Raw genomic sequence first — 112,344 nt, 5'->3', positions numbered from 1 at the left:
CTCCGGGTCGCGGATCGAAGCCGTCGGTCCGCGCGCCGAACTGAGCCAGCGGTACGCCGACCACGAACACCACGAGTACAGCGTCCTGGCACCGGGTCTCGTGGGGGGACACGTCCACTCCGTCCAGAGCCTGGGTCGGGGGATCGCCGACGACACGGAACTGCTGGACTGGCTGTTCGACCACATCCTCCCGATGGAGGCCTCGCTCTCCGCCGACGAGATGGAAGCCGCCGCCAGGCTCGGGTACCTGGAGATGATCGAGAGCGGAACGACCACCTGTATCGACCACCTATCGGTCGCCCACGCCGACAGAGCGTTCGAGGCCGCCGGGGAAATGGGAATCCGCGGCGTCCTCGGGAAAGTGCTCATGGACCGGCGCTCTCCCGACGGGCTGCTGGAGGGCACAGTAGCCGGGCTCACGGAATCGGAACGGCTCATCAGGAAGTACCACGGCGCGTACGACGACCGGATCCGCTACGCCGTGACCCCCCGCTTCGCCGTCTCCTGCAGCGAGGCGTGTCTCCGCGGCGCCCGGGAGTTGGCCGACGACTACGCCGGCGTCCGGATCCACACGCACGCGAGCGAGAACCGCGACGAGGTCGAGACAATCGAGTCCGACACGGGGATGCGAAACATCCACTGGCTCGACGAGGTCGGACTCACGGGCGAGGATGTCGTGCTGGCCCACTGCGTGTGGACCGACGAGAGCGAACGAGAGGTCCTCGCCAAGACCGGGACGCACGTCACTCACTGCCCGTCATCGAACATGAAGCTCGCCAGCGGCATCGCGCCCGTCGGTGAGTATCTCGATCGCGGTATCAACGTGACGCTGGGCAACGACGGCCCGCCGTGCAACAATACGCTCGACCCGTTCACGGAGATGCGTCAGGCGAGCCTGCTCCGGAAGGTCGACGACCTGGACCCGACCGCGGCCGCCGCGAGCACGATCTTCGAGATGGCGACGAGAAACGGCGCGAAAGCCGCCGGATTCGACAAGCTCGGCGCGATACGAGAGGGGTGGCGCGCCGACATCATCGGTCTCAGTACCGACGAAACGCGGGCGACGCCGCTGCACGACGTGCTCTCCCATCTCGTCTTCGCGGCCCGCGGCGACGACGTCCAGTTCACGATGGTCGACGGGAACGTACTGATGGAAGACGGCGAGGTCACCGCCGTCAACGCCGACGCCGTCAGACAGGAAGCCCGGGAGATCGCCCGCGAAATGGACTACGAGGACGAACGGCAGTCGGCGCAGCAGCAGAAACCATGACGGCCGCCGCCGCCGTCCGCAAATATTCTCCGCACGTCCGCACTCTCAGCCCAGACGCACCCGCACTCCCGACGCGATCCAGTCACTCAGGACCACGAGCGCGAACACCGCGACGATGGCGGTGACGAGTTTCTGGTACTGCAGTCGCTGTATCGTGACGACGAGATAGTAGCCGATCCCGCCCGCGCCGACGAATCCCAGCACCGCTGCCGACCGGATGGTGCACTCCCAACGGTAGAGGGTGTAGGAGGTGATCGTCGCGGTGGCCTGCGGGACCATGCCGTGACAGACGGCCTGCATCCGCGTCGCGCCGCTCGCGGCGACGGCTTCGGTCGTCCTCGGGTCCGTGTCCTCCAGGAAGTCGGCGTAGAGCTTACCGAGCACGCCGGCGTTGTGAACCGCCAGTGCGAGCACACCCGCGAACGGGCCGAGCCCGACGGCGGTGACGAACAGGAACCCCCAGACGATGCCCGGGACCGATCTGAGAAAGCTGAGGATAGTCCTGCTGGTACGGTTGAGCGCGCGCCCAGTCGCGATCCGGGCGGGCGAGGCGGTCGCGTACAGGGGTCCGCGGTGGGTGACGGTCGCAGCACTGGTGACCGCAAGCGGGACGGCTGCGACGACCGCCAGCGCCGTCCCGACGACGCTGATGGCGAGCGTCTCGACGACCGCCCACGCCAGCCCGTCGCGGAGCGTCCGTCCAAGCAGGAACTCGCGACTCGCATCCGGCGGGAACCCCTCTGCGACGAACGCCCACAACTGCCCGCGGGCGTTCGCGCTCACCAGCGCGAGCGGATCGACTTCCGCGACCCACGCGGCGGCGGCGAACGCGAGCGCGCCGGCGAGCAGCGCCGACAGCCGCCGCTTCGAGACCAGCGGCTCAACGTCGGGGTCGGGCCGCGCAACCGTGGACTCGGAGGAGTTCTCAGGCATACCAGCGGGCGCGGGTAGAGGAGTCAGTCGGTTCCGAAGCCGATTCCTCGTACGGCCGGTCGTCCGGTCCGTCCGGCGTCGACTCACCAGCGGCGAACAGGTCGGCGAGCATGTCGTCGGTAACCGCGTCCGCCGGCTCGTCGAATCGAATGCGCCCGTCCGCCAGCCCGACGACCCACTGGAAGCGGTCGCGGGCGAGGTCGACCTCGTGGAGCGCGGTCAGCAGCGGCCGGTCGCCGACGACCTCCTCGATCACGTCGACGACGTTCGCCCGGGAACTCGGGTCGAGGTTCGCGGTCGGCTCGTCGGCCAGAACCACACGGCCGTCTTGCAACAGCGCACGGGCGAGCGCGACGCGCTGGCGCTCGCCGGCGCTGAGCGTGTCGGCGCGAGCGTCGGCCTTCCCGGCCAGCCCGACCGCGTCGAGGAGTTCGAGCGCTGGCTCGGGGTCCCGCGGGGCGAGCGGTTCGAGGAACCCGCGGAGCCAGGGCAGTGCGCCGATCCCGCCGCCGAGGACGTTCGCGAGCGCCGTCCGCCGGTCGACGAGCGTGTGTCCCCCATAGGCGAGCGTCGCGTCGTCGCCGGTCACCGGGTCGCCATCTAATCGAACGGTCCCGCTGTCCGGCGATATCGCGCCGCTGGCGAGCCTGAGCAGCGTCGTCTTGCCGGCGCCCGACGGCCCGACCAACGCCACGCGCTCGCCGGGCGCGACGTCGAACGACACGTCCGAAACCGCCGCAGTTCCGTCGAAAAACCGGGTGACGCCGTCGAAGACGAGCCGTCCCGGTTCGCAGTCGGTCGGGGCAGTCATCCTCGAATCACGACTCCGTCTCCGTCCCCGTCCCGGCGTCCGTGTCGATTCCCGCCATCTCGACGGCCGATTCGAGCGAGGCGAAGTCGTCGTGGGTCACCTCGACGTACCGGTCGACGTTCTGCCGGTCGAGGATGTCGGCTTCGCCGTTCGCGTCGAGGTCCAGAAACGCGGTCCGGACGTCCTCGGTCGTCGTGCTCCCCAGCGACGGCGCGACCGCCCACGGATAGTCCGGGAACCCGGGCGAACGCCAGATCTCGCGCACGCCGGTCACCGCCCCGGCCTCGACGAGGGAGTCGTAGATCCGGGCGTTCAACGCGCCGATCGATCCCTCGGCACCGCTGATCGTCCGCGCGGTCGCGTCGTGTGCGCCGACGTGCGTGACACGCTCGAAGTCAGCCTCCGGCGCGAGGTCGTGTTCGGTCCGCAGGTAGTAGGTCGGCATGACCGTCCCGCTGGTCGAGATCGGGTCGCCGAACACCAGGTCCAGCGAACCGGCGCGCTCGCGCACGTCCGCCATGCTCTCGATGGGAGAGTTTTCGGGAACGACGAACGCGGAGTGCCACGTCGTCTCGCCGTCGCTGGACCCGACCACGACCGGTTCGGCCCCCGCGCGTCGGCGGGCGAGGACGTAGGAGACGCCGCCGTAGTAGGCGATGTCGACCTGTTCGGCGACCATCGCCCGGACCATTCCGGCGTAGTCGGACGACGTTCGGAGATCGATAGAGACGCCGAGTTCCGTCTCCAGATAGTCGGCCAGCGACGTGTTCTGCTCGATCGCCGTGTCGGGGTCGACGTCCGGCACGATACCGACCGTCAGCGTCTCCCCGCTCGCGCTGCCGAGACAGCCGCCGACGGCCGTCGCGGCGACCGCACCCAGAAACTCTCGTCGGTGGGGACTCATCGGACGGACGGTCGCGGGTGTCGGTCTTGAAACTTCGGCGACAAACGCCTGTGGCGGTCGCCACGTCGCTCGCTCGTGTCCGCACATCGCCGGAAGCTCTTATACGCGGGGTCCGTCACCGTGTGGCATGGAACTCGACGTGAGCGGTACCGTCTGTCCGCAGACGGTCCTCGTCGTCAGACGCTGCCTGGCCGAACTCGACCCCGGCGAGGAACTCACGGTCCACGGGGACTACCCGCCCGCCGAGCGCAGCATCCGCCGCGCCTGCTACAAGCACGGCTATCCGGTCTCGTCCGTCGCCGCTCCGGATCCCGACGCCGAGTTCGCGCTCCGCATCCGGGTGACCGAGGCGTCGGCGGCGCCGCGCGACGCGGCGATCGACCGGACCTGAGCGGAAGAGTGTGCCTGCAAAGCGGGACCTCGCGGTGCTCCGCGCGGTCTACTCCGTCGCGGCGATAGCCTCGATCTCGACGTCGACGCCCTTCGGCAGGCTGTCGACGCCGACCGCGCTGCGCGCCGGCGGCTCGTCGTCGAAAAACTCCGCGTAGGCGTCGTTCATCGCCTCGAAATCGTCGATGTCGTCGAGGAACACCGTCACCTTGAGCACGTCGCCGGTGTCGAGTCCCTCCTCGGCGAGCACGCCTTCGAGGTTCGAGAGTGCCTGCGCAGCCTGGACCTCGATCGGTTCGTCGTCGAGCAGGTCGCCCCCGGGCGTCATCGGGATCTGCCCCGCCGTGAAGACGAGGTCGCCGTCGGTCGTCGCCTGACTGTACGCGCCCACCGCCGCGGGGGCGTCGTCGGAACTGATGACTCGTTTCATCGACGTGGACATCCGGCAGGCCGATGGTAAAAGTACCCGCGTTGTGGGCCGTGCGTGTCCGTCGTGTGGCGGTCCGCGATAGTCTCCAGATCGACCGGCGGCGTTTGCGTGAGTTGTGGCCGCTATGGCAAAGTCGAAAACGCGCATTTGGCCCGCAGGAGCGTAGAGCGCAATGGGCGCAACAGGGACTTCGCTGTGGCGCCGCACCTGAAACGCGGTCTGTGCTACTCCAAAGCGGGATACGGAACGGCGCGAACTGGCTCGCCGGCGTCGAGCGCCGACTCCGTGAGGACGAAGCCGTCGGCGCGGGTGACCCGCGTCGTCGACGAGAGCACGCTCGGGTCGAAGATCTGGTCGTAGACGTGGACCGGCGAACTCGCGTGCCCGAGCGGGGTCGCTCGTCCGTCCGCGAGCGCTACCGGGACCGCGTATTCGAAGCCGGGTCTCCCGAGACCGACCGGCGCCGCCATCGTCGCCTCAACCGTCGGCAATCCGGCGTCTTCGCCGCGGAAGAACGGGCGCATGACGAGCGTCGCGACCGTGAGCGCGCCGACCGGTTTCCCGGGGACCGCGAAGGCGACCGCCCCGTGGTCGTCGAGCCGCGCGAGCGCGATCGGCTTCCCCGGCCGGATCCGCACCCCGTGGAAGAGAACCTCGCCGAGCGAGTCGAGCGCCCGGACGACGTGGTCGTGCTCGCCGACGCTCGTGCCGCCCGTCGTGACCACCACGTCGTGGTCGTCCGCGAGTTCCGCGATGGCGTCTCTCGTCCGCTCGAAGTCGTTGGGGACCGTCCCCTCGACGGACGGAGCATGTCCCCACGAACGGAGTAGCTCGGCGAGCATCGGCGAGTCGAGGTCGGCCGTTTTCCCCTCGTGGATCTCCGAGCCCGTCGCGAGCAGTCCGACGGTGAACGGTCGCCTGACCGCGATCGCTTCGACGCCGAGGTCCCGGAGCAAGATCAGATCCTTCGCCGACAGTCGCTCGCCCGCATCGAACAGCTGTTCCCCGGCAGCGACGTTACTGGCACGCTCGTAGACGTAGGTGCCCGGATCGAGGTCGGGGCCGGTGAGTTCGCCGTCGCTGACCGTCGCGTCCTCGACTCTGAGGACGGCGTCGGCGCGCTCCGGCAACGGGGCGCCGGTCGCGATCGGGACTGCCTCGCCGGCGGCCATCGCGGCCGGGTCGTCCTCCGGGAAGGTCTCGGCGTCGCGGACGGACAGCGGGTAGTCGTCGGTCGCGTCCACGGCGTAGCCGTCCATCGTCGCGTGATCGCGAGCCGGGACGTCCCGGGGAGCGGTGATCGGTTCGGCCAGCACCCGGCCGGTAGTCCGGTCCGCGAGGCCTACCGTCGTCGTTCCCCTCCGGTCGGAGGCCGCGGCGCGGGCGCCGAGCGCGAACGCGACCGCGTCGGTCCTGGTCGACATCGACTCGTGGTCGTGGTTCATGCGAGGCGGCTTCCCGACCGACCGATAAACCGATTGTGCCGCCACAACTGAACGAGCCACCGCCCCATCCCCTCGCCACAACCGAACGGGCTGCCACAGCGGAGCACGGCACGGCCGCATCCGGTCACATTTTGCGAAGGACGCTTTGGATCGGCCTCGGCCCGATTCCGACATGAACCGGCTCGGTCACGCGTCTACTCCGTTGATTCCCCGGTGAAGCGCCGCAGGTCGTCCCGGGAATCGATATCTCGCGCCACGCCGGGGTCGTCGGTCTCGACGAACCGTGCCCCGTCGTGTGACGCGATGAGGTCGCGCCCGCCTCTGTCGCCCGTGACATCGGCCAGCGCGTCGAAGTGGTGGGCATCGAACAGGACGGGGTTCCCGCGCGCCCCCTCGTAGCGCGGCGCGACGATGCTCCCCTCGCCCCCGCGATACGCCTCGACGAGGCGGTCGACGGTCTCCCGGCGAACGAACGGCATGTCCCCGAGAAAGAATACGGCCGCGTCCCAGCCGGCCTCGCGGGCGTACTCGACGCCCCGAGCGACCGACGCGCTCTGTCCGTCCGCGTACTCGCCGTTGTGGCGAATCGAGAGCGGCAGGTCCGCGAGCGCGTCGGCGACGGCCTCCGCCTCGTGTCCGACGACCGCAACGACACCGTCGACCGACGATTTGCAGGCTGTCGCGGCGACGGCGGCGGCCATCGGCGTTCCCTCGACCGGTTCGAGCAGTTTGTTCCCGGCTTCGAACCGCGAGCTCTCGCCCGCCGCGAGGACGATACCACCGACTCGCGCGTCCGGCGTCCCGGTCATGCCCACGTGTTCAGCCCACAGGATACTGACTGTTACCCAGCTGTCGGGTGCCCGCGTCAGTCGGTCCCCGCCGACGCCTCGACGACATCACACCTGTCGGCTTCCAGCGACGCGACGACGCCGCGGGAGTACCGCGACGTGCGGCGGAACGCCTCGGTCAGGACGCTCCACGCGGTCTCCCGCAGATCGGCCGTGTCCGCCTTGTTCACGAGCGGCGTCACGGTCGCACCGGGAGGGACGTTCTTCAGGGCCCCGTTCTCGTGAGCGAGGACGGCCGCGACGGCGCTCGGCGTGACGTCGTCGCCGACGGAGAGGTCACACAGCGCTGCGACGCGCTCCGGTCGGTGCACGACGCCCTCGGCCAGCGGTTCGCCGACAACCCGGACCGAGACGACCGGCACGACGTGAGTGGCGACCGCGGGGATGACCGGCTCACCCTCCCCCGGAGCCTTGAACTCGCGACGGCGAGCGCCGTCGCCTTTCACGAGCACCCAGTCGAAGACGCCACCGAGATAGACCGCGCGGACGAACGACGGGTCAGGACCCGTTACTTTCCGGTCTGCCCGGTCGGGGTCGTTCACCCACTCGTCGGCGAACGCCAGCGGCGGGTCACGGTCGGAGATCACGAACGGATGCCCTGACCGGGTCTGCAGCGTCATCGGGATGTCGGGCGGCGGCGGCATCGCCGTCGTCGTCGTGTACCCGACGTCCAGCCCGCGGTCGTCCCCCGTCGCGGTGAGTCGCCGCATCGCGGTCTTCTTCCCCCCGGCGCCCACGAAGACGACGAGTTCGCGGTCGCCGAGTCCGAGGGCCGCTGCAAGTGGCATGCGCGCAGTGGAACGGCCGGCCTGAACAACGTTTCGCTGACACTGAACGTTGCCACGCCCGTGCCACACGGCCGGTCTGCCGGTAGCGTTTTGCGAGGCGTTCCCGTAGCCGGCCGCATGGAACGCGTAGACGTCCGCGGCGAGATCTGTCCGCGGCCGGCGCTGATCGTCCGCGAACGGCTCGCGGATCTCGACGGCGACGAGACGCTCGTCGTCCGGGGCGATTACCCGCCTGCCGAACGCAATCTTCGTCGAATGTGCAACAATCACGGCTTCGAGGTCGCGGCAGCCGACGACAGCCCCGACGGCGACGCGGACGCCGACGAGTTCGCACTCCGGGTCCGCCCGACCGGCGAAACCGCGATAGCGGAGGAGTGACAGTGGTCGACGGCGACGACACACCGATTAGCTTGACGGAGGCCGTCGACCTGCACGGCTGTTCGTGCAAGGTCGGACAGGGCGATCTCGACGCGCTCCTCGCAGACGCCGGGCTAACCGGGGACGGAAGCGGGAACAGCGGCGGAAGCGGCGACGAGTTGCTGTTCGGCGTCGGGGAGGACGCCGCGGCGCGGCGGCTGACCGAAGACCTCGCGCAGGTCTCGACGGTGGACTTCTTCACGCCGATCGTCGACGACCCGTACGAGTTCGGACGGATAGCGGCGTGTAATGCGGCGAGCGACGCATTTGCGACCGGCGCCGTCGACAACCTCGACTGTCTGGTGATTCTCGGCCTGCCACGGGCGCACACCGACTGCGCGCCAGATATACTGGCGGGGATTGCCGACGCGCTGGACGATATGGGCGGCGTAATCGCCGGCGGACACACGACAATGAACCCGTGGCCATTCGCGGGCGGTGCCGTCTCCGCCACTACACCACCTGACCGGCTACTCACGGCGGAAGGGGCCGCTCCTGGCGACCGACTCTACCTCACGAAGCCACTCGGCACGCAACCGGCGATGGGGGCGACGCGGGTCTCCCAGGACCGGTTCGCCGAGACTGTTCGGGACGCGGCCAACCGGCCCCTCGATACGATCGCGGCAGAGGCCGTCGCGTGGATGACCACGCCGAACCGCGCGGCGGCGTTGGCCTGTCGGGACTACGCCACGGCCGCGACCGACATCACGGGCTTCGGCCTGACGGGGCAGGCCGGCGTGGTCGCGGAGCGGTCGGGTGTCGGTATCGAACTGACTCGTCTGCCGGTCATCGAGGGCACGTCTGCGCTCTCGACGCTCTTCGGCTACGGGCTGGCCGACGGCGAGAGCGCGGAGACGAGCGGGGGCCTCTTTTTCTCGGTTCCGCCCGCCGACGCGGCCGCCGCCGAAGCGGCACTCGACGAACGGGGCGTGTTCTACAGAAACGTGGGTCATGTGATCGACGGATCGGGAGTCGAACTCCGCGATCCGACGGTGGATCCGGTCTCGCGGTAAGGGCGGCCGTCCGCCTCGCAGTGGGGGCAGTTGCCGAACTCACGGGGGAAGGGGTCTACCGTCAGCGAAGAGTAAGAACGGCTTCGAGGACGCCGCCGCCGAGACAGAGCGCCTTGTCCGATATCTTCGCCGGGTCGACCGACTCGCCGCGCGGGTCGACGTCACCGAGTTTCGTCCCCGAGTCGACATCCAGTCCGCCGTGGACGAGGCCGCGGACGAGCCCGTCGATCTCGGTTTCGACCGGCTGGTCGCCGACGCGACCGACGACCTCACCGGCCGCAACGGTGTCGCCGATGGCGAGGGTCGGCACCCACTCGCCGTCAGCCGGAGCGCGGAGCACCCGCTCGTGCGTGTATCCCCGCCGTTTTCCGGGTTCGCCGTCGTACGCGCTCGCAGTACCTTCGTAGAAGACGTGGCCGAGTTCGTGGCCGCGGTCGGTCTCGACGACGGCGTCGACGTCGGCGCCGGCCTCGAATCCGGGACCGAGGCCGACGACCACGTCCGCGTCGTCCCGCCGCGTTCCGGTGTCGAAGCGGCCCTTCGCCATGATCGCGTCGACGAGGACGGCCGCATCGAGTTCGTCGGCGACCGCCGCCTCGGGATCTTCGAGGACCGGCACGTGACCGTCCGCCAGGACCGCCAGCGCCTCGTCGATATCGTCGGCTGCGCGACCCGTGACCCCTTCTACTTCGATTCTACCCTCGTAGGCAGCCGCGCCGAACGCGACGGCTCGGCGCACGACGGTCGGTTCCGCCACCTCGGTCACGACCACGGGGAATCCCGCCCGGTAGAGGCGATAGACGACGCCGCTTCCGAGGTCGCCGCCGCCGCGGACGACCACCAGGTCGTCGAGGTCGACGGCCGTCGCCCGGTCGCCGCTCGCGCCGTGGCGGTCCAGCTGGACCTCCGAGAGGATCGACAGCGCGACCGCGCCGGGGCCGCTCCCGCCCAGGTCGAGTCCGACGGGAGCGCGGACCCGGTGCAAGTCGCGACGGGCGTAGCCGTCTTCGGTCAGCGAGTCGAGGACGTGGTCCGCCTTCCGTTCGCTGGCGACGAAACCGACGTATCCCGCCTCGCCGTCGAGCGCAGCGGCGATCGCCTCCTGGTCGAACGTGTTGCTCCGCGTCGCGACGGCCACGGACGTCTCGCTCGTCATCGGGAGGTCGCGGAGGGCGTCGCCGTAGTCGCCGTGGATCACCTCCGTCTCGTCCGGGAACCGGTCCGGATCGGCGTACGCCTCTCGGTCGTCGACGACGGTCACGTCGTAGCCGAGTCGCTCTGCGAGCGGGGCCAGTTCGGCGCCGATGTGTCCGCCGCCGGCGACGTACAGTTTCGCCCGGCCGCGGACGCGGTCGATGAACACATCCATCTCACCGCCACAGACCATCCCGGTGTTGCCGCCGCGTTCGAGTTCGTACGTGCGGACGCCCGGGTCGTCGTCCCCGGCGAGGACGTGTCTGGCGTCTTCCACCGCGAGGTGTTCGACGGTGCCGCCGCCGATAGTGCCGTACTCGTCGGAATCGGTGACGACCATCCGGTCTCCGACGTCGCGGGGCGCGCTACCGTCCTTGCCGACGATGGTCAACAGTGCAGCCGGCCGGCCGCTGGACGCGAGTTCTTCGATCCGCTCGAACAGGCTCATACGAACGACTTCACCTCGTGGTCGACGATCAGTTCGAGGAGTTCGTCGTAGGTGACCCGCTCGACGTCCGGCGGGAGCGAGACCCCGCGGACGTCGACGTCTTTCGCGACCGCGGCGACCGGCGCGTCGATATCGGGGACGCAGTAGACGCCGTCCTGCAGGAGGACGACGCGCGCGTCGGGGTCACCGCGGGCGGTTCGCAGTCCGACTTCGGCCAGCGGTTTGTCGATGAGGTACAGCATTGTCAGAAATCAAGCGTGCAGTCGGCGTCCCTGATGCGGGCGGCGACGCGGTCGCCCGACCACACCGCGACGTCGTCGGCAATCGCCTCGCTATCGAGGTCGCGCTCGGCCATCGCGGCCGCGTCGGCGACCATCCGCCCGTCCTGTTCGATCAGGTCGGCGACGTGGCCTGTCATGTTGAGCGCGTCCCAGTCGATGGCCGCCTTCGCGCCGTAGACGCCGTCCTCGGTGAACACGACCGTCACGTCGTGGCGGTCGAACCCGGCCGCGACGCCGCGGGCCGCTCGCAGACCCTCGGGAACGTGTACCCGACCGTACGGCGCGCGGGTGAGCATGACGACGACGTCGCGTTTCATAGCGAGACCACTCGGTCCGCGGTGCCGATGATGTCGGCCAGGTCGGGCAAGAGCCCGACTTCGACGCCGTCGGGGTAGTCCTCGGGCGCGTCGATGCCGCGGGCGTCGACGCAGAGGCCGCAGCAGATCACCTCGGCGCCGTCGTCGACGAGCTCCCGGAACTTCTCGGCGGGCATCTCGTCGTACAGCCCGGTGTCCGAGCAGTCGGGGAAGGTCTGGTCCTCAACGGGGACCAGCGCCCCGTCCAGGTAGTGGAAGACGCTCACCTCGTGGCCGTCGTCGAGCGCGGCCCGTCCGAGTTCGTAGACGGTCCGCCAGCGCTCGCTGTCGAAGGGCCCGCCGGTGAGCAGGAACCCGATATGTGCCATCGAACCGGAGTTGCGATGACCAGCTATTAACTGTTTGCCTCACCGCGATTCTCGGGTCGAAACCGCCCCACGCCGCCGGTTCCGGTCCCGGCTGCGTCGCCAAACTGTGGTGCGATGTGCCGGGGCGACACATCCCCCTCGGTCGGGATGTGGCACGCTGTGGGACGGCGGCGTCACCGTCGTCTGCTCGTCCGGAGCCGAGAAGGGACCGTGCGACGCCGACGAGGTCAGGCCGACTACTCCGCGGCTTTCCGCTCGACCGCGTGCAACAGGACGTTCGTCCCGGTGACGACGTCGTCCCACTCGGTGAACTCGCTCTCGCGGTGGCTGATACCGTCGACGCTCGGCACAAAGATCATGCTCGTCGGGGCGACCGTGTTGAGGTAGTTCGCGTCGTGGCCGGCGCCGCTGACGAGTCGCGAGTACTCGCAGCCGACGTTCTCGGCCGCCTCGACGACGGTGTCGATACAGCTCTGGTCGAACGGGTCGGCGTCGACGCGCATGATCTCCTCGAACTCGTAGTCGAGGCCTTCGCGTTCGGCCGCGTGGGCGATCTCAGCCTGCACGCGCTCGACGGCCGCGTCGACGGCCGCGTCGTCGTACGAGCGGAAGTCGACCGTGAACTCGACCGTCTCGGGGATGACGTTGATCGCGTTGGGCCACACGTCGACGCTCCCGACGGTTCCCACGAGGTCTTCGCCGCCGGTCGCGGTGATCTCGCGCACCGCCTTCGTCACGTCCGCGGTCGCGACGAACGCGTCGTGGCGCATGTCCATCGGCGTCGGTCCGGCGTGATTGGCCTGCCCCTCGAAGGTAACGTTCATCCACGAGAAGCCGAACACGCCCTCGACGGCGGCGACCGGAATCCCAGCTTCTTCGAGAAAGGGGCCCTGTTCGACGTGCAGTTCGAAGTAGCAGTGGATGTCCTCGGCCTCGCAGGGTTCGTCGCCCTTGTAGCCGATCCGTTCCAGTTCTTCGCCGAAGGTCTTCCCGTCCTTGTCCTCGCGCTCGTAGGCGTACTCGAGGTCGAACACGTCGCAGTAGACGCCGCTGCCGAGCATGTCTGGCTGGAAGCGGACGCCCTCCTCGTTGCTCCAGGCGACGACCTCCAGCGGTCGCTTCGTGGCCACGCCAGCGTCGTCGAGCGTCTCGACGACTTCGAGCGCGCCGAGGACGCCGATCACGCCGTCGTACTTCCCGCCGTTGTACTGGCTGTCGATGTGCGACCCGAATAAGACGGGGGCGACGGCGTCATCAGTCCCCTCGCGCCGGCCGAAGATGTTCCCCATCTCGTCGATGCGGACGGTGAGTCCGGCGTCGCGAAACCACTCGACGAGCGTGTCCCGCGCGGTCATATTTGCATCTGACAGGCTCGGCCGGTCGACGCCGCCGCGCTCGGTTGCACCGACTTCGCTGAACCGTTCGAATCGGCGGCGGAACCGCTCCGCGTCTATCGAAGGGCTTCCCATGGACCGTAGTTCGATGGTGCCGCCTTCAAGATTCCGACGGCGTAGGTCGATAAAACCTGCGCCACAGCGCCCACACACGGCCCAAACCACCGTAAGAGTCAAACGAGCGTTGGGCAACGGTACGGATATGCCTGCTGCTCGTGAGGCGTCTCTCGCGTTCTGGAACGCGCAGATCCTCGATGGTACCGGCGGTCCGTCCTACACTGGGAACGTCCGGGTGGCTGACGGTCGCATCGACCGAATCAGCGACGAGCCGCTACACGCCGATCGGGTAATCGACCTCGACGGCGCATCACTGGCGCCCGGGTTCATCGACATGCACGCTCACTCCGAACTGCGACTCCTCGAACAGCCCGGGGCCCCGGAGAAAGTGACACAGGGGGTCACAACGGAGGTCCTCGGTCAGGACGGCGTCAGCGTCGCCCCGGTCGGCACGAACCTCCGCGAGGAATGGGCCGAGCGGATCAAGTCTCTGGACGGCTCGATCGACGAGCTCTGGCCGTGGAACACCGTCGCGGAGTATCTCGCCGAACTCGACGCCGCCGAGCCCGCCGTCAACTGCGCCTACTACGCCCCCCACGGCAACATCCGGTCGCTGCTCGCAGGGTTCGAGGACCGACCGCTGCAAGACGAGCGCGTGGTCGCGGCCAGCCCGAACTCCGCCCTGGGGACCGAACTGGCCATTGACGACTTCGAACACGACGCGGCGCCCGGGTCGCTCGGCGCCCTCCAGCGCGAGCTCGCCCTGGCGATGGACGAGGGGGCGTTCGGGCTGTCGAAAGGGATGATCTACCCGCCGAGCTCCTACGCCCGCGACGACGAACTGGTCGCACTCGGGGAGGTCCTCGCCACCCGCGACTCCTTCATGGTCTCGCACGTCTGGAACGAGACGGACAACGTCGTCGAGTCGATCGAGCGCTACCTCGACATCTGTCGGGAAGCGGGCTGTCACGCGCACGTCTCGCACCTCAAGGTCGGCGGCAAAGACAACTGGGGGGCCTCCGAAGAAGTGCTCACGCTGTTCGACGAGGCGGTCGAGCGCGGTCAGCGGGTCACCTTCGACCAGTACCCCTACACCGCCGGCTCGACGATGCTAACCGCGCTTCTCCCGCCGTGGGCCAGACAGGGCGAATCAGAGGACGTGCTCGAACGGCTGCGCGACGGGTCGGTCCGCGAGCGGATCGCCGAGGACATCGACGGGTCGGGTGACTGGGAGAACCTCGCACAGGCCGCGGGCACGTGGGACAACATCCTCATTACTCGCACGGCCAGCGGCCGCCACGAGTCGGCGACCATGGACGAGGTCGCCGCGGCGATGGAGCGCGAACCGGTCGACGCGATGTGCGAGCTCCTCGTGAGGGAGGACCTCGACGTGACGATGGCGGACTTCGTGATGTCGGAGACGGACATCGAGCGGTTCCTCGCCGACGACCGCGGGACGTTCTGCACCGACGGGATCTTCGGCGGGAAACCGCACCCGCGCGCGATCGGGTCGTTCGGGCGCATCCTCGAACGCTACGTCCACGATCGGGACATACTCTCGCCGGAGCGGATGGTGTACAAGGCCGCTGGCCACCCGGCAGACATCCTCGGCTTGCAAGATCGAGGGTACGTCCGGGAGGGGTACGTCGCCGATCTCGTCGTCTTCGACGGCGACTCAGTCACGGCGAACGCGACCTACGAGAACCCCGTCCAGTTCACCGACGGTATCGAGTACGTCCTCGTCGGCGGTGAAGTAACCGTCGAGCGCGGCGTCGTCACCGGCGCCAGAAACGGGAGCGTCTTGCGCTCGACCGACGAGTGGGACGGTACCTCCCGGCCAACGCTCGACCGGTCCGCCTGAGGACACCACCGACTAGCGGGACAACGCGAACCGTCCCGGCCAGGCGCGACGGTGGCCCCTCGGGACGAACGGAAAAGATTGGGACAGTGACGGCGGCGGAAATGCCCACGCGGTGATCCACAGGTGCAACCGGAAAACCGACCGGCCGCAGGGGACGCTACGGGACCTCGCCGTCCACCCCCTCGACGTAGCTGCCCATCTGCTGGAAGAGGAACTGGTCGGACTCGCCTTCGAACTTCGAGTCGGCCCAGACATCGAGCTCGTCGTTCTCGATTTGCGCGCGCGTGTCGGCGACGGTGTCTTTCACGTCCTGGGGGACCTCGGGGCCCCACTCGTCGAGGTCGGGGAGTCCCGTCTCCATCCCGCCCCAGAAGGCGTCGGCCTCCCAGGTCCCGTCGCGGACGGACTGGAGCGTCGGGTCGTAGACCTCTTCCCAGTGCCAGATGGGGGAGATGAGATAGTTTTCGCCGCCGTACTCGCCCATCGGCGCGTTGTAGCCGGAGGCCCACACACCCGCTTCGTTCGCGGCTTTGACCGGGGCGGGAGAGTCGACCTCCTGGGCGATGACGTCGCAGTCCGCGTCGACGAGCGCGTTGGCCGCTTGCCGGGAGGTCGGCGGGTCGAACCAAGAGTTCACCCAGCGGATCTTGAATGTCGCCTCGGAGTTCACCGAGCGCGCGCCCAGCGCCATCGAGTTGATCGATCGGACGACTTCGGGGATCGGGAACGCCGCCACGTACCCGATCGTATCGTTCTCGGTTACCATGCCGGCGGCCTGACCGGCCAAGTACCGCGGTTCGTAGATCCGGCCCATGTACCGGCCCATGTTCTCGCGAGTGGTGTACCCCGTCGAGTGTTCGAACAGCGTGTCGGGGTACTGCTCCGCGACGGTCGCCATCGGGTCCTGGTAGTCGAAGGTCGTCCCGAAGACGATGTCGGCGTCACCCTGGGCGTACTGCTCGAACACCCGCTCGGCGTCACCCGGCGCGACCGCCTCCGTGTACTCCGTCTCCAGCCAGTCGTACTTCTCGTCGACGGTCTTGCGACCCTCGTTGTGCGACCACGACCAGCCCATGTCGCCGACCTCGGAGATGTACACCCAGGCCGCCGTGACCGAGTCCATCCCGGACCCGCCGTCGCCGCTCGTCGTGGTACCGACCGGCGTCCCGGTTCCGCCGTCGCTTCCGTCACCGGCGTCGATCCCGCCGCCACCGTCGCCCCCACCGCTACATCCGGCGAGTGCGACCGCACCCGTGGTTCCGAGCGCGCTCAGTACGTTTCGTCTCGAAATAGTCTCGTCTGTGTCAACCATTACCTATCCGACTACGCGTTACGGAAAGAGGTACTTAATATATGCTATTTTATCGGCGATGTGTGGATATTCTTCCACATTACTCGCATATTAACTTCAATGTCGGTATATAATTCGAGTATTTCTGTACATGTTCCGGGCAAGATGTTCGCCTCAATCGACGACGACGTCGACGTGCTCGAACCGTTCGGCGTCGGCCAGTCCGTTGTTGGTGAGGCGGTACTCCGGGATGACCTCCAGCGCGAGGAACGACAGCTCCATGAGCCCGCCGTCGTGGGACAGTCCCAGGTCCCGCGCGGCGGCTTCGACGGCCTCGAAGCGCGCTTTGACCGCCGCGAGCGGGTCGTCGGACATCAGTCCCCCGACGGGGAGCGAGAGCGACGTGACGCTGTCGTCCTCGGGGTCGTAGGCGCCGACCCCGCCGCCGACCGCTCGCAAGTGATTCGCGAGCGTCGCCATGGAGTCGTGGTCGGCGCCGGCCACGATGCAGTTGTGTGCGTCGTGTGCCACGGTCGACCCAACGGCGCCGCGGTCCAGCCCGAGCCCGTGGACGAAGCCGCGGCCGATGCCGCCGTCGCCACCGTGGCGTTCGATCACCGCGATCGGAAGCAGATCGGCCGCAGTGTCGGCGGCGAGCGCCGTCGTCGCTTCGTCAGGCGTCGGTTCGACGGGGACCGACGCCTGCATCCGTGCTGTCTGGAGGCCGCCGACGGCGTCGATGACGCGGACCTCCACCGGCCCCGGTCCGTTGTGTTCGAGCGCGAGGTCGGTTGCGGCCACCGGCGGGAAGGAGACGGTGTCGGTCGCGATCGCCGAGGCAGGCGGCTCGCCGTCCGCGGTCGGGTCGACCTCCCCGTCGACGATCACGTGCGAGACGTCCCAGGACTCCAGATCGGACAGCAAGACGAGGTCGGCGGGCGCGCCGGGTTCGACGCGGCCGAACGGCAGACCGTAGCTCTCGGCGGTGTTGATCGTCGCCAGCTGGACCGCCTCGACGGGGTCAACGCCGAGTTCGATCGCCTTCGCGACCGCGAAGTCGACCCCGCCGCGTTCGACCAGATCGACGACGTCGCGGTCATCAGTGCACAGCGAGAGGCGCCGGGAGTCGACTTCGTCGACGAGCCCGACGAGGTCCGCGAGGTTCTTGCTCGACGAGCCTTCGCGGAGATAGACGCGCAGCCCGGCAGCGACCTTCTCACGGGCCTCCGGGAGCGTGATGCTCTCGTGGTCGTTGTCGAGAAATCGCGCGACTTCCTGCAGGTCGCTGCCCCGTACTCGCGGGGCGTGGCCGTCGACCGCGAGGCCGCGCTCCCGCGCGGCCGCTATCTTCCCGTGGACGGTCTCGTCGCCGGCCAGCACGCCGGGGATGTTCATTACCTCGCCCAGCGCGACCACCCGGTCCGCGTCGAGCAGGTCCGCGACGGCGTCCACGCCAATGGTCGCACCGCCGTCCTGCAGGTGCGACGCCGGTACCGACGAGGGAACGGTGAATCGGGCTTTCAGCGGCGTCTGTGCCGCGTCGGCGATCATGCCCTCGACGCCGGCCGTCCCGAGGACGTTCGCGATCTCGTGCGGATCGTGGACGACACTCGTGACACCGCGCGGAACGACCGCCCGGCCGTATCTCGGCAGCGTCACCATCGAGGATTCGACGTGCATGTGGGCGTCGATCAGCCCGGGCGTAATGTACTCCGCCTCGATCTCGCGGACCGCGGGTCGCTCCTCGAGCGCCACGATCTCGCCGTCGGCGACCGCCACTGGCGTCTCCGTCAGTCGTCCAGTAACGACGTCGACGAGCGTCCCCCGGACGAGCAGGTCGACGCGGTCGTCGTCGCTCATCGGGCTCTCCCGTCGGTACCGAGTCTATCACACCGCACCCAGCGCGCGTTGATTCGCGTTCCCATTGCCGAACGGTGGAGTGAGCCACCGTATATACTTTTCCCGGTCACCCGCCGATTGCCAGGTGTAGCAACGCTGTGCGACGTCGTTGAGACGAAAACAGGGCCGGTGTGGGACAGCCCCGCCGGGGGGTCCGTCGGTACCCGGTCGTCAGTTCGGTACTTCGCCGTCGATGCCCTCGACGAAACTGCTCATCTGCTGGAAGAGGAACTCGTCGGATTCGCCTTCGAACTTCGAGCCGGTCCAGACGTCGAGTTCGCCGTTCACGATCTCCTCGCGCGCGGTCGAAACGGTGTCTTTCACGTCCTGAGGGACCTCCGGCCCCCAGTCGTCGATACTGCAGATGCCCGAGTCGATCCCCTCCCAGTACGAGTCGGCCTCCCACTCGCCCTCGTAGACGGACTGGAGGGTCGGCGCGTAGAACTCCTCCCAGTGCCAGATGGGGGACGTGAGGTAGTTCTCGCCGGCCTGTTCGGCCATCGGCGCGTCGTAGCCGGTCGCCCAGATGTCGGCGTCGGCCGCGGCTGTCAGCGCCGCGGGGGAGTCCTGGTGCTGGGCCATCACGTCCACGCCTTCGTCGACCAGCGCGTTCGCCGCCTCGCTCTCGGTCGGGGGGTCGAACCAGGAGTTGGTCCACCTGACCTGCGTCGTGACCGCGTCGTTGACCGAGCGCGCGCCGAGCACGAAGGCGTTGATGCCGCGGATGACCTCCGGGATCGGAAACGCTGCCACGTATCCGATCGAGTCTTCCTCGGTCACCATCCCGGCGGCCTGTCCCGCCAGATAGCGGGCCTGGTAGATCCGTCCCATGTATCGGCCCATGTTCTCACGGGTCCGGTACCCGGTGTTGTGCTCGAAGATCGTGTCGGGGTTGTCCTCGGCGACGGAGTACATCGGGTCCTGGTACTCGAACGTGCACCCGAAGACGATGTCGTAGCCATCGTTCGCGTACTGCCGGAATACCCGCTCGGAGTCGGCCGGTGCGACCGCTTCAGTGTAGGCGGTCTCCAGCCAGTCGAACCGTTCGGCGACCGCGATCCGCCCCTCGTTGTGCGCCCAGGACCAACCCAGGTCGCCGACTTCCGAGTTGTACACCCAAGCGGCGCGGACCGTCTCCCCATCAGTTCCCGCGGTACTCGGAGACGCGGTCGTTCCCCCGGTTCCGCCGCTTCCGGACGTGGTTTCGGTGGCGCCGCCGTCAGCGCCGTCGCTCCCGACGCCTCCGCCCCCCGAACCGCCGTCTTCCGAGCCACCGTCTCCGTCACCGCTGCAGCCGGCCAGCGCGAACAGGCCAGCAGCGCCGATACTCCGAATCGCGTTTCGTCGTGAGATCTTCCTGGTCATGATCGTGGTGTGTCGCTGTCGTCAGCGTGCGCTCCGTCGCATCGCCGACGCATGACATCTGGTAACGAGTCTATTGAGGTCCAATTAAAGCTACCCCTCGGCACCAATATTGTCGGCCGCGAGAGGCGCCATAGCGTGTGCCACACGCAGATGTGGTGCCGTTCGGGCATGCCGTGGCGGCGACGAGCGACCCGTGGTCTCGACGAAGTGGGTCAGCTCCAGTCCACAGTCGCGACCGCTCGCTCGGCATCGGCACGGACCTGCGCGGCATCGAGCGTCTCGACCTCGCGCTCGTGCATCAGGACGCGGCCGTCAACGACCGTCGTGACCACGTCGCCGCCGGTAGCGGCGTACACCGCGTGGGAGAGCAGGTCGCGTCCCGGCGTAAGCTGTGGCGACCCGGCGTCCAGGACGATGAAGTCCGCCGGTTCGCCGGGAGCGAGCCGGCCGCTCCCGTGGCCGATCGCCGCCGCGCCGTTGACCGTCGCCATGTCGACGACGGTTTCGGCGTCGAGCGCCGTCGCGTCGCGGTCACGGGCTTTCGCCACGAGCGCCGCCAGTTTCATCTCCTCCAGCATGTCCAGCGAGTTGTTGGACGCGACCCCGTCGGTCCCGAGACAGACGTTCACGCCAGCATCGACGAGCGCGTCCACGGGCGCCATGCCCGCACCGAGTTTCGCGTTCGCCGCGGGGCAGTGAGCGACGCTCACCCCGCGGTCCCCGAGGGTCCCGATCTCGTCGTCTGTGAGGTGGACGCAGTGAGCGGCGAAGGTCCGTCCGTCGAGGACGCCCAGTTCGTCGAGGTGGACGACCGGATCGGTCCCGTACGCCTCGCGGAGCCGCTCGACCTCGCCGACCGTCTCGTTGACGTGGAGGTGATACGGCCGTCCGGCGTCGGCGGCCCGGTCGGAGAGCGCTTCGAGCACGGCGTCAGAGCACGTGTAGGGTGCGTGCGGTGCGACCATCGTCCGGATCCGGCCGTCGGCGGCGCCGTCGTACGCCTCGGTGAACGCGGCGACGTCCGCGAGGCGCTCGTCCCCGTCGACATCTGGTTCCGGGTCGTCGAGGATGACGCCCGCGCCGAGCGTCGCCCGGAGGCCGACCTCCTCGACCACCTCGGCGACGGCGTCCATGCCGAAGTACATGTCCGCGAACGCCGTCGTCCCGGAGCGGATCATCTCGAGCGCCGCGAGTCGCGCCCCCGCGCGGACGTCTTCGCGAGTGAGATCGTCCTCGGCGGGCTGAATGCGGTCGTTGAGCCACGTCTCGAACGGCAAGTCGTCGGCGTACCCGCGCAAGAGCGTCATCGGTGAGTGAGTGTGCGCGTTCACCAGTCCCGGGAGGACGAGTCCGCCGTCGGCGTCGATCGTCCGGTCCGCCGAGAGCGAGTCGTTCTCGTCGGTGATCGTCTCGATCCGCCCGTCGCGGACGCCGAGTGTTCCGGCTTCGACGGCGCCGTCGCGATAGATTCGTCCGTTCCGCACAGCGAGATCCATGAGTTGGTGCCTCTGGAACCACGCGTCTTGTAAGCCTACGGGTGCCACGGCCGAATCGCAGTCCCCCGTATGCGTCGGCTCTCCGACGGCTACAGGGACCCGAGTTTGTCGAAGAAGTCGTCGAAGATCAGGTCGCGACGGGCGTCTCGCCCGACGCGTATCAGGTGTCGACTGGAGTCGCGCCCGTACCGCAGGTCCGCGGAGAGCCACGGGCTGTGGACCAGATCGGTCGGCACCCACTCGTGTTCAAGGAGGTACGCCACCGGCGCCATATCCCAGATCGGTTTCGACCACGCCCCCGACGCGTCGCGGCGGCTTCGACACTCGGCGACTCGCTCCAGCAGGAACTGGCTCACCGGCCCGCCGTCCCCGAGGTGCGCCTCCAGTTCGGGGATCGTCGTCCGGACGTGCTCGGCGACGTTCTTGCACGGGATCAGGACGAGCGGGACGCCGCTGTCGAAGAGGACCCGCGAGGCGCGGAGGTCCTGCAGGAGGTTGAACTCGCGTGCGGTGTGCCACGACAGGGGGTGGCCGCCGAGCCACACGACGACGACGCCGTCGGCGATCTCCGGCGCCCGCTCGATGGCCGAGGCGACGTTCGTCGGTGCGCCGATGGAGATCACGTAGAGCGGGTCGTCACCGCCGCGGTCCCGCGCCCGCTCGACGAGGTCGGCCGACGCCTCGGTTTCGACCGGACCGTCGGCGTCCGCCATGTACTCCGCCCCGCCCCGGAGTGGGAGTTCGTCCGCGTCGGGCCGGTCGAGAAGTTCGAGGAGCCGCCGTATCTCCTCGTAGCTCTTTTCCATCCCGTCGCCCGGACCGGTCGAGTTGTCGTTATGGAAGGGCGCGGCGTACACCTTCTCGACGTCGATCCGGTCCGACAGGAGCGCGTAGACGAGGGCGAACTGGTCGTCGATCTCGTTGTACGCGTCCGTGTCGAGCACGACGTCGACCGGGCCGTCCGGCGGTTCGAGTCGAGCGACCCGTTCGGCCTCCGATAGCCGTGTGTCCGTCTCAGTCGGTGCCGTGTAGACCATTGGTGTATCGGCCGCGCCGACGGTGTTGAATGTACCGGCGATCGACTGTCCGAGGACGGTCCACACCGAGCGCCGCCAGTTCGACGGCCGCACACCGCCCACAGCGCTGTGGCCGGTGTTGCTCCGCATCCACAGGTCGATGTGCGGACGCCCGGCCGCCCCCACAGTTTTGTGAGAGACCCCGGTAGCATCGGCGATGACGACGCCGCTCCTCATCGATACGGACCCGGGCTGTGACGACGCGATCGCAATCTTGCTCGCGCTCGAACACTCCGAACTGGAGGTCGTCGGGCTGAGTACCGTCTTCGGGAACGCGCCGACCGACGCGACGACGCGGAACGCCCGGTCCGTGCTCGAACTGTTCGACCGGACCGAGGTCCCCGTCGCGGCTGGGGCGGACGAGCCGCTCCTGGTTCCGCTCGACACCGCAGAACACATCCACGGTCCGGGCGGGATCAGGGGGGACGTGCCGGAACCGACGGAGGCGACGGCGCCCGTCGACGCCCACGCCGCGCAGTTCATCGTCGACCAGGCCCGACACCACGAGGGGGAACTCACCCTCGCCGCCGTCGGCCGCCTCACCAACGTCGCGCTGGCGCTGGCGCTCGAACCCGATCTGCCCGACCTCCTCGACGAGATGGTTATCATGGGCGGATCCGCCTTCGTCGGAGGCAACGTCACGCCGCTGGCGTCGGCGAACTTCTACGGCGACCCCCACGCGGCCCGCCGCGTCGTCCGGGACACCGAACCCGCAATCGTCCCGCTGGACGCGACCCGGTATTCCACGCTGCCGGCCGACTGGATCGAATCGCTCTCGCGGGGAGACCCGAGGAGCGACGCCGTCTACGAGTGGACGACCTACTACTCCGAGGACGACCTCGACCGCTACGGCATCGAGACCGCCGCCATCCACGACGCGCTTGCGATCGCCGGGCTGGTCGACGAGGACGTCCTCGACTTCGATCCGCACTACGTCGAGGTCGGCGCCGACGACGGGCTGGCCCAGGGCGCGCTGGCCTGTGATATCCAGGAAACGACGGGTAACGACCCCAACGCGTCCGTCGCGCTCGACGCCGACGGCGATCTGTACCGCGACATCGTCACAGCGACCCTCGATCGGGTGCTCCCGTAGCGTCGAACCGCCCGCTAGCGGACGTTCTACCCGGTTTCACCCGCCGAGCGGATCGCCGTGGCGATCGATGGCTTCGGGTTCGGTGTATTCCTCGCGATGGCGGTAGCAGCGGCTCGTGCGACCCTCGCCGACCGCGTGTTGCGCCGGCGCCTCGGACTCGCAGACGCCGCCGAAGGCCTCGTCCAGCACCTCGCGGGCGGCACCGGTCTCGCCGTCCGCCGCGAGATCGACCGCGCGATCGACGGGATCCGCGACCGCAGGCGGCAGATCGGCGTCGAATAGTTCGTTCCTGACGTCCCGCAACGCCGTCGACTCCTCGCCAAGGCCGATAGCGTCAGCGAGTCGCTCGACGAGTGATGGACCGGCACGGTCGCGCTCGCGGACGACCTCCCGGAACTCCTCGACGCGGTCGAGCAGTTCGGGATCGACATCCTCGAACTCCTCGGGTCGGATCGCGAACGGGCACCGCGTCGAGAAGACGCAACCGCTGGGCGGATCCCGGGGGTTCGGCGGCGTCCCCCGGAGTGTGATCCTGTCGAGGTCCTCGTCGGGGTCGGGCCGGGGGATCGCCGACAGGAGCGACCGGGTGTACGGGTTCGCGGGCGAGTCGAACAGCTGATCGGTGGGGCTGACCTCCATCAGCTTCCCGAGGTACATGACGCCGACCCGGTCGCAGACGTGCCGGACGACGCTCAGGTCGTGGGCGATCAGCAGGTACGTCAGGTCGAACTCCTCCTGAAGATCCATCAGGAGGTTGAGGATCTTCGCTTGCACGCTCACGTCGAGCGCCGACACAGGCTCGTCGAGGACGACGAACTCGGGTTCGAGCGCGAGCGCACGGGCGATACCGATGCGCTGGCGCTGGCCGCCGGAGAACTGGTGGGGGTAGCGGTAATAGTGCTCCGGCTGGAGGCCGACGCGGTCGAGGAGCGCGGTCACGCGCTCGCGGCGCTCGGCCTCCGTCCCCTGGTCGTAGATGTCCAGCGGTTCCCGCACGATCTCGCCGACCGTCATCCGCTCGTTGATGCTCGACGTCGGGTTCTGGTAGACGATCTGGGCGTTCCGACGCCACTGCTTGAGCTCACGCCCGTCGAGGGACGTGACGTCCGTCCCGTCGACGGTCACGTTCCCGGCGGTCACGTCCTCGAGCTGGAGGATGCTCCGACCGAGCGTGGTCTTCCCACAGCCGCTCTCGCCCACCAGTCCGAACGTCTCACCGCGCTGGATCTCGAATGAGACGCCGTCGACGGCCTTGACGGGCCTCCCGCCGAATAGCCGGTCGCTCTCGTAGTAGATTCGCAGTCCCTCGACGGAGACAAGCGGGTCGCTCGCCGTCCCCGCGGCCTCGGCGGGCTCGGTATCGGTTCGGACATCCGCGCGTGAGTCGCTCATTCGTTCACCCCCGGACCGCCGGGAGCGGCCCCGTCGTCGGACGACTGCGGCCGGTCCGTCCCGTCGTGTCGCCGGATCCGCTCGTCGGCTGGCAGGGAGTCGGGATACAGCAAGCACGCGGCCGTGTGATCGGCCTCGGTCGCCGGCCGGTCCTGGTCGTCCCCCACCGGCACGTGCTCGGGATGGACCGCCCCGCACTCCGCGGTGGCTTCGGGGCACCGGGGCGCGAACCGACAGGACGACGCCCGTTCGTTCGGCGTGGGGACGCTCCCCTCCATCGTCGGGAGCCGCGACAGGTCGTCGGCCAGCCCGGGGACGCTCCGCAGGAGGCCCTGCGTGTAGGGGTGTTTCGGGTCGTCGAAGATCCGACCGGCCGGGGCGCGTTCGACCACCTCGCCGGCGTACATCACGGCGACCGAGTCCGCTATCTGGGCGATGACCCCGATGTCGTGCGTGATGAAGGCGATCGACAGGTCACGCTCGCGCTGGAGGCGCGCCAGCAGCTCGAGGACCTGCGCCTGGATGGTCACGTCCAGCGCCGTCGTCGGCTCGTCGCAGATGAGTACCGACGGATCACAGGCCAGCGCGAGCGCGATGACGGCCCGCTGTTGCATCCCGCCGGAGAACTCGTGGGGGTACTCGTCGAGGCGTCGTTCCGGGTCGGGAATGCCGACGTTCCGGAGCAGTTCCTCGGCCGTCTCGGTCGCCTCCCTACCGGAGAGACCCCGGTGGATCTTCAGCAGTTCCTCGATCTGGTTCCCGATGGTGTAGACCGGGTCGAGGCTAGAGAGGGCGTTCTGCGAGACCATCGCGATTTCGCTGCCCCGAACCTGGCGGACGACCGATTCGGGTGCGGCCACCAAGTCGACCGCCCCCTCCTCGACGACGGCGTCGTCCCCCAGTCGCTTTCCCTCCGTGACCGCCACGAACGTCCCGTCTGGCGGGTCTTCGGCGTCCTCGGCGTCGTCAGCCCAGAAGGTGCGGTCCCGGTGCTTGCGCGCCATCCGCTGGACGAACGCCGGGTCGTGATAGCGGATCCGGCTGTCCGTGTGGATCCGCCCCGGGTCGTCGACGAGTCCCAAGATCGACCGCGCCGTGACGCTCTTGCCCGAGCCGCTCTCGCCGACAATTCCCAGCGTCTCACGGGGTTCCATCGAGACGGAGACGCCGTCGACGGCCCTGACGAGTTCCCGGTCGGTCCGGAACGTCGTCCGGAGGTCGTGGACGGAGAGAATGGGGTCGCTCACACGCCACCCCCTCGGGCCTCGGTCTCGCCGGTGGACCCGGTTCCCTGGTCAGCCTTGGGGTCGACCGCGTCGCGGAGCGCGTCGCCCAGCGCGTTGAACCCCATGACGACGAGCGTTATCATGACGCCCGGGAGCAGGGAGATGTGCCAGGAGTGGGAGGCGACGTACTCGCGGCCGAGGCTGACGGCGCGGCCCCACTCCGGCGTTGGCTCGGTGATTCCGAACCCGAGGAACGAGAGGCCGGCGACGGCGAGGATGACCCCGCCCAGCACCATCGAGCTGTAGATCAGGACGTAGCCGACGAGGTACGGGAGCATGTGCAGTCGCATGATCCCCGTCGGGGACTGCCCGTAGCTGCGCGCGGCGTCGACCCACTCCTCCTCGGCGACCTGGAGCGTCGGCCCGCGGAACGACCGCCACAGGAACGGCCACCCCGTGGCGGCGAGCGCCAGCCCCAGCAGGATGCCGCCGTTGTAGAGTCCGGATAGCCAGGTGTCCGAGAGGATCACGATCAGCAGGATCAACATCAGCAACCGGGGGACGCCCATGATCGTGTCGCCGGTGACGACCAGCACGAGGTCGACGACGCCGCGGTAGTACGCCGACAGCAGCGAGAAAGCGGTCGCGAACACGGTGCTCGCGCCGACGCTCAGCAGACCGATCACGAGCGAGACGCGAGCGCCGTAGGTGAGGAACGTCCACAGGTCCTTCCCGTTGGTCAGCGTGCCGGCGGGGTGGAACCGGTCGAACCGGTCGTAGCTCATCGGCCCGACGTTCGAGTCGGCGTACCCCTCCGACTGGGTCTGGAGGTTTGCCTCACCCACGAGGATCGACTGGACCGACCCCGAGGCCGAGTCGTAGTACTCGATCGAGTGCGAAAAGGGCGCGTAGAGGTTCTGTTCTGCGGTCGTCGTCGCTAGCGACGGCGCGAACAGCGCCATCGTCAGGAACAGGAACGTGATCACCATGCCGAACTGTCCCCAGCGGTGCGAACGTAACCGCCGGACGACGTCGTCACGGGGCGTCCAGTCGACGCGCCGGTAGTGCTCGCGAAACCAGCGGTAACCGAGCCAGACCCAGCCCAGGCAGGCCGCGGCGTACCCGTAGACGACGAGCACGCGCAGCGCCCACGCGTAGGCGGGCGAGAGCCCCATGAAGGTTCCCTGCCACGTGCCGTCGGCCGCCCGGTACCCGCGGTTGGGAATCGTCTCGCGCGAGGTGAGCGCCGGCAGGGACTCGACGGCCCGGAGGCCGCGCCCGACCCACTCTCCGAGGACCAGCAGTACGTCGCCGATGCCGACAAACAGGGCGATTCCTCCAGTCACACCGAGCGCCGCGCCGAACGCCGCGCCGTCGAGGAGCCGCCGACCGCGGACCGCGAACCGGTCGGTCAGGCGGCCGACCGCGGTCATCCCGGTCCACGTCGCGACGGCGAGGCCGACCGCGAAGAGGCCGAATCCGAGCAGGCCGACGGTGACGGCCGCGCCCGCTCCGCCGCCGGCCACCGCGGTCGACGTCACGTTCGCGGCGCCCCCCGCTGCGTCGGCCGAGAGGCCGCCCAGCTGCAGCGCGCCGCTGGCGACGTGGCTGGCTTCGAGCGCGACCAGCACGGTCGCTCCGAGCGCCCACAGCAGTGCGGGACCGGGGGCCTCGCGGAGGCGGGCCGTCAGCGGCCGATCGTCGATCGCGTACGACAGGTCCTCGTGCGCCGGCCCGTCAGTCTCCTCACCGGGCATCGTATCCCACCCGCGGGTCGATGAGCGCGTACAGGAAGTCCTGCAGGATGTTGATCGCGACGACGACGACGATGAAGACGAACACGAGCGCCGTCACCAGCGACATGTCTGCGTTCAGCGCCGCCTGGAAGAACAGCCAGCCGATGCCGTGGATCCCGAACACTACCTCGACGATGACCGACCCGCCGATGAGCAGGAACGCCTCGTTGGTGACCGTCGGCACGAGGGGGACCAGCGAATTCCGCAGGACGTGTTTCCAGACGACGAGTCGCCGCGGAACGCCGTTCGCCCGCGCCGTCTCGACGTAGCCCGAGTTGATCGTCTCGAGGACGGACGTCCGGGCGATCCGGAGTTCGCTACCCATCGACGCAGACCCGAGAACGACCGCGGGCGGCAGGATCTGTTTCGTCGCGGCCAGAAATCCCTCGACGGTGGTGAGGTTCGTAAGATCCGGCGTACCGATGAGCGAGATGTCTGGACCCAGACTAGTCCAGTCGAATCCAAGCATCGATTGAGACTGGGACAGCACGGCCAACAGAATGATCGCCAGCCAGAAGTTCGGCATCGCCCGCCAGACGATCCCGAAACTCGAGACCAGATAGTCGCCTTTCGTGTTCGAGTGCAGCCCTGCGTACACCCCGAGCGGGATGCCAATCAGGATCGGAATCAGCACGGACCACAGGCCCAGCCAGAGCGTCCGCGCGCCGTAGGTTCGCAGGAGTTCGATCGTCGGCGTCCCCTGCGAGACGACCCAGGACTGCCCGAGGTCGAGGGTGAAAAGATCCACCATGTACTTCCGGTAGTGGACCAGAACCGGCTGAGAGAGCCCCAGCTGCTCGCGAATGCGGTAGTACTCCGCGAGCCCCTCCTCGGTGGACGCCGTGCCGACGATCGACGCGGCCGGATCGATCGGGCTGAACCGGAAGACGAGGAACGTGAACGTCCCCCCGAGCAGCAACACCGGTACCGACAGCGCGACCCGCCGGAGAAAGTACCGCCAGCGGCTCATTCCTACCGGCCCCCTGCGGGCGGGCGGTCTTCTATTCCCATTTGTCCAGTCAATCTACGTCCCATGTCCGAAACAACCATATATATCGTTTATCGTTGGCACATCGAATCGTGGTCGCTTGCTTCGTGGTATTATCTCGGATTCCCCGGTCGAACCGCGTGCGCCCGCGTCGGCGTCAGCGGTCGTCCGGAAAGAACGGCGTCGGGTCGCCGTGCTCGAAGGTCCCGACGCGCGTTCCGTCGACCCTGAAGACGTGCGTGTACATCCTCCCGGCGTCCATCGCGGCGCGACGACACGGGCCCAGCCGCTGTCGTTCGAGCGCGCCGGCGAGGAGAATCGCCGCCTCCGTCGGTGGGTCCCTGAGCACCGTCAGGAGGTAGAGGTGCGTGCTCGAACCCGCCCGGTACACGTCGGTCCGCGGGAACCCATCGGTGACGAACGCGTCAGCAAATGCGTCGGCCTCGTCGCCCGGGATCACGTACGCGTATCCGTGCCGGTCAGTGCGGCCCGTCTCGGCAGTGACGGCTGCGGAGTCGCCCGCCGCGACGCTGATCGTCCTCCAGCCGCTCTGCTCGAGATCCGCGGCCATCGCGTCCAGCTCTTCGAGTACCTGCGCCCAGCCGCCGGTCCCCGCCTCGCTCACGGTTGTCCCTCCGTCATCTGTACGCGACCCCCCGTGGCGAGAACAGAACTCTCAGTCCCCAGAACGGGACTGTCGCGGGCCCCCCAGTCGTGAATCGTGGATAGCGGTCGAATCATGGTTCGGCGTAGCGGAGCGGTCACGAGCGATCACCGATCGAGACGTGGTTGAACTTGGTCCGCCGGAGCGGGCCGGTGAACTCGTAGTCCTCGACCCAGTCGTACCAGTACAGCTGGGTCGTGGGGTGCCACAGCGGGATCTGGGCCGCATCTTCCCAGTTGGCGCGTTCCATGGTGAGATACGCCTCGTTGCGGGCCGCCTGAGCCTCGTCGGTCGGGACCCGGTTCTCCAGGTACTGCTCGTTCCAGGCGTCGGCGGCGCGCTGAGCGGCCTCGGTCATACCGTCCTCGCCCTGACCCCACCGTGTCCATGCCGACGGGGTCGGCCGAGAGTACTGCAGGCCGGCGTCGGCCTCGATCCACGAGAGGTCCATGTAGTTCCCGAAGATGTCGATGTTGCCCTCGATCGCCCGGTTCACGAGTGTCGACGACGGGGCGGGCTCGATCGTCAGATCGATGTGAACGGTCTGGGCCAGGTCGCGGACGTAACTCGCGACCGACTCCCACACGGACGCCCGCGTGTCCGATTTGATCTGGAACGTGGTTTCGTACATGTTGTCCTGACTGTAGCCGGCGTCCTCCATGACCTGCCGGGCAGTGGCGATGTCGGACTCGCCGTAGCCGTACGGATACTCTTCGGCGATCCGGTCGTACTCCCCTGACCCGTCGGGGAACGCAACCGGCGGCGTGATGAAATACGCTGGTTCGCCCAGTCCCTTGGTCGCTTCCTCCACGATCGCGTTCTGGTCGATCGCGTACGCCAGCGCCTGTCTCGCTGGTTTTTCGACGTTTAGCGTGTTACACTGCAGGAACTGGGTCTGCGGAAGTGGGGCCTGCCCGTAATTCAACGTCGTCCCGTTGACCGGCCCGTAGGTCCCCAGCGTCCGGTTCTCGCCTTCCTCGGTCTGCTCCAGCAGGCTCGGGTCGAACTGCGAACGGGGGATGTCGAAGATATCGGCGTTCTGTTCGTTCACGGCACGAGTATAGCGAGCGTTGGGATCCTCAACGATTTGCCAGCGAATGCCGTCGACGTTCGCGACCGAGCCGTGGTACTCCTCGAACTGCGAGACGGTGACCTCGTTCCCGCTGCTCCACGATTCGAGCTGGAACGGCCCGGTGCCGGTCGCGTGGTTCGACGCCCACTCGTCGTACTCGTACTCGCCCTCGTACCCCTCGATATCCCCGACGATCCCCTCCGGGATCGGCGCGAAGTTCGGGTCGGCGATCTGTCCGAGTGTCCCGTGGAAGGGCGTCTCGAGGGTCATCTCGACAGTGTGGTCGCCCGTCGCTTCGATCGCCAACGAGTCCGGAACGATCTCACCGTCCTCGGTCTCCTCGTGCGCGACGTTCATGACGCCGTTGACGATGTGGTCGGTGTTGCCACGGTTGTTGTCGGACTCGGCGAGGCGCCGCCACGAGTAGACTACGTCCGCTGCTGTGAGCTCGCTTCCGTCGTGGAACGTGACGCCCTCTTTCAGCGTGAACTCGTAGGTCAGGTAGTCACCGGAGACGGTGTAGTCCGTCGCCAGGTCCCCGACAGCGGGCGTCGTCCCTCCCTCGTAGGTGAACAGCGATTCGTGCGTCTGCCAGATAACCCAGTTATCCCTCGATCCCGTCGCACCGATAGGGTCGAGGGTTCCGATCGGGTTCGTCAGCATCTGAAGCTCGTCACCACCGGGGCCGTCCGTCCCACTACCGGGGCTCGACTCTTCTGTTCCGCCGTCCCCGGTGGGGTCGGTGTCGGCGTCGCCGTCGCCGGTCGATTCGGTGTCGGTCGGGCCGTCCGCCGGGCCACCCGAACAACCTGCGACCGCGGACGTCGCGACTGCTCCGACGCTCGTCAGGAACGTCCGCCTCTCCAGCTCTCTGGGCATACCACCTACCATCGAGAGGGGGCACTTATATCTGTCCGATAATATGATATGCCCCACAATATATCCTGATATAGTACCCATATGACCAAATACATCCAATGAATATATACATCCATCCGATCCTCCGCGATCGAATCGCTCGATTGTGGAAAGGAAGAGGAGGGAGACAATATCGCCGACGCTCCGCAGAGACGCCCGGCCATCGATCTGATCGGGTCGGGCGCTGGACGGCGACTACAGCGGCGACACCGGCTGGTCACGCGAGGCGGTCATCGACAACTGGTCGTGCGACCGCGGCAGCGTTTTCCACGCTGAGACGGAGCCGGGCGTCCGCGACAAGGCCAGTCGCGCCGTCCGTCGTCTCCGATTCCAGCCGGTCGTGGTTCGAGACACCACGGATGCTACAGTACTGGTCGAGTCGGTCAAACCGATCTAACACCATCGCGGTACCCACGTCCTCCATCGCCGTCACACGGTACGGGGAACAACCGTACTGGTCGACAAGCCATTCGGCCTGTCCCGCGAGTTCTGGCCCGTGCCACAGTTCGTCACCGCAGAGGTTCGCACCCATCAGGACTTCGGGCTCAGAGCTGACCGCCTGGCCGCCGTCGCCCAGCACACAGTCCGAACCGGTCGCGAGATCGACCGACTCCGCAAGAGCCCGGATCTCCTCGATCAAACCGTCGTCGAGTTCGTACACGCTGTGGTCGCTGGTGTACGGATTGATGGCGATCGGCCTGTCCTCAGCGTCAGAATCAAAGCGGTACTTGCTGTCCCAGTCGACGACGCTCTCGGTGATAACTACCGACCCGATCGGGATTTGGGGCGGCGCGCCGGCACAGGCGACCGAGAGGACGAGCGCGTCGGTAAGGTCGACCCTGTTGGAGGTCAGCAGGGCCGTCGTCGTCGCTGCGGCGGGGGCTTTTCCGATCCCCGTCGTGATGACGCCGATGCCGCTGTCGGTATACCACAGCGGTGCCGGCGTGCCGTCGATTGCAACTTCGTGGGTGATGTCGTACGCGTCCTCCCACGGCGCGACTTCGCCGTGAGGTCTGTCGCTGTCGTCGAACGCCGGCAGGACGAGCACGTCGAGGTCGACTGTCATACCGCCAGCCATCCCGTTCTCTCAGAAATAGCTTCGGCGTGTGTGGCGGATCGTGCCACGTGTGTGGGGCCGAGTACAGGCGTATTTCTGAGCTGCCCGGGTGTGTGTCCCCGGGACGTTGAAGCCCCCTCGCTCGAAATCCTGTGCCGTCAATGACACGGACCCGTGACGCCGACTACTGGATCGACCGACTTGGACTCGTCGACCACCGCGAGGGCGGCCACTACACGGAGACATACGAGTCTGATGTCGTCATCGACGGCGACGGCCTCCCGGAGCGGTACGACACCGACAGGGCCACCGCCTCTTCGATATACTATCTCCTCAAGGCCGACGAGTTCTCGACGTTTCACCGGATCGACTCCGACGAGCTCTGGCATTTCTACCACGGTGACCCGCTACGGCTGTACGTGCTTGACGAAGACGGCGTGGAGAGCATTCTACTCGGGCGTGACCGATTCCAGGTAGCGATCCCACACGATACCTGGTTCGCCGCGGAGATTGTTTCTGATGGAGCGGGCGAACGCGACTACGGCCATGCGCTCGTGGGTTGCGACGTGACGCCCGCCTTCGACGAAGTGAACTACGAACTCGCAGACGAGGGACTGGCCGAGGAGTACGAATCCCACCGCGATCTAATCGAGCGGCTGACTTGACGGGGACAGCGATATCGAGGCGATGGACCGACCCGACCGGTCGAGTACAGTACCAGCACCCGTTCGCAGGGGAAGTCAGGACGTCAGGTCGTGGTCAGCGTCCGTCGTGTCACGCTCCCACTGTTCATGGTACGCGCGCTGTGCCTCGGATGGTTCGTCTATCGAGACGTCTTCGACCGTGAGTTTCTCGCGAGCGACTTCCCTGTCGATCGCCGCGGGGACTGGATGGAGTCCCGGCGGGAGGTCGATGTCGCCGGCTAGCTCGGCCAATCCACGAGCCATCATCGCGAACGTCGTGTCCATAATCTCGATCGGGTTCCCAGCGCCCTCGGGGGCGGCGAGATTCACAACGCGGCCACCGGTGAGAAGCGTGATCTGTCGACCGTCAGGGAACGTGTAGCGCTCGACGCCTGGCTTCGGGCTGGTGACCGACTCGGCCAGCGCCGAGAGTGCCTCGGTATCGATTTCGATCTGACTGCCAATGCTCGCGAGGACCGTGCCGTCGGACAGTACGTCGACGTGCTCGCGATTGAATACCTGATACCGACCGGTCGCGGTGAGAAGGAAGTCGGCCTCCGGCGCCGCCTCGACGAGTGGTCGCACGTCGTGTCCGTCCGCCAGCGCCTCGAGCGCTTTCCGCGGATCGACTTCGGTGACGAGCGTCCGCGCACCGAGCGACCTGAGTTTCCGGGCGAGTCCGCGACCGCAGTGCCCGTAGCCGACGACGACGGCGACCGAGCCCGCGATCATGGCGTTCGTCAGTGAGGTGAGCGCCGTCAACGAACTCTCCGCGGTGCCGTGGACGTTGTCGAAGTGGTGTTTCATTGGCGTGCTGTTGACGTCGTACACGGGGAACGCGAGCGCGCCCGACTCGTCCATCACGCTGAGTCGCGTGATGCCGCCGGTCGTTTGCTCACAGGCACCGCGGATGCCGGCCGCGACATCCGGTCGTTCCTCGTGGACCATTCCCAGGAGCTGTGCGCCGTCGTCGGCCAGTAGGTCCGGTTCCTGGTCGAGGAGGACACGGCGCGTGTCTGCGAGTTCAGCATCGGTCAGTCCAGGCTCGGCCAGCGGCGTTACGCCAGACCGGCCATCTAGCGAATCGACGACGTCTCCGTGGGTGCTCCCGGGTTCACCGGTCACCAGAACGTCGGCACCGCCCGACGCGAGTACGTCGACGAACAACCCAGTGTGTGGAGTCAAGGGGGCGGAGACCCCGATCTGCAAGCAGTCGAAGGGAGTCTCGTTCTGAAACCGCTGGTCGTAGGCCCGAAGCAACGGCGAGCGTTCACGAACCTGTTCAATCGGGTCTGCGTCGTGCGTCTCGGTCATGTGAATCTGTATCGTGGAGTGTTCGTTTTGGAGTTCGGTACTCGTAGCGGAATGAGGTACCGCCGGGCTGGCACCGCTGATCGCGGGCGGCAACCGGCAGCGGCTGAAGGTGCCTCTTCCCAAGTCGTTAGGACCGGTCAGCGAGCGAGATGTCGTTCAGCGTGGGCCGATTCATCGGCCCGTTGACCTCGTAGTTCTCGACCCAGTCGTACCAGTACACCTGGTCAGTCGGGTGCCACAGCGGCAGTTCGGTCACGTCTTCCCAGTTGGCGCGTTCCATGGTGAGATACGCCTCGTTGCGTGCCGTCTGTGCCTCCTCGGTCGGCTCCCGGTTCTCCTCGTATTTGACCCACGCGTCGGCGGCCTCCACGGCCGCATCGGTCGTGCCGTCTTCGGCCTGGCCCCACCGGGTCCACGTGTATCTGTTCGGGTAGGCGTACTGGAGCGTCGAGTCCGCTTCCATCCACTTCAGCGCGTTGTACGAACAGTAGATGTCGAAGTCGCCGTTGATCGCCCGGTTCGTCAACGTCGATCCCGGTGACGACTCTAGCTCCAGATCGATATGCACGCTTTCCCCCAGATCGCGCAGGTAGTTTGCCACTGCCTCCCACTGGGACGTCTGGGAGTCCGAGGGGTACATGATCGAGGTCTCGTAGGGGTTGTCCGCACTGTAACCGGCCGCTTCCATGAGCTCACGGGCCGCCTGGATGTTCGAACTGTCGTACCCGTACGGGTACTCGCTCTCGGCGATGTCGTGGTAGTTGTCCGGCCCGCCGGGAAACGCCACCGGCGGCGTGATGAAGTACGCCGGCTGCCCCAGCCCCTGTGTCGCCTGTTCGGTCACCACGCGGTGATTAAGTGCGTGAGCGATAGCCCGTCTCGCCGGCTTTTCGACGTTGAGTGTGTGGAATATCAGATACTGCGTCCGGGGGAGGCCCGCCTCGCCGTAGTTGAGCGTCGTCCCGTTGACTGGTCCGTACGTCCCGCTCCGCCTTGCACCCCCGAGATCGTCCTCGATAGATCGATTGCCGGGAGTGAACTGAGACCGCGGTATCGTGAAGATGTCGGCGTTTTGCTCGTTGACGGCGCGAGTGTAGCGAGCGTTCGGATCCTCGACGGTCTGCCAGCGAATGCCGTCGAGATTCGCGACCGACCCGTGGTACTCCTCGAATCGCGATATCGTGACTTCGCTTCCGCGACTCCACGACTCCAGTTGGAAAGGGCCCGTGCCGGTTGCGTGGGTCGATACCCACTCGTCGTACTCGAACTCACCCTCGTACCCCTCGATGTCCCCGACGGCCCCCTCCGGGATCACGGAAAACAGGAGATTCGTGAGATGTCCGAGCGTGCTGTGGAACGGCGTCTCGAGAGTCATTTCTAGCGTGTAGTCGCCCGTCGCTTCGAGTTCCATCGAATCCGGGACGATGGCCCCGTCCTCAGTCTCATCGTGAGCGATGTTCATCACGTTCCCGACGATTTGGTTCTCCGAGTTGCGGTTGTTTTCGGACTCGGCGAGACGCCGCCACGAGTAGACCACGTCCGCTGCTGTGAGCTCGCTTCCATCGTGGAACGTGACGCCCTCTTTCAGCGTGAACTCGTAGGTCAGGTAGTCGTCCGAGACGGTGTAGTCTGTGGCGAGCGCTCCAGTCGCTGGGAGAGTTCCAGCCACGTACGTGAACAGTCGTTCGTGGATCTGCCAGTTTACCCAGGCTTCCCGTTGCCCCGAGATACCGATCGGGTCTAGCGTCGCCATCGGGCCCTGTAGCATCTGGAGTTGCCCGTCGGTGTCCGCCGTCAGGTCGGTCTCTGCATCAGTCGTCCCGGTCGTTTCGCCGTTCGTGTCGGTATGAGTATCGTCGCCTCCGGCAGGATCGGCAGTAGTATCGTCTCCGGTCGGCCTGCCATCCGAACAACCGGCGACCGCAGTCGTCGCGACGGCACCCACACCAGTCAGGAACCGTCGTCGGTCCAAGTCTCTGGCCATAGGCGTCACATCGATAGTTGCTACTTATAGCTGGCCACTAGTACGATATATTTCTCCCCTTGTCCTGTAAGGTGTCTCCTCTGTATAAGGCCTGATACACACGTCTCCAGTGGGGTCATATTGGCGCGGGCGACAACGCGGTGAGTGCGTCCACACGCTCGTGTGGTCAGTGAGTCGAGAGTGGCACACTAGGATGTGACAAATGGCGTCGATTGCGAGATATTTTGGCTATTAGAAACAGTTATGGGCGTCGTTCGTGGATACCGGTCCAGGAACGCTGCCTATGTCTGAACAAACTTTCCTCCAGATGGAGAGGATCCTGAAGGAGTTTCCGGGAGTGGTAGCGAACGACCGTGTCGACCTTTCGGTCGAGCGCGGCGAGATACACGGCTTGCTCGGTGAGAACGGCGCCGGTAAAAGTACGCTGATGAAGATTCTCTACGGGCTCTACTCCCAGGATGACGGCGATATCTATCTCGACGGTGAGCGGCTTGATCTTACCTCGCCACAGGACGCGATCGACGCCGGCATCGGGATGGTTCACCAGCACTTCATGCTAACTCCGCGATTGACCGTCGCCGAGAACGTCGTACTGGGGGAACGCGAGCCCGCGGCGATGTTCCGGGAGGACACCGATGAGGGGAGCTGGGTTCCCGAGTCCCTGCGGTCGAACAAACTCGTGCAGACGCTGGCTGGGCAGCTCTCTCTCGGGCTCGAGGTTCCCGAGAAACGGATCCAGGGTCTGGCCGACCGGTACGGGTTCGACATCGACGTCGGCGCGAAGATCTGGGAACTCGACGTGGGCCAGCAACAGCGCGTCGAGATACTCAAAGCCCTCTACCGGGACGTGGATCTGCTCATCCTCGACGAACCGACGGCAGTCCTCACCCCGACCGAGGCCGAGCGGCTCTTCGAATCGCTGGAACGGCTCACCGACGAGGGCCTCTCGATCATCTTCATCACGCACAAGCTCACGGAGGTCGAGTCGATCGTCGACCGGGTGACGGTCCTTCGCAAGGGCGAAAACGTCGGGACGGTCGACGTGTCTGCGGTGACTCGATCAGATCTCGCCGAGATGATGGTCGGTCGGGAAGTATTGTTCGAGCTCGACAGGGAACCGGCTGAACTGGGTGAACCGGTCCTCCGGGCTCACGGCCTCGAAGCCGAGGACGACCGGGGGATCGAAGCCCTCTCGGGCATCGACCTGACAGTTCATCAGGGTGAGGTGGTTGGGATCGCGGGTGTGAGCGGGAACGGACAGAAGGAACTGGCCGAAGTCCTGGCCGGCCTGCGCGAGTTGACGGCGGGGGAGCTAGTTGTCGACGGCGCCGACGTCACAGGAGCCGAACCCAGAGCGTTCGTCGAGAGCGGCGTCTCGTTCGTTCCCGAGGATCGTCTCCGCTATGGGTGCGGCGCGGACCTCTCTGTGATGCACAACGCCGCGATGAAGGATTTCCGCGACGACCAGTACGGCAGCGGGGCCGTCCTCGACTACGAAGAACTCCGCGCACACGCCGAGGCGCTGGTCGAGGCGTTCGATGTCCGCGGGGTCCACGACGTCGCCGAGACAGAGGCCGGCGAACTCTCCGGCGGGAACCTCCAGAAGCTAATCCTCGCGCGCGAGATACACCGTGACCCGGACCTGCTCGTCGCGAACCAGCCAACCCGGGGCGTCGACGTCGGGGCCATCGAGTACATCAGGGAGACGCTCCTCGACCAGCGGACGGAGGGCACGGGTATCGTGCTCCTCTCGGAAGACCTCGACGAGATATTCGACCTGAGCGACCGTGTCCTCGTCATCTACGAGGGCGAAATCGTCCACGAGACCACGCCCGAACAAGCAGACCGGGAACAGGTCGGTCTGGAGATGACTGGCGGTGGGGAAGCTGATCGCGGTGGGTCGGCCGCAGCGACCGCCGGGCAAGGACCCGAACGGGGGAGTGAGGCGCAATGAACGTGGAGGTCGACGTGGCGGCCCGTGAGAACGTCCCGCTGTGGTTAGCGTACGCGGCGCCGCTTTTCACCATTCTGGCTGCGCTCACCGTAAGTGCGATCGCACTAGTCGCGCTCGGTGTCGACCCGGGCGCGGCGTACTGGACGATGTTCGTCGACACACTCACCAGCGAATTTGGCGTCACGGAGACACTCGTCAAGTCAGTGCCGTTGATCCTCACCGGACTGGCGGTGTATCTACCGCTGAAGGCAGGGCTGTTCAACATCGGCGCCGAAGGGCAACTCGTCGTCGGCGCACTCGCCGGGACGTGGGTCGGCATCAGCCTCTCGCTCCCCGGCGTCGCGCTGGTTCCCCTCATGTTCGCCGCAGCGGTCGTCGCTGGCGGGATCTGGGCGGGGATCCCGGCGTGGCTGCGTGCGACGTGGAACGTCAACGAGATCATCACGTCGCTACTGCTGACGTTCGTCGCCCTCGAGATCCAGAGTTACCTCCTACGTGGGCCGATGCAGGGCGGACTGGGTAACTTCCCGCAGTCCGACCGGTTCTCCGACGCCGCGACGATCCCAGAACTGTTCGCCGGCGTCCACGCCGGCCTGCTCGTCGCGGTTCTCGCGGTCGTGGCGACCTACGTCCTGTTGCGCAAGTCTCGGCTCGGCTTCGAGATCACCTTCGTCGGGTCGAACGACGAAGCCGCCCGGCAGGCTGGGATGAGCACGTACAAGGTGTACATGCTGGTGTTCGTGATCGGTGGCGCGCTCGCGGCGATGGGCGGTGTCAGCGAGATCGCCGGCGTACAGGGTCGACATCGCGCCGGGTTCGAACCCGGGTACGGCTTCACCGCGATCCCGATCGCCCTGCTCGGCCGCAACAGCGCGTTCAAGGTGCTGCTCGCCGGCCTGTTCTTTGCCGTCCTATTCGTCGGCGGGTCGAGCATGGAGGTCGCGTTCGGCGTACCCGCCGCGCTGGTGGAGATCATCCAGGCGCTCGTCATCCTCTTTCTGATCACCGCGGAGTTCTTCAAGAACTACCGCGTCAGTCTGGACTTCGGCGGCGAACCGAGCGGGGCCGCGGTCGAACCCCGGGGAGGTGAGGCCTGATGGTCTCCTTCCTCGCCGGCCTGCTCGACGCAACGGTCCAGGCGGCGACCGTGCTCCTGCTGGCCGGCCTTGGGGAGCTCATCAGCGAGCGGGCAGGCGTACTCAACCTCGGGGTCGAGGGAATGATGCTGGTCGGCGCGCTCGGCGGGTTCGTCACCACCGTCGTCACCGGGAGCTACTGGCTCGGGTTCGGCGTCGGGATCGTCCTCGGGATGGCCCTCGCGCTGGTACACGCGTTCCTCTGTATCACCCTCAAATCCAATCAGGTGATCAGTGGCGTCATGCTGACGCTGCTCGGTACCGGACTCACGTCGTTTTTCGGGTCAGGCTGGGTCGAGGAGTCGATCGATGGCTTCCCGCAGATGACGTTCCCGCTGGTGGGCCAGTACCTCGTCGGAATCCCCGTCGTCGGCGAGGCCTTCTTCCGGAGCACGGCGACGGACTACATCGCACTCGCGCTCGTCGCCGTCGTGTGGTACTTCCTGTACCGCTCGAACATCGGGCTGGAGCTGATCTCGGTCGGTGAGGACCCCGAAATGGCCGACACGATGGGGGTATCGGTATTCAAACTCCGGTATCTCGCCGTCGTCGTCGGCGGTGGGTTCGCCGGCGCGGCCGGCGCGCATCTCTCGCTGTCGTACTCGCAGCTGTGGGTCAACGGGATGACCGCTGGCCGCGGGTGGATTGCCGTCGCGCTGGTCATCTTCGCCCAGTGGCGGCCGAGCCGGATGATCCTCGGCGCGTACCTGTTCGGCCTCCTCGACGCGCTGCAGCTCCGGTCGCAGTCGCTCGACCCCTCGCTCGGGCCCGATACCCCGTTCGCGGGCGCCCTCAATCCCGTCATCGACTTCCTCATGAACCCGCAGATCATGGGGACCTATCCCTACCTGGCGACCATCGCCGTCCTCGCGTACGCCGTCGCACACACCAAAAGCGATCGGATCGCCGTCCCCTCCGCGTTATTGGAGGCGTACAGCCGCGAGACCGATTAATCGGCTCGTCCTCGTCAGAACGGGCCGCCCCCTAATCATTTCTGTCGAAGTCTCGCGGGGTCATGCGACCGAAACAGTGCGGTGGCGAGCGTCAGTCGTCGTCAAGCGCGGAGCGGATCTTTTCGGGAGTGATCGGCATCTCGGTGATGCGAACGCCGACGGCCTCCCTGACGGCGTTGCTCAGCGCGGGCGGAACGGTGTTCGTGGGGACCTCTGCCACGGACTTCGCGCCGAACGGTCCCGTCGGCTCGTGGGTCTCGACGAGGATAGATTCGATCGGCGGGGATTCGGTCGCGGTCGGGAAGTCGTACTCGTCGAAGTCCGACACCTCAACGCGGCCCTCGTCGTTGATCGTGACTCCTTCTCGGGTGGCCATCTCGTAGCTCATGTGGTTGCCGCCTTCGACCTGCCCCTCCGCCATGCCGGGGTTGATAGCGACGCCGCAATCAACTGCGACCACTAACTTGTTCACCTCGAACTCGCCGGTCTCCGCGTCGACGGTCACGTCGGCGAACTGTGCGGCGAACGGCGGCGGCGACTCCTCCGTCGAGTGGCTCCCCTGGCCGAGGATGTGCTCGCGCTCCTCGTCACCGTAGACCGCCTCGTAGCCCACCTCCTCGAACGTGACCGACCGGTCGGTCTCCGTGCTGCGCACTTCGCCGTCGGCGGTGACGAGCGCCTCGACCGGTTCGTTGAGGAGTCGCGACCCCCATTCGAGGATGCCCTCCTTGGCGTCCTCGGCCGCCTTCTTGACTGCCGCGCCGCTGATGTAGGTAGTCGAGGACGCGTACGCGCCGTAGTCGAACGGCGTCACGTCGGTATCGGAGGACTCGACGACGATGTCGTCCTCGTCGCAGCCGAGCACCTCCGCGGCGATCTGGATGAACGCGGTGTCGGCACCGGTCCCGATATCGACGCCGCCGACCTTGAGGTGGAAGGATCCGTCCTCGTTCATCATGATCTGGGCGGCGCCGAGCTCGTCGCCAGCGACGCCGGTCCCCTGAGCCGACAGCGCCATGCCGATCCCGCGATGCAGGTGGTCCTCGTCTGGCTGGTCGAGATTGTCCCAGCCGATGGCCGCCTTGCCGCGTTCGACGCACTCGTCGAGCCCGCACGAGCGGATGCGGCGTTCGGCGCCCTCGCCGCCCATCATCCCCGCGATCTCGTCGATGTCGCCGACCTCCATGTAGTGGTCCTGTCGCAGTTCGATCGGGTCGAGATCGAGTTGCCGGGCGACCTCGTCGAGGTGTCCCTCGAGTGCGAGCGTCCCCTGCGGGGCACCGTAGCCACGCATCGCGCCAGTCTGGGGCGTGTTCGTGTGGACGATGTCGGCAGAGAAGTGGACGTTGGGAACCTTCGAGTACAGCGGTAGCGGCTTGCTGCCGACGTTACCGGCGACGGTCATCCCGTGGCTCCCGTAGGCGCCGGTGTTCGAGAGGGCATAGACGTCGAGCGCCCGGATCTCGCCATCCTCGGTGAGGGCGGAGCGGGTACGGAGTTTCATCGGGTGGCGCGAGCGCATGGCGCCGAACTCCTCCTCACGGCTGGCCTCGTAGATGACCGGCCGGTCGGCGGCGAGCGACAGTGCGAGCGGGATGGGCTCGATTACCATCGCCTGTTTGCCGCCGAAGCCGCCGCCAACGCGCGGTTTCTTCACCCGCACGTCGCGGATCGGTACGTCGAAGAGATCGGCGATCTGCCGGCGAGTGTGATTCGGGACCTGCGTGCTCGTCACGACGACGATCCGGTCGTCCTCGTCGGTATAGGCCAGCGACGTGTGTTTCTCCACGTTGGCGTGGGACTGGCGGATCGTCTCCCACTCGGTCTCGTGGACGTGGACGTCGTCGGCCTCCAGCGCTGCCTCGACGTCGCCAACCTCACCCTCGATGCTGGCCATGCGGTTGCGCTCGTAGTCGTGGCCGACGATCTCGTTTTCGACTTCGGTGTCGTCGAACAGCCGCGGCGCCTCCGCGTCGTAGGCCTCCTCGGGGTCGAGCACGAACTCTCTCTCCTCGTACTCGACCTCGATCGCGTCGGCCGCTGCTTCGGCCGTCGCGGCGTCCTTGGCGGCGACCGCGGCGATCGGGTCGCCGACGTAGCGGACGTGCTCGTTGAGGACCTGCATGTCCCACGGGCTCGGTTCGGGGTATGACTGGCCCGCGCTCGTGTACTTCGCGTCCGGGACGGCGTCGGACCACGGCGTGAGAACGGCGTGGACGCCGTCCATCGCCTCCGCGGCCTCCGTCTCGATTTCGGTCACGAAGCCGTGAGGGATCTCGCTGCGGACGACCGCGGCGTGGGCGAGGTCCGGGAACTGTCGCTCGTAGTCGGCGGTGTATTTGGCCTGCCCGGTGACGAGCTTCCGATCGTCGTCTTTCTCCGTCCGCCGGGAGACGCTCGCGCGTTCGTCCGGCGCTTTCCTGTTGTTCTCGGGCTCGTCCCATTCGAGCGGGTGGTCCTCGAACTCCTCGACCTCCCCCGCTGGCGACTGCGAGGTGGAGCCGCCGTCGGGCTTCGCGTCGGGAGCGTCGTCACTCACGGCCATCACCCCTACATGGGTCGTCGCACGAGCGCGACGTCGACACCGCGCCGCCGTCCGTCGCGACCGAGTGGCCGTCCCGGACGCGAGCGGCGGCGTCGAGTACCGCCTCGACCTGTTTCTGGTAGCCGGTACACCGGCAGACCACGTCGTCGATGGCCGCTCGTACCTCCGCTTCCGTCGGGTCCGGGTTGTCGTCGAGCAGCGCCTTCGCCGCCAGTATCATGCCCGGGACACAGAAGCCACACTGGACCGCGAAATTGTCGACGAACGACTGCTGGAGCGGATGGAGGTCGTCCTGCGTGCCGAGCGCCGCGATCGTTTCGATGGTTCGTCCTTCGGCGGCGGTCGCCGTCAAGTCGCAGGCCATCGTCGCTTCGCCGTCGACGAGGACCGTCGACGCGCCGCAGTCGCCGCCGTCGCAGCCGCACTTGACGCCGGTGTACCCGTTGTGTCGGAGCGCGGACGCGAGGTCCTCGTCCTCCCGTGCCTCGATAGTCGTCGATTCGCCGTTGACAGTGGTCGTTACCTCCATAGGTGGCCCTCCACTCGGTCGGATGATCGCATGCGTGTGCGGTGGATCAGGAGTGCACTAATATGTATGGGCTGACCCCCTCAGACCCCAATATCTCGTTGCTGCGTGTCTGTGGCATAGCCACATCCCCCACGTGTGTCGCGACACACCCGTGTGCGACTGTCCCGGCCCGAATCTATTTACCGGCCATTCGTGAAATTCTCCCGTCTCATGAGCGACAGACAGGTCTTCGAGAGAGGCGACCGCGTGGGCATCTACCTGCAGGACAAGCACTCTCTGGAATCGAACGTCGAACTGGTGCAGTACGCCGAACAGCAGGGGATCGACGAAATCTGGCAGGCCGAATCGCGGCTCGCCCGCGACGGCGTGACGCCGCTGGGGGCCTACGCGGCCGTCACCGACGAGATCAAACTCGGGACGGGTGTCATCAACAACTGGACGCGCAACACGGCACTGATCGCCCAGACGATGAGCACGCTGGAGGAACTGGCCGGCCCGGACCGTATCCTCTGCGGCGTCGGCGCCTGGTGGGACCCGCTGGCCGAGAAGGTCGGCATCGACCGCGACGGGGCGCTCCGGGCCATGCGGGAGTGCGTCGAGGTCACACAGGACCTGCTCGACATGGAGAACGTTACGTACGACGGCGAGTTCGTCCAGATGCGCGACGTGGAACTGGACGTCGTCCACGGCGACGCCGGGCCGCGGACCGTCCCCGTGTACGTCGGCGCGACCGGGTTCAAGATGCTGGAGCTGACCGGCCACTTTGCCGACGGCGCCGTGTTGAACTACCTCGTCAGCCCCGAGTACAACCAGAAGGCGCTCGACGCGCTGGAGGAGGGCGCCGAGCGCGGCGGCCGGAGCCTCGAAGACATCGACCGACCGCAGCTCGTCGTCTGCTCGATGGACCACGACGTGGACGTGGCACTCGATAACGCGCGCGAACTCATCACGCAGTACCTCGGCCAGCAACCACACATCATGAAAGCCAGCGGCGTCAGTCAAGACCTCATCGACGAGGTGGGCGAGGCCATCGGCGGCTGGCCGGCCGACAAGGAGGACATCGAGGAGGGGATGGAGCTCATCCCCGACGAGGTCGTCCACAAGCTCACCGCCAGCGGGACGCCCGAACAGTGCCGGGAGAAGGTCCGCGAGTACGCCGAAAACGGCTGTCAGTGCCCCGTCCTCTACCCGCTCGGCGACGACCGAGAACTGATGATCGACGAGTTCGCCGACGGCTACCTCTGAGCCAGGATCGCCGAGGCGTCCCCCGTCCGTTCTTGCGATACGCAGTCTCCCTCCCGAACGCTACCCCAACAGCGCACCGCCGCTCGTGATGACCACGACGCCGAGGACCACGACGACCGCGCCGACGACGACGCCGCGAGTCACGCGTTCGAGGTCGCGCAGGAACAGCGCGGAGAACGCGGCGGTGAACAGCGGCGACGTCGCCGCCAGCGCGTCGACAACCGCTACCCGACCATCCGGCAGTGACAGCGCGGTGAACAGCGCGAGGATCGAAATCGCTGTAAACACTGCGCTCGCTGCAAAATATCGGTACGACTCACGCGACGCCGACCGTACCTGGTTGTCACCCACGACGAGTACGTAGGCGACGAGAACGACGACCGCCGCAGAGGCGTTGATCGTGACGGCCTCGAAGACCGTCGTCTCCGCGACTCCGAGTCCGAACCGCCGCAGGACGTTGCCGACCGCGAAACAGCCCGCGGCCGCGAGCGGGAACAGCAGTTCCGAGGCGTGCCACCCCTCGATGTCGCCGCCGCGCGCAAGCGCGAGGACGGCGAGCCCCGCGACGAGTACCGCGATTCCGACGGCGATCGACGGTGTGATAGACTCACCGAGGAAGCCGGCGGCGAGCAGCGCCGCGAACAGCGGGCGCGTGCTGATGACCGCGCTGTTGACGCTCGCGCCCACGCGGTCGATCCCCGCAAAGACCGAGAGCCTGCCGAGAGCGGTGCCAAGCGCCCCGGCAGCGAGGAACGTCGCCGCCGCGACCGGCGTCAGCCCCGCGAACGCCCGTGGTCCCTGCCGGGCCAGCAGGACCAGCCAGTAAAGCGCGGCGTCGATGCCGACGACGACCAGCGTCGCCTGGAGCGTCGTCCCTCCGGCGGCGAACCCCCGCTTCGACAGCACCGACGAGACGCCCCAGAACACCGCCGGCGTCAGCGCCAGCAGATACACGAGCGCCCGCCCGGTGACAAGCGTCATGTCGGATCGCCCCGGTGTCCACGGTGTCTGCCTTCCACCGATCGATAGCAAGGGCGTGAGGGAGTTGTCGAGGTGATCGCGGCCTGGCGGATGGAATCACCCAGACGGGTTCTCCGAGTGAGTTTGAGAGGCGCTGCGGCCGTCACTGGTCGTCGAGCGCGGCCCGGATTTTCTCGGCGGTGATCGGGAGGTCGGTGATCCGAACCCCGACGGCCTCCCGGATGGCGTTGCTCAGCGCCGGCGGCACCGCGTTCGTGGGGACCTCTGCCACGGACTTCGCGCCGAACGGTCCCGTCGGCTCGTGGGTCTCGACGAGGATCGACTCCAGCGGCGGCTGGTCGGCCGTCGTCGGCATGTCGTACTCGCGGAACCCGAGGACCTCCGGCTTCCCCTCCTCGTCGAACGGGAGCCCGTCGCCGACGGCCAGCTCGTAGCTCATGTGCATCGCGCCCTCGACCTGGCCCTCGGCGAGCGCCGGGTTGATCGCGACGCCGCAGTCGACGGCGAACACCAGCTCGTTCACCTCGAATTCGCCGGTGCGTTCGTCCACCGTCACGTCGGCGAACTGCGCACCAAAGGGCGGCGGCGACTCTTCCGTGGAGTGGCTCGCCTCCCCCATCACCTGCGCGCGCACCTCGTCGCCATAAATCGATTCGTAGCCGATCTCCTCCAGCGTGACCGACTCGCCGGTCTCCTCGTCGCGGACCGCTCCGTCGCGCGTGACGAGCGAGGTCGCGGGCGCGTCGAGCAGCCGCTCGGCGAACTCGAAGAGCGTCTCGCGGGCCTCCTCGGCCGCCTTCTTGACCGCGTGGCCGGTGACGTAGGTCGTCGAGGAGGCGTAGGCGCCGTAGTCGAACGGCGAGATGTCCGTGTCCGACGGCTGGACGACGACGTCCTCGGGTCGCACACCGAGCACCTCCGCGGCGATCTGCGACATCACGGTGTCGGCGCCGGGACCGGTGTCGACCGCGCCGGTCTGGAGGATGAACGAGCCGTCCTCGTTCATCTTGATGTGGGCGGTCCCGAGTTCGTCCCCGGCGACGCCGCTGCCCTGCATCGTCAGGGCGACGCCGCAGGCGCGGTGCAGGTGATCCGCCTCGGGCTGGTCGAGGTTGTCCCAGCCGATGGCCGCCTTCCCGCGGGCGATGCACTCGCCGAGCCCGCACGAGCGGATCCGCCGGCCGTCCCCCTCGTCGTTGAGGATGCCCGACGCCACGTCGAGGTCGCCCTCGCCGATGCGGTTCCGCGTCCGGAGTTCGAGCGGATCCATATCGAGTTCGCGGGCGATCTCGTCGACGTGGCCTTCGAGCGCGAAGTGCCCCTGCGGGGCACCGTACCCGCGCATCGCTCCCGCGACTGGGAGGTTAGTGTGGACGGCGCGCGCCTCGAAGCGGATGTTCGGCGTGTTCGTGTAGAGGGGGAGCGGCTTCTTCCCGATCGAGTTGGTCACGGTCATGCCATGGGGACCGTAAGCGCCGGAGTTCGTCACGACGGACAGGTCGATAGCTTCGATGTCGCCCGCGTCGGTCACGACGCTCCGCAGTCGCATCGTCGCAGGCCGGCGAAAGCGCATCGCGTGGAACTGCTCGCGCCGCGTCGTCTCGACCTTGACCGGTCGGTCGGCAGCGTCCGAGAGCGCCATCGCGATCGGCTCGACCACCATGGCCTGCTTGGAGCCGAATCCGGCCCCGATCCGCGGCTTCGACACTCGTACGTCGCGGATCGGCACGTCGAACAGGTGCGCGAGCTGTCGGCGCGTGTGGAAGGGGACCTGCGTGCTCGTGATGAGGTGATAGCGATTGTCCTGGTCGCGGTGGGCGATCGTCGCGTGTGGTTCGGGGACGCAGTGAGACTGGTACGGCGTCGTCCACTCCGTCTCGACGACCGTGCGGTCCTCGCGCACCTGGGCGTCCTCGAAAGCCGTCTCGACGTCTCCGATCTCCCCCTCGACGTGGGACTCGATGTTGCGCTCGTAGTCCGCGCCGGGCTGGGTGTTCTCGATCCGTTCGCCGTCGTGGATCTGCGGGGCGTCAGGATCCATCGCCGTCTCCGTGTCGATGACCGCCTCGCGCTCGTCGTAGGTGACGTCGATCTTCCGTGCGGCTCTGCTCGCGGTCTCGCCATCGACGGCCGCCACGGCGGCGATGGGGTCGCCCACGTAGCGAGCCGTTCGCTGGAGCACGCGGAGGTCCCAGGGCGTCGGCTCCGGGTACGACTGCCCCGCGGACGTGTACGGTTTGTCGGGAACCTCGGGGGAGTCGGGAGTGATCACCGCATAGACGCCGTCCATCGCCTCGGCTTCGGACGCGTCGATCTCCTCGACGACGCCGTGGGCGACGTCCGAGCGCACGATGTGTGCCTCCGCGAGGTCCTGGAACTCGCCGGCGTAGTCGGCGGTGTACTTCGCCTCGCCGGTGACGATCTTGCGGCCGTCGTCTTTCTCCTCGCGGTCCGAGATGACCTGTCGCTCCTCGGGGGACTTCCGGTTGTTCGGCGCCTCATCCCACTCCAACGGATCGTCCGACACCACCGATTCCGAGGCCGACCCGGAGGGACCGTCCCCGTCCTCCTGCTCGTCGGTCCGGCTCATTCGTCCGCACCTCCGTCCGTCGAGTTACAGTCCGGGCGCAGTGGCCCGTCACCCGGGGATCGCCCCCCATCGGCTGGGGACCTATCGGTCGGGGCGCACTCCCCATCGGGCAGAGAGTGCCCGCCGTCGGCCGCAACCGCCGCGTCGCCGTGCATCCGCTCGGCGGCGTCCTCGACGGCGTCGAGGATTTTCTCGTAGCCGGTGCAGCGACAGAGGTTCTCCGAGAGCGCATCCCTGATCTCCTCCCGCGTCGGGTCGGGATTGTCCTCGACGAACTCCTTCGAACGCATGATCATCCCGGGAATGCAGAACCCACACTGGAGGGCGGCGTTGTCGACGAACGCGGCCTGGACGGGGTGGAGGTCGTCCTGCGTGCCGAGGTTCTCGACAGTCTCGACTTCGGCGCCGTCGACCGTCGCGACCGGCTCGATGCAGGACTTCGCCGGCTCGCCGTCGATCGTGACGGTGCAGAACCCGCAGTTGCCCGTGTCGCAGCCACGTTTCGCGCCAGTGTACCCCTCGCGCCGGAGCACGTCCAGCAGCGAGTCAGAGCGGTTCGCCTCGAAGGTCCGTTCGTCGCCGTTCAACGTAATGTCGATTTCCATGGTTTCTGTCGGTTACGGTGTCGGCCCCGTTCGACCGCGCGATGAGCGGGTTCGACGGGAGCGTAGTCGTTCGGTACTGTGCGGGCACGGCCCGTATCGTCGCTCTCAGTCATCCTGGGTCGGTGACGGGGCGTCGGAGAGGTCCTCGTCGACGTCAGACGGCGTTTCGGGCGCCAGCCCGTCGGTGTAGTCAGTCGGCCCCGTCCCCACGCCACCGCCGGGTAACACGACGTTGAGCACGAGCGCGGCGATACCACCAGTCACGAGCGCCGAGCCGAACAGCGTCTGCACCTCGCTGGGGAACTGCTGGAGGACCTCCGGGCGGAACGCGACGCCCAGCCCAAGTGCCATCGAGACCGCGAGGATGGTCGAGTTCCGGTGGTCGAGCTCGACATTCCGCACGATGATCCGGGCGCCCGAGGAGAAGATCATCGCGAACAGGATCAGCGCGCCCCCACCAAGCACCGCGTCGGGCATCGCCGAGACGACGGCGCCGACCTTCGGCACGAACCCGAGGACGAGTAACACGACGCCCCCGATTCCGACGACGTAGCGGCTCGCGACGCCAGTAAAATTCACGAGACCGACGTTCTGGGAGAAAGACGTGTTCGGTAAGGCATTGAAGATCGCGCCGAGCGCGCTCATAACGCCGTCGGCGATCAGCCCGCCGCGGATCTCCTCGTGGGTGGCGTCCCGGCCGGTCGCCGCGACGGTTCCGGAGATGTCACCGATCGTCTCCATCCCGGTGATAACGTAGAGGAAGGCGACGGTAACGATCGCGCTCGGTTCGAATGCGAGACCGTACTTGAGCGGGACTGGAACAGTTATCCACCCAGCCGAGGTCACCGCCGAGAGGTCGACCATGCCCATCGCGAGCGCAACGAGGTAGCCGACAACGATGCCGACGAAGACACTGATCACCCGGAAGAATCCGTCGAAAAACTGATTCAGGCCGACCGTGATCAGGAGTACGAGGCCCGCGAGCCCGAGGTTCGCGAACGATCCGTACCCCTCGGCCGATGGTCCGGCCGAGGCGCCGGCCGCGTAGTTCATCCCGGTCGGAATGAGCGTCAGTCCGATGAGCATCACGACGATACCGGTCACCAGCGGCGGGAAGTACTCCCGGAAGCGGTCGAGCGAGACGCCCATGACCATCTCGACGGGCGCCGCGACCAGCGACGCGCCGAAGACAGCGGCGATTCCGAACTGGTTGCCGATCCCGATGAGCGGCGTCAGGAACGCGAAACTGGTTCCCATCACGACGGGGAGCCGCGCGCCCACGGGTCCGATAGGATACGCCTGCACGATAGTCGAGACGCCGGCGACGATGAGCGCCATCTGGACGAGGAACGTCGTCTCGCCGGTGACCGAACCGACCGCGCCGGCGAGGATCAGCGGCGGCGCGACGTTGCCGAGGAACATCGCGAGGACGTGCTGGATCCCGAGCGGGATCGCCTCGCCCAACGGCGGCCTGTCCTCGATGTCGTACAGTACGACGGAGTCGCCACCTGACGAGGTGGCCTCTGAACTGCTCATGGCCTCACGTCCAGAAGCCCGACCTTTCAAAGTTCACTATTACCGACCTAATACACCCATAGGTGACTGATTTCGACTTTCGATCACAAACATGTGAGTCATAATTACTGCAATAATTTGGTTTTGTGCATAGTCCTGCGGCGTCGATCACCCCGGCAGACGAGGAATTGCTGCCCGTGCCACACAGACACCAGTCGGAGAATGTGTGAGATGTGCGAGGACGGAGAGACTCGACCGAAGGCTAGCCGCCGAAGGGGGCGGGCCGCTCAGTCGCCGGCGGCGGCTTCCTCGGCCGACCCGTACAGCGCTTCGACTTCGGCGATATCGGGGGCGACGCGCTCGACGCCGCTCGTCGCCCGTTCGGCGCTCGCAGTATCTTTGAGTCCGAACCCGGTCGACGCGACGACAACCGTCTCGTCTGCGGCAATGATGCCCTCGTCGAGGGCGGTCCTGACGCCGGCGACGGGCGTCGCACCCGCGGGCTCGGAATAGATGCCTTCCGTGCTGCCGAGTAGTTTCTCGGCTTCGAGGATTTCGTCGTCACTCACCAGAACGGCAGTTCCGCCGCTCTCTTCGAGCGCCCGGCAGGCCTTGATCGTGTTACGCGGGCGGCCGACCGCGATCGAATCGGCGACCGTCTCGGCGACGTCGTCCACGTCGTCGTGCTCGTGGAAGGCGTCGTGGATAGCCGATGCTCCCTCGGCTTGCACGCCGAGCATCTTCGGGTGCTCGTCGACGTAGCCCAGCTCGTAGAACTCCCTGAAGCCCTTCCAGGCACCGGCGATGGTGCAGCCGTCGCCCATCGAGAAGACGACCCAGTCGGGTACCTCGCCGCGGACGACCGACTGCTCGGCGAGCTCGTGCCCGACGGTCCGCTTGCCCTCCACCTGGAAGGGGTTGATCGCGGCGTTGCGGTTGTACCAGCCGTATTTCTCCGTCACCGCCACGCTGAGGTCGTACGCCTCGTCGTAGCTCCCCTCGACCGCGAGGACGTCCGCGCCGTAGACCAGCGGCTGCGCGAGTTTGCCCGTCGGTGCGTCACCCGGAACGAAGATGCGACAGGCGAGACCGCCACGGGCAGCGTACCCCGACAGTGAAGCGGCGGCGTTACCGGTCGACGCGCAGGTGATGATGTCTCGTCCCGCGTGGCGGGCCTTCGTCACCGCAATCGAGCTAGCGCGGTCTTTGAAACAGCCGGTCGGATTCCGGCCGTCGTCCTTGACGAGCGTCGTGACCCCGAGCGCCTCCGAGAGGTTCGGCGCGTCGAACAGGTCTGTTCCGCCCTCGTTGAGCGTCACCGGTTCCGCGTCGTCGTCGACCGGGAGGAACGCCTCGTACTTCCACTGACTCCGGATATCGCCGTCGAGGTCGGCGTCGAAGTTCTCGTCGACGACGTCGTAGTCGTAGGTGACCTCGAGGACCCCCTTGACACCCTCGTGTTCGGGACAGGTGTAGATGACCTGATCGGGGTCGTACTCTATTCCGCAGATCGTACACTCCAGCGTCTCGACGTGCTCCATCGCCATGCCGTAGCCCATGCGGAGGGGGGACTTAAGCGACGGGTTGCCACTCCCCCCTCTTTCGGGCTGTCAACCGCCACGAACCCGTGTTGCCACCTCGGCTCAGCGCGTACGGTCGAGGAACGACCCGCGACCGGGCTCGGAGTACACGTCGTGATCACGGGCGACGACTTCGCCGCCGGCGAGGACCGTGTCGACCCGTGCGCTCCAGCGGCGCCCCTCGAAGGGCGTCCAGCCCCCAACGAACGCAAGGTCGTCGGCGCGTACCTCGTAGTCGGTCTTACGGATCAGCGTGATGTCGGCGTCGGTCCCGACGCACAGCGTCCCCTTTCGTGGGTAGACACCAGCGCGACGCGCGGGCGCGGCGCAGAGGAGTTCGTGGAGGCGCGGCCAGGAGAGCCGTCCCGCGTGGACACCCTCGCTGACGAGGAACTCGACCATCGTTTCGACGCCCGGCAGGCCCGCGTAGGGCTCCCAGATGTCCTCCCAGCCGCACTCGCGATTCTCCCGGTAGGTCGGGAAGTGGTCGGTGGCGACCAGATCGATCGTCCCGTCGGCGAGCGCGTCCCAGAGGCGCTCGCGCTCGCGCTCGGATTTCAGGCTCGGGTTTACTTTCAGGAACGGTCCCTTCTCGGCGACATCGGCCTTCGAGAACGCGAGGTACTGCGGGCAAGTCTCCAGCGTGACGGGAACGTTCGCCCGCGACGCGAACCGCCCGCCCTCCCGCGCGCCGCTCCCGCTCGTGATATGAACGACGTGCAGCGGACAGCCCGCGTACTCGGCAAAGTATCCCATCCGGTTGATCGCGTCGAGTTCCGCTTCCAAGGGTCGGGAGTCCATGTACACATCCGGGGCCGATCCGTCGATCGTCGAGCGCGCGTCGTCGAGGAGCCCCTGCGTCTCGCAGTGGACGCGGAGAGTGCCCCCGGCGTCACCGACGCGGCGCATCAGGGCAGCGATGGACTCGTCGTCCGCGAGGTACGGGTCGGCGGTGAACGTCTTGAACTCCGGCGTCCCGGCGGCCATCAGTTCCGCGACGTCGACGTTGGGGTCCGTGACGTTGCCCGCGACGAGGCCGAAGTCGACGTGTGCGAGATCCGCACAGGTCGCCGCTTTCTCCTCGAGTGCGGTCGGAGTAGTGACCGGCGTCTGCGTCGGGAGTTCGACGACGGTGGTGACGCCGCCGGCGACGGCGCTCGCCGTCTGTGAGTCGAAATCGATCCCGGCCGGGAACAGGTCGTCGTCGTGCATATGCGTGTGAACGTCGATCGCACCCGGAATCGCGATCAGGTCTTCGGCGGCTATCGTTTCGGTGGCGCCGTCGTTCCGCTCGGCGACGGACGGGCCGACCGCCTCGATGATCCCGTCAGCCACGGCGATATCGCCGCGGGTCACGCCTTCGGGCGTCACGATCCGGGCCCGCTCGATGAGCACGTCGGTCATGTCTCTCCGACTACGCCAGACCGACAAGATAGTTCGCGTGTCTGTGGGTGGAGATTCACAGGGGCAAAGGATGTGCCAGGATTTGCCACCTCGACACACGATCGTCGCATATCTGTGGCCGGCGGTCGCGACACGGGTATCTGGCACCGAGTACACTTTTGACGAGCGGCGGTTTCCCGGGAGACGTGATACTCAACGCAGGAACGCTCGTCACGATGAACGAGGCGAGCGATGTGCTCGAAGAAGTCCACGTCGTCGTCGAAGACGGCGAGATCGTCGATATCGAAGACGGCTTCGCGGCAGGCGCGGATGTCGACGCTCGGGACGAAGTCGTCATCCCGGGGCTCGTCAATTGCCACACTCACATGTACGCGCTGCCGATCCGGGGCGCACCGCTGACCGCGGAGCCGGAGAGTTTCTACGAGGCGCTGGTCGACATCTGGTGGGAAGTGGACGAGGCGTTCACGGAGCGTGACGCCCGGCTCTCCGCGCTCGGGTCTTGCGTCGAAATGCTTCGGAGCGGTGTGACCACGTTCTGTGACAATTACTCCGGTCCGAACACGCTCCCAGGCGCCCTCGACGCCGTCGCGGCGGGCGTCGCCGAGACGCCGATCCGTGGGATGGTGACCTTCGAGACGACGGCGCGACACTCGGAGGACGAGGCCATGGCTGGCATCGAAGAGAACTGTCGGTTCGTCCGCGAAGGCGAGCGGGACTACGACGACGTCACGGGCCACTACTGCCTCCATACGCTGTTCACGAACACCGAATCCGTGATCGAAGCCTGTACCAAGCGCGCCATCGAAGACGACCGGCCGATACAGATCCACCTCGAAGAGGGGCTCGTCGACGTCCACGATTCCATCAGGGAGTATGGCGAGCGACCCGTGCCCGCGCTGGCTGAAATGGGCTTTTTCGACGCGGACGTGATCGCCGCCCACTGCGTCCACTCGACGGAGCGCGAACTCGCGACCCTCGCCGACAACGACGTAGGTATCGCGCACAACCCCTACTCGAACACGAACAACGCGGTCGGGGTTGCCGACATCGAGACGATGGACGAGCTGGGCCTGACTATCGGTCTAGGGGACGACGGCTGGGATCCCGACATGTTCGAGACCATGCGGTCGGCGTCGGGGATCCACAAACTGAAGGACAACGACCCGAGCGGGTTCGACGACGCAGCGGCGCTCAGGTGGGCGACGAGCGGCAGCGCGGAAGTGCTCGGCATGGAGGATCGCATCGGGAGCATCGAAGTCGGCAAGCGCGGCGACTTCGTCACGCTCGACCTCGGTCCCAATCCCGTGCTACCGGAGAGTGCGCCGTACTACATCGTTAGCGCGGCGAGCACCGCGGACGTGACCAGGACGATAGTCGACGGTGACGTCGTCTACGAACCCGCATCGGGAGTGAAGGGTGTCGACGAAACGGACATGGCCGCTGTCGGGACGGCGAGCGCCGAACTCTGGGATCGTCTGTGAGTGTCCCTCGCGCACATCAGTTCCGAGTCGCTCCCCGCAATGGTCGACCAGAACTCGCAACTCTGTTGTGGGGAATCGAAACTTGAGTTGGATTAACGGACTTAGTTTGTTAATCCATTCCGGCTACCAAGCCAGGCAAGATTAACAGACTTAGTTCGTTAATTAACCGCGAGTTTCAGTCCGATTCGGCTATCACCACCGTGAGCGGAGACGGAGCGTACACGCTCGATCAATACTTATATTACTGTACCGACTATTCTCCCGATAATGGCTGCTGATCACGGGTGCAAAGTTGGGACAACGATAGCGGCCTACGGGCTTGATTCGGCGGATCCCGTCTACGAGTCCATCGACGAAGGACTCCTCGCCCGGTGGAAAGGGACTGGCGGCCAGTCAGCCATGGGCTATCGATCCCTCACCGACTGGTTCAACAAACGACTTCTCAACCAGGTGTACGGCGAACACAACCGGGAAACGCTCGGTGCACGACTGGACAGCGACTACAGCACGCTCCGCGGGGACGACGATCTCGTAAAAGCGGAACTTATCGAGAGTCTGCGCGCAGACGGGATCGACGGGTCACGGCTCGAACAGAGTATGGTTTCCTGGGGGACGATGCGCACCCATCTCCAGGAATGCCTCGACGGCCACAAGGAACCACAATCCGCGAGTACGGACTGGGAACGCGAAAGCATCGAGAAGGCCAAAGAGGTGGCCAACGAGAAGACCGCGAAAGCGCTATCGAGTCTTTCGAAGAAGGGGGAGCTCGCCGGCGGAGCCGATTCGGATGTGACAGTCCAGATCCAGCTCACCTGCGATTCCTGTCCCACACGCGTCCCGTTCGACGTCGCGCTCGAGCGTGGATACGTCTGCGAGCGACACAGCCAATCACCGACCTCATCGAACGAATCATGACATGGACTATCGACATCGAACGGATAGCGGGGATACTCGAGGGAACGGCGACTATCGAGCCGGGCCTCAACGCCGTCCGCGCCTCGAACTGGCAGGGAAAATCGAGCTTCATCGAGGCGCTGAAGACCGGCCTCGGGACGTCGACGGAGCTGACCGAGGGGCGAGACGAAGGGCGCGTCCACCTGGAGACGCCGGACCGCGAGGTGACTGTCCGGTTGAATCGCGAGGACGGGACCGTCCGCCGAAGCGGGACGCCGCTGCTGAATGACGAGTACGACGTCGTCCGAGCGGAGCTGTTCGCATGCCTGGACGACCGCAATCCGATCAGACGGGCCGTCCGCAACGGCGAGAACCTCGAAGACGTGCTGATGCGCCCGCTCGATCTCCAGAACATCGACGCGCGTATCGCCGACCTCAAGCGCCAGCGCGAGAGCGTCGACGACGAACTGTCGCAGGCCAGAGCGGCCAAGAAGCGACTCCCCGGCGTCCAGGAGAAAGTGACGCGGCTCGAAGACGAGATCGAGGAGTTGCGTGCGAAGCGTGACTCCATCCAGTCCGCCGATCCGGACGGCGACGGGACGGACTCGACCCGACGGGAACTCAGTCAGGCCCGGAGCGAACAGAACGAGGCGGAGAGCCGGATCGAGCGGCTCGAACAGAGTATCGAGCGGACCGAAGCGCGGCTTTCGGACCGACGGGAGGAGCTCGATTCGCTCGAGATCGAGGACGGCGGCGATATCGAGTCGGACCTGGCGGACGCGAGGGACCGGCTCGCCGAGACGAAACGTGATCTCGAGGTGCTCCAGTCGGTGTACTCGGCGACGGAGCTGGTCCTCGACGAGGAGCGGCTAGATCTCGTCACCGACGTTCAGCGCGAACTCACCGGCGACGACGTCGTCTGCTGGGTCTGTGGCAACGACGCCACCCGTGAAGACATCGAGGAGCAACTCGACGAACTCGGTGCCAAGAACCGAGAACTGCGGGCGCAGACCGAGACGTATCGGGACAGAGTCGACGAACTCGAGGCCCGACGCGAGGAGATCAAGCAGGCGGAACGTCGCAAACGGGATCTGGAGACCGAAATCGCTGACCTGGAGGAGACGCTCGCCGAGCGACGCCAGAGTCTCGACGAAGCCAGGGACCGACTCGACGCTGCGAGCGCACGGGTTGAGGAGCTGTCCGAGAGCGTCGACGAGACGATGGACGAGCTCTCGGACGTCGAGAGCGAGATCAAGTTCAGAGAGGCCGAACTCAACGACACCACCGACGAGCTCGAACAGCTCGAATCACGCGCCGAGCGAGTCACCGAGCTACAAGACGAACACGATGCGATCACGGAGGAGATAAAATCGCTCAGAAACCGGAAGGACCGGATCAAACGCGAGGCACGGGAGGCGTTCGACGACGCGATGCAGGAGATCGTCTCCCGGTTCGATACCGGATTCGAGACTGCACGACTCACCGGGGATTTCGAAATCGTCGTCGCTCGCGACGGGCGGGAAGCGAGCCTCGATTCCCTCAGCGAGGGCGAACTCGAACTCATCGGGTTCGTCGCCGCCCTCGCGGGGCGGCAGTCGTTCGACGTCGCGGAGACCGTCCCACTACTGCTCGTCGACAGCATCGGTGGACTCGACGACGGGAACCTGCACACGCTTATCGACTATCTCCGGGAACGGACGGAATACCTCGTGTTCACCGCGTATCCCGAGTACACGGACTTCGATGGAACTTCGATCGATCCGACGGAGTGGACGATAGCACACGACGATCGCGTGACTGCCGACTGATCCGGCGGGAAGCGCACGAGGCTGTTTGGTGGAGAGAGCCGATCAGCGAAACGGCGGGCGGATCGAGCGAGAACGTCGCAGGCACCTTATTGAATTATTTTACCTATTATCCATAGTAGAGCACACTCGTTTTGGAATATTTGCGATCTCCCCAAGATAATAGTATCTTGCTCCTAGAAAATTGAGTATGGTCGTTAGCCCAGCCTTCGGAGAGATCACGAAGATACTCGGGAAATTGGAGGAATCCGGGGCAGAGATACGTGACGTGCGGCTCTGCGGGGAAACGTCTGGATACGTCGACGAGCTCACCGCCGAACTCGCAGTCAGCCTCCCCATCCTTCGAGACGCGTCGCTCGGTGACAACGTTTCGATCGCCGCAGCCGATTTCGACACCGATGGCCAGTGTCTGACTACCGATCTGGAGGTTTCGGTGTCTATCGACGAACACAGTGCAACCGACCCGCTGGACGGCGTCGTGCCAGCGGACGATAGCCCGGATCGGAACCAGTTGGCGCAATCGGAGCTCGCTCCGTCGTACAAAGATCCGGAGGCCCTGAAGGCCGTCTACGAGAGATACGACTCCTTCCCGGAGATGACCGAGGCACTCGGCGTCGACGTCACGCCGGAGACGGTACGGCGCCACATGGTCAAATACGACATCCACGACCCCCACGACAGCAGTCCGGCGTCACCTACGCAGCGAGATCAGCGAGACGACAGGGCGGACGAGTACTCGCCCAAGTCCGGCACGACTGCCGATGACGGGGCGTCCGGTACGACCGGGTCAACGACCGATACCCCTGACGCGTCTCACCCGGAAGAGGCGACCGCTCGCTCGACGACCGACGATAGTGACGACGAACTGTCAGACCTGCGCGTCGCGGAGTTACTCGCCCAGGGAGAGACAGATAGTGAGGAGAAACTGGTCACCGACGGTCTGGGGTTATCGGGGGATCTGACCGTCGGGCGGCTTTCCGACGTCATCAACAGGTCGAAGACGGTTCACGAAGTACAGCAACAGCTCGAGATGAACCAGAGCAGCGCTCGACGGCTGTTGCGTGAGTTCGATCTCCTCGATCTGGTCTCCCACCGGCTCGCCTCCGACCAGATCACGGTCTCGAACGCGGAGATCGTCCGCCGGATCGAGTCGGGGTCATCGGAAGCGGACCGGGAAGGTCCAAATCAGTGAGTTAGGCCGCGTTCCGGAACGACGGGTATTGATCGATCAGACACTTATATTGCAGTAGTGAGAACGTTTATTGTACTGTGAGGAAAGATTTAATCGAATGGCAACGGTTCGAGTTCGAGAGTGGACGAAGAAACAGATCGATAGGATTCGGGAGAAGGAATCGCATTCGTCGAACGATTCCGTCATCAAATCCCTGCTCAAGGACCGGGAGCTCGCGAAATTCGCGGGGGAAGGGATCGAGACCGGCGAGTCGTCTTCGCACGTGACCAGACAGAACCCGCCCGAGAAATCGTTTGACGATCTGACCGTCCTGGACGAACTACTATCGGCGGACAACGGCGTGTTGTTCCTCTGGTGTCCGAACTGCGAGACGGAAGTCGCTCATCTGACCGTCGAGAATATGCTCGACCTCTCGGTCTTCGAAATCGAGTGTCAGCACTGTCTGAGCCACCTCGATCAGTACGCCATCGTTGCCATCGAGATCGGCTATCCGATCGAGCGGAAGCTGACCGACGACGCGCTCCAAGCCGACCTCAAAGAATGCGTTGTCGATTACTGGGACCGGACGCTCGAGGAGTTCACCGAGAACACGATGGACGAGTCGATCGACGCCGAACAGTTGATCTGGCAGTTCGACGAGTACGTCACCGACTTCGGATGGGAGTGGCCGAGCGACGTCCCGGTCGTCGGGCTGGAACCCGGTCGAACGTATCGGAACACCGCGACCGACGAACGGATCGAGGTGATCGAATCGGTCACCGAAAACCGGAACTCCCTCGACGTTTTCAGAGTGAAGCGATATCCGGTCACGGCGGATCCCGAGGAGGCGGACCCGGAGATCATGGACAGCAACGCCATCATCGATCTCGTGACCAGTCGGAGTCTGCTGATCGAAGACTGAGACACTACTGTTGCTACTGTGCCCCCTCTGTGGCACGCCACCGTGTTTGCACGTGGCAATAGGTGTGTTCGAGTTCCCGTGTTTCCCGACTGGCAGGGAGTGGTACCCAGATCCGACACGTACCCGTAACCGGCACGCAGCGGTTGGTACCTGTCCGGGAGCGGATGGAACGACCACGCCGTCGACGGTACGGATATTTGGATAATATAAAGAGTACCCAGAACTCCCGAGAATCACATGACATCCATAGGGAACTACTATACAGCGGAACCCGGCGATATTCAGTGTGATATCGATTCGCCGATGCGAGCAGTCTGTCGTACCGGAGTTTCACGCTGGTATTCGAGCGTTGAAACGGATCGCCCCGAGGAACGGTTCGCTTTCCCGAGCAGGCGATGGGGGGTCGAGAGCGTGAGCGACGCGGCAGTCCATCCACGGGGTTTGAGTCTCCCACGCGACGATCGGGGACTAGCCACGACGGCTGACGCGACGCGGCGACTGGAAGAACTGCTCCCGGAGTTTCTCAGGAGTTTCGTCTCGGATGCGGGCGCCGACTGCCTCGTCGTCCCGCTCGACGGGAGCGTCGATACGTCGCTATCTGCCGCGTTAGCTGTCGACGCGCTCGATCCAGACCGTGTCCGCGGGCTCGTGATGCCGGCCCAGCTCAGCGACGAAGCCGGCGCGCGAGACGCGGAGGCGGTCGCCTCGACGCTCGATATCGATTTCCAGCGACTCCATCTCCAGCCGGTACTGGCGGCGTTCCAGAAAGTGATCGGGACAGACGGGAAGCCGACTGACGACCTCCACGCCGTCGAGAACGCCCTCGATCGAATCCGAATGGCGAGTGCCTACTACGTTTCGAACCTCTCGAACGGGCTGGTCGTCGGAACGCTCAACCGAACCGACCGCCTGGTGGGAACACCCACGAAATTCGGCGATACTGGCGTCGACTGTCATCTGCTTGGCGACCTCTACCGGACGGAGGTCGGCGCACTCGCCCGAAGGGTCGGCGTCCCCGAGAACATCCGTACCAAGACATCCTATCGGGAGGTCAGAGACGGCGGACCAACCGACAGGTTTTCACTCGACACCGAAACGCTCGATAGGGTACTCCGGTTCCGCGTCGACGAGCGCCGTCCCGCGAAGACCGTCGCAGACAGACTCGACGTCGACGTTTCGACGGTGGAACGAATCGCCGACTGGTGTTCGGAGACTCGCCACAAGCGTCATCAACCGCCGAAACCGTCGACTCACATCTGAATTAGTCAACATCGAGAGTCCCCACTGAACTGGGATTTTTCTCGAAACTCAGCGGGATTCGTATAGATACTAACGGCGCTTGAATTGAAACTGGAACTGAATAGCACTGAGATGGCTGGAACGAGAGGGACCGATCGAGGAGTCCTCTGTGGAGAGTTTCCACCCCCTCCCCCCTTTGTCGAGTTGTAAACGGATAGGAGGGGTGGAGGGGATCGAGCCGGTTGAGGGGGGCAAAAACAATGAACCTGCGGTATTCAAGAGTTAGATGGTGTTTCACTAGATATTAGTACTGTTTATACAATTGGGAAATCTTTAAGACAAATGGAGTGAAACAGTAACCGCACTAGACTCAATTTTGACTAAATGGCTAGACGTCATTAATTCTACTATTTCAACACTCTGGAGAAACGATTCCACTGAAATCAATAGATGCAGCACTTCTATCGTAGGATCCATTCGAAAAATTGTATTTTAACAATTTCTTCCCGATCCCGGCACAGCAACTTACAACTCGACAAAGGGGGGTGGGTGTTCGAATCCGTGAACCAGTACGATACGAAAAACCTCTCCCAACGGTCATCTGGCTTTATCGTAATTGCCTAGTTCCATGGCTCAACGCTGGTACCTCTCTCCGAAGATTCTGGATCCATTCGGGTAGTCCTTTGAACGGTCTTCGAGGTGCTTCGCTCTCCCCTACTTTTCAAATACGTCCCATTTTGGAGCAGCCTTCACACTTACAACTCGATAAAGGGGGGTGGGGGTGCCATTCAAAACGGAGTCACCAACCTTCTCGGGGGGAGCCGGACGATTTGACCACTCGAGATGCCTTCTTCGTTACAACTCGATAAAGGGGGGTCGCCAGTCTGAGCTGAAACTCAGTCTGGTTCTGCTGTTAGATATCGATGACGGTGATCTCGATAGAAGCGTAAAACGAGGAGACAATACGGGATACTCGTGATAACGGGGTCTTACATTTCTCTAGGGGTGTGGTTTTTTATACGTGGCCGTGTAGGATAACTAGCATGGCCGACGACTCCCAGGGCAGTGAGAACGGCGGTGATCCGCCGGAGTTTGAGACTACTGATGGGAGCTCTCAGGAGACGGTCGAGGAGGTCGGAACCGTGCCGTCTGAATCCAGCAGCGAAGAAGTTACCGGCGAGTCTACAGCTAATTCCGACTCGACTGCTGACACCGACCAGGAAAACACGTCGATCTCGATTCGCGAGCGATTTCAGGAGTCTTCTACGAGCTCAATCTTCGTCGACAAGGATCTCGTTCGACCGGACACGATCATCGACGAGGACCGAATCGTCGGTCGTGACCAGCAACTCGAGCGTGTCATCGACAACCTTCGGCCGGCGCTCGAAGGAGGCGGCCTCCCGAACATGTTGCTCAATGGCCCGTCCGGAACGGGGAAGTCGCTCATCATCAACGCGGTCTGCAAGCAGGTCGTCGATCTCTGTCAGTCCCAGGGTGTCAGATTCGGTGTAGTTTCACTCAATTGTGAAGCGCCCAAGTCTCTCGATCGAGCGGTCTATCGACTCGTCCGGTGTGTCGCCGAAGACGTCAACGCAGAAGTCGGCGTTCCGGAAAGCGGCGTCTCCACCGACCGAAAGTTCGAGCGCCTGTTCGAGCTCATCAACGAGCACTACGATGCCGTCATCTTCATCCTCGACGAAATCGACCTCCTCGAAGGGCCGTATGAGGATACTGCATACTCGTCGTTGCTCTACCAACTCTCCCGCGCGGAGACGCTCGGGAACATCGAAGGAAGTGTGTCTGTGACTGCGCTGACGAACTACACGCACTTCATGCAGGACCTGAACAGTCGAGCGGAGAGTTCGTTCAACCCGGACGACATTTTCTTCGACGACTACGACGCGAACCAGCTCCGGGCGATTCTCGAAAATCGTAAAGACGCGTTCAAAGACGGGTCACTTACGGGCGACGTTATCCCCCTCGTCGCGGCGTTCGGATCCCAGACGCACGGTGACGCCCGGAAGGCGATCGACCTGTTTCGCTGGGCCGGCGAGTTCGCCGAACGTCGCGGTTCCGAGATGGTTGAGGAACGCGACGTTCGGTCGGCGCAGGATAAATACGACGAGAACCGGACGTTGCGGCACATCTCTGGACTCGCGACGCAGAAGAAACTCTCCCTCTACGCGACTGCAGCGGTCGAGTACTACGCCAAGCAGGATCTCAATCGGATCCCGGCCGGCGTCGGATGGGAAGTCTACAAGTTCGTCGCCGATCGGATCGACGCCGACCAGTACAGCCGCGAGACCTACGTGAACAACGTCACCGAACAGGAGACGTACGGAATTCTCTCTTCGGAGCGACGCGGTCGCGGTCGAGGCCGCGGTGTCCACATGTTCTTCACGCTCGAAGAGAGCGCCGAGAACATCGTCCAGACGATCGAGACCGACTCGCGCATCGGTGACATCGAATCCGACCACGAGATGCTTCGCAGCGTCGTTCGAACGAAACTCAACTCCTTCTTCGATTGACTGCTACCCGTCTGCGCGGCGCTTACAACTCGACAACGGGGTGTTCGAGGCTTACAGCACGACAACGGGGGGTGCAATTACAACTCGACAACGGGGTGTTCAGGGCTTACAGCACGACAACGGGGGGTCGCCTCGAAGTATGAGAGCGATGAGTCGAGAATACCGTGATGTCACGACCAAAACGAATTCGCCAAAGTATGCCTATATATGGCCAAAATTTGAAGATTTACATCTCGATAAAGGGGGGTCCAGATCGGCACTTTGAGTAGAGACATCTTGCCACCTCCCTCGCACAACCCCCCGTCATCGAGAAGTAAACCGCTTCAGTTTGACGTTCCTTGGCGCCATGGACAGCGATTTCACTCATCGACTATCGCGATCCAGTCAGTACGCTCCGATACTATCGTCTCTACCCGTCACTACCGGCGGGGCCTTTGTACTTCGACTTCACTTGCTCTCCGTCTCGCCACTGCCAGTAGTAGTAGCGGTTGTCGTTGATCTCCTTGATCGTGATCGTGGCCTTCGCCGGGACATCGTCCGGCAGATCATCGGGGCGTTTTTCGCTCTCGTTTTCATCTGAGTCCTCTTCTAGACGTGCCTCGCGAGCTTTGTGCTCTGCCAGCTTCTCGGCATAGCGGGCAACGTGCTGGAGCTGCTCAGAAGAGGACCCGTTGAGCGTATTGACGAGGTCTGTCGGGAGTTCCGCCGGCGGCGTCGGTGGCTCGTAGGACATCAGCAGTCACCTCGTGTTAACCAACAATGTGCGTATCGGCATAGTCTTTGTTGGTTAACCGGATATCGTCTAGCAAACTATTCGCAAATAGGATGTGCCGTTAGCTGTCGTCGGGACGGGTTGCGTTCTCGTACTTGACCATCTTTTCGGGCTTGTCTGAGATGGTGTCGTAGATCTGCTGGAGGGTCTCCTCTGCAGCGATCAGGTTGTGTTCCTTCAGGAACTCCCGCCCCTCCGCCGTGAGGCCGTAGAACTTCCAGGGGTAGCCCTGCCGGCGCTGGTCGTCATCCAGAGCGACCTCCTTGACGATGCCGGCGTCGATGAGCTTCTGGACGTGCTTGTAGACGGTCGCGTCGCTCACGCTGGGGTTGAGCTCCTCGAGCTCGTACATCGAGGGCATCTGGTCGGGGTGCTGGAGGATGTTGTTGATGAGCGCGAACCGTGTCTGCTGAGTGACGAAGTGGACGAGTTCGCGGGATTCCATCCCCCCGGCAGTCCCCAGGTCGGTACTCATACGAGACGATACACGGCCTGGCGACAAGTAGTTTACCCTTGAGTAATCCACTCTGGAGTAAACCATGGCCGATTGAGTTGGTGATTTACTCCATAAATCATATCGCACAACACTGAGAGGAGTCGAGTATGTCCGACGAGGAGCCGCCCGTCCCTGAAGAAGTCCTCACCAGTGCGAAGGACCAACTCGACGACGAAGAAATCTCGCTGGCCGACAACGAGGAGATCCTTCACGCCCTGAGCGAACTGACCCCGGTGTACGAAAACGAGCGCTCGTACTTCGTGCTCGGGAACTACGACCGGGAGCCGATTCGCCGGCTGAACCTCGTGGTCGATCGCCTCAACCGCCGGCAAGACGCCTACGCCTTCCGAATGGTCGACATCCGCGGGGAGTGGGACAACAGCATCCAGAAGTTCTGCCTGATCGCCGATATCGTGACCTACCTCGTTGGCGTCGCCGAGAAAGAACCGAGTGACTTCCTCGTCGAGCAGGGCCTCCTCGTCGGCACGACGGAGTTCTTCGCGAAAAGCCACGTCCTCAAGCGGGTGTACGAGGGCGAGGAGCACCCCTTTGGCTGGATGCAGGACGGCGTCTTCGAGCTATTCAAGCGGGAGGGGCGACTGTATCGCTGGCAGACCGAGGATGATCTCGCCGACATGATAGAAGAACTCCCGTGACGGCAGTGGGACTCTGGCTATCTGCGTTAACCAACGCCGGAAAGTAACGAGATGGTCGTTAATTAATCGGGATCAGTTTGCACCTGTCGGGAGTCGGTCATCTGGTCGGGGAACGCGCCCCGTTTGATTTCGTGATCGACGCGACGCAGGTGTTTGCAGCCTCCTTCGGGTGAGCGCTGCTGGTAGTCGGGACAGGTACACGATTCGTCGACGACGTCGACTTCGTACCTGTTGCCGGACGCGGACTGTACCTCGTAGCGGCCACCTTTCGAGAGGAGCGAGGCATCTATCGCTTCGTCGACGGCACGCTTCGTGTGCGGCTCGAAATCGTCCTGTGACTCTGCGTTCTCGTCGGCGACCAACCGGTCCCGAACGTCGCTCGTTCGGCCCCCGTCCGGAGCGACGGCTTCCGCAGGCCACTGAGCCGCTCGTGGAGCACTTCCTCTACCGGATGGCCTACCGGCCACAGGTAGTGGACCGCACGGCGCTCGCGATGGTCGTAGGAGCCGCACGCGGCTGCGCACCACTCCAGATGCGCCAGGCTCCGAGTGCGGCCATCACGTCGACGATGTCGCGGGGGAACCGTCTGGTGGTCGTCCGGGAAGAACATTCGGAAGCGGGTACACGCCTCCTGCGGCGGGACGCTCTCCCACCAGTCTTCGCTGGAGCCCCAACTGTCGCACATCGCCTTATCGCTCCCGTAGCCGACCGTCACGCCGTCGACCGGCATCCTGTCTGGCGGGAGGTGGTCCGCCTCGCCTTCGAGCACCCGAAGAACGGCGTATCGGAGGTACTCGTGGGCTTGGTTGTCTGTCGTACGAGCGACCTGGTCGTGCTGCTCGGCAACGTGCTCTGCTTCCTCGAGGACCGTCGTGAGATCGGGATCAGTCATTATTCGACGGAGGTCAGAACGCGCCTCCGCCCCTCGGCGGGCGCAGAAAGACTTAACCAACAGAGCGGAAGGTACCCATCACCTTGTTGGTTAATTGGGGTGGAATGAGGATTCGCTCTCGAGAACGTCGATGAGTTCTTCTGCCGTCAGACTAATCCGGCCGAGGCGCTCGCGAACGACCTCGGGATCGTCCGACTCCCACGCAGCGAGGTAGAACGCCGACCTGCTGGTGTCCAACCCACAGTAGCGCCCGACGACGTATGCGACGGCTTCAGCCTCGACTTCGCGTTTCGACCGCTCGGTGTCGTCGTCAACGTCGAAGTGGAGGAGGGCGTGGGCGTACTCGTGGACCAACGTCCGCGCGAGGTCGGCCTCGTTCTCCCGATCACGTACCTCGACGAGCGGCTGAACGTCGACGAGACTCAGCTGCTCGCAGATGCCCTTCGCCTCACCGTGCGTCCACTCCTCGGCTGGAACGATTCGCACCGTCACGCCGAGGTCGTCAGCGGCGGCAGTCAACTGTTCGACGAGGTCGCCGGCGTCGCCGGTCGCTTCCGTGTCCAGGTCGGGAAGCGGCTCGCCTTCGGTCTGGGAGATGTCGAACACCGGCGCGGGCTTGAACCCGACCAGTCCCTCCGACCACTCCTCGAGTGGCGTCTCGTCGTACTCACAGTCGCTGTCCTCGTGGTAGCGCGGCGAATTCTCGCACTCTGGGCACTGCGTGGTGATGATTGGCGCCCAGATCCAGATGGCGGACTCCCCCTCTTCGACGTGCCGGTCGAACTCCTCCTGCCACGTCCGGTAGCCCGCCACCCGGCTCGCCTCGGGACACTGCCGTTTGATGAGGAGCGTGTTCCGGTAGGAGTAGTCGTGGAAGCGACTCTGGACGTCGAGCCACTCCTGGAACTCTTTGCTGGCCTGCGCGTCATCGACGCCGGCGACGAGGTCGTCGATCCACTGTTCGATAGTGCTGTTCATCTCGTCGGATCGCATCCGCGTTCTGCACCGCGATCCCCACTGGCGCCGTCTGCAGGAGCTTCTTGGTCTGCTCGGACTCGCGGCGAAGCTGCTGCTCGCGTTCCTTCTCGTCGGTGATATCCTCAACCGACACGACGAACCGGTCGTCGTCGTGTGGGCCGTCTCCGAGCGGTGCGACGTTGATCGAAAGCCATCGGCGACCGATCGCCGGCAGGTCGGATTGGCACTGGAAATCACGGATGGGATCGCCGGTCTCGGCAGCCGTCTTCCACGGCCATTCATCCATCGGGATCGGATTGCCGGCTTCGTCGTAGATGTCCCACGACTCGATATCGTGTTCAGAGAGTTCGGCCTCCGTACAGTTAATTCGCTCTAGAGCACGCTGGTTTGCCCGGACGAACCGTCCGTCGGCGTCGACCGTGTAAATACTGACTGGGACCGTCTCGAGAATCTGTTCGACGAGGTCACGTTCCCGACGCAATTGCTGTTCGTACTCACGTTGTTCAGTCTTCTCGCGAGTGACCTTCGTGAATCCCTGCAACGTACCGTCCGCGTCATGGATCGCCGTGATGACGACGTCCGCCCAGAATCGCGACCCGTCCTCGCGGATCCGCCAGCCTTCGTCCTCGACGTGGCCCTGTTCTCTCGCAGCGTCGAGATTCTCCTCGGGGACTCCATCGTCTCTGGCTGATTCGGTATAGAACGTGGAGAAATGCTCGCCGGCGATCTCGTCTTCTGCGTAGCCTTTGATCCGTGCTGCCCCCTCGTTCCAGCTCGCGACCGTCCCGTCCGGATCGAGCATGAAGATCGCATAGTCCTCGACAGCGCTCACGAAGGCACCAAACTCCTGAAGCTCCGACCGCCCTGCCGTAGCATCGACCCGATCCGCAGGCCGCCACCAGACCTGCGTCCCATCGGCGAGCTGAGTTGTCTGTACCTCGCCCCGGTCAGCAAGTGCGTCCAGGGCCTGCTGAGTTTCTCCTTTCGGACGGTCAATCTGTGCGGCAACGTCCGCAACGGAAACCGGCATGCATGGATCATCGAACCGCGAGAAAAGACTCCGTATCTCGTCACGTGTAGGGTCCGGATTCGAGCCGGAGGATTCCATGGAGGGAAAAGTCTCTTGAGACGAATAAGGGCTTTGTGGGGGATCAGCACACGGAGATCCAGTTTCTATCGAGGAGCCGATGAAACTGTGGGCAGAGAAGTGACGCTCCTTCCGATTCGAGTGTGGGTATCGTCGAATACCTGATACCCACCGGGGACTATGCGTTCGACACTGGTTTGACGCCGCTATGCGGGCTGCCCGTCTACGTCGACGTACTGTGCTTCCCAGTCGCGACGGGCTTCGATCTCCCGCCGACCACGTCGGGTCAGACTGTAGAAGTTGGTCCGTCGGTCGCGTTCGCCTTTCTCGACGAGGCCCTTGTCGACGAGCGTATCGAGGTTCGGATACAGCCGTCCGTGATGGATCTCCTTCTCGTAGTAGTTTTCGAGCTCTTCTTTGATGGCGAGGCCATGGGGCTCTTCGTTCCCCGCAATGGCGTACAGCAGATCGCGCTGGAACCCGGTCAGATCGTACATTGGACTAGATTCTGATACGGGCGCCAGACAGGAAAATCCGTCGGATATCGAGATTTGTGGGGGTGAGCAGACGTCTAGACGCCCCTAGATTCTCTTCAGAAGAAGAGATGTCTGGATTCAGGGGGTACTCTCTAGATGGACAACCGTGGAGAGTGAAAGTGAATCTACTTCCAGTCCGGCTGTGGCTGGCGTCTAATACACGAGCCCGCCTCCAGTCGGGTATGAGTTCGACACTGGCTGAAACCGGATCTGCGAGCCACACGCGACGGCATATGACGACGCTGCTGCTCGAAGAGCGCGACGACGAGTGGGTCGTCACACAGGGTGGCGTCGATGTCGAAGGCACGGGACCGACTGCCGCCGAAGCGGCCGCCGACTACTGCCGGAGGATCGAGAATGCCGAGAAGTGACCGCACGGCGATAACGAAACCGCGTTAGATCGGCGACTGTGTCCGGAAGACCACGCCGACCTCGTCGACCGGGCGGCCCGATGGTGTATTGCAACGACTGTGGGCACGTCTATCGCGACGTAGACCTTCTTGACCGGAGCGGAACGTAGTTGCAAGCTCGGGTGGCTCGGTAGGTCAGTGAACTATTCGTCCCCCGGCGGGTAACGCCCCCGACTATCTTCGAGGACGGCGAACCGCGTAAGTTCGTGGTCGTTCACGCGGTCGGGGCCGAAGATGTCAACGACGTCGTCGGTGAGAGTCGCCACCGCGGCGTCGATCTCTCGCTGATGAGGTGCTAGCACGCCGCTGTACCGTTGCACTCCAGCTGTGAGACCACCTGATTCCGGAACGCGATGGAGAGCGCGCCCGAGTGCGGCGACCCCAACCAGCACCGCGCGCCGACCCGCCCGGAGCGAGCGGTCAGTGCATTCCCCATTCGCCGCGACGCAACCACGTCCGTCGCGGTCGGCTTCGCCGAGGTCCGCAGGACCCGAACGGGTGAAGCGCTGGCGTCGAGGGCACATGCACTTTAGCCCGGCGGGACCCGCACCCACCGGAGCGGAAGCCCACCCGGAATGGTCGGTCGCGAGTAACGCAGATAGCGGCAGCGGCGAGCGGGGCGGTACGTACACACCTGTCCAGCCGGCCATGTCGCTCGATGTCCAATCAACAATCTTGGCGGACTCAGAAAGGGCGAGGTCGCTTCGGTCGTCCCTCGACCCTGCAAGTACCTTGAGCAAAGAGAGTTAACTATCGATAGCTCTCAGATATCGATGATCCGATCAGACATAGCGGACTCCGTCGTTGGGATCAAAGAAGCTCGCTTACTCGTCTTCAAGTGCTTCGTAGATCTCCGCGTGGCGATGTCCGTCGAGCTTCCCCATCTCGAGGGCGATCTCGCGACGTTCGGCGTCGCTCTCGGCCGCTTGATACCGCTCGTAGAGCTGGCGGACCTCGTCGTCGACCGCCGTCGAGGAATCGGTACTGGAGGCCATTGTTCCGTTGAGCATACTCTGTGTACCCCTTTATCAGTTGCGACGAGCACATGCCCGGAAGTAGATGACTACAGTATCTGCGTCGACTGCAGCTTCGTCGGTTGCAAAGCGGTGCAAGAGGGCCCGAATTTCATCACCGTAGTCGAACGTGAACCCGTTCATCATATAGAAAACGACCACCGTTCGAAGTGCAGTTCGCTTGTTCCCGTCGACGAACGGATGCTCTGCCACGAGTAAGCGCATTAGATGGGCCGCTTTTTCGTGGATTGTCTCAGGCACCTCGCCGAAGAATCCTTCCGAGATATACTCCAATGCGGAGGAAATCGCATCCTCTGACCGAACGCCTGGCTCCGTGGTGTCGCCTTCTACCACGACCTGTTCGTGGAGATCTAGAATAAGTTCGACAGAGGGATACGCGAGATCGTCAGTCACGTACCCGACTTTCTCATGCCGCCCGTTAATCGTTTCTCAACCGTCGAAATCAAGTCTCGTCGCCGACAGCGTAGGTAACCAGTCACCGATCGTCGGTGGCCATAGTGTCGTGCTGCGCGTTCAGTTCGTCGAGGAAATGGCCAGCGGTCGCCCCGATTCGTCCGTCGTCGACGTTGCGCAACGCAAGGTCATGGGTGGCGGTTCGGAACGGTTCGTCGTCGACGAGGTCGCTGACCAGCCGTTGGGCCGTCGCATCGTCGACGTCCGCCGTCTCAACCCCGGCGACGTCGCGGTCCTAGGCGAGTTGTGCTATCTCGAACTGTTCGTAGTCGCTACTCGTGTCATCATGCGGATCGGGACCGGGCATAGTGAGTCACACCGCGCACGCTGTCGGGCGCTGCACGGCTCCTAGCGCCGACAAACAAGCCGTGGCGTAGATCAGTCCGGTCGGGGGTCGCGATAGCCGATGACGGCGACGTCGTCGATGAACAGGACGCCCTTCATGAAATCGAGTTTTGTCAGACTGTGCTGGTACAGGTTATGCCGGCCGAGGTAGTTAACTGGCACCACCAGACAGCCGAACTCGATCTTCGGCCAGCCGTCCTTCTGGGTACGGTGCCCCTTCTGGAACTTGAGGAGGTCATCGCTAACGTTCTTTCGCTCGCTCTTCTCGACCTCGATAGCGATGCGGTTGTCGGCGTCGTAAAGGTCGACGCTGTAATTAAACCCCTGGTGCGACCAGAGCTTGCAGTTCGGATTGTAGCCGCCGGCGGCATCCCCTTCGTACTCGTACTGCGAGAGCCCGTCAGCGATTGCGGCATCGAACCCCCGATCTCCGTGTGCTTCGTCGAGCCGTCGAAGACGCTAATCGGGACGGCTTCGACGGCCGCCCGAATCGACGCCAGCGACTCGCCCGGAAACGCCTCGGACGAAGTTTGAGTACGGCGCTCGCTCAGTTTGGTAACCTCCTCAACGAGGACCATACTCGCTCTCGACGAACAGCGACCTGATAAAACCCGTCGTGACGGCCATTCGAGTCGACGGGTCGCCAGGATTCACTCACTCGAGTATCAGGGCGGCGATCGGGGACGAGGGAGTGAACCCAGCCTCAACGTTAACCAACACGGTGCCGGTTTCGGCCGAGAATGTTGGTTAAGTCTAGCCGCTACGGCGTTCGGAGCTCTCGAACTGGCTTCACGACGAAGGTGTCTGGCTCGCTGGCTGCTCCCTCACCTGATCGTTCCGCCGTCGTCGAGGGCGACCGTGCGAGTTGGGCGATGAGCTCGTCGCGAACGATCCGTCGGGAGACGGTAGTCTCATGCCAGCCCAGCCGGTCGTCGAAGCGCCGTTTCTTGAACTGCTCGCCGACGTCGTCGCCGGCGACGTACTGCGTCCGCGTCGACCGCCAGACCTGCCGGGCGACGAAGACGGCGCCCACGGCCTCGTGCGTAAGCTCAACGAGGGCACACTCTACGAGGGCGAAGACCGACGCGTGATCCTGGTCGGTCGGAACCGTCACTTCGAGGTCTGCCCACGGCGCCTCACTGTCGGGGGTAGTTCCTGCCTGATGCGCTGATCGTATCTCGCTGCGTCGTTCCGAACCCATTGTTTATCGGGGGCACGTGATGCGCCCCGCCACCCCCTCGCGGGGGCAACAGACTACACCCGAACACACCCGATCAACTATGATCTAAATCTGATGGGTTTCTGAATCCAAGATCCCGATGACGGCTCCTCGGCCTGAGAGAGGCGGCGGCCTTCGCACACTGCATATTGCCTCTTTCTTTGGACGAAATCCGCGATATGCAAGGCGGAATAACGGACTCAAATTGCAGAAGAGCCGCGTCGGGCCAATTTGAGTGGGTAGAAAGTATCTCGACGAGTTCCGGGATGATAATTTAACCTCAAAAATTGCTTGACGGCGGGGTAACGAAGGTGATTTCGGATGTACATTGATACCCGGGAACCGCTGCTTCACCTGGTATGTCTCTCTCGAGGTTCTTTGGCTCGGCACCTCGAATCGTGAAATACTCCCTATTCCCTCGATTCCGGCCGTGTTAGACGCTGGAAATTGCTCGACGGGAGTTCAGAAGAGCCGGATTCTAGTCTGCAGTATAATTTTCGACATTCTGAGGAGAGTGGCTCTGCTGAAACCCTCCCAACTCACACAACCGGTTTGCTGAATATAGGGGTAAATGCAGAAAGCTGCCGATGTTTGTTTCGCACCTTCGATGAAGAATTGACCGTTAATTAGGTGTGCGAACTTACCAAAGCGTTACCTCGGCGAGGGAAGTTGTCGTAGATTATGGAGGAAACTGCAGACCGACAAAATGACGTTATGCTCATGATGTTAGGTGTTCAGGTGTCCATAGTTGCCGCTGTCTTTGAGTTATTCCCGATAGTTGTCGTAGGAGCACTATTCACGTTCCTCGTATACACGAACGAACTCCGTCGAAGGCGGTAGGTCGCTACCCTGTACTTTGCGATCCAACGCAACGGTCGATCCTCTCTCTTATCAGCAAAGTCGCCAAACCAATCACTCTCTAAGGGCCCCACAGATTCAGAGGAGTCTGTGATTCAGAATTGCTCAGCGGGACCCGCGGATTCCTCCTCAACCTGCTCGTACATCTCGTCTGGAAACGGGAGACTACCCCATCGAGTAGGGACACTGGTCTTGGCCGATGCAGTAGCGCTGTAGATCATCGTTATCGCAGTTCATCGGCAACGGCGTGTCGCCGTCGATGGTGTTCGAGAACTCGTAGCGAACCTGATACTCGGTCTCCTGCTCGTCGTACCACGGCCACCGAGAGAAGACATCCTTGAGGTCCGCGACGATCTCGTCGAGGCTACTGTCCTGGTACTGCGGGAGCCACATCACCATCCGTGCGAAGTTGTAGAGGTCCTTCCGGACGGGCTTCTTCTCGTGCAGTCGCTCCTCCAGATTCGCCATACAGGGGAGCTCGAAGAGGTCCTCAATCTCCTGCACCTCGATTTGTTCGGCGCCGGTCCCGGCTTGCCCGATTCGGTACGTATTGACGCGCCCGTCGCGGTCAATCGTGACTGCCGAGTGGGACTCGTGGTCGGCCAACGTCTTCGCCAGACTGCTCGGACTCGAGATCCAGTCCGTCATAGGGGATTCCCAGTCGTCCTCGGCGTCGTACGCCTCGACCGCACGATAGAGCTCTTTCGCCGTGTGGAACTCTCCCTTCTGGGCGACGCTGTCGGGAGCATCACTCAGGGCCCGTCGGAGGACGCGGATCGTCCGGTCTCCACGGTCCCAATTCCGCCAGATACGCTCGTGATGACCAGTCTCGAGGAAGCGGTCGATCCGCTCCGTAATCGCCGATTCGTTCGTAGTCAGCCACGTCAGCTGGTCGTCGGAGAGCCCGTCTTCTTGCGCCCGCAGGAGCTTCTTGAATGCCCGTTCAGCATAGTCCCGATACTTGCTGTCAAAATCACTGACCGGGAGGCACAGCTTGTTATCCTTCACTCGCGTCAGTAGCTCCCCGCTATCGTCACTCCCCGTCGACGCGTCATCCTCTCGAACGAGACATTTGCGTGACGCCGCCGCCATCGGGATCTCGAGGTAGAGGCCATCCCCGAACTCCGGCATCTCTATGATACCAGTACAGATCCGACCCGGGTATGGGCCATCCTCCCCGGGTTCCTTGCTGTACAGCACGTCGGCGATGTCCTGCTGGAGCGAGCCGTCGCCGTGGGCGCGGATGAGGGAGGCAAGATTGTTGACGTACAGCTCTCGGATGTCGTAGAGCACCTGGATGTTCCGTGGCGACGCGTGCTCGAACTTAGGGTGCGCTTTGACACAGATCGCGCTCAACGTCGCGAGCACGGCGAGTGTCCCCGGCTTGTCGACGAACGGCTCCTCCGCAGCGTCAGCACGAATCTCCTCTTTGAACGCCGCGGTGCCGAACCGTTCGACATCGTTCACGAGCTCGTCGGGCTGGTCCTCGCCATCGACGACGTATCGATTGTATCCACGTGTAAACAGCTGGTTGATACGGGTCTCACCGTACTCCAACGGCAGTGCCGCAACCCGATACGCCATATCCTGATCGTCGGTGGGGGTACTTGGACTCACCCGTCGATCACCTCGGGCGTCGCTGAACGGACATCGAAATCAGGGCTCTCAATGGGCTGTACGATGCTGCAGACGTCGGCGTGGAGCGAGTAGGGCAGGCGGGCGACACGTCGGCGGTCAGCCGTCACGACGGGGTCGATCGGGATGTCGCACGTCTCGAGGAGGAGGTCGTTCAACACCTCACGGCTCTGTTCGTCGTATCGGTGTGCTTGGTCCGTATCGAGGAGATAGACATGGACACCTTGCCCGCTGTACACGACCATCGTCTCCTCGGCGTAAAAGTCCTCTTCGAAGATGTCCCTCACCTCGAACCCGTACTCGATAGCGCGGTCAATATCCTGAAACGTATATGAGTACCCCTCGGGAGCGGACTCGAGGATACCCGCGGCGTCGAGAAGTGCATCGTCGTATCGGTCGTCGATATCCTTCGAGACTATGTTCGCTGCTCGGTCCCGGGCGATCTCTTGCTTGCTTATCAGGGACTCGAAGATGAAATAGAGCTGGGGGCTGTCCTCCCCTGTAACGTCATCGTCTACGAGACCGACGATGGCTCGGTCACGGTAAGCGCGGTAGATCCCTCGGAGCTCGTCGGTATAACTGGAAATTCTGACCTAGCTGAAATCTCTGAAGATGCTTCTGCCCGGTTCGAACGGATTCTCAATGAACTGTAAGTACTGACCCATCTCTTACCGATATTTGCTCTGCGCTCCAGCACGTAATAGCAGCGGTGCTATCCGGGTTGGACCAGTCACGAAAACGTCCAGAACTCGTTTTCACCTGCAAATGTTGCTCCGATCTAAGACGCCACCGTGAATGAACTGAACAGGGCATTGAGCGGTCAAATTGGACAATTTCGATATTATTGCCGATTTGACGGAACCCAAATAGCCGTGGATATCGCCGTGACGGGGACAGGGATACGTGTCGCGATGTTTCTCTTGCGTAAGTGCTGAACTTGGATTCGCCTGAACGGTGGTTCCTATGAGTGCTCCAGAGTCACGGATAGATGTCGAACAGTTTGTCTCGAACTTCCTCGAGTTCCAGTACCGCGAGGTGATGATGGTCTTTGCGACGCTTGCTGTCGTGGGAGGATCTATCGTCTTCTTCCCCGGATTCGATAATCTCAGCAAGGGGCTGCAAGCCGATATTTCGCTCGGCCTGTTGGCGGCGTTCATCCTCGTTGCAGTAATCGCTGGCGTCGTCAAGGGGATGGTGGGCTTTGGCTACGCACTCATCACGACGCCCATCTTCGCCTCCGTGATCGATCCGACTTTCGCAGTCGTCGTCTTGGCTATTCCACCGTGGATGATCAATATGTTCCAGATCGGAGAGACCAACACCGGTCTATCCTTCATCCGCGAGGAATGGGTTCTCGTCCTTCTAGCTATCGTGGGCTCGGTAATCGGAGTCGCGTTCCTCGCTGAATTTAGCACGGGTCCGATCGTTCCGTTTCTCATCGGCCTCGTGATCTTCGGGTACGTCGTCTTCCAGGTAGTCCAGGACTTCGTTACCGTCGAAGAGACGCACAATCCGCTCGGGCTTAGCGTCGCGGGGTTCCTTGAGGGATTCCTCCTGGCTGTCGCGAACCTCGGCCCGCTGCTTCCGGCGTACTTCCATACGTTTGAGCGGGACACCGAGCGGTACATCGGCGGCCTTTCGATGGTCCTCGGTGCCATTTTCACAATCCGAATCATCCAGATGGCGCTGTTCACAGACTTGCTGACGACCTATCGGCTGTGGCTCGGATCGGTGATCGCGGTCGTCACCATCGTCGGCCTTCTACTCGGGACGTACCTCCGCCGTCTCGAAGTTGACGAGGAGAAGTTTAACTGGTTCGTCGTCGCGTTGCTGTTCGTCATCTCACTCAATATCTTCCGGAATACGATTCCGGCGCTCTTCCTGTGAAGCAGACGAGATTTAGAGGACCGACGTTACTGAGGTCAGCGAAGTAGACGACTAAGGGGTGTCGTTGCTCACCTACTCGACATCGCCTTCGACGACTGCCTTCCGGGGGATCACTTCGATAGTCGTCTCCGACCCGATCGCCGTTCCGCCGTCGACGGCCTCGACGCGGCGGATCACGTCTTCAGGGCTGGCACAGCCGCAGTTGACGAACTCCTCCCACTCGTCGCCGACCGCGACAGACCCGGCATGAGCCCACCGGAGGTACCGCCGATAGGTGTATTCCGTCATGTTCTTCTGGAGCCACGTCGCTGTCGGCGACCCACCAGTCGTCAGTCTCATCGGGGTCGGTCTCCGGCGATCGGAACGAGACGAGGACTCGATCCGCCTGATCCTCGACGGTAGCCGGGTCCGTCGTATTGATGTCGCGTCTCTCTGCCGATCCCATCAGTCGTCAGCCTCCGTCGGGATCGCTCCAGTGCTGTCGGTCGACGCCGCTTCCGCTGATTCGAGCCACTCCTCCGCGTCAAGGGCGGCCATGCTTCCCATACCAGCGGCGGTGACAGCCTGCTGGTACTCGCGGTCTATCACGTCACCGGCCGCAAAGACGCCGTCGGCAGCCGTCGCCGTCGTCGCCCACGCGTCTCCAGCGGTGGAGGTTTTCACGTACCCGTTGTCGTCAAGGTCAACGGGCGGGTCCCGGAGGAAGTCGGTGTTGGGCTCGTGGCCGATGGCGTAGAACACGCCACCGATGTCGACCTCCTCGACCTCGACGTCTTCACCGGCTTCGTACTTCTCGGCAGGGTAGCCGTCCGGGTGGGAGATGAGCGTCGCGCTAGTAACGCCGTTCTCCTGTGACCCGTCGATCGCCAGGAGTTCCGTATTCCAGGCGAACTCGACATCGTCGTGGTCGCGGACGCGGTCGGCCATGATCTCCGACGCACGGAGATCGTCGCGGCGGTGGACGACCGTCACGGAGTCGGCGAACTTCGCGAGGAAGAGGGCCTCTTCCATCGCGCTGTCGCCGCCGCCGACGACGAGTACGTCGTCACCGCGGTGGAATGCGCCGTCGCAGGTCGCACACGTCGAGAGCCCGTAGCCCATCAGTTCGTCCTCGCCATCGGCGCCGACCCAGCGGGCGCTGGCACCAGTCGCGACGATCAGGGCACGGGTTCGGATCGTCTCACCAGTCGAGAGCGACAGCTCCAGCGGCTCTCCCTTCAGGTCGGCAGACTCGATGCTGCCGTGCTGGAACTCGGCGCCGAACTGTTCGGCCTGCTCTTTCCCGCGCTGGATCAGCTCCATCCCGCCGACGCCGTCTGGGAACCCGAGATAGTTCTCGACGTCGGTCGTCAGCGTCAACTGGCCGCCAGGCTCGTCACCCTCGAGCACGAGGGGGTCGAGATCGGCCCGAGCCGCGTAAACGGCTGCTGAGAGACCAGATACGCCCGAACCTGCGATGACGAGGTCTCGTGTCTCTTCAGTCATTTACTCGGTGTACCTCTCGATCAGAGAGCGCAGTTGCTCTTCGCCCTGCACCCCGACGACCTCCTCGACCTGCTCGCCGTCGGCAAACAGGACGAGCGTCGGAACGCCCCGGACGCCGTAGGACTGAGCGAGTCGCTGGTTAGCGTCGACATCGACCTTGGCGACGGTCGCGCCGGTCTCCGCGGCCAGCGTCTCCACGACCGGTTCGAGCATCTGGCACGGGCCACACCAGTCAGCGTAGAAGTCCGTGAGGACGACATCATGCTCAGCGACGACATCGTCAAGCTGGGACTGGCCGTTGACCTGGAGCGGTTCACTCGTAGCGGTGCCAGCGTCGGATGCAGTATCGGTTGCCATCACGAGTACGTAAGCACCGGTGCTAATTAAGGATTTGGGCAATATATACAATACTATCCAATACAGTTCGTAACATGGAAACTCAGGTGTCACTGTGTCACAGGAAATCATCAGTTCACCGTCGAAACGGTGAGATCTGATACAGAGAGAAGAGTTAGCTTTCGGCAGCGGGAGCCGAAGTATCGGACTGTTCGTACTTGTTCTCGAACTCCTGAATGAGCTGGCCCATCTTCGCGTACCAGTCGTTGAGCATCCGCTGCATATCGTCTGCGATCTGCGACGGATCCGTCGGCGAGTAGACGTGGTAGTACCCGCCCTGATCGTAGTTGACCTGATCCTTTTCGATGAAGCCCGTCTGGAGGAGCCGCTGGATGGCCCGATATGCAGTGGACCGTTCACGGTCGACAGCACTGGCGATCTCGTCGACAGTCAACGGTTCCTTGGCGTCGACAAGCGCCCGGAAGCACTCCTTATCGAGCTCTTTGAGACCATGGAAGCACTCAAGTAGCCCCTCGCACTCCATGTCCCGACGGAGCTGCTCAGACATCGAATCTGGCATTGTTATCGCGTAATTCTACGCACTAGGGTGTTAAAAGACTTGTGTATGGATTCCACAATCCTGCGCGAACCCGTAGTCAAAACAGAAGGGGAGAACAAAAAATCGGTCGGACAAAATTTGAGGTATATGACAGAAACAGCAGGACAGCTCGTCAGTTAGCGGTAATGGAATCAGTGTCGGCAGACGTCGTCCGAAGCTCCTGGATGGAACTGTAGACGACCGCACTACTGACGAGGAGTGCTGCACCGAGGATGATGACCAGTGCGACTGTGTCAAGAATGGGCATCTCGATGACACCGCCGATTTTGCGCACGGCGACGGCAATTGCTCCCAGCAGAAGCATCACGCCGAAGTACACCTTGATTTCATCCTCGTCGACGATACTCGTCGCCGCAGCGCCGATCCGGGCCCCGAGGGCGCTTCCCGCAAGCAACGGTGCAACGATCGCGAGATCGACTGCCCCGTCGAGTGCGTAGAGGAAACTCCCGATTCCGCCGGAGAAGACGATTTCGAACAGGTCGGTTCCAACTGCGACGGGTACGGGTACACCCACGAGGTAGAACAGGGCAGGCATCCGGATGAAGCCGCCACCTACACCGAGGAAGCCGGACAACAGCCCCGTGGCGAACGCGACCGCAAGGATCATCCACAGCGAGACCGTCACACCGCCGCGAAGCGTCATCATCGGCTGAACCTCGTACGACTGGATCTTTTTCGCGATGTCAGGGATATCTTCCGCGTCTAGTTCACCGTCAACGTCGGCGTCGTGGCTGATGCCGCCGCCATCGTCTTTGAGTGCTTGGCGCGTAACGAACAGGCCGATACCACCGAGTAGGCCGACGTAGGCAGCGCTAACTACGGTATCTGCCAGGCCGAGATCCTGCAGTAGATGGAGACCCTGCTTGCCGACTTCGATGCCTGCTGTGGTGCCGGCGATCATCAGTACCCCGAGCTTGTAGTCGACCTGACCGAGATCTCGATGTTTCAGCGTCGCGATAACCGACGTTCCGAACACGAAGGCGAGCCCGGACGCGACGGCTACGTCGGTTTTGTATCCCATCACGAGCAGCGCTGGCGTGACGAGGAACGAACCACCCATACCGAAAAACCCGAACAAGAGGCCGATGAGTAGCCCAAACCCGGTGAACATCACGAGTAGTGATGCAGCGATACCGAAGATCTCCATCACTGGTCACCTCGAATTGCGGCAATGATCTTCGTTCCGACGAGCTTCTCAAGTGCTCCATACCCGACGTAGAGCACGACTGCCTCCAGTAGCACGATTCCGATAATGGTCGCTGCCTGTCCCCATCCGCCCAACGATTCAATACCGATCATTGTACGCCACCTCTTCTATGGCCCTTGGATTTGTCCATTTCATACTTTTCTGCACAAGTCTACGTAGCCGACTAGAGTACAAAACGATTTTGGGTACATCGCACAATACTATATTCGGGTAACCACGAGGGGAGTTCCGATAACTTAGAGAGAACATATACGCCAAGGCAGCTCTGGAGATCAGCCGGTGCAATTCAGACCACCACCACGGACAGCGCTCACCTGTCGAGCAAAACCATGTTGTCGGCACGCGACTAATACCCGGTATGAGGGCCCTGTGCGCGACCGACCTGTCGGCTGCAAGCGAGGCCGCCATAGAGAACGAAACCTGTCTCGAGTGCCTGGGCCGTATCGGCGTCGAGACGATCCATCTCGTGACAGTCGTCCCGGCGAACGTCCACTCCGGCATGCCCGGGGTGAATTTCGAGGAACGACGCCAACAGGCGCTCGACCAGTATCGGACGGTGATCAAGTCCGCCGGGTTCGACGTCGAGGCCCACATCGTCCGTGGGACCCCCTATCGACGTATCAACGGTATCGCCGAAACCGTCCACGCCGACCTCGCGGTCGTCGGCTCTCGGGGACAGAGCCCGCTCGAGAATCGTATCATCGGCTCAACCGCCCGCAACCTTGCACGGACGACTGTCGTTCCGTTACTGGTCAACCGCATCGAGCGAGCGACCGACGACCCCGAGGTTCTCCGAGAACACCTCTTCCAGCGGATGCTCTTCGCGACGGACTTCTCCGAACACGCCGATCGGGCGTTCGACGCCTTCTCGTACCTCCGTCATGCGACCGAGGAAGCCACGCTCGTTCACGTGCGGTCGCCGAAAGACGAAGGTGTCGACGCCGATGCCAGCCCACGGGAGCAACTGACCGAGTGCGCGAGTACGCTGGAAAACTGGGACATCGAAACACGAATCGAGATCCGGCACGGCGATCCTGCCGACGAAATCCTCGCCGTCGAGGCAGAAGTAACGCCGTCGACGATCCTCGTCGGGTCGAAGGGACGAAGCCGTATCCGGCGACTCCTGTTGGGCAGCGTTTCAGAGGAGATCGTCGCACAGGCGACGGGGAACGTCTTCCTCGTTCCGCCGCCCCGGGCAGTCTGAGAGAGTCACCACCAGGGCCCCGATATCGCAGAGCGCCGATAGCTCAAGACAGTTCTCAGATTGCTTGTGGAGCCCACGAGACGGGGCCGTCACGAAGTCCTCAGTCTTCCGTGACGTCTTTCCCCACTCCGACTCTCGCAGGAGCAGGCGGCTCGTGCGTACCGAATTCGGGATGAGTCTCCTCCATCCAAACATACACCACTACACCTGACGCGAACATCAGGCCGGCAGTCACGTAGAACGCGGCCGCCACATTCACGAACTCCATCGAGAGTCCAATCAGGACCGCGCCGACAGCGTACCCGGAGTCGCGCCACATCCGGTAGACACCCATGCCCGCCGAGCGCCACGTCGGATGGGCCGCATCGCTTGGAACTGTCATCAGGTTCGGGTACAGCAGCGCCATCCCCAGCCCGGAGACACCAGCCAACACCGCCCACGCGATGTAGCTATCGACGAGCACCATCCCGAGGACGCCCGCGCCAGCGAGGAACATCCCCACGATGACTGGCGGGCGCCGACCGATGCGGTCCGCCAGCCCGCCGGTCGCAATCTGGAGGAAGTACATCGCGCTGTGAACACCAACGACAACCCCGACCGCTCCGATGCCCAGCCCTTGACTCGTCAGGTACAGTGGGACGGCGATCCAGAACAGCGTGTCGACGAAGTTCTCGATGTGACCGGCCTGCGCCGCGGCGAACAGCGTCCGGTCGCCGTAGGTCGCGCGCTTCAGCACCTCATCGAACGGCAGGTTCGCGTCGTGGTGATCGTCGTCCCCCTCGGCTTGGGCGTACTGGACGGTCTCCTTGATCAGGAAGATCGAGATGAGGAACGCCAAGACAACGACGACAGCCAGGAAGTAGAACGGTTCTGGCCGCAGGCTCCACTGGCCAGCGATGATACCCGTGATCCAGGCTCCGACAGCGACACCGGTGTAGCCGAACGCCTCGTCGAGACCGACCGCAAGGCCACGCTGGTCCGGACCCGCGAGGTCGATCTTCGCGTTAATCGCCATACTCCACGTCAACGCCTGGTTGACACCCAGTAGGATGTTCCCGACGGTGATCCAGCCCCAGCTGGGGGCGAGGATGAGGATAACCGGCAGCGGGAGCGCCGTCGCCCACCCGGCGATGAGGACGGGCTTGCGTCCGTACTCCTCACCCCACTTGCCGGCGTAGAGATTGAGGATCGACTTCACGATACCGAAGGAAACGACGAACGAGCCGATCACGAGGAACGATTCGACGTCGAGGACATCCTCCCCCAGCACGGGAACAACGGTCCGTTCAGAACCAATGGTCAGTCCAGTCGCGAAGACGAGCAGGACGTGCAGCGAGAACTGCCCGAGGTGCTCGCGGATTCCTTGTTCGAGTTCAGTCGTCGTAGTCATTGCTGCTTGAGTTCAGCTGGTTCATTTGTGGGTTACAGTAGGAGGAACGCGGTGCCGTACGCGACCACGAACGAGAGGAGGAACGACCCTGCCCACGCCCCGACTGTCAGGAGAATCTTTCTGGTATCCACCGCTTCCCGACCACCGACGGCGGCGCCACTCCCGATGATGGCGCTCACGACGATCTCGTTGAACGAGACGGGGACACCGAGCAGGACTGCCAGCTGTGCGATCAGGAACGACGGCACCAGCGCCGAGATGGAGCGCCGTGGCCCCAGCGACGAGTAGTCCTGGGCGAGCGACTTAATCATCCGGGGCGCTCCCGCCCACGAGCCGACGAGCATTCCGAGGCCACCGCCGACGAGCACGGCGAACGTCGAAACCATCCCGACCTCGTCGAGCAGCGGCAGTAACGGCCCGACGGCGAGCCCGACCTGGCTCCCGCCCGCGGAGAACGCCACGAGTGACCCAAGCGCCAGCAGCACCCGACGCAGGCCGCCGCGTTCGTCGCGACCGACGTCCCACCAGACGACAGCCGCGACCGCTAGCGCAGCGAAGCCGGTAATACTGACTGCCGAGGCGAGCCCGTCGACTGCGAGCACCTGCTGTCCGAAACCGCGGAGTGTTCCTGACGTTCCTCTCTCACCCAGGAAGCTGAACTGGACGTTCATGAGGACGGCTCCGACAAGTCCGGCGAGGACCGGAATGCTGTACTGCTCGGGGACATCGGGACGCGGGAGGAGGCTTGCGATTGTGAACGCGATACCACCACCGACGAACGGCGTCAACATCCAGACGGCGGCGATCTGGCGGTACTTCGGCCAGACCGGCGTGCCACCGAGGGCGAGGCCGACACCGATGACGGCGCCGGTCACGGTGAACGCCGTCGCGATCGGATAGCCGGTCGTAATACCGACCGCCATCAGCCCCGCGCCCAATACGAGCACGAGGATGACGCCGGCGATCGGCAGGCTGATGCCGTCGACGAGCCCGCTCCCGATGGCCTCCGAGACGTTCCCTCCCTGCGTGACGGCGCCGGCGAACCCGAACATGCCGACGAGGAACGCAGACCGCATCGTCCCGATGGCGTTCGCGCCGACAGCAGGGGCAAACGGGGTGGCGCCGCTTGAGCCAGCGCCGATGACCCACGCCATGAACAGGCTGGCCAGCGCTGCACCGACGAAGAGGGCGATGAGAGCGGGGTCCATAGAAGTGAGTTAGTCTGCGCCCGTTACGGCGGTGTCACGTCCCTGGCTGCGGCTACGCCAGTAGCCCTGAGCGTACGCGCCGAGGAACATCCCGGCGAGCGCCCAGAGGATCGCGACGTTGCCGGTTCCGAGGCTCGCGTACGCCGCGCCCGGGCAGATGCCGGAGAGCCCCCAACCGACGCCGAATACGGCGCCGCCGACCAGAACGTTCCGGTCGAACGGTTTCAGGCGCCGCTCGTAGGGATCACCCGTGAGGGGTGCGGCGTCCCGAATCCGTGGCAGCAGCGCGAACGCGACCCCGGAGACGATGGCGGCCCCGAACATCACGAACGGGAGGCCGAGGTCGTCGAACTGGAGGAAGTTCAACACGACCTCCGGCCGCGCCATGTGGCTGAACCCGAGCCCGAACCCGAACACAATGCCGCCGACGAAGATCAGCGGCTTGAACAGCGGGTGGCGGTCGCTCATGGGCTCACCCCCAGCGCAGCGACGACCTGGGCCGTCCCGATGGCCACGGTCAGGAACGTCAACACCCCGACTAGTGACGTCTTTGACGCCGAGCCGACGCCACAGACGCCGTGCCCGGACGTACAGCCCTTGCCGATCCGGGTACCGATACCGACCAGGATGCCGCCGATAAACAGTCGCCACGGCTGAACGTCGGTCTGCCAGAGCGTCACGCCGGCGACCTCGTAGAGCTGGCCGGTCGCTCCGGGCTCGTACAATGAGCTCGTGACCAGGCCGGACTGGACGGTCGCCGCGAATGCCAGGCCGCCCAGGATGATGCCGGCCGTGAACACGAGCCGCCAGTCACGCGAGTCGACGTACTGCTGGAAGCGGGACTGGTCGGAAACGTACGACAGCGTCGACTCCAGGAACGTACTGGCGCCGGCCGGGATGCCCGTGCCGACGTAGATCAGGACGGTCCCGAGGCCGACGAGCAGGCCGCCGACGGCGTAGCGACTGATCCCGTTGGGGAACAGCTCGGCGGCCGCCTGAAGCAGTACTGGGTCAGTGACCATCGGCGTCGTTAGTCACCCGCGAGCGAGTCCTGGCTGGCGGCGCAGTTGTTCGGCCCGAGCTCGAGCGTGAACGCTTCCTCGTCGTCGACGGCGTTCTGTCCGAGGTTCGTCGCGATGATGTCCTCGTAGTTGGCCGGCCGCGGCGGCATGTCCGAGAGGATTAGCTCGACGAAGTCGTCTTCGTCCATCGTGAGTGCGTCCATCTCCTCGACGAGCTCGCCGATGGGCGCGGTGTAGGTGCCGTCGTCGGCGGGATCGGCGGCGTCGCTGAAGTGGGCACCACCGACGAGCGTGTCATCAGGGAGCGCCAGGACGCGCTCCTGCAAGGACTCGTAGAGCATCCGCGCGGCGTCGGGCGCGCCGTCGTCGCCCTCTTCGAGGTCCGGGCGGGCGACGCTCTCGACGAACAGTCCGTCGCCGGTGGCGAGCAGACTGTCGTCGACCAGATAGGAGGTCATCCCGGTCGTGTGGCCGGGCGTGTAAACGGTCCCGATGGTGGCGTCACCGACCTCGAACGTGTCGCCGTCCGCGGCCGTGGTCAGCTCGTCGGCGTAGGTGACGCCGCGGTCGACGGCGGCCTCGGGGACGACGCCCTCGACGCCTTCGTCGTCGAGGTCGCGCACGCCCGAGATGTGGTCGGCGTGGATGTGCGTGTCGAGCGCGTACTTCAGGTCGACGCCGAGCTCGTCGGCGTCTGCGAGATAGCGGTCGGTGAACGCCCGCAGGGGGTCGATGACCGCAGCTTCGCCGTCGTCGTAAAGCAGATAGCCGAGACAGCCGGAGGACGGCCGCTGGTACTGAACGAGTGTGCCCGCGCCGTCGTAGCGGTCGACCTCGACGGCCTCGTAGATGCTCGCCCAGCCGTTCATCCCGTCTTCGAGGTGGTTCACGTTGTAGTCGCGCTCGGCGAGCGTGCCCGCGACGAACTCGCTGGCGCCGCCCTTCGCGCAGAGGACGGTCACCTCGCGGTCGTCGGGGATCTGGTCGAGGATATCGTCGTCGATGTCGTCCTCAAGGAACTGGAAGTACGGGACGTTGATCGACGTGACGTTCTCGCCGTCTATGTGCCACTCCTCGTAGTCCGAGTTCATTCGCGCGTCGAGCAGCGTCACGTCCTCGCCGGCGTCGATGCGCTCTTTCAGCGTCTCCGGGGCGACCGTCTCCACGTCGGCGTCCGGAGTGGGGAAGTCTTCTGCGTTCATGTCGTGCACCCCCATCTATCGGATGGACGTACTAAAGGATTTGCATAGTATTCCAATTTGTGCACAATATAGGTTCCCCCCACGACTCTGTCTGGAGTGGTATATACGTCCACAAACCCGATACTGGGGGAAATTACGATTTCACCCACCGACCAGTAGTTTGCGTCAGACACAAGAACCAGCAATCTTTTAACTACACGTCCAATATTGTGCGTTAGCTCCAAGACAGATCAACGGAGCAGACACAACAATGAGTGCAGAATACGATATCGCAGAGACGCTCGACGTGAAAGGCGCATCGTGCCCGATGCCGGTCGTCAAGACCAAATCGGCCATCGACGACCTCGGCGCCGACGAGGTCTTAGAGGTACTCGCGACCGACTCGGGCAGCATGAGCGACATCGACGGCTGGGCCGACGGCACGGACGGCGTGGAACTGCTTGCACAGGAGGAGAGCGGTGACGTGTACAAACACTACGTGCGCAAGACGGAGTGAAAATGAGCACGGACACCTCAGACACGACAGCCGAGGATACCCCCGACGCGGCCGAGGGTGACGTCCCCTCCCGCGCGGAGCTGGCCGCACGCGTCGCCGAACTGGAAGAGTCACTTGCCAAGGCGGAGGACGACGACACGAAGAAGATGTCAATCATTGCGACGAAAGGGACGCTAGACATGGCGTACCCGCCGCTGATCCTCGCGAGCACCGCCGCCGCCTTCGGCTACGAGGTGACGGTCTTCCACACGTTCTGGGGACTGGACATCCTCCACGAGGAGCGCTCGAAGAACCTCAAGCTAAGCTCTGTTGGCAACCCCAACATGCCCGTCCCCAACGCGGTCGCCGCCCTGCCCGGGATGGATCGGGTGACGACGAAGATGATGGAGAAGAAAATCGACGACAACGACACCGCCACTATCGAGGAACTCATCGAGACGAGTCTCGACATGGGCGTAGAGTTCCAGGCCTGTCAGATGACCATCGACCTGATGGACTACGACGAGGACGACTTCTACGACGGCGTCACCACGGGCGTCGGCGCCGCGACCGCCCTACAAGACATGGCCGACGCCGACATCCAGCTTCTCGTCTAAACTCCGATGAACAATCTCGAGAATCCGATTCCCCGGATTGTCGATGCTGTCGCGGAGGCAGAGGGCGTCGAGACAGCCACACTCGACCCGCCGCTCGCCGAGGTCGTCGATCCGGATGCAGTAGAACGGTTGGTCGAGGATTCGACGACGTCTGACCTCGAAGTTCGATTCGCGTATCGTGGTCATGACACCGACGTCGACGACAGCGGTCGCGTACAGGTCGACTGAAGCAGACAGAACTTCTCTTCGATACCGGTATCCACCGACCGCCACTCCAGCAGCGCCGTCCGATTTCAATGAGTAGACTCTGAGGAGACTCTCGTAGCAGGGGCAGCAGAGAACGGTGGTCGCGTCAGGTCCACTCCGATTCAAGGGCGTCCAGCAGCCGCTCGACCTCAGCGTGCGCGTTGACCGCGTGGATCGACACGCGGACGGCATCCGGCGTCGGCAAGGCCCGAACGACAATTCCCTCCGACGCGAGTCGGTCGACCGTCGCTTCGGGGTTGTCCACGTCGATGGTCATGAGTCCCGACTCGGGATCCAAGGGACTGAGAAGGCGGTCATCGGGGACACCATCGGCCAGCTGGCCGGCCAATTTCTGGATCCGGTCGGCGATACGGTCTACGCCGACCTCGTTGATCGCATCGATGGCCTCCACCAGGGCGACGTGCGAAGCCGGGTTCGACGACCCGACCTCGAATCGACGGGCCCCGGCCGCGAACTCGTAGGGGTCCGCAGTCGGTGTTTCGACGCTTCGGTAGCCGACTGTGGCGGGCCGGAGCGCTTCAGCGGCGTCGCGGTCGACGTGCAGGAAGCCGCCGCCCCACAGCCCCAGCAGCCACTTGTGGCCGGCCGCCGCGACCGCGTCCGCCCCCCACTTGCCAACGTCCATCGGGAGCTGTCCCGGCACTTGCACGGCGTCGACGAGCGCGAACACGCCGGCTTCGTGAGCGATGTCTACGAGGTCGGCGACGGGTAACTGGGTGCCGTGCGTCCAGGTCACGGCGCTGAAACACGCCAGCCTCGCGCCGTCGACGGCCTCGGCGAAGGTGTCGAGATCCACACGGCCGTCCGCAGTCTCGACGACGCGAACGTCGACGCCCTCCTCTTCCAAGCGTTGCCACGGGAGCGTTCCGGCTGGATGTTCGAGGTCCGTTCGAACGACGGTATCGCCGGGCTCCCAGTCGATGGCGCTCGCGACGGCGTTGATGCCCGCGGTCGTGCTCTCCGTGAGCGCGATCTCGTCGTCGTCCGCGCCGACGAAGGTAGCGACGCGCTCCCGCACCCGGTCGTACGCGTCGAACGCTACCTCGTAGGGGTCGTTTCGCGTACTCGACTCGTACTCGTGTGACCGCACGAACTCGTCGGCGGCCTCGACGACGTACCGCGGACTCGGGCCGTGGGCGCCGAAATTCAGGTAGACGTCCTCGTGCAGGGCGGGCGTGTCGGCGCGGAGTTCTCTGGGGTTCATTTCAGCCCCCACGAATTAGTCACTGTACCGGCCGATCAGTTCTCGGAGCGACTGTTCGGTCTGGCCGCCGCGGAGCCGTTTCACTGGCTCACCGTCCACAAACAGGACGAAAGTGGGCGTGCTCTGGGCACCGAACTCGATCGCCGTTTCGAGGTTCGATTCGATGTCGACCGTCAGGACCGTCACGTCCGTGTCGACGGCGATCGTCTCGAGAACCGGCTCCATCCGTTTGCAGGTGCCACACCACTCCGTGTAGAACTCCACGAGAGTGACGCTACTGTCCTCGATGATCGGTTCGATGTCGGAATCACCGAGCGAAACAACGCTGTCCGTCTCCGCTGTCTGTGTCGCCATTACCGGACTCTATGCACCGGATGTGTAATAGTCTTGGGATTATAACACAATAGTATTGGGGCGATCGATCCCCGTCTGCATCGAGTGGGAGAGTGACCCGAATCGGAGGGTCTCCGTTAGCGTGACTCCTCGGTGTTCTGGACACGGCCGAGGGCGCCTGCGAGCGCCAGCAGGTAGCCCAGCCCGTACTGGACATTCGGATCACGTAATCCGCGAAGCAGGCCAACGGCCCCAACCTGATCGGGGGAGTTCCGCTCCGCTTCACCGACACTCTCCAGCAGCCGTTCGATGCCGTCACGAGCGTCGTCGTCGGACGCCGTCTGCGCGACCTCGCCGAGCGCGGCGCCGGTGCCGGCCAGCGACGTGACCATCTCGTCGTCGAGCGCCGCGGTCGCCAGCGACCCGACCTCGGCGAGTTCGGCCAGCTCGTCGAGCGTACCGCTGCGCTGGAGCGCGAGCAGCGTGTCGAGTGCTTCCCGCAGTTCGTCTCCGTTCTCTCCGACAGTCGTCGTCTCCCGCGGGCGCTCGTGCCAGTTGACGACGATCAGGCGCCCGCCGGACTCGATGGCATCGAACGCTTGCTCGACCAATCCCGACTGGTCGTCGACGCCGTGGAACGTGTTCGCCACGACGAGCGTGGTGACTGGTTCGGGGAGGACTTCGGTCAATTTCCGGGCGTCACCGTGAATCGGGACGACGTACTCGATGTCCTGCTGATCGGCGAGACCATCAAGTTCATTGAGCAGTGACGCATCCAAGTCGATCGCATACACCGATTCAGGCTCGGCGATGCGGGCGGCTGGAAGCGCAAAGTAGCCGCTTCCACAGCCGACCTCAGCGACCGACTCGCCCGACGTGAGGCCGGGTTTCCGGAGCGTCGCGCCGGGCGTGGGCCAGAGTCTGCTCCACCAGTCCCAGTCGGGCTGCCCGGTGTTCTGGAACCTATCCATCCCTAGCGGGACCCCGACGTGTCCACTCCCAGCAGACGGTACAGGAGACAGACCCGGACGAGCCCGGTTCCGGCGAGCACGAGACCCAGCAGCGTCAGGGCTGCGCCGACCGTCAGACCGAAGCCGAGCAGGTCGCCGAGCGACGCGAGTCCCACGACCGCGAGTGCGATGCCGACGGCGATGCGGACCACTCTATCGGTGGCACCGATATTGTTCTTCATACCCAACAATACACAATACAAAAACCTAAGTCTTGCCCGGAGCGGGCTGCCCGCGATCCACTCGGTCCGCCCGGCGGGCCGCTACCGTTCGGTCGACGACGCCCACGCCGCCGGCAGTCGCGCGTAGACGACCGCGTTGTCCATGAGCGCGTCGACGGTCGTGTACTCGTCTACGGCGTGGACGGTATCGGTGCCGAACGCGAACTCGACGGTCGGGATATCGGCGTTGCGAAGCGTCTTCGCGTCGCCGCCGCCGGTGGCGCTCCGTCGGGATACGCGCTCGCCGCTCACCGACTCCGCGGTCGACGCCACCGCGTCGACGAGCGGGCTGTCTATCGGTTCGGCCGTTCCCACGCTCCAGGACACGTCCGTGATGGAGACGCCCTCGCAGTCGGCTGCACAGGACCTGATGTCGGCGAGCACCGACGATGTCTCCACACCCGTCGCGAGACGCACGTCGATCTCGGCACGGGCCGACTGGGGGACACTGTTGATCGCCTCCCCGCCCTCCAGCGTCCCCAAGTTGATCGACGGGTACGCGAAGAGATCGCGTGCGATTGCTCGCCCCATCGACGGCGCGTAGTACTCGACGGACTCCTCGACGACCGGTGCCACCGTTTCCGGGATATCCAGCCGGCGCTGTCCGAACCGCCCGCGGAGGGTCTCGACGGCCCCGTAGACCCGGTCGATCGCGTTCTCGCCGAGCACCGGGCGCGACCCGTGAGCGGCGTCTCCGGTGGCTTCGAGCGTCAGCCAGATGGTCCCGCGATCGGCGACGGTCACGGAGTGGCGACCCTCCTCGCAGGTTGGTTCGCCGATCACGCACGCGTCCACATCGAACTTTCCCGCCTCCAGCAGCGCTGGGAGACCGGCGTCGCCGCCGGTCTCCTCGTCGCTCACGAACGCGAACAGGAGGTCGACGGGCGGATCGGTGTCGGTGGCTGCGAAGGCCTGAATTGCGATGAGCATCGACGCCACGGCCCCTTTCATGTCGGTCGCGCCACGGCCGTAGACGCGGTCGTCGGTATGCTCGCCGAACGGGTCACGGGACCACGCGTCGGCGTCGAACGGCACCGTATCGAGGTGCCCGTTGTACAGCAGCGTGCGGCCGGACTCGCCGGGGACTCGGACGAGGAGGTTCGGCTTCGCCGGATCGACCACAAAACGCTCGACGTCGACCGGAAGCGGTTCGAGGAACCGCTCGATCTCGGCGACGATCTCGCGCGTGTCGCCGGGCGGGTTGGACGTATCGATCGCGAGCAGGTCGAGGGTCAGCGAGAGCAGTGCCTCGCGGTGTGCTCGCACGTACTCGGATGGCGTAGCGTCGCTCATTCGCCCGCTAACTTCCCCTCGAGGACTTTCGCCGCCGTGAGTATCGGGTCCCAGACGGGGCTGAACGGCGGGGCGTACGCCAGATCGGCGTTCCGGAGTTCAGTCACGGTCATACCAGCCGTGAGCGCCGTCGCCACCGTGTCGACCCGTTTCGCCCCTTCCCGGCCGACGACGCTCCCGCCCAGCAACCGACCGGAGTCCCGGTCGGCCACGAGCGTGACGGTGAGCTCTGCACCATCGGGGTAGTAGTGGGCTCGCGTCGGCGCCGATATCGCGACCGAAACGGGGTTGAAGCCGGCGTCCCGGGTCCGCTCCTCGTCAAGGAGTCCAGTTCGGGCGGCCCCCAGGTCGAACGCCTTGACGATGGCCGTCCCGGCGATCTCGCCGACCGGCTCCGGACTCCCGGCGACGGTCTGTCCGATGGCGCGACCGGCGCGGTTGGCTGTCAGCGCCAGCGGCACGTGGTCCGGCTCGCCGGTCACAACGTGACGCGCCTCGGCGCAGTCGCCCGCGGCGTAGACGTTCTCGTAGTTCGTCCGGCCGTACTCGTCAGTCGCGATCGCCCCGGTTTCCCCCAGTTGGATGCCGGCGTCCGCCGCGAGGTCGGCGTTCGGTTCGACACCGACGCCGACGATGGCGATGTTGGCGGGATGGGACTCGTTGTCGAGCATGACGCGCTCGACCCGGTCGGCACCCTCGAAGCCTGAGACGACGGTGTCGAGGTGTAGCTCGACACCCTGCTCGCGGAGGTGATCCTCGACGACCTCGGCCACCGCGTCACCGAACGGTTGGAGGACGTGCGGTAGCATCTCGTAGAGGTGGACGTCGACGCCGCGCGCCGACAGCGCCTCGGCCATCTCGATGCCGACGTACCCGCCGCCGACGATGGCCGCGGAGTCCGGCGAGTGTTCGGTGACGTAGTTCTCGATGGCGTCGGCCTCGTCCATGTCGTGGATCGTGAACACGCCGTCGAGGCCGAGCCCGTCGAACGGCGGTTCGATAGCGCTCGCGCCCGTCGCGACGAGTAGATGGTCGTAGGGCTGGTCGAACGTCTCGCTGTCACCCTCGACGGTGACGGTTTCGGCCTCGGGGTTGATGCCGACGACCTCATGGCCGGTCCGGAGGTCGACGTCGCGCTCGTCGCGGAACTCCTCGGGCGTCACGGCGACGAGGTTTTCCAGGTTCTCGACCTCGCCTTTGACGTAGTAGGGCATCCCGCAGGCGGCGTAGGACACCCACTCGCCCTTCTCGAAGACGACGACGTCCAGCTCTGGGTCCTCGCGCTTAGCCTTGCTCGCGGCGCTCATCCCCGCAGCGTCACCGCCGACGACCACGAACGTGTCGCTCATATCTCGGCGTTGGTGCGGTAGCGCCAAAAGTATTTCGCGGAATTCACAATATTGCTAGAGTCTCTCCGGTGGGCCAGAGGGACCTCACTCCGAGGGAGATTCCGTGGCTGGGCCAGTCACGGGAGCCCGCGGGGTCAATGCGGTCCATAGGTCGGCAACGAGGAACGCCCAGGCGACGGCGATCAGCAGGTAGCCGACAAGCGTCAGCGGGTCCGCGAGTCCCTCGAGTGGTGGCATCGCCGTGCCCCAGAGTGCGAGCATTCCGGCGTTAACGCTCACAATCTGAATCCATGAAGGCCGGCCGACGGCCTCGACGCCCACATCCACCAGGGAGACGATGTCCTGCGTCTCGTTCCCGAGGGAAACCACAACGGCGGGCAAGAACGCCATCGCTAGCTGGAGCATCCATCCGAACACCAGGCCGTCAATCGCCGCTAACTCGATTGCCGTCCCAGGAACGGTCTCCGGGAACAGCAACACGAGCGGCGCCCACGGGACCGGGAACGCCAGCCAGAGATACGCTCCGAGAACGAGCGCGAGCCTCCGAGTCCGCGTCTGGTCACCGGCTCGGTACGTCCCGACGACGTTCGCCAGCAGCGCTACGGTTCCAATGACATACACAGCCAGTCCGCCCATCGTGAGTTCGTGGCGGGCGAGCCACGGCCCGGCGACAAGTCCCGCCGCCCCAACAGTGACCCCCCAGTAGGTGACGCTACGGATCCGCGGGTACCGGAGGTCGGCTCCGAACAGGTTCGGGATCGACGTGAGGAGTGCGCCGGCGGCGACGAGCGCGAGGAAGCCCCAGACGTTGGCGTGGACGTGTGCCTCGATCGAACCGAAGTACCCGCCAGGCCCGTGGAGGTTCAACAACATCCCGAACGCGGCGAGGATACCGACGACCAGAAACCAAGGTGCGGTTCTGAAGAACCGAGTCCCTCGGTCGCCGGACGTACTCGTCCGGAAGACCATCACCAACAGCCCGCCGAGGGCCGTGAGGACGAGCGTCGCACCGACCGTAGCGGTCGTCGTGTCGCCGGTCGCCATCCCAATCAGGATGAGTGGGTATCCCGCGTTCAGTGTAAGCCACTGGAACCACCTGTTCCGGGTGGTCGCGGACGCAGAACCCGCGAGGGCCGGGAGGACGCCGAACAGCGCCTGTGTAAGCCCCCCGATAGTGACGAAGTGGATCGTCAACCAACGGAGCCGCGGCAACGCGTCGATCGCTCCGAATTCGACACCCAGCTTTCCGATGACGGCCAGCAAGCCGACGGATAGATACAGGCCGGCCATGAGAAGGAACGGGTTGTTTCGTGTTTGCATCGTCGTGAACACCTGCCCCAGAATTATCATCCGGTCCGTGTACCAGTTCGGGCGAACCTGTCGGATGTATCCGAACACGTGAGTATGAATCGAACATGTCAGGGAGTGGTTCAAGGAATTCTAGTGACGATGTTCCAGTATGCCCCGAGCCCAGCTCTCCATTTCCCTGCCGTCGGATGTCTGGATTCGTGATTTGTCGACGTCCTACGACGCCACAACGTTCGAAGTCGTGACAGCGCTTGCAGGCGAGGACGCAGGGATCGCACTCCTCCGGATCGAGAATGCCGACCTCCTCGACATCCTCGCGGACGTTCGGGGTCAACCGGACGTCGTCGACGTCGACTTGCTCTGGAAGCGCGAGCGGACTGCGCTCGTTCAAGTCGAAACGACGAGTCCACCGCTCCTCTTTCCTCTATGGCAGGCAGGCGTCCCCGTCGAGTTGCCGTTCACCGTACTTGCCGGACGCGCGACGTGGGAACTGACGACGTCGTCGGATCGACTGTCCGAACTCGGCGAGCACCTCGACGAGGCGGGTATCGAGTACAACATCGAGTCCGTCGTCGAAATCGGCTCTTCGGAAGCCGACCGGCTGCTGACACCTCGACAGCACGAGGTGCTGGCCGTCGCGATCGGCGAGGGGTACTACGCCGTTCCGCGCGAAGCCACGCTCACCGACGTTGCAGAGACGTTGGGCGTCTCAAAGTCGACGTGCAGCGACATCCTCCACCGCTGTGAGAGCAGCATCATCACCTGGTTCGCCGCAGAAGAGTTCACGCAGCCCTGACGAGTGCCGACCGAGATGCCTCAGGGGTCGCTGTCGTCCTGCGCGCTACACGCACAGCCAGATGAGCGGACTCGATAGACGGCACCCAACACACCGACCGTTAGCGCGGTCACTACGATTCTGACGAGCCCACCACCGAGTGCAGCCGCCGTTCCCCCGGCAGCCGCGGCTCCGGCGGCCGGCGCCGCGAAGAGACAGCAAAGACTCAACGCGCCGCCAACACCGAGTAGTCCCCACGGCGGTGTCGACGCGTCCTCCGTACTCGCCTTCCCGTCCGAACCAGTCATCGATTGGTCTCTCGTTCGCCTGATTGACCCAAGTGCGTTTGGGTCGTCGAGGCCATCGGTCGCACTGTCAGCACACCTCGCAACGCCGGCGCTGGTAGATCAGGAGCGCGGCGAAGCACGCGACGCTCACGACACCGAGGATTGGGCGGAGCGGGTCGAAGTACGTCATGAGTGCCGACGAGCTGAACAGCGCGAGCAACACCGCGTTACAGATTGGACAGCCGAACGCCAGGAATCCGCCGACGATTCCACCGGCAGCGAACCGATCGCCAATTGGCTCCTCGGCTAGCGAGCGCTGGTAGACGAATGCGCCAGCGAAGGCCGCGGTCGCGACGAGGAACAGGTAGTCCGCCGGGGTCCGAGAGACCATCCGCACGTAGACCGGGTTCGGCAGCAGACCGGTCACCGCCCCGAACAGGACAAACACCCCGATGCTCACGCCGACACCCCGGAGCAGACGAGGACGCGGCAGCGCCGTCATGCACGCTTACCTCCGTCAAGCGAACACGTCCGTGGATCGCCTACGCGACCGAGGAAGAAGAGGAGGAGCCCGATTCCGCCGAGTCTGAGAAGATTGCCGTCAAACGGCAGCGCCGCCATCGCACCGACGAAGCCCAGCGCGCCGAGCACGCCTGCGCCACAGCTTGCACAGCCGGCGGCGAGCAGTCCGGGGAGCACGCCGACGATCGTCGACACACTCCGGCGACGCGCGCGCTGGACCAACGCGAGCGCGTTGGTCACCGCGATGCCGGTCAGGACGGCATACGTGGCGACTAGCGCGAGCCCGAGGTAGCCGGTGGTCAGGTACACCTCCCGCGTGAGCGCCGTGACTGCATAGCCGACATCGGTCGGGTCGGTCGCGAACACCTGGACCGAGAACTGCGGGAACGAGCTCAACACCAGGACGACGTACGTGGCGACAGTCACGACGGCGGTCACTAGCAACCGCGCGTCCGACGTAAGCGGATAGCCGAGCGCGTCGCGGAGGTCACGAATCCAGTCGCGACTTGCGGCGGCGCGGTTCCCGGTCACGCCTCCATCACCTGTTCGATCGCGTCGGCAAAGTTCTCGTAGGGGTGGGCGCCGACGAGCTTTCCAGCTGCCCCAGAGTCACGGTTGTAGAGTACGAACCCGGGTGTCCCCTGAATTCTCGACCCCCGGGCCACGGCGACGTTCGGCTCGATGCGCTCCCGAATGGACGAACTCCGTTCTTCGCGGCAGGTCTCGACTGCGGACAGGTCCACGCCAGCCGTCTGTTCGGTGACCGCCGCGAACGCCTCCTCGTCGGCCCAGTCCGTGCCAGAGTCGGGCTGTTCGGCGAAGGCCGCCGCGTGCCAGTTCCAGAACGCGTCAGGGTCGCTGTCGGCGACCTGCGACCACACGCAACGCCCCCAGACCGCCGCCGGCATCGAGTACTCACCAATATTCGGGTAGGGCAGCACGGCCAGGCGTGCGTCGCCGGTGTCGAGGAATTGCCGGCCGAGCTCCGGGAGCGTCTCCGTCTCGAACTGCTTGCAGAACGGGCAAAGATAGTCCGTCCAGTAGTAGATGTCCACCGGCGCATCACGTTTGCCGGCGATGGGGCGGCCGTCAAGGTCGACGTCGAACCCGGTTGTCCCGGAACCAGCGTGCGTGGTGTCGGGGACGTAGTGCTGTCCGCTCCCACCAGATCGCGATCCGATGTAGGCGACACCACCACCGAACGCGATCACCGCGCCGCCGGCGGTGAGTGCTCTCCGCCGAGTGATATTGCTCTCTTCGTCCATCTATATACAATACCACTTCGCATCGGCTGATAGATGTTGTGGTCCTAACTGAATCCCAAATTGTCCACTATGGGCACTTATACCGCGTTTTCGACTGTCTCAATTATCGAATACGGACCGTGTGTGCCATCGTTCCGTACCACGACAACGAACCCGGTCGTCTCCCCGACTGGTGCGGCGATGGTGACCAGCGTCTCGTACACGCGAACGGTCGCGTGCAGCGGCTCTCCGTGGTACTCCTCGTAGACTGCAGTGCCGATCGCCTCCAGCTAAATGTGCTCTAGAATCGCTCAGATATCCGACGCAGCGTACTGTGAGACGCCGCCTCGTCTCGGTACAGGACATCGTACTCGCCATCCTCGTAGGACGCCAGGCCGACCAGCGTGTCACCGAGATCAGCCTTCAGTGTCGATTCGAGGTGCCCAGCGATATCTCCCAGTGAGCGGTCATCCGCGTCAGCAGACTCATCGATCATCGTTGGTTCACGCGTGCGCTTCGATCACGGAACGGAGCTGCGCTTCGTCCTGCATTCCGACGAGTCGTTCCGCCGGCTGGCCGTCAGCGAACAGGACGAGGGTTGGAACCCCCTGGACACCGTACTCTGCGGCGAGTTGCTGATTCGCGTCGATGTCGATCTTCGCTACGGTCGCATCGGTCTCGGCCGCAATCGTTTCGACGATTGGTTCGAGCATCTGGCACGGACCACACCGATCGGCGTAGAAGTCGGCTATCACGAGACCGTACTCGGCGAAAGTTTCGGACAGCTCGGCGCCGCCGTCGATATGGATCGGTTCGGACGGACTCTTCGGGGTGGACGCCTCAGAACCGCCCGTTTCAGCCTTGTTTCGAAGCTTCGCCAATTTCTGTCGTCGGATCTCCTCGATATCTTCAGCCATTAGGTATCCGTTCCAACCGCATCGACTTATGTATTTTGCGTAAAGTTCACAATACTATTCCGTTAGATAGTTGAGTTATCAGGAGTCAGGGACAGGACTGCAGCGGCTGGTTCTCTCGGTCGTCCGAGTCCCGACTATATCGATCTTCGAACTCCTGAATGAGCTGTCCGATGTCCGCATACCAATCGTTGAGCAATCGCTGCATATCGTGAGCAATTTCCTCGGGTGTCCGCGGACAATACACGTAGTAGTACCCGCCGTTCTCGTAGTTTATTTGCTCCTGTACGACAACGCCAGCCTCGTGAAGCCGGGAAACCGAGCGATATGCCGTCGATCTCTCACAATCCAGTCGGTCTGCTATGTCATCGACGGTGAGTCCCCTTTCTGCCTGTTGTAGCAGCTGAAAGGCCATCTGATCCCGCTCGTTGAGACCGTGGACGCATCCCAGCAGGTCAAGACACACCAGATCGCGCTCAAGATCCTCACGCATTGAAGTGGCCATCATATCGGAGAATAGGGTGACAGAGAAGATTAAAGATGTTCCCGAACACCACAATACTATTGCAGCCTAGAATGCAGCGAGGAGAGTTTATTTCTGTTTTCATCCCTTCCCCGGGAGTACATCCGAAGAGATCTTGTTCTGTACACCCAAGACAATACACGAATGACGCTCCCAATCGACCCGAGCCAGATCGACCCTGCTGACATCGGCGAAGAACAGGCGACCCTCGAGATGAGTCACGAAGATGCCATCGATCACGTCCGCGACGTGTTCACTGACGCCGGTTTTGGCGTCCCCGTGGAATTCTCGCCCTCCGAGATGCAAAACGAGAAGATCGACGCCGGCCGCGACCCCTACTACGTGCTGGGTGCGTGCAACCCCGAGGTCGCCGACCGCGCTCTGGACGCGACCGAAAACAAACTTGGGGCACTCATGGCCTGCAACGTTGTTATCTGGGAAGAGGTACCCGGTAAGCAGGTCGTCTATCACGTCTCCATCATGCGCATCGCACGACTGGTCGGGATGGCGCCCGATAACGAGGAGATGGCAGACATCGTCGCCGATACCGGCGAACTCGTCGACGAGGCATTCGAGAACCTCTAACATGGGGTATCACACGTTCGACGCCGATCGCGCCGACAAACTCGAAAATGCACAGCAACGGTACCAGTTCCTCTCCGCGGAGGAGTTGCTCTGGGCGCTATCACCAGAAGGGGACGAAACAGTGGCGGACCTCGGGAGTGGGACCGGGTTCTATACCGATGATGTCGCACCGGCTGTCAACCACGTGTACGCGGTTGACATTCAGGATGCGATGCATGACTACTATCGCGAGAAGGGCATCCCCGATAACGTCGACCTCCTCACCACCCAGGTGAGCGACCTCCCGTTCGACGCGGGTTCGGTCGACGCCGCCTTCTCGACGATGACCTACCACGAGTTCGCGAGCGACGACGCGCTCGTCGAGCTCGATCGCGTCCTCACATCCGAGGGACAACTCGTCATCGTCGACTGGAGCGCGACCGGGGCCGGGGATATCGGCCCATCCCTCGACGATCGGTTCACCGTCACGGAAGCGGCAGATGCACTGTCGAACGCTGGGTTCCGCATCGAACACGAAGCCGTCCGGCCGGAGACGTTCCTACTGGTCGCCACGGCGAAATAGAAGTCTGGAGGGAGGCCACGACCCGGTTGGAGTGACAAGTGGTACCGAGCACCTATCGCTCACGCTCGTTTCCGCAGTCGGCCTCGAACGAACGGTCGTATCGGCGTCACGCCGAGGTTCATTCGATCGACCTCGACGATGTCGAACGATCGGTCGGCGGCGAACACTGATGCGGTCTGTCTCGTCAAATGACACCCACCGGCGACCCGCTTCCAGAGCGGTGCGATAAGAGATTGGACGCGAGCGCGCCACCCGTCGTCCAATACGTGCTCGAAGAAGCGGAACTCGCCGCCGGGCCGCAACACACGGGCCACCTCCGACAAGGTGCCTCGATATCCGGATTCGTACAGAAGACCACCGAGGCGATCACGACGTCGAACGAGTCGTCCTCGTACGGGAGCGATTCGGCGCCCGCTGATCGGAGTTCGATCTCAAGTCCCAACTCGTCCGCTTTCTCGATGGCCTGCCGTCGCATATATGGATCGGGCTCAATCGCATGGAACGAGACGCCCCCATCTGCGACAGCGTTAAAGTACGAGAACATAGCCCCGGTTCTGGCACCGATATCGAGGACCGTACCGTGAAGATATTCGACCTTAACGCGACGAAGGTTTCCGTGTCGGCCCAGTTTGTGCGGATCACTCTCCAAGCAGATCGATCTCGCGACAGATTCTGGCAAAATACTGAGAGTCCACCGCTTGTAGTGGCCAAAATTATATTTCTCCACCGTAACCGTGAGAGTGACAGCGATGCCCCGTTTTGAGGTTCTAGCAGTTGCCCTCTTTTGGTTCGCGCTGGGATACGCGAACTATCGCGCCCCGGCGACCATGTATCGCCTCTACAATTGGCCATTGGCTCCGGAAACGGATGTTGGAGAGAACGTTCGCACTACATACCGTCGTCGGGGATATTTGGCTATCGTGATCGGTGTTCCCTTTCTCATTTGGGGACTACTGGCGTCGTGATCAGTTCGCATACGTACTTAGCGAATCCATCGAATCCGTTTCAGTTGCGCTTTTAAAAAGAAAGTATATTACTATTCACTAGTGTTATTGTAAATATTACCAATGTATTGAATGATTAATTTATATTCATCTTGTGGTCGGATGGCCAGAGTCGTGAAGCAGTAAAGAGCACCCGTGAGTGGGTAGCGGCGACATCCCAGACAGGAGTCTCCGTGCCCGAGCGGAAGGTACGTTGAAGTGGCCCCCTGCTGAAAGTTGAAGACGCATGCCAGCCGATAGCGATTCGCTCGCGGAGGCGTATCTACCGCAACTGCGTCGGACCCTGCGCGAGACTGTGATCGAGTTCTGGTACCCCCGTTCGATCGACGAGGAGCACGGCGGGTACATAACGAGTTACGACGAGACCGGCGAATTCGCCGGCAACGACGGCAAGATGCTCGTCATCCAGGCACGGATGGTCTGGTTCTTCTCGCGCCTCCATCGCGAGGGATACGGCGACGGCGAGTTCCGCGAGGCTGCCGAGCAAGGGGTCGACTTCCTCCTCGGCGAGCTCCGGGACCACGAGCACGGTGGGTTCTACTGGGAGGCCGAGCGCGACGGCACGGTCACGAAGCCGAACAAGCACATGTACGGGCAGGCGTTCGCCCTCTACGGTCTCTCGGAGTACTATCGATCGACGGGCGACGAGACCGCCCGCGAGCACGCCATCAAACTGTTCGAACTTTTCGAGAGCGAAGCCCACGACGAGGCCAACGGCGGGTACGTCGAGTACTTCGAACCCGACTGGACGCCCGTCACGACCGGCGGGACGTACCTCGACAACATCGAGCCGGACTGGTCGCCCAAGGAAGACGTCGATGCCGAACTCGACGCCGGCACGAAACTGACCAACACCCACCTCCACTTGCTGGAGGCCTTCACCACGTTCTACCGCGCGACGGGCCACGAGAAGGCGCGAGAGCGGCTAAACGAGCTACTCACGATCAACACGAACACTATCGTCCGGAAGGACCTGGGCGCTTGCACGGACAAGTACGCACCCGACTGGCGGCCGCTCCTCGACGACGAGAGCTACCGCATCGTCTCCTACGGACACGACATCGAGGGTGTGTGGCTCACCATGGAGGCAGCCGACGCCCTGGAGATGCCGCTGACGTACTACCGGGACCTCTACGAGACGCTGTGGGGCTATTCGCTGACGTACGGCTACGACGACGACCGCGGCGGCTTCTACTTCTACGGGCCGTTCGAGGAGCCGGCGACCAGTCGCGTCAAGGCGTGGTGGGTCCAGGCCGAGGCGCTGGTTAGCGCGCTCCGGATGTACGAACTCACCGACGAACCGGCGTATCGCGAGGTCTTCGAGGAGACCTACGCGTTCCTCGACGAGCACCAGATCGACCGCGAATACGGCGAGTGGCACTCCGGCGTGACCGACGACGGCGAGACCGTCGGCCGGAAGGGCGCCGTCTACAAGGGGGCATACCACTCCGGACGGGCCTTGCTGGAGTGCATCAACGCGCTCGAACGGCTCGAAGCAGCGACTGAAGCCTGAGGTCTCGGCGCGCTTCAGCGGAACGGCCGCTCAGTACGTTTCTCGCAGGTGTCTGACGGAGAGTTCGTCTTCGAGGTGGGCTTCGACGAGCGCATCGCGACGGTCATCGTAGGCGTCGAAGGTAAGCGTCCGTCGCTCGCCCGGTGCGAGGTGGATGTAATTGTCAGAGAACGCACCCGACAATGTCCCCGGATCGAGTTCGACGAACAACGCTGCCTCGTCGGCAGCGACGGTCACGTCAGCGCCGTCGATCTCGACCGACAGCTCCGTCTCGGGCAACGACAGCCGCTTGTAGTCCGCGAAGAAGGCCGTCGCCGGGTAGGACTCGCCCGTTCCGTCAAACACGGCGCGGACCATCACGTCCGAAGGCGTGACATCGTCGGGGAGGTCCGCACGTTCGATAGTCCGCAGAGCGGTACTCTCGTGGGCATCGATATCGACCGCGATGGTCTCCTCGGGGCGGATATCACCGTCGAAGGTGAGAATTTCGACGGTTACGTCGCCCGAGACAGTATCAGTTTTGTCGCTGGTGATCCAGAGCGTCTGTGCAGTCAGGTCGCCCCAGTCGGGGTCGTCGGGGTTTTCCGCCTGAGCGTTGTCGATGCCATCTCCGCCTTCGAACTCGGGATGGAACGACAGGAGCACGGGTGCGAACTGCCGGCGTGCGGCGTACTGCTGGGCTTTCCACTTGCCGTCGTACTCGATGGAGGCCCACGAGGCGACCGGCCAGAGGTCGTTGAGTTGCCAGTACAATGCGCCCATCGTCGTCGGCTTGCGGCGGCGCCAGTGTTCGATGGCGGTCGACATCGCCTCGGCCTGCAGCAGTTGCGAGAGATAGACGAAGTCACTGAAGTCGAAGGGGATGCGGAAGTAGTCGGCCATCCGCCGGAGGATGGTCGTGTTGCCGCCTGGATTCCGCTGGTGGTGTTCCATCATCGGCGACGTGGGGTTGAACTCCTCCGGTTCGGTGAGAACGGTCCGGAGCGAGTCTAGCGAAGGGAACGACTGGTAGCCGAACTCGGAGACGAATCGCGGTTCCGTGGTGAGATACTCCTCGAAGGGCTGGCCGTTGTGCCAGACATCCCAGTAGTGGATGTCGCCCTTCTCGAAGACGTATGGATCGAGTTCGCCCGGGCCGCTGGATGGCGATCCGGGCCAGTAAGTGCGTGAGGGGTCCTCCTCGCGGCAGGCCGGTCCCACAGTTTCCTCGTAGAGTTTCCGGTAGTCCTCGCGGTGATCCTCGTGGCGCTCGTGGCCGCCGTACCAGTTCTCCAGCGCTTCCTCGTTCTCGTTGTTGGCACACCAGAGCGCGATCGACGGGTGGTTCGCCAGCCGGCAGACCTGATAACGCACTTCCGCTTCGACGGTGTCAAGGAACGCCTCGTTTGCAGGATGGAGCGAACAGGAGAACATGAAGTCCTGCCAGACGAGTAGCCCGTACTCGTCACAGAGATCGTAGAAGACATCCTCCTCATAGTAGCCACCGCCCCAGACCCGCAGCATGTTCATGTTGGCGTCGGCCGCGCTACGGACGAGATGCTCGTAGCGCTCGTCGGTGACGTTACCGTACAGCGGCGCTGTCGGAATGGTGTTAGCCCCCTTCGCGTAGACGGGCTCGCCGTTAACTTCGAAGTAGAACGACGTGCCGGCTTCGTCGGGTTCGACGACGAGGTCGACCTCGCGGAAGCCGATGCGGTCGGTGTACGTGTCGTCGCCAATGGCGACCGTCAGATCGTAGAGTGGCTGGTCGCCGTAGCCGTTGGGCCACCAGAGTTCGGCCGTCTCTTCTTCGACCGGGAGCGTGACCTCCACCTCCTGTTCGCCCGCGTCGAGCGCGACGGATTCGGCCATCGTCTGGCCGGCCACGTCGACGGACAGGTCGTGTGTACCACCGGTCGGTGCGTCGACGCCGACGCGGACGGTCAAGTCGATTCGGTCGCCGGAGTGGTCCTGTTCGGTCTTCACGTAGCGGATTCGCGGTTCCGAGTATCCGACGAGCGCGACGTCGCGGTAGATGCCGGTCGTCGGGAGACACGGCCCCCAGTCCCAGCCGTAGTGACACTGGGCTTTGCGGATGAACGGCCGACCCGGCTGGTCGACGGGGTAGCGGCCACAGGGTACCTCGTATGGGTACTCCGCCATCCGTTCCTCGCCGTATTCGACGGGTGAGCGAAACCGAACGCTGATCTCGTTCTCGCCGGCGTGAAGCGCGTTGGCGACGTCGAATTCGTTGCCGACGTGCATGTTAACCGACTCGCCGACCCGCTGGCCGTTGACAAACACGGTGGCTACCGTATCGAGGCCGTCGAACCGGAGGACGAGCCGCTCGTAGTCCAGCAATCGGTCGTCGACGTCGACGGTGCGGCGGTAGGTCCAGTCGGTCCGGCCGACCCACTGGACGTCGAGTTCGTTGTCCCCGACGAACGGGTCCGGGATCTCGCCGGCGTTCAGCAGGTCCGTGTAGACGCCCCCTGGGACGCTTCCTTCGCGCCACTCCCCGCCGCCGCGCTGGCGATACTGCCAGCTACCGTTCAGCGACTGTGTCCGCATACGTTCACAACCCCGTCTCTGGGTCTTAATAGTACCGCCGCCGGAAGCAGCGTCGACGGTCAATCTACGAATGTTCGTGAGCGATATATGTCGCTAATGGCCATTCATGCCCGTGAGATTCTGCGGTTCGGAATTCTCGCCGTGGGATCGTCTCACTCGTCGTCCGGCGAGACGACGACCGTCTCGTTGACCGGCGGGTTGGAGACAGTTATCTCCGTTCCATCGGGCCACCGTACTCGGATCGAACGGACGGAGTCGGCGTCGCCCAGTCCGACGTGGACGCGCCGAGTGCTCTGGGAGAGGTAGCCGGTACGAGACCGGACGATGCGGGTCTCGCGGCCCTCTTCAGTTCGGACGCTCACTTGCGCGCCGAGCGCCGGCAGTCGCTTCCCGGGCTGGACGCGGACCCCGACCCAGGCGTTCGACGATCCGTTGTTCAGGTACAGGCTGTAGTTCCCGCTGCCAGTCGCCGTGCGGGTCTCCGTGACGGCGAGGTCGGGCGCGCCGTCGGCATTCGCGTCCAGCGCAGCCACGCCGCGGCCGCTCCCCCGCTCGAAACCGACCTCGGGCGGGTGGATCGCCTCGAACGAGTCGGAGGCGGTCCGCTGGTAGAACATCGGATACGCGAGATAGGGAAAAGCCCGGTAGATCTCCGTCCGGGAGCGGTCGAGCTGCTGCTGGAGCGCGATTTCTCCGCCCATAGGCGTGATCGTGTGCATCAGCGACCGGTAGCCGTCGTTGTTGAAGTCCGCGGCGACGGCCGCCCATGCCCAGCCTCCCTCACGGACGCCATACTGTGCCGCGCGGTCCTCGAAGCTCCCGTTCCCCCGGTTGACGAACAGGTTGTTCCCGCCGCCTCTGACCGGGAGCGTCGGGCTCGCCCCCTCTAGTTCGTCGTCGAAGTAGACGTTCGAGACGAACACGTCGAGCCTTGCGTCGTCGTTCACGTCGAAGGCCGTCGAGGACATTGCGTTTCGGTCGGAACTGGGGAGGAGCGTCCGCTCGAACGTCCCGTTGCCCCGGTTCACGTACAGAAAGTCCGCGTTGTAGTCGTTGCCGACGTGGATGTCCGGGTAGCCGTCGCCGGTCATGTCGACGAAGCTCCCGGCGAGCGACCACGTCGTCCCGCGGATGCCGGCGTCCGTGACCCGTCTGAATCCCGAGCAGTCCCCCTCGTAGAGGTAGTTTGAGTTCCCGTTGTCGTCGGAGATGAAGCGGGCGGAACTACGCTCCAGCCCGATCGGGGTTCGTGCGTCCCAGTTGCCGTTCTGGAAGACGAACACGTCGAGGCAGCCGTCGCGGTCGAAGTCCGCGGCCGCCGCGCCGGTCGGGTTCTCCAGCCGCTCGTCGAACCCGCCGTCGACGGCCCGGAACGAACCATTGCGATTCTCCAAGAGGAGCGCGCTCCGGTTGGCGCGGAGGACGAGCAGGTCGTCCCAGCCGTCGTTGTCGTAGTCCAGGAATAGCGCGGCGTTGACCGAACTGTCGAGGGCCGGGAGGACAGTCGACGGGACGAACCTGCCCCCACGGTTCTCGAAGAGCACGGGGCGCTCGCCGCCCACCGCGAGAATGTCCGGTTGACCGTCGTTGTCGTAGTCGGACACGTAGACGCCGGCGTTCGTGACGAGGTCGCGCATCCCGGCTTCCCCCGTGCGCGTGTAAGCGTACTCGAACCCCAGTGTGCGCGCGCGGTCGGTGAACCCTGAGAGCGTGGGATCGACGTTCGCTACCGACTCGTTCGAGGCCGATGCGGCCCGCTCGACGCCGCCGTCGGACACCGTGTCAGGTGAACCGCCGAGCGGACCCGCTCCGACGCCGAGAAGCGCCGTTACTCCAGCGACCCATACTGCCGTCGCGACCAGCGAGAACGCGAGCGCCGCCGCGAGCACGCGCTTTTCCCCGAGGACGACGGGGTCGTCGGTCATCCGCGGTCAGCCGCCGGTGCGTCGGGATCCGCAGGCGGGAGCGCCCGCAGCGGGCGCGGCGGCATCAGGAACGTGGCCCGGTTCGTCGTCTCGATGGCGTCCAAGATGCCGTTGTGCGCGTCCGAGAGCGTCGTGTCGCCGAACTCGTCGGTCCGCATCGCCTTGGCCGTCTCCAGAAACTCGCCGATGCCGCGCTGCCAGGAGTCGAACATGAGCACGGCGCCGTCACCGCCAGTCCCGTTGAAGTCCCGGCGCATGATCCGCGGTGCGTCGTCGTCGGTTCGTGCCTTGACGAGCTTCTGCTGGTGTCCGACGCAGCCACGAGTTCGAGCGTCCTCATCGGTCTGTTCGGCGATCTCCGCGTCGACGCCGCTATCTTCGGCCAGAAGTTCCCCTGTCTCGCCGACCTGCTCCGGAGAGTGGTGCGGGCTGAACATCGCGTGGGCCCGTTCAGACTCCGACCGGTCGTACCACGAGGGGAGATCGAGCGAGAGCCGCGACACCTGCTGAGTGGTCCCGCCCGCGAACGACCCCGTCTGTATCGTGATGCTGTCTTCGGTGGGAACTGTGTCTGTGAAGGTCGACTTGTAGCCCATCGAGAGCGAGGCATCCTCGGGGATCCGGGGCTCGTCGAGCCGTTTCTCGGGGAGGCCCCGGCCCATGAACCCGGACCGCCGTTCGACCGGTTCCAAGATGCCGTCGAAGGTCCCCTTGACGTCGACGCCGTTCAGCGTCGAGAGCTCGCCACGAAGCGCGAGTTCCGTCTCGAGGATGAACTGGGGGTAGTCGGCGGCAAAGTGCATGACTGCGTCGTAGTCGTCGGCGGTCGCGCTCTCGCCCAGTTCGTCGAGGACAGCCTGTGGCAGTGGGAGGTCGATCGACGGCGGCAGCGACGCATCGAAGCGTTCGAAGTACGACGGCGAGTAGCCGATGGTGAAGAGGAGTCCCTCGTAGACGAGTGCGTCGTGGCGCGGCTGCCCCCGCGCCCCCAGCTGGAAGGCACGTTCGGCCGTCCGGAGCGCCGCCTCGACCTGTTCTCGCTCGTCTTCCGTCGGTCGACTGTCGCCGGCGTAATCGAGGAACAGGAGGAGCTGATGGCGCGGAAACCGCGGGTTGCCGTGTTCGTCGTCGAGGAGGAAGGGAGTCCACTCGTGCTGGCGCCTCGGCAGTTCGGACGGCACGTCTGCGCCTGAAGGAACCTCAGGCGTCTCAGGCCGTTCCAGACAGGCGCTGTAAGCGCTGGCCCCGCCGACAGCCAGCGCCGCCTTGAGAAACTCTCGACGGGGCAAATCCGGATCCAGACGGAGACCGCTGTCATCCCGCTGCATACTCTCTGTTGCCAGTGCGACGTAATATAATAATTTCTCACGTATTCTGATACCAATGCACATACAAGAGGCGCCACGGTGTCGAGCCTCCGGGAAGCTATCGGAAGCGAAAACGTCCACGAGGCCGCCTCAGTCGGCGTCGTCTGGGGCGACAGTGGCACCGTCGGTGTTCGTGTGCCTGGCCCGGATTCGTGGGTTGAACAGTCGGTCCATCCCCTGCGAGAGCAGAATGAGCGCAACCGACAGAACGAAGATCGCCAGCATCGGCATGATGAGCCAGTGGATGCGGCTCATGTTCGAGAGGACGCCGGATGTCTGGTAGGCCTCGTTCATCATGACGCCCCAGTTGGCCTCGTTGAACGGCAGGATCCCGAGGAAGTACAGACCGACTGACTCGAAGATGATCCCTCGCGCGGAGGTGGCCGCGTTGATGGTCACGTACGGCATCAGCTGGGCGCCGATGTCCTTGCGGAGGATCCGGGCGCGGGAGAGCCCCATCGCCTGTGACGCCTCGACGTAGGACTCGTTGCGGATGGCCAGCACCTGCGAACGGAGCGTTCGGGCGAGTCCAGGCCAGTTGTCGATGGCGAGCAAGAAGCCGACGAGGTACGCGCTCTCGGGCGGGTACACCGACGCGATGATCAGGATCAGCGGGAGCCCGGGGATCGTGAGCACGATGTCGGTCACGAACATGAGCGCGTCGTCCATGAGGCCGCCGACGTACCCGGCGGTGATGCCGATGACCGTCGCCAGGGCCATCGCGAGGACGGCGCCCGCCAGCATCATCTTGATCATCGCCGGCGTCGCGTGGACGAGCCCCCTGAAGATCGCCTTCCCGACGCCGTCCGTTCCAAGCGGGTACGTCCAGAGCCCGGTGTAGGTCCAGGCGCCAAAAGAGATGTCAGGGAGGCCGAAGTAGTGGGTCGTGTAGCTCGCGTCGAACGGCCCGATGTACGGTTCGGCCTCGTTCCAGACGGGCTCGCGAGTGAGCGCTACGCCGACCGTGCCCATGAAGACGATCGCTGCGAGGATGATCACGCCGAATCGGGTCCGCCAGTCCTCCCAGATGATCTCCAGCGGCGCGACGACGGACTCCTCGAACAGGAGCCGGTATTGCTCGCTTCGCGTTGCGGAAACTGACTCCTCGCTCACGACGTCGGCCACCTGTTGATCAAGTGCGTCTGATTCCGATGAACCCATTATTTCTCACCCTGTGAGATCCGCGGGTCGATCAGTCCGTACGTGAGATCGGCGATCAGGATCCCGACGATCGTAATAGTCGTGTAGAAGATGAACGACCCCATCAACAGCGGGTAATCCCGGTTCTCCAGTGCACCGAACGTGTACCACCCGACGCCCGGATACGTGAAGATCTGCTCCAGGATGACACTGCTGCTGAAGATGCCGGCGATCCCGATCATGAGACCGGTGTACATCGGGAGGATCGCATTTTTGCCGACGTACCGGGCGGCGATGATCGAGTTACTGAGTCCCCGGATCCGCGCAGCCCGGACGTAGTCCTCCCCGAGGATCCGGACGCTGTTGCCGCGCATCCCGAGGGCCCCGCCGCCGAATCCAACGACGAAACTCGAAAAGATAGGTAACGCCGCGTGTTGTACGACGCTTATCATGAACGGGAGGTTGAACCCCTGTGTCGTGCTGGGGTCGTATCGGCCGCCGATGGGCGTCAGCTCTAGCTGGTAGGAGAACGCGACGAGCATCAAAATCGCAGCCACGTAGTAGGGAACGGAGTTGAGCGCGATGATGACACCGGTGAGTCCGGAGTCGAAGCGCGTCCCTTCGTTGTACGCCATCACTGCCCCGAGGAAGATGTTCGTCGTGAACCCCAGCAGCAAGCCGTAGATACTGATGAAGACGGACCAGGGCATGGCCTTGAAGAGGAGTTCGAACACTGGCTCCTGCTGCCAGATCGAGCGGCCGAAGTCCTGGTTCAGGATCACGTCGCCCATGTAGTCGATGTACTGGACGTAGATCGGCTCGTCGGGGCGGATGTTAGTCATCAACTCGACTCGGCTGTTGATCCGCTCCATGTTTATCTGATCGCCGGACGCAGCGGCTTCCCGCATCAGCTGCGTCCGGATCGATTCCAGCGGCCCACCCGGCATCAGCCGGAACATGACGAAGGCGAGCGTCACCACCACGAACAGAGTGAGGACTGCTTGCCCGGTGCGTTTGAGGGTGTATCGCACAGTTGTGGAAACCTGCTCTTCCAGCACACAAATAAATTTTGTCAGATTTAGTACTACTGTGTGATCAGCACCCAGGCTATCGCTTCCCACGGCGGCGGGACCGCCACGGGAAACGGCAGATCTAGCGAAACGTTAATAGTTCACACAGCGGACCGACCTGCATGCACTGCTCGCACAACCAGTGGACTCGCCGGTCCGTCTTGACCGCCGCTGCAGCGGGGATCACGGGATGTACATCGTTGACGGTGGAAACGCGGACATCAACCCCGAACGGCGACGACGCCGCGGGGACGTGGCGAATGGCTGGATACGATCCGACGCAATGCTCGTTCGCTCCCGACGGGTCGGGACCGACTGACTCGGCCGGGGAGGTCTGGGGCTCCAGTCGATCGCTCGGGAAAACCGACATTCTCGCGTCACCAGTCGTCGCTGACGATCGGCTGTACGTCGGCTGTGGCGTCACCGTCCACGCGCTCTCGTTCGACACCGGCGACACCCACTGGACAACCGACGCGACGGGCACGGTGAACAAGTTTACGCCGGCAATCAGCGACGGAACACTGTTCATCGTCGAGCGCGGCGAGGCCGAGCGGCTGTGGGCCTACGACACGACCGACGGGAGTGAAGTCTGGCAGCGCGACCTATCCGTCGTCTCCTCGCCGGTCGTACGCGACGGCCACGTCTATGTCGTAACGCGCTCTGAAAACGGCGATCAGGTCCGCGCACTCAGCACCGAGGACGGAAGCAACGCCTGGGCGCACGACATCGGGCGCCGACCCGGCCGGTTCGAGACGCGGACGCCACCTGCCGTTGACGGAGAGACGGTCTACATGGCGACCACTGTCGGCGACGATGAGTCCGACGCCTCCGGACGGCTGTTCGCGCTCCGTACGGGAGACGGCGAGGAAGAGTGGACCTACGACGTTTCGGGGACGATCACTCGGTCCGGCGCAGCGGTCACCGACGGGACAGTGTTCTTCGGCGACAACGATGGTGTTGTCCACGCAGTCGACACGGCCGACCGGACCGAGACGTGGTCGCATTCGGTCGACGGCCAGTTCTGGACGACGCCGGCGGTAGATAGCGACCACGTGTACGCCGGCGCGAACGACGGGACGCTGTTCGCCCTTGGCCGATCCAGCGGGGACGTCGACTGGCAGGCCGAGACCGACCTCGCCTACGCGAACCCCATCGTCACGCCTGAACGCATCTTCGTCGGCGGTAACACTGTCCTCGGAATCGACGCCGCGAGTGGCGACGTATCGTGGCGGTTCAACTACGACACCGTGTTCTCAAGTCAGTTTACGTCACCCGTGGTCGTCGACGATGTCCTCGCGGTCGCCAGTTGCGTCAAGGAAGAGCCGGGGCAGACCGTCTACGACGATTACGTCAGCGTTCTCTCCTGAACTCTTGACCTCGATTCGGCAGTCAACTTGGACGGACCGGCGCAGTTACGGCCTGTAGATGTACTTCTGGAGCGGCAACCCGACGAGTCCGATGAGCACCGCGGTGGCTCCCCAGATGCCGAACATGCCGGCGATCGTTCCGTTCAGGAGGAATCGGCCGATGAGAACGAGGACGACGCCGAAGGCCGCGATGGTGAGGAATGTCGACCCGAAGACAGACGCCAGGGCTTGTTTGAAGGGGTCGAGGCCGTCAGATGACCGCTCGGTCGACGCCATCTACTCGTCCTCCCGTGGCCCGCGAAGCGTCTCCTCGTCTCCGGTGATCGGTTCGCTCTCCCAGTACTCGTGATCCTCGTCCGTACGGAAACACGCCGTCTCCAGGCGCGCTTCGACTGTTTCCAGATCCGGCGTCTGGCGCGTGCAGATCT

102 protein-coding genes and 8 pseudogenes (1 of these 110 only partly in view) are annotated in these 112,344 nt (G+C 64.3%); 31 read left to right on the top strand and 79 right to left on the bottom strand.

Translation table 11 applies throughout. The features are described from left to right. Positions 1–1,270, top strand: partial view of a 5'-deoxyadenosine deaminase gene (locus AB2U09_RS02520; RefSeq protein ID WP_459191110.1) — the 3' portion only. 65 nt of this gene lie to the left of the window's left edge; the window shows 1,270 of its 1,335 coding nt (coding positions 66–1,335); its start codon lies off the left edge, out of view; its stop codon occupies positions 1,268–1,270. Between the two features lie 45 nt (positions 1,271–1,315). Here AB2U09_RS02520 and phnE read toward each other — a convergent pair whose 3' ends face one another. From phnE to phnD, 3 genes are read right to left on the bottom strand one after another with little or no spacing between them, the layout of a single operon-like run. Next, the gene (gene phnE / locus AB2U09_RS02515; protein WP_459191109.1) at positions 1,316–2,203 is read right to left on the bottom strand and encodes a phosphonate ABC transporter, permease protein PhnE; all 888 of its coding nucleotides are present in this window, start codon (positions 2,201–2,203) and stop codon (positions 1,316–1,318) included. Next, on the bottom strand, positions 2,196–3,014 hold the full coding sequence (locus tag AB2U09_RS02510) for a phosphonate ABC transporter ATP-binding protein (protein ID WP_459191108.1): 819 nt from the start codon (positions 3,012–3,014) through the stop codon (positions 2,196–2,198). Before AB2U09_RS02510 ends, phnE begins: the two co-directional genes overlap by 8 nt. Before the next feature lie 7 nt (positions 3,015–3,021). Continuing rightward, positions 3,022–3,918: a phosphate/phosphite/phosphonate ABC transporter substrate-binding protein gene (gene phnD, locus AB2U09_RS02505; RefSeq protein WP_459191107.1), complete on the bottom strand. Its 897-nt coding sequence runs from the start codon at positions 3,916–3,918 to the stop codon at positions 3,022–3,024. Between the two features lie 127 nt (positions 3,919–4,045). Between phnD and AB2U09_RS02500 the strand changes: the two genes are divergently transcribed. Further along, positions 4,046–4,309 (top strand): sulfurtransferase TusA family protein, encoded by a 264-nt coding sequence (locus AB2U09_RS02500; RefSeq protein WP_459191106.1) that lies wholly within the window; start codon positions 4,046–4,048, stop codon positions 4,307–4,309. Between the two features lie 48 nt (positions 4,310–4,357). On the opposite strand, the gene AB2U09_RS02495 is transcribed toward AB2U09_RS02500, so the two are convergent. From AB2U09_RS02495 to yqeC, 4 genes are all read right to left on the bottom strand, one after another. Next, a complete protein-coding gene (locus AB2U09_RS02495; RefSeq protein WP_459191105.1) occupies positions 4,358–4,738 on the bottom strand; it encodes a Rid family detoxifying hydrolase in 381 nt (126 codons plus the stop codon). A gap of 224 nt (positions 4,739–4,962) precedes the next feature. Further along, a complete protein-coding gene (locus tag AB2U09_RS02490) occupies positions 4,963–6,183 on the bottom strand; it encodes a molybdopterin molybdotransferase MoeA (protein WP_459191104.1) in 1,221 nt (406 codons plus the stop codon). Between the two features lie 194 nt (positions 6,184–6,377). Continuing rightward, positions 6,378–6,992, bottom strand: coding sequence for a nucleotidyltransferase family protein (locus AB2U09_RS02485; protein ID WP_459191103.1), 615 nt, complete (start codon positions 6,990–6,992; stop codon positions 6,378–6,380). A 56-nt stretch (positions 6,993–7,048) separates the two neighbouring features. Beyond that, complete coding sequence (gene yqeC, locus AB2U09_RS02480; RefSeq protein WP_459191102.1) at positions 7,049–7,819, bottom strand: selenium cofactor biosynthesis protein YqeC; 771 nt, start codon at positions 7,817–7,819, stop codon at positions 7,049–7,051. 117 nt (positions 7,820–7,936) lie between these two features. Here yqeC and AB2U09_RS02475 point away from each other — a divergent pair, with 117 nt between their 5' ends. Both AB2U09_RS02475 and selD read left to right on the top strand, forming a co-directional pair. After that, complete coding sequence (locus AB2U09_RS02475) at positions 7,937–8,197, top strand: sulfurtransferase TusA family protein (RefSeq protein ID WP_459191101.1); 261 nt, start codon at positions 7,937–7,939, stop codon at positions 8,195–8,197. 2 nt (positions 8,198–8,199) lie between these two features. Next, positions 8,200–9,249, top strand: a complete 1,050-nt coding sequence (gene selD, locus AB2U09_RS02470) for a selenide, water dikinase SelD (RefSeq protein ID WP_459191100.1) — start codon at positions 8,200–8,202, stop codon at positions 9,247–9,249. Positions 9,250–9,310: 61 nt separating this feature from the next. Here the strand turns inward: selD and yqeB are convergent, their stop codons facing one another. From yqeB to AB2U09_RS02445, 5 genes are all read right to left on the bottom strand, one after another. Beyond that, positions 9,311–10,891 carry a selenium-dependent molybdenum cofactor biosynthesis protein YqeB gene (yqeB, locus tag AB2U09_RS02465; protein ID WP_459191099.1) on the bottom strand — a complete coding sequence of 527 codons (1,581 nt, stop codon included), beginning with the start codon at positions 10,889–10,891 and terminating at the stop codon, positions 9,311–9,313. Next, positions 10,888–11,133: a hypothetical protein gene (locus tag AB2U09_RS02460; protein WP_459191098.1), complete on the bottom strand. Its 246-nt coding sequence runs from the start codon at positions 11,131–11,133 to the stop codon at positions 10,888–10,890. The genes yqeB and AB2U09_RS02460 overlap by 4 nt, the downstream gene beginning before the upstream one ends. Positions 11,134–11,135: 2 nt before the next feature. Continuing rightward, positions 11,136–11,489 carry a DsrE family protein gene (locus AB2U09_RS02455; protein WP_459191097.1) on the bottom strand — a complete coding sequence of 118 codons (354 nt, stop codon included), beginning with the start codon at positions 11,487–11,489 and terminating at the stop codon, positions 11,136–11,138. Then, entirely contained in the window at positions 11,486–11,857 is a 372-nt protein-coding gene (locus tag AB2U09_RS02450) for a DsrE/DsrF/TusD sulfur relay family protein (RefSeq protein WP_459191096.1), read from the bottom strand. Before AB2U09_RS02450 ends, AB2U09_RS02455 begins: the two co-directional genes overlap by 4 nt. Positions 11,858–12,093: 236 nt before the next feature. Further along, entirely contained in the window at positions 12,094–13,326 is a 1,233-nt protein-coding gene (locus tag AB2U09_RS02445; RefSeq protein ID WP_459191095.1) for a Zn-dependent hydrolase, read from the bottom strand. Positions 13,327–13,453: 127 nt separating this feature from the next. Here AB2U09_RS02445 and AB2U09_RS02440 point away from each other — a divergent pair, with 127 nt between their 5' ends. Continuing rightward, the gene (locus AB2U09_RS02440; protein WP_459191094.1) at positions 13,454–15,169 is read left to right on the top strand and encodes an N-acyl-D-amino-acid deacylase family protein; all 1,716 of its coding nucleotides are present in this window, start codon (positions 13,454–13,456) and stop codon (positions 15,167–15,169) included. Between the two features lie 157 nt (positions 15,170–15,326). Here AB2U09_RS02440 and AB2U09_RS02435 read toward each other — a convergent pair whose 3' ends face one another. From AB2U09_RS02435 to AB2U09_RS02415, 5 genes are all read right to left on the bottom strand, one after another. Next, positions 15,327–16,481 (bottom strand): BMP family ABC transporter substrate-binding protein, encoded by a 1,155-nt coding sequence (locus AB2U09_RS02435; RefSeq protein WP_459191093.1) that lies wholly within the window; start codon positions 16,479–16,481, stop codon positions 15,327–15,329. A 153-nt stretch (positions 16,482–16,634) separates the two neighbouring features. After that, entirely contained in the window at positions 16,635–18,320 is a 1,686-nt protein-coding gene (gene ade, locus AB2U09_RS02430; RefSeq protein ID WP_459191092.1) for an adenine deaminase, read from the bottom strand. Positions 18,321–18,530: 210 nt separating this feature from the next. Beyond that, entirely contained in the window at positions 18,531–19,724 is a 1,194-nt protein-coding gene (locus AB2U09_RS02425) for a BMP family ABC transporter substrate-binding protein (RefSeq protein ID WP_459191091.1), read from the bottom strand. Between the two features lie 212 nt (positions 19,725–19,936). Next, on the bottom strand, positions 19,937–21,220 hold the full coding sequence (locus AB2U09_RS02420; RefSeq protein ID WP_459191090.1) for an amidohydrolase: 1,284 nt from the start codon (positions 21,218–21,220) through the stop codon (positions 19,937–19,939). 89 nt (positions 21,221–21,309) lie between these two features. After that, complete coding sequence (locus AB2U09_RS02415) at positions 21,310–22,257, bottom strand: nucleoside hydrolase (protein WP_459191089.1); 948 nt, start codon at positions 22,255–22,257, stop codon at positions 21,310–21,312. A gap of 196 nt (positions 22,258–22,453) precedes the next feature. Between AB2U09_RS02415 and AB2U09_RS02410 the strand changes: the two genes are divergently transcribed. Beyond that, positions 22,454–23,389, top strand: a complete 936-nt coding sequence (locus tag AB2U09_RS02410; protein ID WP_459191088.1) for a nucleoside hydrolase — start codon at positions 22,454–22,456, stop codon at positions 23,387–23,389. 36 nt (positions 23,390–23,425) lie between these two features. Here AB2U09_RS02410 and AB2U09_RS02405 read toward each other — a convergent pair whose 3' ends face one another. The 7 genes from AB2U09_RS02405 to AB2U09_RS02375 form a co-directional block, all read right to left on the bottom strand. Continuing rightward, the gene (locus AB2U09_RS02405; RefSeq protein ID WP_459191087.1) at positions 23,426–24,781 is read right to left on the bottom strand and encodes an ABC transporter ATP-binding protein; all 1,356 of its coding nucleotides are present in this window, start codon (positions 24,779–24,781) and stop codon (positions 23,426–23,428) included. Then, positions 24,778–26,028 (bottom strand): ABC transporter ATP-binding protein, encoded by a 1,251-nt coding sequence (locus tag AB2U09_RS02400; protein WP_459191086.1) that lies wholly within the window; start codon positions 26,026–26,028, stop codon positions 24,778–24,780. The genes AB2U09_RS02405 and AB2U09_RS02400 overlap by 4 nt, the downstream gene beginning before the upstream one ends. Next, the gene (locus AB2U09_RS02395; protein ID WP_459191085.1) at positions 26,025–27,764 is read right to left on the bottom strand and encodes an ABC transporter permease; all 1,740 of its coding nucleotides are present in this window, start codon (positions 27,762–27,764) and stop codon (positions 26,025–26,027) included. The genes AB2U09_RS02400 and AB2U09_RS02395 overlap by 4 nt, the downstream gene beginning before the upstream one ends. After that, positions 27,754–28,773, bottom strand: coding sequence for an ABC transporter permease (locus tag AB2U09_RS02390; protein ID WP_459191084.1), 1,020 nt, complete (start codon positions 28,771–28,773; stop codon positions 27,754–27,756). Before AB2U09_RS02390 ends, AB2U09_RS02395 begins: the two co-directional genes overlap by 11 nt. Before the next feature lie 175 nt (positions 28,774–28,948). After that, a complete protein-coding gene (locus AB2U09_RS02385) occupies positions 28,949–29,416 on the bottom strand; it encodes a DUF7529 family protein (RefSeq protein WP_459191083.1) in 468 nt (155 codons plus the stop codon). Positions 29,417–29,552: 136 nt separating this feature from the next. Continuing rightward, positions 29,553–31,406, bottom strand: a complete 1,854-nt coding sequence (locus tag AB2U09_RS02380) for an ABC transporter substrate-binding protein (protein WP_459191082.1) — start codon at positions 31,404–31,406, stop codon at positions 29,553–29,555. A gap of 256 nt (positions 31,407–31,662) precedes the next feature. Beyond that, positions 31,663–32,511, bottom strand: coding sequence for a phosphorylase family protein (locus tag AB2U09_RS02375; RefSeq protein WP_459191081.1), 849 nt, complete (start codon positions 32,509–32,511; stop codon positions 31,663–31,665). A gap of 152 nt (positions 32,512–32,663) precedes the next feature. On the opposite strand from AB2U09_RS02375, the gene AB2U09_RS02370 reads away from it, so the two are divergent. Beyond that, positions 32,664–33,167 (top strand): cupin domain-containing protein, encoded by a 504-nt coding sequence (locus AB2U09_RS02370; RefSeq protein ID WP_459191080.1) that lies wholly within the window; start codon positions 32,664–32,666, stop codon positions 33,165–33,167. 75 nt (positions 33,168–33,242) lie between these two features. On the opposite strand, the gene AB2U09_RS02365 is transcribed toward AB2U09_RS02370, so the two are convergent. Continuing rightward, a complete protein-coding gene (locus AB2U09_RS02365; RefSeq protein WP_459191143.1) occupies positions 33,243–34,592 on the bottom strand; it encodes an adenosylhomocysteinase in 1,350 nt (449 codons plus the stop codon). Positions 34,593–34,626: 34 nt separating this feature from the next. Continuing rightward, positions 34,627–36,483: an ABC transporter substrate-binding protein gene (locus tag AB2U09_RS02360; protein ID WP_459191079.1), complete on the bottom strand. Its 1,857-nt coding sequence runs from the start codon at positions 36,481–36,483 to the stop codon at positions 34,627–34,629. Positions 36,484–36,766: 283 nt separating this feature from the next. Between AB2U09_RS02360 and AB2U09_RS02355 the strand changes: the two genes are divergently transcribed. Genes AB2U09_RS02355 through AB2U09_RS02345 form a run of 3 tightly spaced genes read left to right on the top strand, consistent with a single transcriptional unit; the run spans position 36,767 to position 40,526 of the window. Beyond that, positions 36,767–38,437 carry an ABC transporter ATP-binding protein gene (locus AB2U09_RS02355; protein ID WP_459191078.1) on the top strand — a complete coding sequence of 557 codons (1,671 nt, stop codon included), beginning with the start codon at positions 36,767–36,769 and terminating at the stop codon, positions 38,435–38,437. After that, positions 38,434–39,534, top strand: a complete 1,101-nt coding sequence (locus AB2U09_RS02350) for an ABC transporter permease (RefSeq protein ID WP_459191077.1) — start codon at positions 38,434–38,436, stop codon at positions 39,532–39,534. Before AB2U09_RS02355 ends, AB2U09_RS02350 begins: the two co-directional genes overlap by 4 nt. Continuing rightward, complete coding sequence (locus AB2U09_RS02345) at positions 39,534–40,526, top strand: ABC transporter permease (protein WP_459191076.1); 993 nt, start codon at positions 39,534–39,536, stop codon at positions 40,524–40,526. Before AB2U09_RS02350 ends, AB2U09_RS02345 begins: the two co-directional genes overlap by 1 nt. A 91-nt stretch (positions 40,527–40,617) precedes the next feature. On the opposite strand, the gene AB2U09_RS02340 is transcribed toward AB2U09_RS02345, so the two are convergent. Together AB2U09_RS02340 and AB2U09_RS02335 are read right to left on the bottom strand one after the other, a co-directional pair. After that, positions 40,618–43,071 (bottom strand): xanthine dehydrogenase family protein molybdopterin-binding subunit, encoded by a 2,454-nt coding sequence (locus AB2U09_RS02340; protein WP_459191075.1) that lies wholly within the window; start codon positions 43,069–43,071, stop codon positions 40,618–40,620. Then, on the bottom strand, positions 43,058–43,600 hold the full coding sequence (locus AB2U09_RS02335) for a (2Fe-2S)-binding protein (RefSeq protein ID WP_459191074.1): 543 nt from the start codon (positions 43,598–43,600) through the stop codon (positions 43,058–43,060). Before AB2U09_RS02335 ends, AB2U09_RS02340 begins: the two co-directional genes overlap by 14 nt. A 210-nt stretch (positions 43,601–43,810) precedes the next feature. Here AB2U09_RS02335 and AB2U09_RS02330 point away from each other — a divergent pair, with 210 nt between their 5' ends. Then, complete coding sequence (locus AB2U09_RS02330; RefSeq protein WP_459191073.1) at positions 43,811–44,845, top strand: LLM class flavin-dependent oxidoreductase; 1,035 nt, start codon at positions 43,811–43,813, stop codon at positions 44,843–44,845. Positions 44,846–44,905: 60 nt separating this feature from the next. Here AB2U09_RS02330 and AB2U09_RS02325 read toward each other — a convergent pair whose 3' ends face one another. The 6 genes from AB2U09_RS02325 to AB2U09_RS02300 all read right to left on the bottom strand — a co-directional run bounded on the left by AB2U09_RS02325 (position 44,906) and on the right by AB2U09_RS02300 (position 53,520). Then, positions 44,906–45,826 carry an EamA family transporter gene (locus AB2U09_RS02325; RefSeq protein WP_459191072.1) on the bottom strand — a complete coding sequence of 307 codons (921 nt, stop codon included), beginning with the start codon at positions 45,824–45,826 and terminating at the stop codon, positions 44,906–44,908. Positions 45,827–45,968: 142 nt separating this feature from the next. Beyond that, positions 45,969–48,416: a xanthine dehydrogenase family protein molybdopterin-binding subunit gene (locus tag AB2U09_RS02320; RefSeq protein WP_459191071.1), complete on the bottom strand. Its 2,448-nt coding sequence runs from the start codon at positions 48,414–48,416 to the stop codon at positions 45,969–45,971. Continuing rightward, the gene (locus AB2U09_RS02315) at positions 48,413–49,021 is read right to left on the bottom strand and encodes a (2Fe-2S)-binding protein (RefSeq protein WP_459191070.1); all 609 of its coding nucleotides are present in this window, start codon (positions 49,019–49,021) and stop codon (positions 48,413–48,415) included. The genes AB2U09_RS02320 and AB2U09_RS02315 overlap by 4 nt, the downstream gene beginning before the upstream one ends. 105 nt (positions 49,022–49,126) lie before the next feature. After that, positions 49,127–50,557: a uracil-xanthine permease family protein gene (locus AB2U09_RS02310; protein WP_459191069.1), complete on the bottom strand. Its 1,431-nt coding sequence runs from the start codon at positions 50,555–50,557 to the stop codon at positions 49,127–49,129. A 266-nt stretch (positions 50,558–50,823) separates the two neighbouring features. Further along, positions 50,824–52,083, bottom strand: coding sequence for a threonine synthase (gene thrC, locus AB2U09_RS02305; RefSeq protein ID WP_459191068.1), 1,260 nt, complete (start codon positions 52,081–52,083; stop codon positions 50,824–50,826). Between the two features lie 96 nt (positions 52,084–52,179). Then, positions 52,180–53,520 (bottom strand): dihydroorotase, encoded by a 1,341-nt coding sequence (locus AB2U09_RS02300; RefSeq protein WP_459191067.1) that lies wholly within the window; start codon positions 53,518–53,520, stop codon positions 52,180–52,182. Between the two features lie 185 nt (positions 53,521–53,705). Between AB2U09_RS02300 and AB2U09_RS02295 the strand changes: the two genes are divergently transcribed. The 7 genes from AB2U09_RS02295 (at position 53,706) to AB2U09_RS02265 (ending at position 63,560) form a co-directional block, all read left to right on the top strand. Beyond that, complete coding sequence (locus tag AB2U09_RS02295) at positions 53,706–55,001, top strand: amidohydrolase family protein (protein WP_459191066.1); 1,296 nt, start codon at positions 53,706–53,708, stop codon at positions 54,999–55,001. A gap of 267 nt (positions 55,002–55,268) precedes the next feature. Then, positions 55,269–55,916, top strand: coding sequence for a rod-determining factor RdfA (gene rdfA, locus AB2U09_RS02290; protein ID WP_459191065.1), 648 nt, complete (start codon positions 55,269–55,271; stop codon positions 55,914–55,916). Then, positions 55,913–57,703, top strand: coding sequence for an archaea-specific SMC-related protein (locus AB2U09_RS02285; protein WP_459191064.1), 1,791 nt, complete (start codon positions 55,913–55,915; stop codon positions 57,701–57,703). Before rdfA ends, AB2U09_RS02285 begins: the two co-directional genes overlap by 4 nt. A gap of 187 nt (positions 57,704–57,890) precedes the next feature. Next, entirely contained in the window at positions 57,891–58,892 is a 1,002-nt protein-coding gene (locus AB2U09_RS02280; protein WP_459191063.1) for a DUF8073 domain-containing protein, read from the top strand. 97 nt (positions 58,893–58,989) lie between these two features. Continuing rightward, the gene (locus tag AB2U09_RS02275) at positions 58,990–59,793 is read left to right on the top strand and encodes a hypothetical protein (protein WP_459191062.1); all 804 of its coding nucleotides are present in this window, start codon (positions 58,990–58,992) and stop codon (positions 59,791–59,793) included. A gap of 441 nt (positions 59,794–60,234) precedes the next feature. Beyond that, complete coding sequence (nadE, locus tag AB2U09_RS02270) at positions 60,235–61,053, top strand: NAD(+) synthase (protein ID WP_459191061.1); 819 nt, start codon at positions 60,235–60,237, stop codon at positions 61,051–61,053. Positions 61,054–62,075: 1,022 nt separating this feature from the next. Continuing rightward, a complete protein-coding gene (locus AB2U09_RS02265; RefSeq protein WP_459191060.1) occupies positions 62,076–63,560 on the top strand; it encodes an orc1/cdc6 family replication initiation protein in 1,485 nt (494 codons plus the stop codon). 409 nt (positions 63,561–63,969) lie between these two features. Here AB2U09_RS02265 and AB2U09_RS02260 read toward each other — a convergent pair whose 3' ends face one another. Then, positions 63,970–64,293 (bottom strand): DUF6788 family protein, encoded by a 324-nt coding sequence (locus AB2U09_RS02260; protein WP_459191059.1) that lies wholly within the window; start codon positions 64,291–64,293, stop codon positions 63,970–63,972. A 100-nt stretch (positions 64,294–64,393) separates the two neighbouring features. After that, positions 64,394–64,807: a PadR family transcriptional regulator gene (locus tag AB2U09_RS02255; protein WP_459191058.1), complete on the bottom strand. Its 414-nt coding sequence runs from the start codon at positions 64,805–64,807 to the stop codon at positions 64,394–64,396. 128 nt (positions 64,808–64,935) lie between these two features. Here AB2U09_RS02255 and AB2U09_RS02250 point away from each other — a divergent pair, with 128 nt between their 5' ends. Further along, complete coding sequence (locus AB2U09_RS02250; protein WP_459191057.1) at positions 64,936–65,484, top strand: DUF8170 family protein; 549 nt, start codon at positions 64,936–64,938, stop codon at positions 65,482–65,484. Between the two features lie 72 nt (positions 65,485–65,556). On the opposite strand, the pseudogene AB2U09_RS02245 reads toward AB2U09_RS02250, so the two are convergent. The 4 genes and pseudogenes from AB2U09_RS02245 to AB2U09_RS02230 form a co-directional block, all read right to left on the bottom strand. After that, a pseudogene (locus AB2U09_RS02245) lies at positions 65,557–66,376 on the bottom strand (hypothetical protein). A 90-nt stretch (positions 66,377–66,466) separates the two neighbouring features. Further along, a complete protein-coding gene (locus tag AB2U09_RS02240) occupies positions 66,467–67,369 on the bottom strand; it encodes an ArdC-like ssDNA-binding domain-containing protein (protein WP_459191056.1) in 903 nt (300 codons plus the stop codon). Continuing rightward, on the bottom strand, positions 67,302–68,462 hold the full coding sequence (locus AB2U09_RS02235) for a PAS domain-containing protein (protein ID WP_459191055.1): 1,161 nt from the start codon (positions 68,460–68,462) through the stop codon (positions 67,302–67,304). Before AB2U09_RS02235 ends, AB2U09_RS02240 begins: the two co-directional genes overlap by 68 nt. Positions 68,463–68,647: 185 nt before the next feature. Further along, complete coding sequence (locus AB2U09_RS02230; protein WP_459191054.1) at positions 68,648–68,938, bottom strand: PadR family transcriptional regulator; 291 nt, start codon at positions 68,936–68,938, stop codon at positions 68,648–68,650. Between the two features lie 272 nt (positions 68,939–69,210). Here AB2U09_RS02230 and AB2U09_RS02225 point away from each other — a divergent pair, with 272 nt between their 5' ends. Then, positions 69,211–69,348 carry a hypothetical protein gene (locus AB2U09_RS02225; protein ID WP_459191053.1) on the top strand — a complete coding sequence of 46 codons (138 nt, stop codon included), beginning with the start codon at positions 69,211–69,213 and terminating at the stop codon, positions 69,346–69,348. A gap of 182 nt (positions 69,349–69,530) precedes the next feature. Here AB2U09_RS02225 and AB2U09_RS02220 read toward each other — a convergent pair whose 3' ends face one another. The 8 genes and pseudogenes from AB2U09_RS02220 to AB2U09_RS02185 all read right to left on the bottom strand — a co-directional run. Further along, the gene (locus AB2U09_RS02220) at positions 69,531–69,707 is read right to left on the bottom strand and encodes a hypothetical protein (protein ID WP_459191052.1); all 177 of its coding nucleotides are present in this window, start codon (positions 69,705–69,707) and stop codon (positions 69,531–69,533) included. Between the two features lie 504 nt (positions 69,708–70,211). Then, positions 70,212–70,397 (bottom strand): hypothetical protein, encoded by a 186-nt coding sequence (locus tag AB2U09_RS02215; protein WP_510172073.1) that lies wholly within the window; start codon positions 70,395–70,397, stop codon positions 70,212–70,214. An 18-nt stretch (positions 70,398–70,415) separates the two neighbouring features. Beyond that, positions 70,416–70,814, bottom strand: coding sequence for a type II toxin-antitoxin system death-on-curing family toxin (locus AB2U09_RS02210; RefSeq protein WP_459191050.1), 399 nt, complete (start codon positions 70,812–70,814; stop codon positions 70,416–70,418). Positions 70,815–70,896: 82 nt separating this feature from the next. Then, positions 70,897–71,181 (bottom strand): annotated as a pseudogene (locus tag AB2U09_RS02205) (DUF8069 family protein). A gap of 71 nt (positions 71,182–71,252) precedes the next feature. Further along, positions 71,253–71,797, bottom strand: a pseudogene (locus AB2U09_RS02200) (hypothetical protein). Positions 71,798–71,979: 182 nt separating this feature from the next. Next, positions 71,980–72,420, bottom strand: a complete 441-nt coding sequence (locus AB2U09_RS02195; protein WP_459191049.1) for a DUF8030 family protein — start codon at positions 72,418–72,420, stop codon at positions 71,980–71,982. A 971-nt stretch (positions 72,421–73,391) separates the two neighbouring features. Continuing rightward, a pseudogene (locus AB2U09_RS02190) lies at positions 73,392–74,913 on the bottom strand (primase-associated protein). Continuing rightward, a pseudogene (locus AB2U09_RS02185) lies at positions 74,910–75,383 on the bottom strand (bifunctional DNA primase/polymerase); the annotation flags it as partial. The pseudogenes AB2U09_RS02190 and AB2U09_RS02185, both read right to left, overlap by 4 nt. On the opposite strand from AB2U09_RS02185, the pseudogene AB2U09_RS02180 reads away from it, so the two are divergent. Beyond that, a pseudogene (locus AB2U09_RS02180) lies at positions 75,381–75,584 on the top strand (DUF302 domain-containing protein); the annotation flags it as partial. The pseudogenes AB2U09_RS02185 and AB2U09_RS02180 overlap by 3 nt on opposite strands. Before the next feature lie 310 nt (positions 75,585–75,894). Continuing rightward, positions 75,895–76,818: a sulfite exporter TauE/SafE family protein gene (locus AB2U09_RS02175; RefSeq protein WP_459191048.1), complete on the top strand. Its 924-nt coding sequence runs from the start codon at positions 75,895–75,897 to the stop codon at positions 76,816–76,818. Positions 76,819–76,890: 72 nt separating this feature from the next. Here the strand turns inward: AB2U09_RS02175 and AB2U09_RS02170 are convergent, their stop codons facing one another. The 6 genes from AB2U09_RS02170 to AB2U09_RS02145 all read right to left on the bottom strand — a co-directional run bounded on the left by AB2U09_RS02170 (position 76,891) and on the right by AB2U09_RS02145 (position 80,557). After that, positions 76,891–77,157 carry a DUF7968 family protein gene (locus tag AB2U09_RS02170; protein ID WP_459191047.1) on the bottom strand — a complete coding sequence of 89 codons (267 nt, stop codon included), beginning with the start codon at positions 77,155–77,157 and terminating at the stop codon, positions 76,891–76,893. A gap of 105 nt (positions 77,158–77,262) precedes the next feature. Continuing rightward, entirely contained in the window at positions 77,263–78,303 is a 1,041-nt protein-coding gene (locus AB2U09_RS02165; RefSeq protein ID WP_459191046.1) for an NAD(P)/FAD-dependent oxidoreductase, read from the bottom strand. After that, positions 78,304–78,660 carry a thioredoxin gene (gene trxA, locus AB2U09_RS02160; RefSeq protein ID WP_459191045.1) on the bottom strand — a complete coding sequence of 119 codons (357 nt, stop codon included), beginning with the start codon at positions 78,658–78,660 and terminating at the stop codon, positions 78,304–78,306. It lies immediately after the preceding gene. A gap of 154 nt (positions 78,661–78,814) precedes the next feature. Beyond that, positions 78,815–79,219 carry a helix-turn-helix domain-containing protein gene (locus tag AB2U09_RS02155; protein WP_459191044.1) on the bottom strand — a complete coding sequence of 135 codons (405 nt, stop codon included), beginning with the start codon at positions 79,217–79,219 and terminating at the stop codon, positions 78,815–78,817. Positions 79,220–79,370: 151 nt separating this feature from the next. Continuing rightward, on the bottom strand, positions 79,371–80,405 hold the full coding sequence (locus AB2U09_RS02150; RefSeq protein ID WP_459191043.1) for a sulfite exporter TauE/SafE family protein: 1,035 nt from the start codon (positions 80,403–80,405) through the stop codon (positions 79,371–79,373). Next, positions 80,405–80,557, bottom strand: a complete 153-nt coding sequence (locus AB2U09_RS02145) for a DUF7512 family protein (protein WP_459191042.1) — start codon at positions 80,555–80,557, stop codon at positions 80,405–80,407. The genes AB2U09_RS02150 and AB2U09_RS02145 overlap by 1 nt, the downstream gene beginning before the upstream one ends. A 266-nt stretch (positions 80,558–80,823) precedes the next feature. Between AB2U09_RS02145 and AB2U09_RS02140 the strand changes: the two genes are divergently transcribed. Further along, a complete protein-coding gene (locus tag AB2U09_RS02140; protein ID WP_459191041.1) occupies positions 80,824–81,669 on the top strand; it encodes a universal stress protein in 846 nt (281 codons plus the stop codon). 100 nt (positions 81,670–81,769) lie between these two features. Here AB2U09_RS02140 and AB2U09_RS02135 read toward each other — a convergent pair whose 3' ends face one another. Genes AB2U09_RS02135 through AB2U09_RS02115 form a run of 5 tightly spaced genes read right to left on the bottom strand, consistent with a single transcriptional unit; the run spans position 81,770 to position 86,491 of the window. After that, the gene (locus tag AB2U09_RS02135) at positions 81,770–83,059 is read right to left on the bottom strand and encodes an MFS transporter (RefSeq protein WP_459191040.1); all 1,290 of its coding nucleotides are present in this window, start codon (positions 83,057–83,059) and stop codon (positions 81,770–81,772) included. A 32-nt stretch (positions 83,060–83,091) separates the two neighbouring features. Then, a complete protein-coding gene (locus tag AB2U09_RS02130) occupies positions 83,092–84,267 on the bottom strand; it encodes an inorganic phosphate transporter (protein WP_459191039.1) in 1,176 nt (391 codons plus the stop codon). A gap of 9 nt (positions 84,268–84,276) precedes the next feature. Next, a complete protein-coding gene (locus AB2U09_RS02125; RefSeq protein ID WP_459191038.1) occupies positions 84,277–84,735 on the bottom strand; it encodes a DUF6691 family protein in 459 nt (152 codons plus the stop codon). Then, a complete protein-coding gene (locus tag AB2U09_RS02120; protein ID WP_459191037.1) occupies positions 84,732–85,289 on the bottom strand; it encodes a YeeE/YedE family protein in 558 nt (185 codons plus the stop codon). Before AB2U09_RS02120 ends, AB2U09_RS02125 begins: the two co-directional genes overlap by 4 nt. An 8-nt stretch (positions 85,290–85,297) precedes the next feature. After that, the gene (locus AB2U09_RS02115) at positions 85,298–86,491 is read right to left on the bottom strand and encodes an MBL fold metallo-hydrolase (protein ID WP_459191036.1); all 1,194 of its coding nucleotides are present in this window, start codon (positions 86,489–86,491) and stop codon (positions 85,298–85,300) included. Positions 86,492–86,741: 250 nt separating this feature from the next. On the opposite strand from AB2U09_RS02115, the gene AB2U09_RS02110 reads away from it, so the two are divergent. From AB2U09_RS02110 to AB2U09_RS02100, 3 genes are read left to right on the top strand one after another with little or no spacing between them, the layout of a single operon-like run. Further along, positions 86,742–86,987 carry a sulfurtransferase TusA family protein gene (locus AB2U09_RS02110; RefSeq protein ID WP_436930922.1) on the top strand — a complete coding sequence of 82 codons (246 nt, stop codon included), beginning with the start codon at positions 86,742–86,744 and terminating at the stop codon, positions 86,985–86,987. Positions 86,988–86,989: 2 nt separating this feature from the next. After that, a complete protein-coding gene (locus AB2U09_RS02105; RefSeq protein ID WP_459191035.1) occupies positions 86,990–87,583 on the top strand; it encodes a DsrE/DsrF/DrsH-like family protein in 594 nt (197 codons plus the stop codon). A 6-nt stretch (positions 87,584–87,589) separates the two neighbouring features. Beyond that, positions 87,590–87,811: a HalOD1 output domain-containing protein gene (locus AB2U09_RS02100; protein WP_459191034.1), complete on the top strand. Its 222-nt coding sequence runs from the start codon at positions 87,590–87,592 to the stop codon at positions 87,809–87,811. Between the two features lie 124 nt (positions 87,812–87,935). On the opposite strand, the gene AB2U09_RS02095 is transcribed toward AB2U09_RS02100, so the two are convergent. The 8 genes and pseudogenes from AB2U09_RS02095 to AB2U09_RS02060 form a co-directional block, all read right to left on the bottom strand. Further along, positions 87,936–89,054, bottom strand: a complete 1,119-nt coding sequence (locus AB2U09_RS02095) for an aminotransferase class V-fold PLP-dependent enzyme (RefSeq protein ID WP_459191033.1) — start codon at positions 89,052–89,054, stop codon at positions 87,936–87,938. 15 nt (positions 89,055–89,069) lie between these two features. Continuing rightward, entirely contained in the window at positions 89,070–89,408 is a 339-nt protein-coding gene (locus tag AB2U09_RS02090) for a thioredoxin family protein (RefSeq protein WP_459191032.1), read from the bottom strand. A 116-nt stretch (positions 89,409–89,524) separates the two neighbouring features. Continuing rightward, positions 89,525–89,914 (bottom strand): annotated as a pseudogene (locus tag AB2U09_RS02085) (helical membrane plugin domain-containing protein); the annotation flags it as partial. Beyond that, positions 89,906–90,358, bottom strand: a pseudogene (locus AB2U09_RS02080) (class I SAM-dependent methyltransferase); the annotation flags it as partial. The pseudogenes AB2U09_RS02085 and AB2U09_RS02080, both read right to left, overlap by 9 nt. Before the next feature lie 2 nt (positions 90,359–90,360). After that, complete coding sequence (locus AB2U09_RS02075) at positions 90,361–90,579, bottom strand: YgaP family membrane protein (protein WP_459191031.1); 219 nt, start codon at positions 90,577–90,579, stop codon at positions 90,361–90,363. A gap of 81 nt (positions 90,580–90,660) precedes the next feature. Further along, on the bottom strand, positions 90,661–91,911 hold the full coding sequence (locus AB2U09_RS02070; RefSeq protein WP_459191030.1) for a M20 family metallopeptidase: 1,251 nt from the start codon (positions 91,909–91,911) through the stop codon (positions 90,661–90,663). Beyond that, the gene (locus AB2U09_RS02065) at positions 91,908–93,260 is read right to left on the bottom strand and encodes an FAD-dependent oxidoreductase (RefSeq protein ID WP_459191029.1); all 1,353 of its coding nucleotides are present in this window, start codon (positions 93,258–93,260) and stop codon (positions 91,908–91,910) included. Before AB2U09_RS02065 ends, AB2U09_RS02070 begins: the two co-directional genes overlap by 4 nt. Before the next feature lie 84 nt (positions 93,261–93,344). Then, positions 93,345–94,658 carry a hypothetical protein gene (locus AB2U09_RS02060; RefSeq protein ID WP_459191028.1) on the bottom strand — a complete coding sequence of 438 codons (1,314 nt, stop codon included), beginning with the start codon at positions 94,656–94,658 and terminating at the stop codon, positions 93,345–93,347. A 151-nt stretch (positions 94,659–94,809) separates the two neighbouring features. Here AB2U09_RS02060 and AB2U09_RS02055 point away from each other — a divergent pair, with 151 nt between their 5' ends. After that, positions 94,810–95,364: a helix-turn-helix domain-containing protein gene (locus tag AB2U09_RS02055; protein WP_459191027.1), complete on the top strand. Its 555-nt coding sequence runs from the start codon at positions 94,810–94,812 to the stop codon at positions 95,362–95,364. A gap of 354 nt (positions 95,365–95,718) precedes the next feature. Here the strand turns inward: AB2U09_RS02055 and AB2U09_RS02050 are convergent, their stop codons facing one another. From AB2U09_RS02050 to sta1, 5 genes are all read right to left on the bottom strand, one after another. Beyond that, positions 95,719–96,132: a hypothetical protein gene (locus AB2U09_RS02050; protein WP_459191026.1), complete on the bottom strand. Its 414-nt coding sequence runs from the start codon at positions 96,130–96,132 to the stop codon at positions 95,719–95,721. Further along, complete coding sequence (locus AB2U09_RS02045) at positions 96,129–96,683, bottom strand: hypothetical protein (RefSeq protein WP_459191025.1); 555 nt, start codon at positions 96,681–96,683, stop codon at positions 96,129–96,131. Before AB2U09_RS02045 ends, AB2U09_RS02050 begins: the two co-directional genes overlap by 4 nt. Next, the gene (locus tag AB2U09_RS02040; protein WP_459191024.1) at positions 96,680–97,417 is read right to left on the bottom strand and encodes a DsbA family protein; all 738 of its coding nucleotides are present in this window, start codon (positions 97,415–97,417) and stop codon (positions 96,680–96,682) included. Before AB2U09_RS02040 ends, AB2U09_RS02045 begins: the two co-directional genes overlap by 4 nt. A 482-nt stretch (positions 97,418–97,899) precedes the next feature. Further along, positions 97,900–98,313, bottom strand: a complete 414-nt coding sequence (locus AB2U09_RS02035; RefSeq protein ID WP_459191023.1) for a thioredoxin family protein — start codon at positions 98,311–98,313, stop codon at positions 97,900–97,902. Between the two features lie 85 nt (positions 98,314–98,398). Continuing rightward, complete coding sequence (sta1, locus tag AB2U09_RS02030; protein ID WP_459191142.1) at positions 98,399–98,815, bottom strand: Sta1 family transcriptional regulator; 417 nt, start codon at positions 98,813–98,815, stop codon at positions 98,399–98,401. 162 nt (positions 98,816–98,977) lie between these two features. On the opposite strand from sta1, the gene AB2U09_RS02025 reads away from it, so the two are divergent. Beyond that, a complete protein-coding gene (locus tag AB2U09_RS02025) occupies positions 98,978–99,418 on the top strand; it encodes a DUF302 domain-containing protein (protein ID WP_459191022.1) in 441 nt (146 codons plus the stop codon). A gap of 1 nt (position 99,419) precedes the next feature. After that, positions 99,420–99,980, top strand: coding sequence for a class I SAM-dependent methyltransferase (locus AB2U09_RS02020; RefSeq protein WP_459191021.1), 561 nt, complete (start codon positions 99,420–99,422; stop codon positions 99,978–99,980). Positions 99,981–100,164: 184 nt separating this feature from the next. Here AB2U09_RS02020 and AB2U09_RS02015 read toward each other — a convergent pair whose 3' ends face one another. After that, entirely contained in the window at positions 100,165–100,524 is a 360-nt protein-coding gene (locus AB2U09_RS02015; protein ID WP_459191141.1) for a class I SAM-dependent methyltransferase, read from the bottom strand. 686 nt (positions 100,525–101,210) lie between these two features. On the opposite strand from AB2U09_RS02015, the gene AB2U09_RS02010 reads away from it, so the two are divergent. Then, positions 101,211–102,497: an AGE family epimerase/isomerase gene (locus tag AB2U09_RS02010; protein WP_459191020.1), complete on the top strand. Its 1,287-nt coding sequence runs from the start codon at positions 101,211–101,213 to the stop codon at positions 102,495–102,497. Positions 102,498–102,527: 30 nt separating this feature from the next. Here the strand turns inward: AB2U09_RS02010 and AB2U09_RS02005 are convergent, their stop codons facing one another. From AB2U09_RS02005 to AB2U09_RS01985, 5 genes are all read right to left on the bottom strand, one after another. After that, the gene (locus AB2U09_RS02005; protein WP_459191019.1) at positions 102,528–105,047 is read right to left on the bottom strand and encodes a beta-mannosidase; all 2,520 of its coding nucleotides are present in this window, start codon (positions 105,045–105,047) and stop codon (positions 102,528–102,530) included. Between the two features lie 152 nt (positions 105,048–105,199). Next, complete coding sequence (locus tag AB2U09_RS02000) at positions 105,200–106,972, bottom strand: CRTAC1 family protein (protein ID WP_459191018.1); 1,773 nt, start codon at positions 106,970–106,972, stop codon at positions 105,200–105,202. Continuing rightward, complete coding sequence (locus AB2U09_RS01995) at positions 106,969–108,300, bottom strand: DUF7405 family protein (protein WP_459191017.1); 1,332 nt, start codon at positions 108,298–108,300, stop codon at positions 106,969–106,971. Before AB2U09_RS01995 ends, AB2U09_RS02000 begins: the two co-directional genes overlap by 4 nt. A 129-nt stretch (positions 108,301–108,429) precedes the next feature. Beyond that, a complete protein-coding gene (locus AB2U09_RS01990) occupies positions 108,430–109,464 on the bottom strand; it encodes an ABC transporter permease (RefSeq protein WP_459191016.1) in 1,035 nt (344 codons plus the stop codon). A gap of 35 nt (positions 109,465–109,499) precedes the next feature. Continuing rightward, on the bottom strand, positions 109,500–110,510 hold the full coding sequence (locus AB2U09_RS01985; protein ID WP_459191015.1) for an ABC transporter permease: 1,011 nt from the start codon (positions 110,508–110,510) through the stop codon (positions 109,500–109,502). Positions 110,511–110,809: 299 nt separating this feature from the next. Between AB2U09_RS01985 and AB2U09_RS01980 the strand changes: the two genes are divergently transcribed. Continuing rightward, complete coding sequence (locus tag AB2U09_RS01980) at positions 110,810–111,916, top strand: PQQ-binding-like beta-propeller repeat protein (protein ID WP_459191014.1); 1,107 nt, start codon at positions 110,810–110,812, stop codon at positions 111,914–111,916. Positions 111,917–111,961: 45 nt separating this feature from the next. Here AB2U09_RS01980 and AB2U09_RS01975 read toward each other — a convergent pair whose 3' ends face one another. After that, on the bottom strand, positions 111,962–112,192 hold the full coding sequence (locus tag AB2U09_RS01975; RefSeq protein WP_459191013.1) for a hypothetical protein: 231 nt from the start codon (positions 112,190–112,192) through the stop codon (positions 111,962–111,964). Positions 112,193–112,344: the final 152 nt, after the last annotated feature.

It is taken from the genome of Halosimplex yunnanense, assembly GCF_054504345.1.
Note: the sequence above shows the minus strand (reverse complement) of the source record. Positions and strands in the feature narration are given on the sequence as shown.

What these genes read in the sequence shown, in the direction of transcription:
- AB2U09_RS02155 (WP_459191044.1), bottom strand. Translation starts at nt 79,219, where the DNA reads ATGCCAGATTCGATGTCTGAGCAGCTCCGTCGGGACATGGAGTGCGAG.
- AB2U09_RS02415 (WP_459191089.1), bottom strand. Translation starts at nt 22,257, where the DNA reads ATGGTCTACACGGCACCGACTGAGACGGACACACGGCTATCGGAGGCC.
- AB2U09_RS02455 (WP_459191097.1), bottom strand. Translation starts at nt 11,489, where the DNA reads ATGAAACGCGACGTCGTCGTCATGCTCACCCGCGCGCCGTACGGTCGG.
- AB2U09_RS02370 (WP_459191080.1), top strand. Translation starts at nt 32,664, where the DNA reads ATGACACGGACCCGTGACGCCGACTACTGGATCGACCGACTTGGACTC.
- phnD (WP_459191107.1), bottom strand. Translation starts at nt 3,918, where the DNA reads ATGAGTCCCCACCGACGAGAGTTTCTGGGTGCGGTCGCCGCGACGGCC.
- AB2U09_RS02380 (WP_459191082.1), bottom strand. Translation starts at nt 31,406, where the DNA reads ATGCCCAGAGAGCTGGAGAGGCGGACGTTCCTGACGAGCGTCGGAGCA.
- AB2U09_RS02475 (WP_459191101.1), top strand. Translation starts at nt 7,937, where the DNA reads ATGGAACGCGTAGACGTCCGCGGCGAGATCTGTCCGCGGCCGGCGCTG.
- AB2U09_RS02095 (WP_459191033.1), bottom strand. Translation starts at nt 89,054, where the DNA reads ATGAACCCCAGAGAACTCCGCGCCGACACGCCCGCCCTGCACGAGGAC.
- AB2U09_RS02215 (WP_510172073.1), bottom strand. Translation starts at nt 70,397, where the DNA reads ATGCTCAACGGAACAATGGCCTCCAGTACCGATTCCTCGACGGCGGTC.
- AB2U09_RS02165 (WP_459191046.1), bottom strand. Translation starts at nt 78,303, where the DNA reads ATGACTGAAGAGACACGAGACCTCGTCATCGCAGGTTCGGGCGTATCT.
- AB2U09_RS02125 (WP_459191038.1), bottom strand. Translation starts at nt 84,735, where the DNA reads ATGAGCGACCGCCACCCGCTGTTCAAGCCGCTGATCTTCGTCGGCGGC.
- AB2U09_RS02345 (WP_459191076.1), top strand. Translation starts at nt 39,534, where the DNA reads ATGGTCTCCTTCCTCGCCGGCCTGCTCGACGCAACGGTCCAGGCGGCG.
- AB2U09_RS02065 (WP_459191029.1), bottom strand. Translation starts at nt 93,260, where the DNA reads ATGAGCGACACGTTCGTGGTCGTCGGCGGTGACGCTGCGGGGATGAGC.
- ade (WP_459191092.1), bottom strand. Translation starts at nt 18,320, where the DNA reads ATGAGCGACGACGACCGCGTCGACCTGCTCGTCCGGGGGACGCTCGTC.
- AB2U09_RS02405 (WP_459191087.1), bottom strand. Translation starts at nt 24,781, where the DNA reads ATGAGCGACTCACGCGCGGATGTCCGAACCGATACCGAGCCCGCCGAG.
- AB2U09_RS02315 (WP_459191070.1), bottom strand. Translation starts at nt 49,021, where the DNA reads ATGGAAATCGACATTACGTTGAACGGCGACGAACGGACCTTCGAGGCG.
- AB2U09_RS02105 (WP_459191035.1), top strand. Translation starts at nt 86,990, where the DNA reads ATGAGCACGGACACCTCAGACACGACAGCCGAGGATACCCCCGACGCG.
- AB2U09_RS02350 (WP_459191077.1), top strand. Translation starts at nt 38,434, where the DNA reads ATGAACGTGGAGGTCGACGTGGCGGCCCGTGAGAACGTCCCGCTGTGG.
- AB2U09_RS02435 (WP_459191093.1), bottom strand. Translation starts at nt 16,481, where the DNA reads ATGGTTGACACAGACGAGACTATTTCGAGACGAAACGTACTGAGCGCG.
- AB2U09_RS02285 (WP_459191064.1), top strand. Translation starts at nt 55,913, where the DNA reads ATGACATGGACTATCGACATCGAACGGATAGCGGGGATACTCGAGGGA.
- AB2U09_RS02000 (WP_459191018.1), bottom strand. Translation starts at nt 106,972, where the DNA reads ATGACCGACGACCCCGTCGTCCTCGGGGAAAAGCGCGTGCTCGCGGCG.
- AB2U09_RS02495 (WP_459191105.1), bottom strand. Translation starts at nt 4,738, where the DNA reads ATGAAACGAGTCATCAGTTCCGACGACGCCCCCGCGGCGGTGGGCGCG.
- rdfA (WP_459191065.1), top strand. Translation starts at nt 55,269, where the DNA reads ATGGCTGCTGATCACGGGTGCAAAGTTGGGACAACGATAGCGGCCTAC.
- AB2U09_RS02355 (WP_459191078.1), top strand. Translation starts at nt 36,767, where the DNA reads ATGTCTGAACAAACTTTCCTCCAGATGGAGAGGATCCTGAAGGAGTTT.
- AB2U09_RS02235 (WP_459191055.1), bottom strand. Translation starts at nt 68,462, where the DNA reads ATGGAATCCTCCGGCTCGAATCCGGACCCTACACGTGACGAGATACGG.
- AB2U09_RS02450 (WP_459191096.1), bottom strand. Translation starts at nt 11,857, where the DNA reads ATGGCACATATCGGGTTCCTGCTCACCGGCGGGCCCTTCGACAGCGAG.
- AB2U09_RS02250 (WP_459191057.1), top strand. Translation starts at nt 64,936, where the DNA reads ATGTCCGACGAGGAGCCGCCCGTCCCTGAAGAAGTCCTCACCAGTGCG.
- AB2U09_RS02020 (WP_459191021.1), top strand. Translation starts at nt 99,420, where the DNA reads ATGGGGTATCACACGTTCGACGCCGATCGCGCCGACAAACTCGAAAAT.
- AB2U09_RS02005 (WP_459191019.1), bottom strand. Translation starts at nt 105,047, where the DNA reads ATGCGGACACAGTCGCTGAACGGTAGCTGGCAGTATCGCCAGCGCGGC.
- AB2U09_RS02440 (WP_459191094.1), top strand. Translation starts at nt 13,454, where the DNA reads ATGCCTGCTGCTCGTGAGGCGTCTCTCGCGTTCTGGAACGCGCAGATC.
- AB2U09_RS02260 (WP_459191059.1), bottom strand. Translation starts at nt 64,293, where the DNA reads ATGTCCTACGAGCCACCGACGCCGCCGGCGGAACTCCCGACAGACCTC.
- AB2U09_RS02265 (WP_459191060.1), top strand. Translation starts at nt 62,076, where the DNA reads ATGGCCGACGACTCCCAGGGCAGTGAGAACGGCGGTGATCCGCCGGAG.
- AB2U09_RS02025 (WP_459191022.1), top strand. Translation starts at nt 98,978, where the DNA reads ATGACGCTCCCAATCGACCCGAGCCAGATCGACCCTGCTGACATCGGC.
- AB2U09_RS02360 (WP_459191079.1), bottom strand. Translation starts at nt 36,483, where the DNA reads ATGGCCAGAGACTTGGACCGACGACGGTTCCTGACTGGTGTGGGTGCC.
- AB2U09_RS02195 (WP_459191049.1), bottom strand. Translation starts at nt 72,420, where the DNA reads ATGGGTTCGGAACGACGCAGCGAGATACGATCAGCGCATCAGGCAGGA.
- AB2U09_RS01980 (WP_459191014.1), top strand. Translation starts at nt 110,810, where the DNA reads ATGGCTGGATACGATCCGACGCAATGCTCGTTCGCTCCCGACGGGTCG.
- AB2U09_RS02280 (WP_459191063.1), top strand. Translation starts at nt 57,891, where the DNA reads ATGGTCGTTAGCCCAGCCTTCGGAGAGATCACGAAGATACTCGGGAAA.
- AB2U09_RS02300 (WP_459191067.1), bottom strand. Translation starts at nt 53,520, where the DNA reads ATGACCGACGTGCTCATCGAGCGGGCCCGGATCGTGACGCCCGAAGGC.
- AB2U09_RS02130 (WP_459191039.1), bottom strand. Translation starts at nt 84,267, where the DNA reads ATGGACCCCGCTCTCATCGCCCTCTTCGTCGGTGCAGCGCTGGCCAGC.
- AB2U09_RS02460 (WP_459191098.1), bottom strand. Translation starts at nt 11,133, where the DNA reads ATGCTGTACCTCATCGACAAACCGCTGGCCGAAGTCGGACTGCGAACC.
- AB2U09_RS02120 (WP_459191037.1), bottom strand. Translation starts at nt 85,289, where the DNA reads ATGGTCACTGACCCAGTACTGCTTCAGGCGGCCGCCGAGCTGTTCCCC.
- AB2U09_RS02040 (WP_459191024.1), bottom strand. Translation starts at nt 97,417, where the DNA reads ATGGACGAAGAGAGCAATATCACTCGGCGGAGAGCACTCACCGCCGGC.
- AB2U09_RS02115 (WP_459191036.1), bottom strand. Translation starts at nt 86,491, where the DNA reads ATGAACGCAGAAGACTTCCCCACTCCGGACGCCGACGTGGAGACGGTC.
- AB2U09_RS02110 (WP_436930922.1), top strand. Translation starts at nt 86,742, where the DNA reads ATGAGTGCAGAATACGATATCGCAGAGACGCTCGACGTGAAAGGCGCA.
- phnE (WP_459191109.1), bottom strand. Translation starts at nt 2,203, where the DNA reads ATGCCTGAGAACTCCTCCGAGTCCACGGTTGCGCGGCCCGACCCCGAC.
- AB2U09_RS02490 (WP_459191104.1), bottom strand. Translation starts at nt 6,183, where the DNA reads ATGAACCACGACCACGAGTCGATGTCGACCAGGACCGACGCGGTCGCG.
- AB2U09_RS02410 (WP_459191088.1), top strand. Translation starts at nt 22,454, where the DNA reads ATGACGACGCCGCTCCTCATCGATACGGACCCGGGCTGTGACGACGCG.
- AB2U09_RS02240 (WP_459191056.1), bottom strand. Translation starts at nt 67,369, where the DNA reads ATGCGATCCGACGAGATGAACAGCACTATCGAACAGTGGATCGACGAC.
- AB2U09_RS02070 (WP_459191030.1), bottom strand. Translation starts at nt 91,911, where the DNA reads ATGAGCGACGCTACGCCATCCGAGTACGTGCGAGCACACCGCGAGGCA.
- AB2U09_RS02325 (WP_459191072.1), bottom strand. Translation starts at nt 45,826, where the DNA reads ATGACGCTTGTCACCGGGCGGGCGCTCGTGTATCTGCTGGCGCTGACG.
- AB2U09_RS02310 (WP_459191069.1), bottom strand. Translation starts at nt 50,557, where the DNA reads ATGAGCAGTTCAGAGGCCACCTCGTCAGGTGGCGACTCCGTCGTACTG.
- AB2U09_RS02140 (WP_459191041.1), top strand. Translation starts at nt 80,824, where the DNA reads ATGAGGGCCCTGTGCGCGACCGACCTGTCGGCTGCAAGCGAGGCCGCC.
- AB2U09_RS02395 (WP_459191085.1), bottom strand. Translation starts at nt 27,764, where the DNA reads ATGCCCGGTGAGGAGACTGACGGGCCGGCGCACGAGGACCTGTCGTAC.
- AB2U09_RS02145 (WP_459191042.1), bottom strand. Translation starts at nt 80,557, where the DNA reads ATGATCGGTATTGAATCGTTGGGCGGATGGGGACAGGCAGCGACCATT.
- AB2U09_RS02485 (WP_459191103.1), bottom strand. Translation starts at nt 6,992, where the DNA reads ATGACCGGGACGCCGGACGCGCGAGTCGGTGGTATCGTCCTCGCGGCG.
- AB2U09_RS02425 (WP_459191091.1), bottom strand. Translation starts at nt 19,724, where the DNA reads ATGACCAGGAAGATCTCACGACGAAACGCGATTCGGAGTATCGGCGCT.
- AB2U09_RS02050 (WP_459191026.1), bottom strand. Translation starts at nt 96,132, where the DNA reads ATGACGGCGCTGCCGCGTCCTCGTCTGCTCCGGGGTGTCGGCGTGAGC.
- AB2U09_RS02170 (WP_459191047.1), bottom strand. Translation starts at nt 77,157, where the DNA reads ATGAGACTGACGACTGGTGGGTCGCCGACAGCGACGTGGCTCCAGAAG.
- AB2U09_RS02090 (WP_459191032.1), bottom strand. Translation starts at nt 89,408, where the DNA reads ATGGCGACACAGACAGCGGAGACGGACAGCGTTGTTTCGCTCGGTGAT.
- yqeB (WP_459191099.1), bottom strand. Translation starts at nt 10,891, where the DNA reads ATGAGCCTGTTCGAGCGGATCGAAGAACTCGCGTCCAGCGGCCGGCCG.
- AB2U09_RS02390 (WP_459191084.1), bottom strand. Translation starts at nt 28,773, where the DNA reads ATGAGCCGCTGGCGGTACTTTCTCCGGCGGGTCGCGCTGTCGGTACCG.
- thrC (WP_459191068.1), bottom strand. Translation starts at nt 52,083, where the DNA reads ATGGCGATGGAGCACGTCGAGACGCTGGAGTGTACGATCTGCGGAATA.
- AB2U09_RS02150 (WP_459191043.1), bottom strand. Translation starts at nt 80,405, where the DNA reads ATGGAGATCTTCGGTATCGCTGCATCACTACTCGTGATGTTCACCGGG.
- sta1 (WP_459191142.1), bottom strand. Translation starts at nt 98,815, where the DNA reads ATGGCCACTTCAATGCGTGAGGATCTTGAGCGCGATCTGGTGTGTCTT.
- AB2U09_RS02075 (WP_459191031.1), bottom strand. Translation starts at nt 90,579, where the DNA reads ATGAAGAACAATATCGGTGCCACCGATAGAGTGGTCCGCATCGCCGTC.
- AB2U09_RS01995 (WP_459191017.1), bottom strand. Translation starts at nt 108,300, where the DNA reads ATGCAGCGGGATGACAGCGGTCTCCGTCTGGATCCGGATTTGCCCCGT.
- AB2U09_RS02335 (WP_459191074.1), bottom strand. Translation starts at nt 43,600, where the DNA reads ATGGAGGTAACGACCACTGTCAACGGCGAATCGACGACTATCGAGGCA.
- AB2U09_RS02135 (WP_459191040.1), bottom strand. Translation starts at nt 83,059, where the DNA reads ATGACTACGACGACTGAACTCGAACAAGGAATCCGCGAGCACCTCGGG.
- AB2U09_RS02330 (WP_459191073.1), top strand. Translation starts at nt 43,811, where the DNA reads ATGAGCGACAGACAGGTCTTCGAGAGAGGCGACCGCGTGGGCATCTAC.
- yqeC (WP_459191102.1), bottom strand. Translation starts at nt 7,819, where the DNA reads ATGCCACTTGCAGCGGCCCTCGGACTCGGCGACCGCGAACTCGTCGTC.
- AB2U09_RS02100 (WP_459191034.1), top strand. Translation starts at nt 87,590, where the DNA reads ATGAACAATCTCGAGAATCCGATTCCCCGGATTGTCGATGCTGTCGCG.
- AB2U09_RS02035 (WP_459191023.1), bottom strand. Translation starts at nt 98,313, where the DNA reads ATGGCTGAAGATATCGAGGAGATCCGACGACAGAAATTGGCGAAGCTT.
- AB2U09_RS02320 (WP_459191071.1), bottom strand. Translation starts at nt 48,416, where the DNA reads ATGAGCCGGACCGACGAGCAGGAGGACGGGGACGGTCCCTCCGGGTCG.
- AB2U09_RS02255 (WP_459191058.1), bottom strand. Translation starts at nt 64,807, where the DNA reads ATGAGTACCGACCTGGGGACTGCCGGGGGGATGGAATCCCGCGAACTC.
- AB2U09_RS02500 (WP_459191106.1), top strand. Translation starts at nt 4,046, where the DNA reads ATGGAACTCGACGTGAGCGGTACCGTCTGTCCGCAGACGGTCCTCGTC.
- AB2U09_RS02420 (WP_459191090.1), bottom strand. Translation starts at nt 21,220, where the DNA reads ATGGATCTCGCTGTGCGGAACGGACGAATCTATCGCGACGGCGCCGTC.
- AB2U09_RS02225 (WP_459191053.1), top strand. Translation starts at nt 69,211, where the DNA reads ATGACGACGCTGCTGCTCGAAGAGCGCGACGACGAGTGGGTCGTCACA.
- AB2U09_RS02230 (WP_459191054.1), bottom strand. Translation starts at nt 68,938, where the DNA reads ATGTACGATCTGACCGGGTTCCAGCGCGATCTGCTGTACGCCATTGCG.
- AB2U09_RS02375 (WP_459191081.1), bottom strand. Translation starts at nt 32,511, where the DNA reads ATGACAGTCGACCTCGACGTGCTCGTCCTGCCGGCGTTCGACGACAGC.
- AB2U09_RS02510 (WP_459191108.1), bottom strand. Translation starts at nt 3,014, where the DNA reads ATGACTGCCCCGACCGACTGCGAACCGGGACGGCTCGTCTTCGACGGC.
- trxA (WP_459191045.1), bottom strand. Translation starts at nt 78,660, where the DNA reads ATGGCAACCGATACTGCATCCGACGCTGGCACCGCTACGAGTGAACCG.
- AB2U09_RS01975 (WP_459191013.1), bottom strand. Translation starts at nt 112,192, where the DNA reads ATGGCGTCGACCGAGCGGTCATCTGACGGCCTCGACCCCTTCAAACAA.
- AB2U09_RS02175 (WP_459191048.1), top strand. Translation starts at nt 75,895, where the DNA reads ATGAGTGCTCCAGAGTCACGGATAGATGTCGAACAGTTTGTCTCGAAC.
- AB2U09_RS02015 (WP_459191141.1), bottom strand. Translation starts at nt 100,524, where the DNA reads ATGTTCTCGTACTTTAACGCTGTCGCAGATGGGGGCGTCTCGTTCCAT.
- AB2U09_RS02340 (WP_459191075.1), bottom strand. Translation starts at nt 43,071, where the DNA reads ATGGCCGTGAGTGACGACGCTCCCGACGCGAAGCCCGACGGCGGCTCC.
- AB2U09_RS02275 (WP_459191062.1), top strand. Translation starts at nt 58,990, where the DNA reads ATGGCAACGGTTCGAGTTCGAGAGTGGACGAAGAAACAGATCGATAGG.
- AB2U09_RS02445 (WP_459191095.1), bottom strand. Translation starts at nt 13,326, where the DNA reads ATGGGAAGCCCTTCGATAGACGCGGAGCGGTTCCGCCGCCGATTCGAA.
- AB2U09_RS02010 (WP_459191020.1), top strand. Translation starts at nt 101,211, where the DNA reads ATGCCAGCCGATAGCGATTCGCTCGCGGAGGCGTATCTACCGCAACTG.